Here is a 115343-nt window from a genome sequence, read left to right as displayed (position 1 = left end):
ACGAAAAACATGCACGTGAAGATGCAATTAGCGTAGTGAAAAAGCGTGTAATTGAGCATTACGAAGCTGAGGAAGCTGATGCTGATACATTAGGACAAGTAAGTGAGATTTTATATAAAATTGTAAAAGAAGAAGTACGTCGTCTTATTACAGTTGAAAAAATCCGCCCAGATGGTCGTAAAGGTGACGAAATTCGTCCTTTAGCATCAGAGGTTGGCATTTTATCTCGTACACATGGTTCTGGTCTATTCACACGTGGACAAACGCAAGCATTAAGTATTTGTACATTAGGTGCATTAGGCGATGTGCAAATTTTAGATGGTCTAGGTGTAGAAGAGTCAAAACGCTTTATGCACCATTATAATTTCCCTTCATTTAGTGTTGGTGAAACAAGACCAATGCGTGGACCAGGTCGTCGTGAAATTGGTCACGGTGCACTAGGAGAACGTGCTCTTGAACCTGTACTTCCATCTGAAAAGGATTTCCCATATACAGTTCGTCTTGTATCTGAAGTATTAGAATCAAATGGTTCAACTTCACAAGCGAGTATTTGCGGTAGTACATTAGCGATGATGGATGCGGGTGTACCACTTAAAGCGCCAGTTGCTGGTATTGCAATGGGTCTAGTGAAATCTGGTGAGCATTACACAATTTTAACAGATATTCAAGGAATGGAAGATCATTTAGGTGATATGGACTTTAAAGTAGCAGGTACTGCAAAAGGTGTAACTGCACTACAAATGGACATTAAAATCGATGGTTTATCTCGTGAGATTTTAGAAGAAGCATTACAACAAGCGAAAGTTGGTCGTATGCACATTCTAAATCACATGTTATCTGTTATCGCTGAACCTCGCATTGAGTTATCTGCGTATGCTCCGAAGATTATTACAATGGCAATTAACCCAGATAAAATTCGTGATGTTATTGGACCAAGTGGTAAACAGATTAATAAAATCATTGAAGAAACTGGCGTTAAAATTGACATCGAGCAAGATGGTACAGTATTCATTTCATCAATTAATCAAGAGATGAATGAAAAAGCGAAGAAAATTATCGAAGATATCGTTCGCGAAGTACAAGTAGGCGAAATCTACTTAGGAAAAGTTAAACGTGTTGAAAAATTCGGTGCGTTCGTTGAATTATTTAGCGGTAAAGATGGACTTGTTCACATCTCTGAACTTGCACTTGAGCGTGTAGGTAAGGTAGAAGACGTTGTGAAAATCGGTGATGAGATTTCAGTTAAAGTTATCGAGATTGACAAACAAGGTCGTGTAAACTTATCTAGAAAAGTATTGCTAAAAGAAGAGCAAGAAAAAGAAGCTGCTAAAGAAGAAGCGGCTAAAGAAGAAAACGCACAAGAGCAACAATAAGTGAAAGCCAGTTTAGCTGGCTTTTTTTGTTATGTAAAAAATGTGATTCATTTAGATTTTTATGTGAGTATAGGTATAGTTTTCATCATAACGCTCAAATTAACAAAGATAAGAAGAAAATGGTTTCTTTTTTATAGTTAATGGGAGGGTTTATATGAAAGCTCGTATATTAGCGTACATATTTATATTTTCTTTATATGTGGGTTTTGGCTCTTATTCCGTTTTTGCGCAGGATAACTTGCATGAAGAAATTCAAAAGCATGTAAAACAGTACGAGATTATGCCGCAAAATGCGATGATTGATAAGATTTGGAAGGCGACGCCTGGGTATAATGGAAAACAAGTGGATATAGAAGCGTCCTATAATAATATGAAGAAAATCAAGAAGTTTGATCAAAAACAACTTGAATTTAAGGAAGTATCACCGAGTGTTCACTTAGAAGATTTACCACCAGCTCCCATTTATCGAGGACATCCAAATAAAAAAATGGTGGGATTAACAATTAATGTGGCCTGGGGTAATGAGTATTTGCCACGTATATTAGAGGTATTGAAAAAACATGATGTGAAGGCGACTTTCTTTTTAGAAGGACGCTGGGTGAAAGAAAACTTACGATTTGCCAAAATGATTGTCGATGCAAATCAAGAAGTAGGAAATCATTCTTACACACACCCTGATATGAAAACGCTGTCTACAGATGAAATACGAGATCAATTACAAAAAACGAATCGAATGATAGAAGCAGCTACAAATCAGAAAGTGAGATGGTTTGCTCCGCCAAGCGGAAGCTTTCGGGATGAGGTAGTAAAAATAGCGGATGATTTCCAAATGGGGACGATTATGTGGACTGTAGATACAATTGATTGGAAGCGGCCAGAACCGGGTGTGTTATTGCAGAGAGTAATGCGAAAAATACATCCAGGTGCTATTGTGCTAATGCATCCTACTTCATCTACAACAGAAGCGCTAGATACTATGATTAAAAATTTAAAGGAACAAGGATATAAAGTGGGGAATATTACAGAATTATTAGATGAAAAACGTGTGGATTAAATACATTTGCATGACATTCATCTCTAAACTTGTTATCATTAAATAATAGCAATTATTTAGAGAAACTGGCATTAGGAGGAAAGTTTTTGATTAAAAAATATACGTGTAAAAATGGTGTAAGAATTGTTATGGAGAATATACCAACTGTACGCTCGGTTGCGATTGGTATATGGATCCACGCAGGTTCAAGAAATGAAAATGAAAAAAATAATGGGGTTTCACACTTTTTGGAACATATGTTCTTTAAAGGGACAGAAACGCGAAGTGCAAGAGAGATTGCAGAATCATTTGATAGCATTGGTGGACAAGTAAATGCTTTTACTTCAAAAGAATATACATGTTACTACGCGAAAGTGCTAGATGAGCATGCTAAATACGCGTTAGATGTTTTAGCAGATATGTTCTTTAATTCAACATTTGATGAGGAAGAACTGAAAAAAGAGAAGAATGTTGTATGTGAAGAAATAAAAATGTACGAAGATGCGCCAGATGATATTGTGCATGATATGTTAACGAAAGCAACATATGAAACGCATCCGCTTGGATATCCTATTTTAGGAACAGAAGAAACGCTTGAAACATTTACAGGTGATACGTTACGTCAATATATGAAAGATCATTACACACCTGAAAATGTTGTTGTATCAATTGCAGGAAATATTGATGAAGCATTTTTACAAACTGTAGAGCAATATTTTGGTAATTACGAAGGAACAACAAATCGTGAACAAGTACATAGCCCAATCTTCCATTTCAATAAAGTAGCACGTAAGAAAGAAACAGAACAAGCTCATTTATGTTTAGGATATAAAGGCTTGCAAATGGGACACGAAGATATTTATAACTTAATTGTATTAAATAATGTTTTAGGCGGTAGTATGAGTAGCCGTTTATTCCAAGAAGTACGTGAGCAACGTGGATTGGCGTACTCAGTATTCTCTTATCACTCTTCTTATGAAGATACAGGAATGTTAACACTTTACGGTGGAACAGGTAGCAAACAGTTAGATACACTGTATGAAACAATGCAAGAAACGTTAAATACGTTGAAAAATACAGGTATTACAGAAAAAGAGCTTGTTAACAGTAAAGAACAATTAAAAGGAAACTTGATGTTAAGTTTAGAAAGTACGAATAGTCGTATGAGCCGTAATGGTAAAAACGAATTGCTTCTTCGTAAACATCGTTCTCTTGATGAGATTATTGAAAGTGTAAACACTGTAACAAAGCAAAATGTAGACGAGTTAATTCGCAATATGTTTACCGATGAATTCTCTGCGGCACTTATTAGTCCAGATGGAAAACTGCCAAAAGGAATGAAACTTTAATCAATTTTGTAATTCATTCGCTTTCGGAAATAACCGTATCTCTTTTATATGAGATACGGTTATTTTTTTTATATATGCAGAATAGGTACTTATTATAGGATAACCTTCATGAAAAGTAGGATAGGGGGAGATTTAATGCGTTTAAGTGAATTAAGTGGCAAAGAGATTGTGGATTTAGAAAGAGCAGAAAAAATGGGAGTTTTAGGTCATGCAGATTTAGAAATTGATGAGAGAGATGGACAAATACAAGCGCTTATTATACCTACTGGGAAATGGGGAGGTTTTAAAAGAGAACAGCAAGAAGTGAGAGTAGAGTGGAGCAAAATTAAGAAGGTGGGAAATGATATGATACTTTGTGATCTTACGAACCATTCAAGATCGGAGTGAAAGATGACCATTTTGGTTGTCTTTTTTTATTTTTATATAAAGTGAAGGCTTTTACGAGCAGCCTGTGACTGCCTCCTAACTTCTTTGTTTCAGCCGAATTTTGAGGAGGCAGTCTTACTCCTCGCAAATAGCGGGATAAAGAAGTTAAATCACGTGTGCTTTTTGTTTTTCAATCACCTCAAACCCGTACATTACATATGATGTGGAGGAAAAAGAAAAAGTAGGCATTTTTCTTATAAATGAAAGAAAAAGAAGGTGAATTAGAGAATGTTGACTGAGATGCATATTGCTGTCATAGGAGGAGACGCACGACAGCTAGAAGTAATTCGCAAGCTAGTCGAACTGGACGCAAAACTTTCATTAATAGGGTTTGAACAGTTAGACCATGGCTTCACAGGGGCAGCAAAAGAAAGTATACAAGATTTAAATTTCACTTCTTTAGATGCGATTATTTTGCCGGTTGCAGGGACGAATGCCAAAGGAGAAGTAGATACTATTTTTTCAAATGAAAAAGTTTCCATAACGAAAGAACAAATTGAAAAGACGCCAGAAAACTTTACTATATATTCAGGTATTGGTACACCTTACTTGGAAAATCTCGTATCTACTACAAATCGCAAACTTGTAAAATTATTTGATCGTGATGATGTTGCAATCTATAACTCTATTCCGACCGTAGAAGGTACACTAATGATGGTTATTCAACATACTGATTACACAATTCATGGATCGAATGTAATGGTTTTAGGATTTGGTAGAACTGGTATGAGTGTTGCAAGAGCCTTTCAATCATTAGGAGCACATGTCAAAGTTGGAGCAAGACGTTCGGAACATATTGCTCGTATTACAGAAATGATGTTTTCTCCTTTTCATATGCAAGACATAGAGAAAGAAGTAGGTAATATCGATATTGTTATTAACACAATTCCGCATCTCGTTGTGACAGCGAATGTTATTTCAAAAATGCCAGCTCATACGCTAGTTATTGATTTAGCTTCTAAGCCAGGTGGCACGGACTTTCGCTATGCGGAGAAGCGTGGAGTGAAGGCACTATTAGCACCTGGTCTTCCTGGGATTGTTGCACCGAAAACAGCAGGACAAATATTAGCGAATGTTCTTTCTCAGTTATTAATAGCAGATGCAATCGCAAAGGAGGAGGATGAGAAATGAGTTTGAAGGGGAAACGAATTGGTTTCGGATTTACAGGCTCACATTGTACGTATGAAGAAGTTATGCCGCATTTAGAGAAGTTAATTGCAGAAGGTGCAGAAGTACGTCCCGTTGTTTCTTATACTGTCCAATCAACAAATACTAGATTTGGCGAAGGGGAAGAATGGATTAAAAAGATCGAAGAAATAACAGGGTTTAAAGCAATTAATTCAATTGTCGGAGCAGAACCACTCGGACCAAAAATCCCGCTAGATTGTATGGTGATTGCTCCTTTAACTGGAAATTCGATGAGTAAATTTGCGAATGCGATGACAGATTCTCCAGTATTAATGGCAGCAAAAGCGACGCTTAGAAATGGAAAGCCTGTTGTGTTAGCTGTTTCGACGAATGATGCTTTAGGGTTAAATGGGGTAAATCTAATGCGCCTAATGGCTACAAAAGACATTTACTTCGTACCATTCGGCCAAGATGCACCAGAGAAAAAACCGAACTCAATGGTAGCTCGTATGGAGTTACTTGAAGATACAGTATTAGAAGCGTTACAAGGAAAACAATTACAACCTGTTGTTGTAGAAAAATTCAGATATATGAATTAAAAAACGAAAAAAAACGTACAATTTTTGTTGAAACCATCATTCTTACTGTAGAATATGATAAAATTAACGTTATTAAGATTAGAGGGGGCATTGTAAGCTCCTTCTAATTCTAAGTTATAGAAGGATTGGTATCTAGAAAGGGGCATAGTGATGGAAAAGCAAAAAACTTTTCATGTCGCTGTAGTTGGAGCAACCGGCGCAGTTGGTGAACAAATGTTAAATACTTTAGAGAAACGAGAATTTCCAATTGGGAAGTTAACGTTACTTTCATCTAAACGATCTGCAGGTAAGAAACTTGTATTTAAAGGCGAAGAATTTACAGTTCAAGAGGCAACTCCTGAAAGTTTTGAAGGAGTAGATATTGCATTATTTAGTGCAGGTGGATCTGTATCGAAACAATTAGCGCCAGAAGCAGCAAAGCGCGGTGCAATTGTTGTTGATAATACAAGTGCATTCCGTATGACAGAAAACGTGCCACTTGTTGTACCTGAAGTAAATGAAAATGATTTAAAAGAACATAATGGTATTATTGCAAATCCAAACTGTTCTACAATTCAAATGGTAGTAGCTCTTGAGCCAGTTCGCCAGCAATATGGTTTAAAACGAGTAATCGTTTCCACATATCAAGCTGTATCAGGTGCTGGTGCGGCAGCTATTGAAGAACTTCATGAACAATCACAAGCAATCTTAAATGGCGAAGAAGTAAAGGCGAATGTTTTACCTGTATCAGGTGACGAAAAGCATTTCCAAATCGCTTTTAATGCTATTCCACAGATTGATAAATTCCAAGATAATGGATTTACATTTGAAGAAATGAAAATGATTAATGAAACGAAAAAAATTATGCATATGCCTGAATTAGAAGTAGCTGCGACATGTGTACGTTTACCAGTTGTATCGGGTCATTCCGAGTCTGTGTACATTGAAGTAGATAAAGAAGGCGTAACAGTAGAAGAAATGAAAAACTTACTTGCAAATGCAGAAGGTATTGTACTGCAAGATAATCCAGCAGAGCAGTTATATCCAATGCCAGCTACTGCAGTAGGTAAAAACGAAGTATTCGTTGGAAGAATCCGTAAAGATTTAAATAATGATAAAGGATTCCATCTTTGGGTCGTATCTGATAACTTATTAAAAGGCGCTGCATGGAATTCTGTTCAAATTGCAGAGCGCTTAGTAAAATTACAATTAGTGTAAACGGCTAAGAGAAGGTGCAAAATATGAAAATTATTGTTCAAAAATTTGGTGGAACATCAGTACGTGATGACAATGGGCGTAAGCATGCGCTTCACCATATAAAAAAATCGTTAGCTGCTGGTTATAAAGTAGTTACTGTCGTATCAGCAATGGGCCGTAAAGGTGAACCGTACGCAACTGATACGTTATTAAGTCTTGTAAATCAAGAGGAATCTAATATTTCTAAACGTGAGCAAGATTTATTATTATCATGCGGAGAATTAATCTCAGCAATTGTTTTCTCTAACATGTTGAATGAGAATGGTATAAAAGCAGCAGCATTAAATGGTGCACAAGCTGGTTTTGTAACGAATAATGACTTTACGAATGCTAAGATTATTGAAATGAATTGCGATCGTATACATGAAGAGTTAGCAAATGTAGATGTTATCGTCGTTACTGGATTCCAAGGTCAAACGAAAAATGGAGATACGACAACACTTGGCCGCGGAGGTAGTGATACTTCAGCTTCAGCATTAGGTGTTGCGCTTCATGCTGAATATATCGATATATTCACAGATGTTGAAGGTGTTATGACTGCGGATCCTCGTATCGTAAAAGATGCACGTCATCTTCAAACTGTAACATATAACGAGATTTGTAACATGGCTTATCAAGGTGCGAAAGTTGTTCATCCGCGTGCGGTTGAAATTGCGATGCATGCAAAAGTACCACTTCGTGTACGTTCTACGTATTCTGATAGTGAAGGTACGCTTATTGCGGCATATGATGGTGCTACAAAAGGGCAGGATGTAGAAGAGCGTCCTGTTACAGGGATTGCCCATGTGTCAAATGTAACGCAAATTAAAGTGCTTGCAAAAGAAACTGCATATGATTTACAACAATACGTGTTTAAAGAAATGGCTAATGAAGGGATTAGTGTGGACTTAATTAACATTTCTCCTACCGGTGTAGCTTACACAGTAAAGGATAGTGTATCAGCGCGTGCAGTTGAGGTTTTAAAGCAACTTGGATATGATCCAGTTGTGACAGAGCATTGTGCGAAGGTTTCTATCGTTGGTGCTGGAATGGCAGGTATTCCAGGGGTTACAGCGAAAATTGTCACAGCTTTAGCGGAAAAAGGTATTCAAATTCTGCAATCAGCAGATAGTCATACGACAATTTGGGTTCTTGTAAAAGAAGCCGATTTAGTGGAGGCTGTGAATGCATTACATAGTGCATTTGAGCTTTCAAAAGAAAAGCAACTGGAACAATAAGGAGTGAGATCATGATAGATTTTGGGACAATTGCAACCGCGATGGTAACACCGTTTGATAAAAACGATAATATCGATTTTGCAAAGACAACGAAATTGGTAAATTATTTAATTGATAACGGTACAACAGCAATCGTGGTAGGAGGAACGACTGGAGAATCTCCTACATTAACATCAGAAGAAAAAGTAGCGTTATATCGCCATGTCGTATCTGTTGTCGATAAAAGGGTGCCCGTAATCGCTGGAACAGGTAGCAATAATACGCATGCTTCTGTTGATTTAACAAAAAAGGCAACTGAAGTTGGTGTTGATGCAGTTATGCTAGTGGCACCGTATTATAACAAACCGAGTCAAGAAGGGATGTACCAGCACTTTAAAACAATCGCTGAAAGTACTCCGCTTCCGGTAATGCTATATAATGTTCCAGGGCGATCTATTGTACAAATCTCCGTTGATACAGTTGTTCGTTTATCAGAAATAGAAAACATTGTTGCGATTAAAGATGCAGGCGGCGATGTGTTAACAATGACAGAAATCATTGAAAAAACAGCGGACGACTTTGCAGTATACAGCGGTGATGATGGTTTAACATTACCAGCTATGGCAATTGGAGCAAAAGGTATTGTTTCTGTAGCATCTCATGTTATCGGGAATGAAATGCAAGAAATGATTGCTGCATTCCAAGCTGGAGAGTTCAAAAAAGCGCAGAAATTACATCAATTACTAGTAAAAGTAACGGATGCACTATTTATGGCGCCAAGCCCAACACCAGTAAAAACAGCATTACAAATGGTTGGATTAGATGTAGGTTCTGTACGTTTACCACTTCTTCCATTAACGGAAGAAGAAAGAGTAACGTTACAATCTGTAATGCAATCTATTCCTCGTTAATAAAAATGACCTAGTGTGAAACTAGGTCATTTTTATTTTGACTAACTATATGTAAGTGGTGAAAATTAGCTATAGTTAATAGGCTGTAATAAGAAGGCGATGGCAGAGTGTAGGATTAGTTAGAAACGGATTACAGAGATAAGATTTTTTTAGTGAATATCGTTTCATGTTTATGTAAAGAACTTACATGAATATTTTTCCATTAAACTCCTATTACGTAGGAAAAATAGTGAGTATGATATGAAAATCCCCCCCGAAAATTACAGCCTCACTTTAGCGTCTTCTCTTGTCTTTCGCATAATTTAACTTGTGTTCTATTTCTTGTATCAGGTATAATATGGCTAAGTAGCTTAGTACGGGTATGCTTAGCAAAATTGGTAAAAATTACGATTCAATGAAATTTTCATATCATATCGAATAAGATATTTGATTTATATAATGAAAGAGAGGTGAAACCTGGTTTAAAAAATTAACAAGGACATGATATCGCATAACGGTAAGGACATTCGTCTTGGACGGTGAATATATGGTGGTTGTAGAGTTTCCCCTGGTGTCTCTGCAATTTTAGTGAAATCAGTGTTTGCAAGATTTTTAAACCAGGCAACAACATGAAGAGAAAAGAGAATGAGTCTGTTAAAGTATTTGCGCTTGGCGGAGTAGGTGAAATCGGAAAAAACATGTACTGTGTTGAAATTGATTCTGAAATCTTTATTGTAGATGCAGGATTGATGTTCCCGGGAGATGAAATGTTTGGGATTGATATTGTTATTCCTGACATTACATATTTAGTAGAAAATCAAGAGCGAGTAAAAGGACTATTTATTACCCATGGTCATGAAGATCATATTGGTGGAATTGTTTATGTGCTTCGTAAATTATCTATTCCAGTATATGCGACGAAATTAACGGTAGGACTTATACAAGAAAAGCTTGGCGAAGCAGGAATGTTAGGCCGTGTAGACTTAAAAACAATTGACTCGAATTCAACAGTAGAGTTTAATTCAACAACTGTGTCATTCTTCGGAACGACACATAGTATTCCGGATTCTGTGGGTGTTTGTTTCCATACATCAAAAGGTGCTGTAGTATATACAGGAGACTTTAAATTTGATCAAACTCCAATCGGAAATAGTGGAGCAGATATTGGGAAAATGGCGCAAATTGGAAATGAAGGCGTGCTTTGCTTGTTATCTGATAGTACAAACGCTGAACGTCCTGGTTATACAGGTTCGGAAAAAGAAGTTGGTATAGAGATTTCTAAAGTATTCTATAGTTCAGAAGGACGTATTATTGTTGCTTCATTTGCCTCCAATGTACATCGTATTCAACAAGTGTTTGATGCAGCTGCTGAAACTGGAAGGAAGGTAGCAGTAGTAGGACGTAGCATGGTAAAAGTGGTAGATATTGCAAGACGTCTTGGTTATTTAGATGTTCCAGAAGGTATGGTTATTTCATTACAAGAAATAGACAATTTCCCGGAAAAAAAGGTAGCTATTTTAACGACTGGTAGTCAAGGGGAACCGATGGCAGCCCTTTCTAGAATGGCGAAGCAAGCTCACAAACAAATTTCAATTCGTAAAGGTGATACTGTTATTATTGCAGCTTCTCCAATTCCAGGAAATGAAATATCTGTATCAAAAATTATTGACTTGTTATTTAGAGCTGGTGCTGAGGTTATTTATTACGGTGAAAGAAAAGTTCACGTTTCAGGTCACGGTAGCCAAGAAGAATTAAAGCTGATGATAAATTTAATGAAGCCGAAGTATTTTGTACCCGTACATGGTGAGTTTCGTATGCAAAAAGCACATGCATATTTAGCGGAAGATGTAGGTATTACGAGAGAGAATATCTTTATCGTAGAAAAAGGTGATGTAATTGCTTTTGGTGACGATGAAGCAAAATTAGTTGGTAAAGTGCAAGCTGGCAATGTTTTAATTGATGGATTAGGTGTAGGTGACGTCGGTAACATCGTTCTTCGAGATAGAAAGATGTTATCTCAAGATGGAATTTTAGTTGTTGTTGTAACACTAGGTAAGGATGAAAAGAAAATAATCTCTGGTCCAGAAATTATTTCACGCGGCTTTGTATATGTTCGTGAATCAGAAGCATTAATCGAACGATCCACAGATATTGTACGTATGATTGTTGAACAATCAATTAAAGAGTATACAATTGAATGGTCTATGTTGAAACAAAATATTCGTGAATTATTAGGGCAGTTCTTGTACGAAGAAACGAAGAGAAAGCCAATGATTTTACCGATTATTATGGAAGTATAAAGAAGGTCACCTTTACAGGTGATCTTTTTCTTTTTTAACCCTATCGAATGAAATTTATAACTTAAGAAATAATAGTTATATACGAGTGAAAGGGGATGCGATATGACAGAACGTGATCGTTATACAAATGAAGAAAAAGAAGCTGAGCCGAAAGAAGTTCCAAAAGAGGCTTCTATAGTGGAGAAAATTCAGCAACTTGGACAGACGAATGTACCACAAATGAATGAATCGCGTATTCATTGCTTAACAATTGTTGGGCAGGTGGAAGGTCATATTCAGTTGCCGCCACAAAATAAAACAACAAAATATGAACACATCATTCCGCAAATTGTCGCGATTGAACAAAATCCAAAAATTGAAGGTTTACTGTTAATATTAAATACAGTTGGAGGTGACGTTGAAGCTGGGTTAGCGATTTCTGAAATGGTGGCTTCGCTTTCAAAACCAACTGTATCTCTTGTTTTAGGAGGAGGGCATTCAATCGGTGTACCGATTGCGGTCTCGACTAATTATTCATTTATTGCCGAAACAGCGACGATGACAATTCATCCGATTCGTTTAACAGGTCTTGTTATAGGTGTGCCGCAAACATTTGAGTATTTGGATAAAATGCAAGAAAGAGTCATTCGATTTGTGACAAAGCATTCGAAAGTAACGGAAGATCGTTTTAAAGAGCTTATGTTTGCAAAAGGGAATTTGACGCGAGATATTGGGACGAATGTAATAGGTGGAGATGCAGTGAAGTATGGTCTTATAGATGGTGTCGGTGGTATTGGTAGCGCACTTCGAAAATTAAACGAATTAATTGATGAACGCATGGATAATAGTGCAGAAGGGACAATGCTACAATGATTTTATATACAATTATGCCGGAGCAACTTGTGTATCCGGCCGATTATTCACAATGCGAAAGCCAAAAAGTTGTGAATATAAATGGCGTGGAATTAGTGGTTTCTGAGGAGGATAATCAATGTTACTCTATTGTACGTGTATTAAGTACGAATCCGTCTCACTACCTAGATTTTGAGCCTGGACAGAAAATTACCTTTTAGCAAAAAGAAGGATTTTGTTTAGGAGCTATGGTATAATATACAAAACAAGACGGTTGAGCAGCCATGAGTAGGCTGCTTTCTTCTGTTTATTTAACATTTTACAAGAAGTGTAAAAATAGAAGATATAAAGACCTGAAAAATAGAGAGAAAGACATATAAGTAGAACTTTTTTATAAGGAAGTTGTACTTAATTTTTAGAACACGAGGTGAAGAAATGGCAAAACAAAAGCAAAGAGGGACGAAGGCAAAGGCAAGACGTACGATAAAGCCAACTTTGTATTATGAAATCGTCGGGTTGACTCTTTTTGCACTTTCAATTATTACGATTTTACAGCTAGGTGTTGTAGGTAAATCGTTTGTGTTATTTTTTCGCTTCTTCTTTGGTGAGTGGTACATAATTGGTGTGTTAGGTGTAATAGCTTTATCTGTTGCATTTGTAATAAAGCGTGGATGGCCAAACCTTTTAAATAAACGGTTAATAGGTGTTTATTTAATTGTACTAGCAATATTAATGTTTAGTCATATTACATTATTTAACCTTCTTACGAAAGATGGAGCTGTGCAAAATACTTCTGTAATTGTTAGTACAAAAGATTACTTCTTCCTTGAAATGAAAAAGGGCCCGGATAGTGTTCATTTAGGTGGTGGTATGTTCGGTGCACTGATGTTCGCAACGTGCTACTTCTTATTTGACGAAGTAGGGGCATATATCATTGGAATTATTTTAGTTATTCTTGGAATACTTTGTATAACAAATAAGCACATTGGAGAAGTACTTGCTCCGGTAGGGAGAATTCTTAGAAGTCAATTTCAAGTAATGCAAGGGGATTATAAAGATTGGAAATCTCAAAGGGTCGCCGAGCAAACTGAAAAGAAAAAAACAACAAGAAGCAAGAGACGTGAACGTGTTGCTGAACAAGAAGAAGCTATTGAGCCAGTAGAAGAAATAGAAATTGGTCCACCAATTATTTCAAATTTTACTGAGAATTATCCAGTAAGTGAAGAGACGGAAAAGCAGATAGAAGAAAATGATTTAATCACTCCTCCGTTTATTGAAGAGGCAGTTCCACCTACGCCAGAAGAACAATCTCAAAAGAAACGAGGAGAAAAAATCGTTGAATCGCTAGAAGGTGAAACGAAAGCACCTCCTATGCAATTTTCTAATGTGGAAAATAAAGATTATAAGCTTCCTTCGCTTGATATATTAAAGTTTCCCCAAAATAAGCAAGTTACAAATGAAAATGCGGAAATTTATGAAAATGCTCGTAAATTGGAACGTACATTCCAAAGTTTTGGTGTGAAAGCGAAAGTAACAAAAGTACATAGAGGTCCTGCAGTTACGAAGTATGAAGTGTATCCTGATATGGGAGTAAAGGTAAGTAAAATTGTTAGTTTAAGTGATGATTTGGCGCTTGCTTTAGCAGCGAAAGACATTCGTATTGAAGCACCTATTCCCGGGAAATCAGCTGTAGGGATTGAGGTTCCGAATTCAGAAGTTTCTATGGTAACGCTGAGAGAAGTTCTTGATTCAAAGGCGAATAACCACCCAGAAGAGAAGTTATTAATCGGTCTTGGACGTGATGTTACAGGAGAGGCTGTATTGGCACGTTTAAATAAAATGCCCCATTTATTAGTAGCTGGTGCGACTGGTAGTGGAAAGAGTGTATGTATTAATGGAATTATTGTAAGTATTTTAATGCGTGCGAAACCGCATGAAGTAAAATTAATGATGATTGATCCGAAAATGGTAGAGTTAAATGTATATAACGGTGTTCCGCACTTATTAACACCAGTTGTAACTGATCCGAAAAAAGCGTCACAGGCTTTGAAGAAAGTTGTGAGTGAAATGGAGCGTCGTTATGAATTATTTGCGCATAGCGGTACGCGTAACATTGAAGGGTATAACGATTATATTAAAGAACATAATAGCCAATCGGAAGCGAAACAACCTGAATTACCATATATTGTGGTAATTGTGGACGAGTTAGCTGATTTAATGATGGTTGCTTCTTCGGATGTAGAAGATGCGATTATGCGTTTAGCACAAATGGCACGTGCTGCTGGTATTCATTTAATTATTGCGACTCAGCGTCCGTCAGTTGATGTTATTACGGGTGTTATTAAAGCGAATATTCCATCGCGTATTGCATTTGCTGTATCTTCCCAAATAGACTCTCGAACGATTCTTGACGGTGGTGGTGCAGAGAAGTTGCTAGGTCGTGGAGATATGTTGTTCATACCAATTGGTGCATCGAAACCTGTTCGTGTACAGGGGGCGTTTTTATCAGATGATGAAGTTGAGAGAGTCGTAGAATCTGTTATTGCGCAGCAAAAAGCGCAATATCAAGAGGATATGATTCCACAAGATGTTCCTGAAACAAAGCAGGAAGTAGAAGATGAATTATACGATGAAGCGGTTCAGCTTGTAGTAGAAATGCAAACAGCATCTGTTTCTATGTTACAACGTAGATTTAGGGTAGGATATACGCGAGCAGCTCGTTTAATTGATGCCATGGAAATGAATGGTGTAGTAGGTCCTTATGAAGGTAGTAAACCAAGGGGAGTACTCATTAAAGATGTGCAAGAAAAAAGTTCTTAAAAAAAGCCTAATTGTTTTTACAATTAGGCTTTTTTATATGCTGTTTTTGTTATATACTATAGTCAATAGAAAAGAAAGTGCTTACATAACGGAGGGCTCTTTAGAATACGAATGCTTATCGTTTTGATTTTCTAAACGTTCGATATTTAATGTAGAAAAATGTTGAATTCTGTTGACACATATGGGAGCAAGTGGTAAGATTACTTCGAAAAGAACCACTACCTCATATAATCTTGGAGATAAGGTCCATAAGTTTCTACCTGGCAACCATGAATTGCTAGACTATGAGGGGAAAAGTGTGTAACAAAGGATGTAAGGAATCTTTGTGCCGAACTTTTTCTCGATATGAGGAATGTTTATGGTGCAAAGTTTTTTTTATGGAATAAAGTGTGAAAATTTCATCTTGAAAAATTATTAATATTTATTCGATAATTACGCTTATTTTTAGTATTTAGTAATTTATACTATGTTGTAAGTTGAAAAAAGAGAAAAGAAGTCTTACATCAGAGGTCGAATAATTGAAATGCGGGGGAGTCTTATGTCAGTAAAATCCGATAGTCGTCACCTATATTTGCGGGTGATTGATCACATCAAAGGAAAAATTAAAGATGGGGCTTACAAAGAAAAACAAAAGTTACCTTCAGAGTTTGATCTAGCGAAAGAACTTGGTGTAAGTAGGGCAACTTTAAGGGAAGCACTACGTATTTTAGAAGAAGAAAATGTTGTTATTCGTAGACATGGTGTAGGGACATTTGTAAATGCGAAGCCGTTATTTTCTTCTGGAATAGAGCAACTTTCTAGTATTACAGATATGATTTCTAGTGTGGGGAAAACACCAGGAACAATCTTTTTATCATCATCTACAACAACTTTAACAGAAGAAGAAAAAGAGAAATTTGATTGTGAAGATGGTTTTAGCGCAGTAATGATTGAACGTGTTCGTACAGCGGATGGGGAACCAGTTGTATATTGCATTGATAAACTGGCAAAAGAGATATTACCAGATTTATCGGGATACAATGAGGAATCGCTGCTTACAGTAATACATAATAATACGCACAAGCGTATCACGTACGCAGTTGCTCACATTGAACCGATTGGTTATCACCCGAAAATTTCACCGATTTTAGAATGTGAACCTGAAACGGCACTGCTAGTTTTAAAACAAATGCACTATGATCAAAATGATGAGCCAATCTTATATTCTATTAATTACTTTAGAGCTGATAAGTTTAGCTTCCACGTATTAAGAAAACGTATGTAGGGAAGTTCCTTTTTAGGGAGGTGACAGCAAGAAGTAAGGGACAGCAGCGTATGAATCATTAGACAAAACATTTCAGGAGGGGTTTCTAGTATGAAGAAAAAAACAGGTCTTTTATTATCGTTAACGTTAGCAGCAAGTACAGTGTTAGGTGCATGTGGTAACTCGGATAAAGCGGATAGTGGCAAAAAAGGGGATAAAGAGTTTAAGGTTGGTATGGTTACAGATGTTGGGGGCGTTGATGATAAATCATTCAACCAATCAGCTTGGGAAGGTTTAACGAAATTTGGTAAAGACAACGATTTAAAGAAAAATGAAGGATATCGTTACCTTCAATCAAGTAAAGATGCTGATTACATTCCGAATTTAACGAAATTTGCGAAAGATCATTATAATACAACGTTTGGTATTGGATTTTTAATGCAAGACTCGATTGAAAAGGTTGCAAAACAATATCCGAAAGAGCAATTTGCAATTGTAGATACTGTTGTGAAAGAACCGAATGTAACAAGTATTACATTTAAAGACCATGAAGGTTCATTCCTAGTTGGTGCTGTAGCAGCAATGACAACAAAATCAAATAAAGTTGGTTTTATTGGTGGCGTGAAGAGTCCATTAATTACAAAATTTGAATCAGGTTTCAAAGCTGGTGCAAAAGCAGTAAACCCAAATATCGAAATTGTATCACAATATGCTGATGCGTTTGATAAGCCAGAAAAAGGATCTATATTAGCTTCAGCAATGTACGGTGGAGGCGTTGACGTAATTTATCATGCTTCAGGTGCGACTGGTAACGGTGTATTCACAGAAGCGAAAAACCGTAAGAAAAAAGGTGAAAATGTTTGGGTAATCGGTGTTGACCGTGACCAAAATCAAGAAGGTATGCCTGAAAACGTAACTTTAACTTCTATGGTGAAACGTGTTGATATTGCAGTTGCAAAAGTAGCACAAGAAGCGAAAGATGGTAAGTTAAAAGGCGGTAAAGTAGAAGAGTTTGGTTTAAAAGATGATGGTGTTGGTATCTCGAAATCAACTGATAATGTGAAAAAAGTAAATCCAGAAATTTTAACAAAAGTAGAAGAGTTTGAGAAGAAAATTACTGCTGGTGAAATTAAAGTACCTGCGACTGATGATGAATATAAAGCATACGAAGCTGCTCTAAAGAAATAATGATAGAGCAATAGCAAAGGTTAGTTCTTAGAACTAACCTTTGTATATATAAAAATACTTTTAATAGAGTGTAATTAGGGAGTGTTCCCTGCTAGAAGGAGGAACAAAATGGAATACGTAATTGAGATGAACAATATTACAAAAGTATTCCCAGGCATTGTAGCGAATGATGATATTACGCTGCAAGTAAAACAGGGAGAGATACACGCTTTACTTGGAGAAAATGGTGCAGGGAAATCAACGTTGATGAATGTACTGTTCGGTTTGTATCAACCGGAACAGGGCGAAATTAAAATTAAAGGAAACCCTGTAAAAATTACAAATCCGAATATAGCAAATGACCTTGGAATTGGGATGGTCCATCAGCACTTTATGCTTGTTCATAATTTTACAGTTACAGAGAATATCATTCTTGGAAATGAGCCGAAGAGAAAAGGGAAAATAGCTGTTGAAGAGGCTGCAAAAGAAATTAAACAATTATCTGAACAGTACGGTTTAGCTGTTGATCCAAATGCAAAGATTGAAGATATTTCGGTTGGGATGCAGCAAAGGGTTGAAATATTAAAGACGCTTTATCGTGGTGCGGAGATTTTAATATTCGATGAACCGACTGCAGTGTTAACTCCTCAAGAAATTCATGAGTTGATTCAAATTATGAAAAAGCTTGTGCAAGAAGGAAAATCTATCATTCTTATTACACATAAATTAAAAGAAATTATGGAAGTTTGCGATCGTTGCACAATTATTCGTAAAGGTAAAGGAATTGGTACAGTTGACGTTGCGAAAATGGATGAACATAAACTTGCAGAATTAATGGTCGGACGTCAAGTGAATTTTAAAACAGAAAAAATAGGGGCCAAACCGAAAGAGGAGGTTCTGTCTGTTGCGAATCTTGTCGTTCATGATGCACGCCAATTACCTGCTGTAAAAGGCCTTGACTTAACTGTTCGTGCAGGAGAAATCGTTGGTATTGCAGGGATTGATGGAAATGGACAAAGTGAATTAATAGAGGCAATTACTGGTTTACGAAAAGTTGAGTCAGGTTCTATTGCAATTAAAGGAAAAGAAATAACGAATTGGCCTGTTCGAAGAATTACAGAGGAAGGAATTGGTCATATTCCAGAAGACCGTCATAAACACGGGCTTGTGCTTGATTTTTCTGTTAGAGATAATATAGTTTTGCAAACGTACTATAAAAACCCATTCTCAAAGAAAGGGATTTTAAACTTTAGTAAAATCACACAAAAAGCAAAAGAGCTTATTGAACAGTTTGATGTACGTACACCTAGTGAACAAACCTTAACTCGCGCACTATCTGGTGGAAACCAGCAAAAGGCAATTATCGCACGTGAAGTGGATCGTAATCCGGATTTATTAATTGCGGCACAGCCAACACGTGGTTTAGATGTAGGTGCGATTGAATTTATTCATAAAAAATTAATCGAGCAGAGAGATAATGGGAAAGCAGTATTACTTCTATCGCTAGAACTGGATGAAATTTTGAATGTAAGTGATCGAGTTGCTGTTATATATGAAGGGAAAATTGTAGCAATTGTCGATGCGAAAGAAACAAATGAACAACAGCTTGGTTTGTTGATGGCTGGCGGAACGGAGAAAGAGAAGGTGAATACAAATGGCTAAAAAATTTTTAACGGAGCGAACAATTAACATTTTAGTTCCTGTATTATCCGTTATTTTTGGTTTACTTGTTGGTGCCATTGTAATGTTAGTTAGTGGATATGATCCAATTGTTGGGTATGCAGCGCTTTGGGAAGGAATGGTTGGAAATCCGCAAGCAATTGGTGAGACATTACGTACGATGATTCCGCTTGTGTTAGCAGGACTTTCTGTGGCATTTGCATTCCGTACAGGTCTTTTTAACATCGGAGTAGAGGGGCAATTATTAGTTGGTTGGCTTGCTGCTGTTTGGTTTGGATATGCAGTATCATTACCGGCAATTTTACATATTCCGTTGTCAATTTTAGTAGCGGCGATAGCTGGTGGTTTGTGGGGATTTATCCCGGGATATTTGAAAGGGAAATTTAAAGTAAATGAAGTAATCGTAACAATCATGATGAATTATATTGCACTTTATGTGACGTATGATTTAATTAAGCGCTTTTTACATGAGGCGAATGAGAAATCGTATGACATAAAATCTAGTGCTTCATTATCTTCTGAATGGTTATCTTCTTTAACGGATGGTTCTCGTTTGCACTGGGGAATTATCGTAGCGATTTTAATTGCGATTATTATGTGGTTCTTATTGGATAGAACGACATTGGGATACGAATTGAAATCTGTTGGATTTAATCAACATGCTTCTCAGTATGCGGGGATGAAAGTTTCTCGAAATGTTGTGCTATCTATGACGATTGCGGGTGCGTTTGCAGGGATTGGTGGTGCTATGGAAGGGCTTGGTACATTCCAAAACATGACAGCGATGTCTTCGTTTACAGGTATTGGATTTGATGGGATTGCGGTAGCTCTTCTTGGAGGGAATAATCCATTTGGTATATTATTATCGGCTTTACTGTTCGGTGGTTTGAAAAGTGCAGCCCCACAAATGAATTTTGAAGCAGATGTACCTTCGGAGTTAATTAATGTTATTATCGCATGTATTATTTTCTTTGTTGCTTGCAGTTATGTTTTACGCTGGGCACTTACACGCATGAGCAAGGAGGGAAAATAAATGAGCTTTTTAGATGTTTTAGCCATTCTTGTGACTGGTACGTTATATACGGCAGCGCCACTTATTTTTACGGCGTTAGGTGGAGTGTTCAGTGAACGTTCTGGAGTTGTAAATATAGCATTAGAAGGTTTAATGTTATTTGGTGCATTTACTGGTATCGTTACAACGTTATTAATGGGTGATACGTGGGGAGCAATGACTCCTTGGATTGCACTATTATTTGCAGCTATTGGTAGTGGGTTATTTGCACTTCTTCACGCAGTAGCATCCATTACATTCCGCGCGGATCAAGTAGTAAGCGGGGTAGCGATTAACTTTTTGGCCCTCGGTTTAACAGTATTTGCGATTAAGAAAATCTTTGGTAAAGGACAGACTGATTTTATTCAATACCGAATTGAAAAAATCGATGTTCCAGGACTTTCGGATATTCCGGTAATCGGGAAAATCTTTTTCTCAAATGTACCGTTAACATCGTATATTGCTATTATTTTAGCTTTTGTTGTTTGGTACATTATTTATAAAACGCCGTTCGGTCTTCGTCTTCGTGCTGTTGGTGAACATCCAATGGCAGCAGATACGATGGGGATTAATGTATATAAAATGCGTTATATTGCAGTTTGTATATCTGGAATGTTTGCAGGAGTGGGTGGTGCGGTCTTCGCAATGTCGATTTCTGGTAACTTCTCAGGTGCTACAATTACTGGACAAGGTTTCTTGGCGCTAGCAGCTATGATCTTTGGTAAATGGAATCCACTTGGTGCTCTTGGAGCGGCGCTGTTCTTCGGATTTGCTCAATCACTTGGGATAACAGGTGGTACCATTCCTGTATTAAAAGAAATTCCAAGTGTATTCTTAACGATATTACCGTATGTATTTACAATATTAGCACTTGTTGGTTTTGTAGGACGATCTGAAGCTCCGAAAGCATTAGGAACGCCTTATGAAAAAGGAAAACGATGAGTATTTAGAAAGTATAAGAAAAGCTCGCACATTAGTGCGGGCTTTTTTACATAGAATATATTTAATACGGAATTTTACTATGTTCCTTACATATTAAAGTTTTTAGAAAGAATCAAATGTAAGCATAATAAGGAAGAAAAGTTGATTTTTTATTTCTAAAAACTGTATATTGAAGAGGAATATTCCTACATACGTAAAGGAGGGCTATTAATGAAACTAATGGAACAGCAACTGCATGAATTAGGTGGCTTGCGAGTACATATTATTCCGACTGATAAATTTAAAACAAATACCTTTGTATTTCGTTTTAAAGCACCTTTAAATGAGGAGACGGTGACAGAGCGTGCTCTATTGCCGTACGTATTGCAAAGTGCGACAGAAAAACTGCCTTCTGTAATTCGTCTTCGTCAATATTTAGAAGAATTATATGGATCTTCTTTAGCGGTAGATGTAAGTAAAAAAGGGGAAGACCATATCATCTCTATTTATGTAGACATTGCAAATGAAACATATTTACGCGATGCACCACCGTTATTTGAAAAGGCGCTTTCTATGTTATCTGATATTGTTTTACATCCAGCAACAGAAGGGGACGGTTTTCTATCTTCTATTGTAGAAAGTGAGAAGCGAGCACTCTTGCAACGAATTGAAGCTACTTATGATGATAAAATGCGTTATGCAAACGAGCGTTTAATTGAAGAAATGTGCAAAGTAGAACCATATCGCTTAAGTGCAAATGGGAAAAAAGAGAGTGTTGCTTCTATTACAAATGAAAGTTTGTATCAATATTATCAAAAAGTGTTAGCTGAAGATGAAATGGATTTATATATCATTGGTGACATTTCAGAAGATGCTGTGGAGCTTGTAAATAAGTATTTTTCGATTTCACCTCGCGCTAGGAAAGAAAGAAATGTACTTCTTCATAAACGAAATAATGAAGAAAAAGAAATTGTTGAAAAACAAGAACTAAAGCAAAGTAAATTAAATATCGGCTATCGCACATTCATTACGTATAAAGATGAAGATTATTTTGCATTACAATTGTTTAACGGATTATTTGGAGGGTTTTCTCATTCGAAGTTATTCGTAAATGTCCGTGAAAAAAATAGTTTAGCGTACTATGCAGCATCGAGATTTGAAAGTCATAAAGGTTTGCTCTTCGTTATGTCTGGGATTGAAGCGAAGAACTTTGAAAAAGCTGTTGAAATTATTAAAGAACAGATGAAAGCAATGCAAAGCGGTGATTTTTCAGAGGAAGAGATTCAGCAAACGAAAAGTGTAATTCAAAATCAAATCTTAGAGGCAATTGATACACCACGTGGTTTTGTTGAAATGCTTTATCACGGGGTAATCTCAGAGCGTACGCGTCCAGTTGAAGAATGGCTAACGGGCATAGAAAGCGTGACGAAAGAAGAGATTGTGAAAGTTGCTAATAATATTGAACTAGATACAATTTACTTTTTACATGGAACGGAGGGAGAATAAATGGAGAAAATTGTGTATGAGCAATTAAAAGAGACGCTATATTATGAAAAACTTCCGAATGGATTAGACGTATATATCTTACCGAAACAAGGCTTCAACAAAACATTTGCAACATTTACGACGAAGTACGGCTCTGTTGATAATACATTTGTTCCGCTTGGAAAAGAAGACATGACTCGTGTACCAGATGGAATTGCTCATTTCCTTGAGCATAAATTGTTTGAAAAAGAGGACCATGACGCGTTTCAATTGTTTAGTAAACAAGGTGCTTCAGCGAACGCTTTTACATCTTTTACAAGAACCGCTTATCTCTTTTCCTGTACATCAAATGTAGAGAGAAATTTAAATACGTTGTTAGACTTTGTACAAGAACCGTATTTCTCTGAAAAAACGGTTGAAAAAGAAAAAGGTATTATCGGTCAAGAAATTCAAATGTACCAAGATAACCCAGACTGGCGTTTGTACTTTGGGTTAATCGATAGTTTGTTTGTGAAACATCCAATTAAAATTGATATTGCAGGGACGATTGAGTCTATTAGTAAAATTACAAAAGACCTACTGTATGAATGTTATGAGACTTTTTACCATCCGAGCAACATGTTATTATTTGTTGTTGGAGCGATTGATTCTGAAAAAACAATGGATTTAGTTCGTGAAAATCAAGCGAAAAAAGATTACGAAAATCAACCGGAAATCGTTCGTTCTTTTGAAGAGGAACCAGAAGAAGTAAATGAAAAGAAAAAGATTATTTCAATGCCTGTCCAAACTCCAAAATGTTTAGTTGGTATTAAGGCAACGAATTTAAAAGAAAAAGGGCAAGCCCTTTTAAAACAAGAAATTGCGCTTACATTACTTTTAGATTATTTATTTGGAAAAGGGTCAGTTCATTACGAATCTTTATATAATGAAGGTCTTATTGATGATTCGTTCTCGTATGACTATACAGAAGAAAATAACTTCGGTTTTGCAATGGTTGGTGGAGATACGAAGCACCCTGATGAATTGGCAGAGCGATTAAAAGGTATTTTACTACAAACGAATTATGATCAGTTAGATGAGACTGCGCTGGAACGGGTGAAGAAAAAGAAAATTGGCGGATTTTTACGATCGTTGAATTCACCTGAATATATTGCAAATCAGTTTACACGATATGCGTTTAATGAATCTAGTTTATTTGATGCTCTTACAGTGTTAGAAGGATTAACTGTTCAAGACCTACAACAAGCAGCAAAAACATTATTAATTGAAGAGAAAATGAGTGTCTGCCAAGTGTTACCAAAAAAGTAAAGTAATATGTGAATGAAAAACGTAGTATCTATATCCCTCATCTAACGTTTGGTTATTGCCAAATGGTAAGATGAGGGTATTATTTATTTATACATAAAAAGATAAGAGAGGGAATTTATGAAAAAGTATGCATTAGTAACTGGAGGAAGCGGAGGGATTGGCTCTACTATTTCGAAGCAGTTAATCGAGGATGGTTATACAGTCTATATTCATTACAATAAAAGCGAAGAGAAGGTAAGGGAGTTACAAAAGGAATTTGATGCAGTGATTCCTGTGCAAGCAAATTTAGCTTCTATCGATGGAGCGGAGGAATTGTGGGGACAAATTGAACATCCTATTGATGTTATTGTATACGCAGCTGGAAAGAGTATCTTTGGATTAGTAACAGATGTTACGAATGAAGAATTAGATTATATGGTGGAGCTTCAAGTGAAGAGTGTATATAGGCTTTTATCGATGGCGCTTCCGCCGATGATCGGGCGGAGAAGTGGTAATGTTGTCATTATTTCATCCATATGGGGGCAAATAGGAGCATCTTGTGAGGTGCTGTACTCAATGGTAAAAGGTGCACAAAATTCTTATGTGAAGGCTTTAGCGAAAGAAGTTTCTTTAAGTGGATTGCGCGTTAATGCGGTAGCGCCAGGTGCAATCGAAACAGAAATGTTACATGCATTTTCAGAAGATGATAAAAATGAAATTGCTGAAGATATTCCATTAGGTAGAATAGGACTACCCGAAGAGGTAGCAAAAACAGTCTCCTTCCTCGTTTCGCCAGGAGCTTCTTATATTACGGGGCAAATTATCGGAGTGAATGGCGGTTGGCATTGCTAAAAATTTCTTACATAAAAAATAAAAAAATGCACAAATTAAGCATGATTCTATTACTCAATAGTGAGGTGCTTAAATATGTCAGTGTTAGATAATTTTGATCAGTGGAAGAGCTTTTTAGGAGAACGTTTAGAACAAGCGGGGGGAAAAGGGCTTGATGGTGGTGCCGTATCAGATATGGCATTTCGTGTTGGTGATTATTTAGCAAATGAAGTAGAAGCGCGCAACGATCAAGAAAAATTATTGTCTGAGCTTTGGAAAGTTGCTGATGAACAAGAGCAACATACAATCGCAAATTTAATGGTGAAGTTTGTACAACATAAGTAAAAGTAGAGAGGAGAAGCTCCTCTCTACTTTTTTTGTATAGTAATTAGGAGGAATAGATTATACATTTAGCTTCCCTATTAAGGTGAAATCATATAATATAGTACGTAGGTGTAAAGTAAGCGTAGGGGAGTGATCTTGGATGATTGAATGGTATTTTGAATATGAAATACATAAAAACCGACCTGGCTTACTTGGTGACGTTTCTTCGTTAATCGGTATGCTTGGCATCAATATTGTCACAATTAATGGTGTAGATAATGCACGACGTGGACTTTTGCTTATGTGTGATAATCAAGAACAAATCTCTAGACTTGAATCAATTTTAAATACGATGGATAATATAACGGTAACGAAATATCGTCCGCCAAAGCTTAGAGATAAGCTAGCAGTTAGACATGGTAGGTACATACAACGAGATGCAGATGATAAGAAAACATTTCGATTTGTGCGTGATGAATTAGGATTGCTTGTAGACTTTATGGCGGAGATAATGAAAAAAGAAGGTCATAAATTAATTGGGATACGAGGAATGCCTCGTGTCGGAAAAACAGAATCTATTGTTGCCGCAAGTGTTTGTGCAAATAAGAGATGGTTATTCGTATCATCTACTCTCATTAAGCAAACTGTTCGTAGCCAATTGATTGAAGATGAGTATAGCGACGATAATATTTTCATACTAGATGGAATTGTGTCGACAAAGCGTGCCAATGAAAGACACTGGCAGCTCGTTCGTGAAATCATGAGATTGCCTGCAACGAAAGTTGTGGAACATCCGGATGTGTTTGTGAGTCAGTCAGAATACACATTGGATGATTTTGATTATATTATCGAATTGCGTAACGATTATGATGAAGAAATTCAATATAATTTAGTAGATGAAATTGAGCAAGGTACGAAAAACAATTTCTCTATGTTTGACTTTTAAAGAAATATTGAGGTGTTAGTAGTGACGGAATTAGGACAAAAGCTGACAGAAGCAAGAGAAGCGAAAGGCTTATCTATTGATCAGCTGCATGAGATTACAAAAATTCAAAAACGCCATTTAGTAGCGATTGAAGAAGGCAATTATGATGTGTTGCCAGGAGCTTTTTATGCGCGTGCATTCATTAAACAATATGCAGATGCTGTTGGATTAAATGGAGAGGAACTGCTTGTAGAATATCAGAGTACGATACCACAATCTGAAAATCGTGAAGTTCCACAAGTATCAACTGGACAAAAAACACAAGAAACAATGCAAAAATCTTCATCATGGCCAATTGCAGATCATATGCCAAAAATTTTGATTGTGTTGTTAGTAATCGCATTTGGAGTGGTAGTCTGGTTTGTTATTCAAGCGTTAACTGGAAAAGATGATAGGCAAGTTCCGAATGCTCAAAGTGAGAAAATTGAAGTTCAAAAAGCAAAAGATTCTCCGCTAGATACGAAGAAAGATGAAGTGAAAGCGGAAGAACCAAAAAAAGAAGAACCAAAAAAAGAAGAGCCAAAGAAAGAAGAACAACCAGTGCAACCAACTGGACAACAAGAAGTGAAGGTAGTTGGAACGAGTGGTAAGGTATCTACTTTGGAAATTCATAATAATAAAACATTAGAACTGGAAATTTCAGCGAAGGGTGCAAGCTATGTAGATGTTAAAGATGATGCGGGTAACGAAATTCTAAACACTACAGTACAAAGTGGTCAAACAGAAAAACGTGATTTATCAACAGTAAAAGAAGTGCGGCTTAATATTGGAAGTGCACCGAATGTTGAAATTAAACTGAATGGCCAAGTGGTTACTTTCCCATTAGATCCAGAAAAAGAATATCACCAAAGATTGGTGATAAAAAACCAAGGGATAGGGCAACCTGCGCAATAACAGTCATCGCTTCGATGACTTTTTTCAATGAACAAATGTTTTTGACATGATGGAGGAATAGCTGTGAATTTACCAAATAAAATTACAATATCTAGAATCTGCTTAATTCCAATTTTTATGGTAATTATGCTAGCGCCCTTTAACTGGGGCTCATATACAATTGGTGATGTCAATTTACCAATTCAACATTTAGTAGGAGCACTAATCTTTATAATTGCTTCAGCTACAGATTGGATTGATGGATATTATGCAAGAAAATATAATCTTGTAACGAATTTAGGGAAATTTCTTGACCCGTTAGCAGATAAATTACTTGTTTCTGCAGCACTTATCACATTGGTAGAGATGCAATATGTACCTGCTTGGATCGTTATTGTAATTATAAGCCGTGAGTTTGCAGTAACAGGTTTACGCCTTGTGCTTGCTGGGACAGGGGAAGTAGTTGCAGCAAATCAGCTAGGGAAAATTAAGACATGGACACAAATTATTGCGATTGCAGCATACTTATTACATGATGTACCGTTAAGTTTACTTCATATTCCAGTTGCAGATATTTTCATATGGATTGCATTATTCTTTACCGTTATTTCAGGATGGGATTATTTCTGGAAAAATAAAGATGCTTTTGTAAACTCAAAATAGAAGTTTATGGGGGAATTGGGATGAATGCTGAAATTATTGCGGTTGGAACGGAATTATTACTTGGACAAATTGCAAATACAAATGCCCAGTTTTTATCTGAAAAGTTAGCTTCAATCGGAATTAACGTGTACTACCATACTGTTGTTGGGGATAATAACAAGCGATTACAGAAGGCAATTGAATTGGCTGAAGAACGAGCTGATATGCTCATTTTTACAGGTGGATTAGGACCGACAAAAGATGATTTAACGAAAGAAACAATAGCATCTAATTTAGATGAAGAGCTTGTGTATGATGAAAAGGCATTAACATCGATAAGCGATTATTTTAAGCGTACAGGCCGTGAATTTACGGAGAATAATAAAAAGCAGGCGCTCGTTTTAAATGGATCGACTGTATTTGCGAATGATCACGGTATGGCGCCTGGTATGGGGTTAAATAAGAACGGAAAAGTTTATATTTTATTACCAGGACCACCAAAAGAAATGAAGCCGATGTATATAAGTTACGTAGAGCCTTTTTTATGTAAGTTTACAACGGGGGAAAATATTTATTCTCGTGTTCTTCGTTTTTTTGGTATTGGGGAATCTCAATTAGAAGTGAAAGTTCAAGATTTAATTGATGGTCAAACGAACCCAACCATTGCACCACTCGCAAATGATGGAGAAGTGACATTACGTTTAACTGCCAAACATCAAAATGCTGATGAGGCGGAGAAACTGATTCAGCATGTGGAAGATTTGATTTTAGAAAGAGTAGGAGAATTTTTCTACGGATATGACCAAGATTTCCTTCATTACAAGGCAATAAGGCTATTGAAGGAAAAAGGGTTAACTTTAGCATGTGCAGAAAGTTTAACAGGTGGTCTTTTTGGAAATCAAGTAACAGAAAATGCTGGCGTCTCGTCTGTATTTAAAGGCGGTGTCATTTGTTATCAAAATGATGTGAAGCAACAAATTTTACATGTGCCTGAAGAAGTGTTACGCACTGACGGCGCGGTTAGTAAACAGTGTGCTCGTTATCTTGCTGAAAATGTAAAGAAACTGTTAAAAGCAGATATCGGGATTAGTTTCACTGGGGTGGCAGGACCGGATGCTTCAGAGTATAAAGAACCAGGAACCGTATTTATTGGATTGGCGATTAAAGATGAACCAGCTGTAGTCTTCTCGCTTAATTTAAGTGGAAGTCGTCAACAAATTAGAGAACGCTCTACAAAATATGGATTTTATCATTTATTTAAAAAGCTAGAAGAGATATAAATTTCTTCTAGTTTTTTTTGTTGGAAAACCTAGTTTTATTCGATCTAAAATAAAAAAATAGAATAAATGTTCGATTTTTGTTGGCAAATTGAATTGAAAATAGGTATAATAAGATTAGCAATTTAGTTAAGGAGGAATTTTGAATGAGCGATCGTCAAGCGGCATTAGATATGGCGTTAAAACAAATAGAGAAGCAATTCGGTAAAGGTTCAATTATGAAATTAGGAGAACAAGCGGAGCGTAGAATTTCTACAATTTCAAGTGGTTCTTTAGCACTTGATGTGGCACTAGGGGTAGGCGGATACCCACGTGGTCGTGTTATTGAAATTTATGGACCTGAAAGTTCAGGTAAAACAACAGTTTCATTACACGCAATCGCGGAAGTACAGCGTCAAGGTGGACAAGCAGCGTTCATTGATGCGGAGCATGCAATGGATCCTGTATATGCACAAAAATTAGGTGTTAACATAGATGAATTACTATTATCACAGCCTGATACAGGGGAGCAAGGACTAGAAATCGCAGAAGCACTTGTACGAAGTGGCGCGGTTGATATTATCGTAATTGACTCTGTAGCAGCTCTTGTACCGAAAGCTGAGATCGAAGGGGACATGGGTGACTCTCACGTTGGTTTACAAGCACGTTTAATGTCACAAGCACTTCGTAAACTTTCAGGTGCAATCAACAAATCAAAAACAATCGCAATCTTTATCAACCAAATTCGTGAAAAAGTTGGGGTTATGTTCGGAAATCAACCACAAGTTGCTTAATCAAAGTAATGTACTTGAATCTTTATTTGTCTTCTTCGACTAAGTCTTTATAAGGAATTTCTTATAAGGAGAGATTAAAGTGGCAGTGACAATTGGAAATAGAACTTATCGAAACATAGAACAATGGCAAGTGGATTTTATTGTGATACATGCGGATAGAAAATTGAGAGATATAGGTCAAGAAATTAATCTTGATGAAAGGCGAGTAGGTGAAATTTTAAAGTTACTTGGAATTAAAAGAACCAGACACAGGAAAATTTACTTGCCTAAAACCGCAGAAGTTGAACAAGAGTTGAGAAATCCATATTTATCACATGTTGAAATTGCTGTTAAGTATGGCGTATCCGATACGTGTGTTGCTAAAAGAAGAAAAGAACTTAATATGAGGGTCAGGAAGAAAAACTATGATACTTTACTTGAACAACAAGTTGAACAGATGTTGTTAAGTTTAGATCTGGCATTCATTAAGCAAAAAAGAATCGATAAGTGGTCTATTGATTTCTACTTAGGTAGAAAATATTGTTTAGATGTCCATGGGAAATGGGCACACTCACTCAAAAAAATAAAAGAACGAGATAAAAGAAAACTTTTATTTATGCAAGAGAGCTGCTATAAATATCTCGTTATACATGAAGAAGAGTTAGCAAATAAAGAAAAAGTCTTGCAAAAGATTAAGGAGTTTACTCTGGGTTTCCCTTGCTAGTGATAGCATGTTAAAAAACCTTGTGAACCTTATTGCCTAAGGGTGTAACTATTCATATAGTTGCTAACGGTGAAGCCCACCATTTTATTAGGGTAATACCGTGCCAAGCTCCATAGTTATATGGGGAAGGTGTAGAGACTACCGAAAAGGACTTTTAGTTAACTGAGTAGGGTACGGCAGATGATAGGCTACTGCTGGAAGTGCAAGGCTCTCTGCAAAGAGATGAAGAGATAGTCCGGACTATAGAAATGGAAAATCTATAGATAGTGCCAGAAACAACTCCAGGTGGTCGTGCGTTGAAATTCTATTCAACTGTCCGTCTTGAAGTACGTCGTGCTGAGCAATTAAAGCAAGGTAATGACATCGTGGGTAATAAAACGAAAGTAAAAGTAGTTAAAAATAAAGTAGCACCGCCATTCCGCGTTGCTGAAGTTGATATTATGTACGGAGAAGGTATTTCAAGAGAAGGTGAAATCTTAGATATGGCTTCTGAACTTGATATCGTTCAAAAAAGCGGTGCTTGGTACTCTTATAATGAAGAACGCTTAGGGCAAGGTCGTGAAAATTCGAAGCAATTCTTAAAAGAGAATACGGATTTAAGAGAGGAAATTGCCTTCTTTGTTCGTGAACATCACGGAATTGGTGAAAACTCTGGTGTTGAAGACACGGAAGATTCAACTCGTCAAGATTAAAAAATAAAAGACACGGTCCCGTGTCTTTTATTTTTTAATTCACTATGAAAGCGTTGTATATAGCTGGAGATAAAATATTTATTCTGTCCAAAAGGCTATGTGTAAAGGGGAATATTCATATATTTTAAGTGAATGAATTGGGATTTTCTAAGGTTTTCCAGGATAATATGCCGTCTGTTTTTTTAATCCATATAAGATTCAGGGCTGAAGGTAAAGAAAGTAAAAGTAGACAACGCTTGACAATGAAAATTGCGATAGATACAATGAGAATGTATATTTTTTCTTATATACGATACACTCTTCTCAAGAAGAGAAGTAATATTCGGAGTAAGACTTAAATCTTGCCGAAATAATAATATGACATTTTAATTGTGAAATGAAGAAAGTCCCTTAAAAAAGCGGGACGACGGTCTTTGCTGTACGTTGTAATTCAATGTACATGCCGACAGTCTTTTTTCATTCATAGCAAGGGGAGGTGAAATCATGAGTAGTACAGTTTGGATACTCATCTCCATTTTGCTTGCAACAGTCGGTGCAGTTGTTGGCTTTTTTGTTCGAAAGTCTATTGCTGAAGCGAAGATTAATGGTGCAGCTAATGAAGCAAAACGTATTCTAGACGAAGCGAATCGTGATGCTGAAGCACTTAAGAAAGAAGCGCTTTTAGAAGCAAAGGATGAAATTCATACACTTCGTACAGAAGCTGAATTAGAAATTCGTGACCGTAGAAGCGAATTACAAAAACAAGAAAATCGTTTAATGCAAAAAGAAGAGAACCTTGATCGTAAAGACGAAACGCTCGATAAGCGCGAGCGACAGTTAGAAAAGAAAGAGGAATCTCTTGTAGCGAAACAACAACAGATTGAAGAGTTGGAAAGCAAAGTGGGAGAGTTAGTTCAAAAGCAACAAACAGAATTAGAGCGCATTTCCAATCTGACCCGCGAACAAGCGAAAGCAATTATTCTTGGTAAAGTGGAAAGTGAAGTTTCTCATGAAATTGCCGTTATGGTAAAAGAAAGTGAAGTTCGCGCGAAAGAAGAAGCGGATAAGAAGGCAAAAGAGATTTTATCTCTTGCAATGCAAAGATGTGCAGCTGATCATGTTGCTGAAACAACCGTTTCGGTTGTAAATCTTCCAAATGACGAAATGAAGGGACGTATTATCGGACGTGAAGGTCGTAATATTCGTACGTTAGAAACGTTAACAGGTATTGACCTTATTATCGATGATACACCAGAAGCGGTAATTCTATCTGGATTTGACCCGATTCGTCGTGAAACAGCTCGTATCGCTCTTGATAAACTAGTACAGGACGGACGTATTCACCCAGCGCGTATTGAAGAGATGGTCGAAAAATCAAGACGTGAAGTGGACGAGTATATTCGTGAAGTCGGAGAGCAAACAACGTTTGAAGTGGGTGTTCATGGCTTACATCCAGATTTAATTAAAATTTTAGGTCGTTTAAAATACCGTACAAGTTATGGACAAAACGTCTTAAAACACTCTATGGAAGTTGCATACTTAACTGGACTTATGGCAGCGGAGCTTGGTGAGGATGAAAAACTAGCAAGACGTGCTGGTCTATTACATGATATTGGAAAAGCAATCGATCATGAAGTAGAAGGTAGTCACGTTGAAATTGGTGTTGAACTCGCAACGAAATATAAAGAGCATCCTGTTGTAATAAACAGTATCGCATCTCACCATGGTGACACAGAACCAACTTCTATCATTGCAGTTCTAGTTGCTGCAGCAGATGCATTATCAGCTGCAAGACCGGGGGCTCGTAGTGAAACGCTTGAGAACTACATTCGTCGTCTTGAAAAGTTAGAAGAAATTTCAGAGTCTTATGAAGGCGTAGAAAAATCTTTCGCAATTCAAGCAGGACGTGAAGTTCGTATTCTGGTAAAACCAGATACAATTGATGATTTAGAAGCTCATCGTTTAGCTCGTGATATTCGAAAACGTATTGAAAATGAACTGGATTATCCAGGACATATTAAAGTAACTGTTATTCGTGAAACACGTGCAGTGGAATACGCAAAATAAAGTGGTGAAACACCACTTTATTTTTTTGTGTTGGAATTGGGTAAAATAAAAAAACTATTTATCCCGCGTTAACGGGTAGTAAAACTCCCACCTCAAAATTCGGCTTGAGCAAAGAAATTAGGTGGGGGATAAACTGCCCGTTAACGCCCCACTGATTATAGTTTCACTTTATGAGCAGTATGTAAGTGAAAGAAACTTATAATAGATAAATTGTAACTGTTGTAAGAAAATAGCTTCACGTTATAGTATGGTAATAAAAAATGTAGTACATAGAAAGGGTAAGACATATGAGAATATTATTTGTTGGGGATGTAGTAGGATCTCCTGGTAGAGACATGATTCAACAGTACGTACCGGCTTTAAAGAAAAAATATACACCTACAGTAACAATTATTAATGGAGAAAATGCTGCGGGTGGACGTGGAATTACGGAAAAAATATATCGAAACTTTTTAGAGTGCGGGGCACAAGCGGTTACGCTTGGAAACCATGCTTGGGATAACCGTGAAGTATTTGAGTTTATTGATGATGCAAAATATCTTGCAAGACCAGCTAACTTCCCAGAAGGGACGCCGGGAAAAGGGCTTATCTTTGTAAATTGTAATGGAACAGAAGTTGCAGTTATTAACTTACAAGGACGTACTTTCCTTCCTCCAATCGATTGTCCATTCCGTAAAGTGGATGAGTTGATCAGCATTGCAAAAAAACGTACAAACATTATCTTTGTTGATTTTCATGCTGAAACAACAAGTGAGAAGCAGGCGTTAGGTTGGTACGTAGACGGTCGTGCTACAGCGGTAGTAGGTACACATACACACGTTCCTACAGCTGATAATCGTATTTTACCAAGCGGAACAGCTTATATTACAGATGTTGGTATGACAGGCCCATATGATGGGATTTTAGGTATGGATCGCGAAGCGGTATTGAAGAAGTTTTTAACGAACTTACCAGTACGTTTTGAAGTGACGAATGGTAGAACGCAATTAAGTGCAGTGTTAATTGATGTGGATCCTAATACAGGGAAAGCGAAGAAAATTGAGCGTATTTTAATTAATGATGACCAGCCGTTTTTTGATTGATTTTTAACGAAAAGTTAGAGAATTTTTTATATTTTAATTTTTTAGAAAAATTACAGAGATTTAGCAGGAATACGTGTCATTCCTCGTGAATATAAGTTAAAGTGAAATAATTGCTATTACTTTTTATAGAAACGAGGAGGAAACGCGGAATGGAAATATTAAAAGTTAAAGCAACGTCGGTCCCTAATTCTGTAGCTGGTGCACTTGCAGGTGTTATTCGCGAACGCGGAACAGCAGAAATTCAAGCTATTGGTGCAGGTGCATTGAACCAAGCGGTAAAGGCAGTAGCAATTGCAAGAGGATTTGTAGCGCCTAGCGGTTTGGACTTGATTTGTATCCCAGCGTTTACAGATATTATGATTGATGGTGAAGAGCGTACAGCAATAAAATTAATTGTAGAACCTCGTTAAGTTGAAACAACCTGTTTGCATGTATGCAAACAGGTTGTTTTTGTAATGGAGGAATGAAAATGAAAATTTTTGATGCGCATTGCGATGTACTCTTTCAGTTATGGAGTGCAAAGGGGAAAAAAGACTTTCAAAACGATTCACAATTACATATTACATTTGAACAATTAAAGAAAAGAAAAGGAAGTATACAATGCTTTGCTATATATGTACCAGAAACAGTAGCGTATGAAAATCGTTTTGAAGTTGCGCTGCAAATGATAGATATTTTTCATAATGAAATTTTATCGCTACCAGGAATGAAGTTTATTCAGACAAAAAACGATATTAACATGCTAAAACAGGACGAGATTGGAGCATTATTAACATTAGAAGGATGCGAAGCAATTGGAAAAGAAGCGATGAAATTACGTTTGTTTTATCGCTTAGGTGTACGTTCCTTTGGATTGACATGGAACTATGCCAATCTGTTAGCGGATGGAGCGCTAGAGGCACGTGGGGCAGGTTTAACTACATTTGGTAGACAGGTTGTACAAGAACTTAATACGTTACATTTATGGACGGATGTGTCTCACTTAAATGAAAGAAGCTTTTGGGATGTTATAGAAATTGCTGAAAACCCAATTGCATCTCACTCAAACTGTTATCAACTTTGTGGGCATCCACGCAATTTAACAGATGAACAAATAAGAGCTCTGATAAAGAAAAATAGCATTATTGGTATTACTTTCGTACCACAGTTTTTAACGAATGAAAGACAAGCGAATATAGCAGATATATTAAGGCATGTGGAATATATTTGTTCATTAGGTGGAGAAAAAAATATAGGGTTTGGTTCTGATTTTGATGGGATTTTAGAAACTGTTGTAGGTGTAGAAGCATATAGGGATTATGAAAATATAATTAACCAACTTTGTAAAAAGTATAGTGAATCAATGGTAGAGCATTTTTTGTATAAAAATTTTATTGACTGTATTACTTTCTGATTATTAATTTCTAAAAAATCAGAAAAAATAAATTTTACTCGCGGTAATTTATTGATTTTTTTAAGACCTAATACTAGAATGGTGAACGAAATAGCATTATACTAAAGATTAAGGGAAATCAGAAGAGGCATAATTTGCGTCCATTGTAGTTTATTTGCATAAAAAATGCTAAACTAATACTGTAAAAAAATACACTACAATGAATGCAGCCAAAAGGGGTGTAGGAGATGATTAGTCAACTTTCATGGAAAGTTGGAGGCCAACAAGGTGAAGGAATTGAAAGTACAGGGGAAATCTTCTGTATTGCATTAAACCGATTAGGATATTACCTATACGGTTACCGCCACTTCTCATCACGTATTAAAGGCGGCCATACAAATAATAAAATTCGTGTAAGTACAACAGAAGTACGCGCGATCTCAGATGATTTAGATATTTTAATTGCTTTTGATCAAGAAACAATTGATTTTAACTTCCACGAACTACGTCCGGGCGGAATTGTAGTTGCGGATGCGAAATTTAATCCAACAATACCTGATAATACAGATGTAAATCTATATGTGATACCGTTTACAGATATTGCTTCAGAGTTAGGCACATCATTAATGAAAAATATGGTTGCTGTTGGGGCATCTAGTTCGGTATTAGGGTTAGACGAAACGGCTTATTTAGAGGTTGTTGAAGAAATCTTTGGTCGTAAAGGGGAGCAAGTCGTTCAAAAGAATATGGAAGCAATTAAACGCGGCTCTCAATATATGAAAGAATTGCTTGGTGAGAAAGTAAATATGATGCAGCTTGAAAAAGCTGATGGTAAGAAACGCATGTTTATGATTGGAAACGACGCAATCGCATTTGGTGCGGTAGCTGGTGGTGCTCGCTTTATGTCCGCATACCCAATCACACCTGCATCTGAAATTATGGAATATTTAATTAAAAAGTTACCGAAAGTCGGCGGAACAGTAATCCAAACTGAGGATGAAATCGCAGCTTGTACAATGGCGATCGGTGCAAACTACGCTGGTGTTCGTACATTAACAGCATCTGCTGGTCCTGGTCTTTCATTAATGATGGAAGCAATTGGTTTAGCAGGTATTACTGAAACACCACTAGTTATCATTGATACACAACGTGGTGGTCCAAGTACGGGCTTACCAACAAAACAAGAGCAGTCTGACTTAATGGCTATGATTTACGGAACGCATGGTGAAATTCCAAAAATCGTAATGGCGCCAAGTACAGTTGAAGAAGCTTTCTATGATATTGTAGAAGCGTTTAACTTAGCAGAAGAATATCAAGTGCCTGTTATCTTCTTAACAGATCTACAGCTTTCTTTAGGGAAGCAAACAGTAGAACCACTTAAGTTAGATAAAGTTGAAATTCGTCGCGGTAAGCTTGATTTAGCAATAGAATTACCAGAACGTGAAAATAAAGCATACTTCAAGCGTTATGAAGTAACAGAAGATGGAGTTTCACCACGTGTTTTACCTGGTATGAAAAATGGTATTCACCATGTTACAGGTGTAGAACATGATGAAACGGGTAAACCATCTGAATCAGCGTTAAATCGTAAAGATCAAATGGACAAACGTTTCCGTAAAATGGCGAACTTGCAGTTTAATACCCCTATTTACAAAAATGCTAAGCATGATGACGCAGACGTATTGTTAGTTGGCTTTAACTCAACTCGTGGTGCGATCGAAGAGGCAATGCAGCGTTTGGAACAAGAAGGAATGAAAGTAAACCATGCCCATGTACGTTTAATTCATCCGTTCCCAACAGCTGAAATCGATCCACTTGTGAAAAAAGCGAAGCGTGTTGTAGTAGTAGAAAACAATGCAACTGGTCAGCTTGCTAACATTATGAAAATGAATCTTGGCAATGGTGAGAAAATTTCTAATCTTTTAAAATACGATGGAAATCCATTCTTGCCGAAAGAGATTTACAACGAATGTAAAAAAGGGGTTGTATTAAATGGCAACATTTAAGGACTTTCGTAACAGTGTAAAACCAAACTGGTGCCCAGGTTGCGGAGACTTCTCGGTGCAGGCTGCGATTCAGCGTGCGGCAGCTAACGTTGGTTTAAATCCAGATGAGCTAGCTGTTATTTCTGGTATCGGCTGTTCAGGTCGTATTTCAGGGTATATTAATTCATATGGTTTGCATAGTATTCACGGACGTGCTCTTCCGATTGCACAAGGTGTGAAAATGGCAAATCGTGATTTAACAGTTATTGCATCCGGTGGTGACGGTGATGGTTTTGCGATTGGTATGGGACATACGATCCATTCTATTCGTCGTAACATTGATATTACGTACATCGTAATGGATAACCAAATTTACGGATTAACCAAAGGTCAAACTTCACCACGTAGTGAAGCTGGATTTAAAACGAAAAGTACACCACAAGGTTCAATTGAACCATCACTAAATGTTATGGAAATGGCTTTAACAGCTGGTGCGACATTTGTGGCGCAAAGCTTTTCAAGTGATTTAAAAGAATTGACGCAAATTATTGAAGCTGGTATTAACCATAAAGGCTTTTCATTAATTAATGTATTTAGTCCATGTGTTACTTACAATAAAGTAAATACTTATGATTGGTTTAAAGAGAATTTAACGAAACTAAGTACAGTAGAAGGATATGATCCATCTAACCGCATGATGGCTATGCAAACATTAATGGAAAAGAACGGGTTAGTAACAGGTTTAATTTATCAAAATACAAAGCAGCCTTCTTACCAAGAGCTTGTAAAAGACTATAGTGAAAAGCCTTTAGTGCAAGCTGATTTAAATATGGATCAGAAAATGTTTGATGAGCTTGTTGCTGAATTTATGTAATGATCGGAGAGAAGGTTGCCACTTGGCAACCTTCTTTTTGAGTGAATAAAAATAATTAATAGATTTGTTTACTTAGAAAATTCAGAATGATAAAATAATATATAAATCGTTGTATAAAAATAGCATGTTCATTAACTGTGAAATGTAATATAGGATAAGGCTTCTTCTTCGTTAAAGTTGGCTAAAGGCTCTATACTATGATAATGTGTATAGGGATAAAGCAATATGCTTTTCAATAGGACAAGATGAAATAATAAAAGGGAATGTCTATTTGTGTGGGGAAGACTTCATTCTTACGGATGATTAGATCGATTACTCAAGTTTCAAAGGGCAAGTTATCTCTCAAGCTATCTAACATCATTGAGATGGGTCTAAGCGCATTAAAATGGACTACAGAGTGTGTATAGTTAAGGGTGAAAGGAGATTACCGATGAACGAGCAACAACGATTAGCAAGTCGACAAGCAAATTCCTCTACGAAAAAAGAAGAGAAAGATTATAGTAAATACTTTGAAAGTGTATACCAACCACCTTCCTTGAAATTGGCGAAAAAGCGTGGGAAAGAAGAAGTTAAAATTGAACGAGATTTTGGCTTATCTGAAGAGTTCCGCAATTTTGGCGCAGGAAGAAAGTTTTACATTCGTACATACGGCTGTCAAATGAATGAACATGATACAGAAGTAATGGCTGGGATTTTTACAACACTTGGATATGAGCCAACTTTTTCAACTGAAGAGGCAGATGTGATTTTATTAAATACTTGTGCAATTCGTGAAAATGCTGAAAATAAAGTGTTCGGTGAACTTGGTCATTTAAAATCATTAAAGCGAAGAAATCCGGATCTTTTAATTGGTGTATGTGGTTGTATGTCTCAAGAAGAATCTGTTGTAAATAAAATTATGCAAAAAAATCAGCATGTAGATATGGTGTTTGGTACACATAATATTCATAGATTACCGTATATCTTAAAGGACGCAATGTTCTCAAAAGAGACGGTAGTTGAAGTTTGGTCAAAAGAAGGGGATGTAATTGAAAACCTTCCGAAAGTACGTCGTGGTGATATTAAAGCTTGGGTAAATATTATGTATGGCTGTGATAAGTTCTGTACATATTGTATTGTACCGTATACACGCGGAAAAGAGCGCAGCAGACGTCCAGAAGATATTATTAAAGAAATTCGCCATTTAGCTGCGAACGGTTATAAAGAAATTACGTTACTTGGACAAAACGTAAACGCATACGGTAAAGACTTTGAAGATATACAATATGGTCTTGGCGATTTAATGGATGAACTTCGTAAAATCGATATCGCACGTATTCGTTTTACAACAAGCCATCCACGTGATTTTGATGATCATTTAATTGATGTTCTTGGAAAAGGTGGTAACCTAGTAGAACATATCCACTTACCAGTTCAATCTGGTAGTACAGATATGCTTAAAATTATGGCGCGTAAATATTCGCGAGAACACTATTTAGAGCTTGTACGAAAAATTAAAGAAACCATTCCGAATGCAGTACTAACGACTGATATTATCGTTGGTTTCCCAAATGAAACGGATGAGCAGTTTGAAGAGACGATGTCGTTATATCGTGAAGTAGGATTTGATACGGCATTTACATTTATTTATTCTCCGCGTGAAGGTACACCAGCTGCAAAAATGCAGGATAATGTGCCGATGGAAGTGAAGAAAGAGCGATTACAACGCTTAAATACACTAGTGAATGAATATGCAGTTAATAAGAATAAGCGCTATATAGGACAAATTGTAGAAGTATTAGTTGATGGAGAAAGTAAGAATAACCCTGAAGTACTTGCAGGATACACACGTACGAATAAACTTGTCAACTTTGTTGCTTCAAAATCTTTAATTGGTCAGCTTGTGAAAGTAAAAGTAACGGAAGCAAAAACTTGGTCTCTTAACGGGGAATTGGTTAAGGAACCGATTGAGGTGAAATAATAGATGAAAGTATATACGAAAGATGAAATTGTTGAGCAAGCGAAAGAATTAGCAAAAATGATCTCTGAAACAGAAGAAGTCGATTTTTTTAAGCGAGCAGAAGCACAAATTCATAAAAATGAAAATGTAAAGCGAGCAATTGATGAAATAAAAGCTTTGCAAAAACAAGCAGTAAACTTGCAACATTATGGGAAATGGGAAGCTTTGAAAAAAGTAGAAGCTGAAATTGATGCGCTTCAAGATAAGTTGGATAATATCCCAGTTGTACAGGAGTTTAAATCTTCACAAACATATGTAAATGACTTACTACAGTTAGTTGCTAGTACCATTTCTAACAATGTAACAGATGAAATATTAGTTTCAACTGGTGGCGATGTATTGAAGGGTGAAACTGGTGCAGCGGTAGAAAGTAAAAAAGGAAATTGTGGTTGTTAAAGAGATGTCTTATTGACATCTCTTTTTTTTAGTGAGTTATATTGTAAATTCTTCTCAAAAAAAAGAATGACACATTCCGCTATTGTCACGCATATGATTAAGTGAATAGTGATTGAGGAGGGTTACGAATGTCCGAATTTAGAGAGATTATTACAAAAGCAGTGGTTGGAAAAGGACGTAAGTATACAAAGTCAACGCATACATGTGAATCGAATAATGAGCCAACAAGTATTTTAGGGTGCTGGGTAATTAACCATTCGTACGAAGCGAGAAAGAATGGGAAACATGTGGAAATTGAAGGTTTCTATGATGTAAACACTTGGTATTCATTTGATGGAAACACAAAGACTGAAGTTGTAACAGAACGTGTTAACTACAATGATGAAGTAAGCATTGGTTATCGTGACAAAAACTTTTCTGGTGACGATTTAGAAATTATCGCTCGTGTAATTCAGCCGCCAAATTGTTTAGAAGCTCTTGTATCGCCAAATGGTAATAAAATTGTTGTGACGGTAGAACGTGAATTTGTAACAGAAGTAGTTGGGGAAACGAAAATTTGTGTAAGTGTAAATCCTGAAGGTTGCGTAGAATCAGACGAGGATTTCCAAGTCGATGATGATGAGTTTGAAGAATTAGATCCGAACTTTATCGTTGACGCAGAAGAAGAGTAAGAGAAAGCTAGGGAGAAGTTCTTCCTAGCTTTTTACAGTACATAAGTGGTGCTGAATGACCATGATTCCTTATGAAATGTGCTATAATGAGGAAAGACTCCTGGAATAGGAGATATGGGTGTCCGTGAAGTGTGACATATATGAATATAGATTATTATGTAAGAATTATGGAGGAAAGACATGACGCAATATACGCCTATGATACAGCAATACTTAAAGGTTAAGGCAGACTATCAAGATGCCTTTTTATTTTTCCGATTAGGTGATTTTTATGAAATGTTCTTTGAGGATGCGGTTAAAGCAGCTCATGAACTTGAAATTACATTAACGAGCCGAGATGGTGGTAGTAGTGATCGTATACCGATGTGCGGTGTACCGCATCATGCAGCTAAAAATTATATTGAACAACTTGTTGAAAAAGGATATAAAGTAGCTGTTTGTGAGCAAGTGGAAGACCCAAAAACAGCTAAAGGTGTAGTGCGCCGTGAAGTAGTACAACTAATTACGCCAGGAACGATGATGGAAGGGCGTACAATAGACGAGAAAGAGAATAACTTCTTAGCAGCATTAACACATTTCGAAGATGGATCTTATGCGCTAGCTTGCAATGACTTAACGACTGGACAAAATACAGTGACGTTGTTAACAGGTTCAGTAGAAGATATTTTATTAGAAGTGTATGCAACTGGTTCAAAAGAAATTGTTGTAGATTCTACATTTTCAAAAGATGAATTAAATAAATTAACTGAAACATTAAAAATGACGATTTCGTATGAAGATGCAACAACTATTCCAGAAGGATTAGAACATCTTGTGAAAAATGTTTCCCAAGCAAAATTAATTAAAGCAATTGGACGCTTATTTAACTATGTGATAAGAACACAAAAACGTTCGTTAGATCACTTGCAATCAGTAGAAATTTATTACACGAATCAATTTATGAAAATTGATGTGCATTCAAAACGCAATTTAGAGTTAACAGAGACTCTTCGCACGAAGGAAAAGACAGGCTCATTATTATGGCTATTAGACAAAACAAAAACGGCTATGGGTGGGCGTATGTTAAAACAGTGGATGGAACGTCCACTTATCCAGAAAGAAAAAGTTGAAGAGCGTTTAGAAATGGTTGAAACGTTTGTAAATGATTACTTTTTACGTGAAGATTTAAAAGAAAAGTTAAAAGAAGTATATGATTTAGAGCGTTTAGCAGGGAAAGTTGCATTTGGTAATGTAAATGCACGGGACTTATTACAGTTAAGACGTTCTTTACTGCAAGTACCAGCTATTTTAGAAGCGATTAGTCTTTTAGATAATGCTTATGCAGCAAGGTTAATTCAAGGTGCGGATCCATGTGAGAGCTTAACTGAATTACTAGGAAGAAGTATTCAAGAAAACCCACCGCTTTCTATTAAAGATGGAGATATTATTAAAGATGGTTATAATGACAAGCTTGATCAATATCGTTACGTTAGTAAAAATGGAAAAACATGGATCGCTGAGCTTGAAAAACGAGAGCGTGATATTACAGGGATTAAATCATTGAAAATTGGGTACAACCGTATTTTTGGCTACTACATTGAAGTGACGAAGGCGAATCTTGCAGCACTTCCAGAAGGGCGCTATGAGCGTAAACAAACACTTGCAAATGCAGAACGTTTCATAACAGATGAACTAAAAGAAAAAGAAACATTAATCTTAGAAGCAGAAGAGAAAATTGTACAATTAGAATACGATTTATTTACAGCACTTCGCGAAGAAGTAAAAGTATTCATACCGAAATTGCAACACTTAGCGAAAGTAATTAGTGAACTAGACGTACTGCAAAGCTTTGCGACAGTTAGTGAAGAAGAGCAGTTTGTAAAACCTGTTTTAACAACTAAGCGCGAAATCTTTATTAAAGATGGTCGTCATCCTGTCGTTGAAAAAGTATTGAACGGGAAATTGTATGTACCGAATGATTGTATTATGCCGGAGAAGATGGATGTCTTTTTAATTACAGGACCGAACATGTCTGGTAAAAGTACGTATATGAGACAATTAGCACTTGTTACTGTTATGTCACAAATTGGTTGCTTCGTACCAGCGACAGAAGCAGTATTACCTGTCTTCGATCAAATCTTTACGAGAATTGGTGCAGCGGATGATTTAATCTCAGGTCAAAGTACATTTATGGTTGAAATGTTAGAAGCGAAAAATGCAATTGCAAATGCATCAGAAAGAAGTTTAATTTTATTCGATGAAATTGGACGCGGTACATCTACGTATGATGGTATGGCACTTGCACAAGCAATCATTGAACATATTCATGACCAAATTGGTGCGAAAACATTATTCTCTACACATTATCATGAATTAACAGTGTTAGAAGAAAATTTAGACCAACTAAAGAATGTACATGTTTCAGCAATTGAAGAGAATGGAAAAGTAGTTTTCCTTCATAAAATTCAAGATGGAGCGGCTGATAAAAGTTACGGAATTCACGTTGCTCAACTTGCTGAGCTTCCAGATAGCTTAATCGCTCGCGCGAAAGAAGTGTTAGCACAACTAGAAGGACAGGAAGAAATTATTATTCCGAAACGAGTAGAAGTGAAAGTACAAGAAGTTGCTACAGAACCAGTTGTTGTAAAAGAAGAACCGGCAAAAATACAAGAAGAGACAGACGAAGAATCACAACTATCTTTCTTTGGAGGAGAACAGTCTTCGAAAAAACAAGACAAGCCTGTGCTCGATCAAAAAGAAACGGCAGTACTTGCACAAATTAAAAAGATTGATTTACTCGATATGACGCCTTTAGAAGCGATGAACGAACTGTATCGTTTACAGAAAAAGTTAAAGAAAGGATGAGTAAGTAGATGGGGAAAATTCGCAAACTCGATGATCAACTCTCTAATTTAATTGCGGCAGGGGAAGTAGTAGAGCGCCCTGCCTCAGTTGTAAAAGAACTCGTGGAAAATTCCATCGATGCGAATAGTACATCTATTGAAATCCACTTAGAAGAAGCTGGGTTATCGAAAATTCGCATCATTGATAATGGAGATGGCATTGCAGAAGAAGATTGTATCGTTGCATTTGAACGCCACGCAACGAGCAAAATTAAAGATGAAAATGATCTATTTCGTATAAGAACGCTCGGTTTCCGCGGAGAGGCCCTGCCGAGTATTGCTTCTGTAAGTGAATTAGAATTAATCACAAGCACAGGTGATGCGCCTGGTACACACCTTATTATTAAAGGTGGAGACATTATAAGACAAGAGAAAACGGCGAGCCGAAAAGGAACAGATATTACAGTACAAAACTTATTCTTTAATACACCAGCGCGCCTTAAATATATGAAAACTATTCATACAGAGCTTGGGAACATTACAGATATCGTGTATCGTATTGCAATGTCTCATCCAGAAGTATCGTTAAAACTGTTTCATAATGAAAAGAAATTGCTTCATACATCAGGAAACGGTGATGTAAGACAAGTACTTGCATCGATTTACAGCATTCAAGTTGCGAAGAAGCTGATTCCGATTGAAGCTGAGTCTCTAGACTTTACCATTAAAGGTTATGTAACATTGCCAGAAGTAACGAGAGCGTCTCGTAACTATATGTCAACGATTGTAAATGGCCGTTACGTTCGAAATTTCGTATTAATGAAAGCAATTCAGCAAGGATATCATACGTTACTGCCAATCGGACGATACCCAATCGGCTTCTTATCAATTGAAATGGATCCAATGCTTGTTGATGTCAACGTACATCCAGCAAAATTAGAAGTTCGCTTTAGTAAAGAACAAGAATTGCTAAAACTTATCGAAGAAACATTGCAAGATGCATTCAAAAAAATACAGCTCATTCCAGATGCAGGAGTAACAACAAAGAAAAAAGAAAAAGACGAAAGTGTGCAAGGGCAGTTCCAGTTTGAGCATACAAAACCGAAAGAACCACAGGTGCCCAACATCGTTTTACCGACTGGAATGGATGAGAAACAAGAAGAAACAACGACTGTAAAACAGCCAGCGCAACTTTGGCAACCGCCGAAGCAAGAATGGCAGCCACCACAGTCGCTCGTAAGAGAAGAACAAAGTTGGCAGCCATCTACTAAACCGATAATCGAAGAACCGATTCGAGAAGAAAAATCATGGAACAGTAATGAAGAGGACTTTGAGTTAGAGGAATTGGAAGAAGAAGTTGGGGGAATAAAAGAGATTGAAATGAACGGGAATGACTTACCACCGCTTTATCCAATTGGACAAATGCACGGAACATATATTTTTGCTCAAAATGATAAAGGGTTATACATGATCGACCAGCACGCAGCGCAGGAGCGCATCAATTATGAATATTTCCGTGATAAAGTGGGACGAGTTACGCAAGAAGTGCAAGAGTTACTTGTACCGTACCGTATTGATTTATCTCTTACCGAATTTTTACGTGTCGAAGAGCAGTTAGAAGAATTAAAAAAAGTTGGACTATTTTTAGAGCAGTTTGGCCATCAATCCTTTATCGTCCGTTCGCACCCAACGTGGTTCCCGAAAGGACAAGAAACAGAAATCATCGATGAAATGATGGAGCAAGTTGTCAAACTAAAAAAAGTAGATATTAAAAAACTACGAGAAGAAGCAGCCATCATGATGAGCTGTAAAGCTTCCATAAAAGCAAATCAATATTTAACGAACGATCAAATATTTGCTTTACTTGAAGAACTTCGTACGACGACAAACCCGTATACATGTCCGCATGGAAGACCGATTCTGGTGCATCATTCTACTTATGAATTGGAGAAGATGTTTAAGAGGGTTATGTAGGGGAAGTTGTTTTCTTCTAAAATGTTTTGGAGTTAATAAAGATAAAGTTAGATTGCAAAGGGAGCAACAGTAATTAGTTGCTCTCCTTTTTTTATGTAGATTTGTTATTGTTCAATGAGTGTGAATCAGTTTAGTTTTGAAATAAGAATTGGAAAGAGTATTTAAGAGGTTATAAAGGTATTTTGTTTTTTAGTATGTATTCATTTTTGAAGGAATTAATTTCTTGGCTATGGTTACTTTATCCTGTTATCAAATCCTACTAAGAATGAAAAAAGCGTGGTATATCAGCAATTTTAAAAAGGAGAGTTTTCCAGTAAACTCTCCTTTTTAAAGGGTGTGTGAGCTGCAAAATCAAGATTTAGACACTACTTAAAACGTAACTGTGCATGGTCACAATGATGCTCTATAGAATTATTTATTTTTGTTATTATTAATTTTTTCAGTATATAGAACTTTTTCTTTGTAATGTTTTGTTATTGGGAAATTATGTGTACCTGTGCCGTTTTTGTATTGTTTATAAACTGGGTTTTTTATGGGGATTGTTGTAGTTTCGGTAAATTCATATGGGTAATTTATTTTAGATTTATCTTCAAACATGAGAATGCCTCCTTTTTAGGATTTCCTAAGTTCTTTACTATAATATGATATGCATATATATTTTTTTGGACTAGTTATTTATAAATATTAATGGAATTTAATTACATAACTATTGTTGTTTTTTTAAGTTATCGTGATATATCTGAAATTCTGAAGGAAGGTAGCATCTCGGTTCAGCCAACAACCATTATGCGATGGGTTCATGGAGGGGAAAAACTTATCTATCAAATTTGGAAGAAGAAAAACAAAAGAGCAGAACTATATTGGGAAATGGGTGAAACCTATATAAAAGTCAAAGGGAAATGGTGCTATTTATATTGAGCAATTGATAAAAAGGGGATAGACGCTGGATATTTAACTTCGTAGGAAATGGGAGTTCTGGTTATCCAGAACTCCCATTTCCTACGAAGTATTTATCGGTGACCAATCCCAATATATTGTAAACCGTGTTTTACTATTTCATTTTGTTTAATACAATTGCGGCCATCAACGATTTTGCATCCGCGCATTAATCTTTTTACTTGTTGCCAATCAAGTGTTTTAAATTCGTCCCATTCTGTGGCAATAATTATACAATCCGAATTTGTAATAGAAGGTTCCAATTCAGTATGTTGTGTAACTTGTTTTTTCATATGAGAAGGGAGAAGGGCTATTGGGTCATAGGCGTGAATTTCGTAACCGAGCGGAATTAATTTTTCAATAAGTGTTACAGAGAGAGAGTAGCGTGTATCATCTGTATTTGGTTTAAAGGAAATCCCTAAAATTGTTAATCTGTTTGAAGAAGGATTTTTTAAATTGTTTTTGATTTTTTCAATATAGAGATCTACTTGTGTCGAATTGATAGATTGTACAGCTTGTAAAATAGGGACTGGTACTTGTTTACTATTTGCTGTGTAAATTAATGAATTCAAATCTTTTGGAAAACAGGATCCTCCATAACCAAGTCCTGCTTGAAGAAAATGGGGATTGATTCGAAAGTCATACCCAACTCCTTTTGCTACTTCAGTAATATTAATGTGATAAGCGTCACAAATTCTAGCAATTTCATTTATAAAAGATATTTTCGTAGCCAAAAACGCATTAGATGCATATTTAATCATTTCCGCCTCATTTAAACTTGTAGGAAAGAACGGTGCTTGAATACCTTTATATAGTGCTTGCATAATTTCTAGTGACTTTGTGTCATCTTTTTGTATGCCCACAACTGTTCTATCTGGAAAGAGCATGTCATGAACAGCAGAGCCTTCACGAAGAAACTCTGGATTAGAAACGATATTAAAAAGTGAGGATTCTACACCTTTTTTTATAAGCATTTCCCGCATGAGTTGATTGGTACCTGGTGGAACCGTACTTTTCGTGATAATGGTTTTATATGATTTTATAGTTTGAGCTAACATATCGATAACAGAGTAAATATATGTTAAATCTGTTTTTCCATTAGACATGGAAGGAGTTCCTACAGCAATAAGAATAACTGGTGTTTGTTGAATAACTTGATCAACATCACTACGGAATTGTAACCGTTTTTGATGTTTGTGCATAAGTTCTGTTAAACCTGGTTCATAGATAGGATACTCTCCTTTTTGGAGAGCGTTAATTTTATTTTGATCTTTATCAACACAGATAACATGATGTCCTAAATCGGCTAATACTACTGCTGATGTTAGTCCAACATAGCCAGAGCCTATAATACATATATCCATAAAATGATCACCCTTCTGAAATTAGTGCTAGTTTTTAGTTTAATATTGGTGGATAAGTTCAATTGGTGACATATGAAAAGATCTACTCATACCAGAAATGAGAAGAGATGATTAGGTAAAAGCTTTTTGATTTAGCGAATATTTGATAGTTTGTACGTAGTCCTAGCAATACTCCTGTGTAATCTTCTGGATACATATCTCCACTATATTGTTCACAGGAAAAGATAGGTGGAATAGTCCAATCGCCTATATTAATCACATCAAATCCTCTCACAACAGAATACGGAATATTCTCTGTTTCATCACATTTTCCTACAGAAGAGGTTATACAAAATCGCCCTTTACAACGATAAGATTTTTTTCGAACTTGATGACAACCTTCACATCCAAACAATTTAAATTCATCTTTAAGGTATCCAAATCGTATGAATTTTAAAATTCATTCCAAAGAGATTTACTGAATTTTTATACCATATTTGATTATAAATTGTTCCTAATGATTATGTCTATTAAAGAAAATACGTTTCAGTATATTTGGTTCCATAACTAAAAATTATCATAACCTGAACGGTTATGGTAGTTCCAGATTTTGTACGATGTCCCATGCATAGCAGGGGTTTTTAAGTCAAAATCCAAACAAAAAACCTATATTTTCGTGGTTTAATAAAAAGGATCAGATGCCTTTTTATTAAGTTTTATTAAATTGGTCGAAATTACCATGTGTGAATGTGACAACTTATGTAATGTTTATGTTGACATATATGGTAAGCGCTTTTATAATCAATTTGACAATAATGAAAATCACTATCATTTAGGGGTAGTAGGGGGAAACAATTCATGACATTCAAGTTAAAAGTATTATCTGCAGCTGCGGTAACATCTCTTCTTTTTACAGGTTGTGCAAAAGAGGAAACAAAAGCATCGGAAGCACAAGATAAAAAGACAGAACAGACTGTGAAAAAAGAAGAAACAAAACAACAAGAAGCTGACTTTGTACAAGCTTACAAAGATGGGATAGCTGAACTTGAAAAAGCGAAAGATGGCAAAGAGGTTGACTTCGATAAAGTAACAAAGCTATATAAAGAAAAATTACAATCACTTGTTCAAAAGCGTGACGGTGAATTCAGTGAACAAATCGACCAAACAATTACAGCTGCATTAGAAGCAGGAAAAAAGAAAGAAATGGAACCAATGGTTGTAAAGCAACTATTTGATAAATTAATGCAAAAAGAATTCTTCCAATCAATGCGTCATGATTTCAAAGAAGTAGATGAAAAATGGGGCAAAAAAGATGATGTGAAGAAAGAAATGGAAGAAGCGCTTGCTTTTTATAAAGGTGTAGAGGGTACAGTTGGAAAGCGTGATACAGCATATGGGACGCAAATGGCTTCTCAAATTAAAGGCGGCTTTGATGAAATGCAAGCAGCCATTGATAAAGACGACAAACTTGCATTTGCACTTGGTAAGCAAGTTGTAGATAAAACGATAATGAAAACATTCTACCTAGCGACAGGTGGAGTTCCACATGGCTATGCTACAAAAATGGTAGAAGCAGCAAAAACTGATGAGAAGACAGCGAAAATTGAGCAAGCAGAAGGATGGGCATTTTATCAAGCAATCTATCCGTATATAAAAAAAGCAGCTCCTGAAGATGCGGACTTTATCTTAAAGCAGTTTGATTTAAAAACTGATATAAAAACAGTTGATGCAAAAGCAGTAAATCAAGCGTTTGTACGTGGATTCTCAAAAGTTGCATTAGGTGAGTATAAAGAAAGTCAAGAGAACTTTGGAAAAGATAAAGGCCCTATTACAGCATTAGAAGGTGCGTTGTTCATTAATATCATTGAAAGTGATTTAAAAGCAGTACTTGGCGAACAGCAAACAGTAGAGTTAACAAAAACAGCACAGTCTTATTTAGAAGCAGTAAAAGCGAAGAAGAAAGAAGATGCTGATAAATTGTTACCACAACTTGAGACAGCATTAAACAAAGCAATCGAAACAGCGAAATAATAAGTTACTTGGTTTGCAATATGAGCTGAGGGGCTAAGCGAGGCTGTTGACATACATGTTGTTTGAAGAAACCTTGTCTTGATGAGGTTTCTTCTTTTACATAGTGTAATAAAAGGTGGTGAAATGAATGAAAGTATTAATTACTGGGGGATCAGGTTTTATCGGAAGTCATCTTGCTTTGAAATTGTTAGCACAAGGAAAGCAAGTTGTACTACTGGATAATTTCCACTCCTATTATGCGAAATCAAGAAAACAGTTTCAGCTTGAACAAGTTCAGCGATATGGAAACGTTCCATTTTATGAGTGCGATATTTTGCACAAAGAAGATGTGAAAGCTGTTATGCAGCAAGAGAAGGTTGATGCAGTTATTCATTTAGCTGGATTTCCAGGTGTGAGACCGTCACTTGAAATGCCAGGTGCTTATATTGATATTAATATAAAAGGGACAAGTAACGTATTAACATGTGCAGGAGAAGAAAATGTAAAGAAAGTCATTGTGGCATCCTCTTCTTCTGTGTATGGTGAGCAAACAGGAATGCCTTTGAAGGAAGAAATGGCAAATGGCCGTGTCTTATCTCCTTATGCAGCATCGAAATACGGGGCAGAGTCACTTTGCCATGCTTATCAATATATGTATGGATTTCAAATGAATATTTTACGATTTTTTACTGTATATGGTCCGTGGGGGCGCCCTGATATGGCGATAGCGAGCTTTATTCGAAAATTATTACGTGGTGAAGAAATTGTTGTATATGGAAAGGGAACAGGAAGAGATTACACATACATTGATGATATTACAGAAGGGATTGCTCTTGCGTTAGAGTCGAATAGAAGCGATGTCTACAATCTAGGTTCGAATGCACCAATTTTAATGACTGAATTGCTTGCACAGTTAGAGAAGCACTTCCCGCTTATGCGCGTAAATAGAGAGGCGCATCGTCAAGGAGATGTAACATCGACGTGGGCTGATATTTCGAAGGCAAAAAATCAGCTGGGATATGAACCTCGTGTATCATTTGCAGAAGGGTTGGAGCAGACTATTGCTTGGGCGAAAGAATATCCGGATACTGTTTAATCTTTGTAGTATTTTCTTGTTATGTGTTTTTTTTGTTATATCGTGGCAGTCATTTGAAATGTCTTCTTTGTGGGGAAAACTATATGAATTATGGAAACATCCTTATACCTTAATGTTTCTTATTGTGATGTATGGCGTTGCATTTTTCTTTCGTGCATACGCTTGGAAATTGTATCTTCATCATCATATTACAATGAAAGAGGCTTTATATGGATTGTTTTATAGCTTGTTTATTAATCATGTTTCTCCATTGAAAGTAGGGGATGCTGTTCGCATTGCGATCATTACAAAAGAAAAGAAAGTGACGTTAGGAGAAGCGACACAATCAGTTGTTATTCTTCGTATATTAGATTTACTTATTCTTGGTGTATTTGGAACAGTAGGGATGTTTATACTGTGGGGGAATGTTTTACTGAATGTTCCCGTTATCCTCGCTTGTATATGTATTGGAAGTGGGGCGTTGTTTCTGTTGTATAAAAAAGTACCGCAATTTGTAGAGGGACAATGGGAGCAATTAAAGGCCGTTTTGTTTACAATACAAGGCCTTATCATTATATTACTAATTGTAATGAGCTGGATTTGCGAGGCTTTTGTAATTTATGAGATTGCGAGTTCACTTACATTCATACAGGCGGTTTGGGTAAATAGTATGACCATAGCAGGACAAGTATTTCAATTAACACCAGGCGGTCTTGGGACATATGAAACGGTAATGACGTTTGCGCTAAGGGCGCTTGGAGTAGGGGAAGTGGCAGCATATGAATGGTCATTAATGAGTCACGGTTTTAAATTTATATTTTCTTACGGTGTGGGTGCAATCCTGCTCGTCTTATACCCAATGGAGTTGCGTTTACTAGTCAGTCAGAAGGGGGAAAACATCCGGTGGAAGAAGTAAAAAAAGCATCAAAGTTTGAAAAAGTTGCAGCCCGCTGCTGGAACTTACTGAATGAAGGAAAACCGTTTACGCCTATTTTTGTATTCGGTACATTTTTATTGTTTTCTATCTCGCAGTTTGGACAAAATGGTTTTATTTCAGCATTTTTTAGTAGTTTTGTCCTCATTGTACCTTTACTTGTTTTATATTATTTGTTTGATTTTCCATTGTTTTTAAGAAATTATTTATGGTTTCCGTTTATTGCATATTTAATTGTATTTAAGATGGTCCATTTGCCATTATTCTTTTTTGCATTAGGATTATATTTCTTCTTTACAATTTTATTTTGGGGAACTTTATATTATCATTTACGAATTGGTACATCATGGTTGAACTTCACACGATTTTGGAAGCTGGTTTTAAAAAATAGTGATTCTACAAGTGGGAATGCACAAGAACAGATGCCAAAGTTCTTACTATTACTTTCGCTTTGGTATTACTATTACGATTTCTTTCAAGAAGGCGGTACATTTAACGGTGTAGATTGGAAAGTGCTGTGTATATTTTATGGTGCTCTTCTTATATATACGCTTATTTTACACCGTAATTTATTTGATTGGCAGCCAAAGGCAATTTCTAGCTATACAGAAAACATGCCTGAAAATCAAGAGGCGTTAAATGAAAAAGTAGTTGTGATTGTGATAGATGGTATGCGAAAAGATCGTTTTGAAGCAGCGCATACACCGTATTTAGATTCTCTTCGTAAAAAAGGGACAGAGTTTTTAAATATGGAAACGGTATATCCAGCTCGAACGGTCGTATGTTTTTCATCTATGTTTACAGGAACATATTCGTTTGAACATGGGATTAAATCCAATATGGTTTGGAAGCATGGTGTGAATGTAGAAAGTATTTTTGATTCTCTTCGAAAAGTAGATAAAACAGGGAAAATGCTAGCTGTTGCGCATTTAGTTGATGCTTTTGGTGATGATGTGGAAACATTTACGGCTGTTATGAAAAACGATGTTGTCGACTCGAAAATTATGGAGAAAGCAAGAAAGATTATGGATGAACAAGATCCAGATCTATTTATCGTCCAGCTTATTTCTACAGATCAAACAGGTCATAGCCGCGGCGTATTATATGATGAATATTTACAAAAAATTCATGAAGCAGACCAGCATGTGAAGCAGTTTATTGAGCATTTAGAGAAAACAGGAAAAGCAGAAAATACGACATTTATCATTTGTGCAGATCATGGACAAGCGGATGGAATAGGTGGTCACGGTCATTTAGACGAGGGTGAACGGTTTGTACCATTCTTTATGTACGGTCCTCATATTGCCCAAGGTATAAAAGTAGAAGAGAAAAAGAGTCTTGTTTCTATGGCACCTACAATTGCTTACTTATTAGGAGCGCCGTATCCATCTCATAGCCGTGGTCCTGTATTAGTAGAAGCGTTAAAGGAGCAGGAAAAGGAATGAAAGTAATTGTTTTTATACCGGCCTTAAATGAAGAGGATTCTATTGCACAAGTCATTCAAAAGGTGCCGCGTCATTTTCATCCAAATGTAACGGTAGAAGTACTTGTCATCGATGATGGATCAACTGATAGAACAGTAGCTGTTGCAAAAGAAGCAGGTGCTGATCATATTTCGTCATTGGCAAAAAACAGAGGGCTTGGTGCAGCAGTTCGAGCAGGTTTGCAGGAGAGCTATCGTCTTGGGGCTGATATTAGTGTAATGATTGATGCTGATGATGAGTATCCAGCTGATGAAATTCCGAATGTACTCGAACCTATTTTTACTGGAGAAGCAGATTATACGATGGGTTCTCGTTTTCGTGGAACCATTCAAGGAATGAGATTGCATCGACGTCTTGGAAATTATTGTTTTACGACGCTGCAATGTTTGTTATTGCGAAAGTGGATTCGCGATGGGCAATCAGGTATGCGTGCTTTTTCTAGACAAGCGATGGAGCATGCGGAAATTATTCATGATTATAACTATGCCCAAGTTATTACTTTGAATTTAGTACGAAAAGGCTTTCGAGTACAAGAAGTACCGATTACGTATAAAGTAAGAGAAACAGGCGATTCTTTCATATCTTTTCGTAAGTATATGACGCGTGTGCTTCCGGCAATTTGGAAAGAAATGAAGCGTCCAGTAGAGAAAGTTACGATTGACTATGCTGCCCATGTATTAACAGAAGATAAGAGGTGCTCGTAGCGAGCGGTTCTTATCTTGACAATAATAATCATTAACCTCGGGAGGAACGTTCATGAAAAGAATCATTACATCATTATTTGTTGGTATTTTCTTAATATTCTCTGTGCAAACAAGTGCATTTGCTTATTCGTATGGAAATCCGAACGAAGAAAAAGTAGCTGAAGCATATAAACAGATGGTTACCAAGTTAGATGAAAATCCGGCAAACTTTAAAGAAGCTAAAAAAGCATATGAAAATGTACAAGAAGAAATTGATCAGCATATGGGAAAAGAACCCTCTAAAGCAATGATGAAGGACTTTGATAAACAAAATAAAGAAGATATTATTGCTGATATGCAAAAAATTCTTGCGCTCAATATTAACCGTCGTTTAACAAATGTTGATGAAAAATTTAAAGACTATGATACAAGCAAACGTCTATTAGCTAAAGCATTTGCTACATATGAAGCGTTATCTCCTGTTATTGGTGAGCGTAATAAAGAGCTGGATACAAAGCTAAAGGAGGAATTTAATAAAGCTTTAGAATCATTAGGAAACCCAGGGTTATTTGGAGTAGGTCAAAAAGAAGCAAATCAAGATGCTTTCAAGAAAAGTAAAGATGCTATTTTAACAGGTTTACAAAAAGAATTTAAAATTAAAGATTTTAAAGTAGGGCACTTTAGTGCGAATAGTCAAGAAGATAAAGCAGCTTCTGAAAAAACAGAGTGGACAGATTTAAGCAGCTTGAAAAACTGGGCGCCGATTGTAGTTATCGTACTTATACTTGTTGGGGTCATTGTATATGCTGTAAGAAAACGCAAGTAAGGGTGAGGGGGAAGAGCAATGCAACTTCAGGCATTTCTTATTACATTTCGTGAAGTATTAGAAGCGTTGCTTATCGTTGGGATTATTACAACGTACTTAAAGCGCACAGATAGTAAGCAGTATGTGAAATATGTTTGGCTAGGAGCAGGGCTTGCGGTTGTAGCAAGTTATATTGTTGCCCTAGTCTTTCAAGTTGTATTTACTGGTTTTGCTGCTATGGGTAGCGAAATGTATTTAAAAATATCCATTATTTTCGTTTCAGCCATTTTACTTACACAAATGGTATTTTGGATGGCAGAACATAGTAAGAATATGACAGCCAATATGGAAAATAAAATGAATCAGTATATTACGGCTGGAAATATAATTGGAATGGTCGTGCATTCTTTTCTTGTTGTACTTCGAGAAGGTGTAGAAACAGTGTTTTTCTTTGCAGCGATTACAGGAGGGAACATCGGAGAAGCGATGAAAGGCTGGGGAGCTATTTCAGGCCTGCTTGTTGCAGCGGTTGTTAGCTTCTTATTCTTTAAAGGAACGATGCGTATTTCACTCAAAGTATTCTTTAAAGTAACAGGTGCATTTATTGTCTTAATTGCAGCTGGTCTTCTTGTACAAGGTATTTCCATGCTGCAAGATTTAAAAATACTCGGTAGTGTTATGCCGCACGTATATGATATTACATGGTTACTGCCAGAGCATCCAATTGATTATGCTCATTATCTTCGTGATCACGGGACTGCACCACTTCTTTCTGGTGATATCGGTATTTTCTTAAAAGCATTTTTAGGGTATTCCTCGATGCCATCTCTTGAAGAAGTACTTGTGTATATCGGATATTTTGTTGTATTGTACATGTTAATCATCTTTAAAAAACCTGTTAAAAAAAAGCAAACAATAATTGAAGAAAATAAGTCAGTAAGTTAAAGTACAAGGTGTTTTCCTTGTACTTTTTTTGCAGAAAGGAAATGAGATGAAACAAGTATTACGTATATGGGCAGTTATCCTGGTTGTTAGTGTGATTTGTATTCGTTTTTTTTACGCGAGTCCGTTTGCGGCAACGTGGGACGAAGTTGATTTTACACTTGCATTAAAGCAATATGACATATTAGCGATGCAGCCCCATTTCCCTGGATATCCTTTTTTTATTTTAGGGGGAATGATAACGCATATTTTTATAGAAAACCCTGTACAATCGTTAGGGATTTTTAATGCCATCATGGCACTCGGCGCAGCTTTTCCGATGTATTGGATTGCACGCCATTATGTAAGTAAAACGAGTGCTCTTATTGTTGTAGCTGTCTTACAAACGAGCGGGTATTTCTCTATTTTAGTAACGCAGCCCATGTCAGAGGGCGCAGCGTTAGCAATCGTATGGTGGTATATATGGAGTATAGAACGTGCCTTTCGTACAAAGCGTTTTCAAACTCAATTTTGGCCAATTCTCTTCTTTGCGCTATTAATGGGTATACGGTTATCATATGCACCGTTTGGAATTGTACTTATATTGTTATTATGGCAACAATGGCATGAAGAAAAATGGCGGTTTATAATCTTATTTTGTACAGCTGTCCTTTCGCAACTAGTTTGGGTCAGTGCTCTTATTTGGAACATTGGTGGAATCACGGGGTTGTGGGAGATTGCTTTCGGATTTGTAGAAGGACATTTTACCGAATGGGGTGGAGCAGTTACAGATACGAGTGAACCACTTATTTCACGCCTCTATCGTTTACTTTCTGAAAACATCATCTTTGCAGGAATAGGTATCCACTCTTATTATTTGGTAGGTTTCTTTTTGTTCTTTTTGTTTCTGTTTGTTTTACAATGGAAAAACATACGTTGCTATCCAAAGGTTTTGATTGCTCTTGGAGTTTTCTATTTTCTTTGGAATTTATTTGGACAAAATATTGATAAACCTCGTCACTCTTATCCGATTGTAGCGATGTTACTTTGTGTACTTGCTATTTCATGGTTAAAAATACATCGTGGTATTATATTGCTTTTGTTTGCAACCAGTCAACTTATGATGAGTATACCGCTCATGAAAGAACAACAAGTGGAGGTACCGGCAACATATCAACTCGCGTCATATTTGGAGGGGAAACAAGAGCCGTTTATTGTATACACTTGGGAAGAGACGAGGGTTATGGAATATTTACAAGTGCCGTATGAACATAAACGGTTTTACACATATTCATATTTTTTACAAGATAAAAAATATCATAAAAATGATAATATATATGTTACGAATCATCTCATTGAAGGGTTTCAAAAACAAGGGATTAATATAGAAGGACAAGTTGAAAAGGAAGCCGTCTTTTATTCAAATCCATTATTTGATCCTGTTTATCATAAAATAGTTTTATACAAATGGAAAAAGGATTCTGTTGTAAAGTTTATTCAAGAATAGAGTAATCCAGCTAAAAGTTCTTGATTTTATTCGATTATTAATAAAATTTGTAATTCATCATACCCCGAAAAACCGAAACCTGGGTTCAGATTTCGGTTCGTTTCTTTATAAAGCGATGATCTTGTTCTACTATGTTATTCAAGTATTTTTGTTATCTAAGTTGCATACCGTTAGGTATGCTTTTTTTCACTGTTCAATTGCTATAGGAAAAGCGGGATTCTTATTGAATGTTATAACACGTAGCATATATATTCACTATATATTGTTTTTATAAAGGTCTCCACATTAAATGTTCCTAATAATTTAATGTGGATATTATACTCGTATTAAGTTATTAGGAACATTTAATGTTGTTTCACAATTGAAAGGGAATTGAAAAAGAACTGAAACTTTTCTCATAAAAATTCAATCTTACTTGAAAAATGAAAGGAAAATGAAATTTTCCAAAAGAAATTCTTTGTTAAGATAAAAAGCATACATACAAAAAAGTATTGACATTTGGAGAAAAACGTATTTTCAAGATATAGTGGGGGAAAAGATGAGATTAGAAAAACAATTAATAAAAAAGATGTATTATGAAACATTCTTAATGGAGAATGAAACACACCCACCTCTTCAAGTACTTGGAGAAGCTTATGTAAACGAAGAAAAAAATGAGATTTCTGATGGATCTTATATTCGTTTTGCACAAGGTGAATTTTATTATCACCATCAAGATTTTGAAGCAGCTATTTTTAAATGGGAGAAAGTTAGTAATGAATTAGCGCCATGGGCACAAAAAAATATTGCGGATGCTTACTTCGAACTTAACCAATTATCAGTTGCTGAAAATGTGTATACTTCCATTACTACTGATAACAAAATACTTATGACCGAAATTGTACTGCAATTACTGTCTCTTTACATCGAGCAAAATAATTTTGATTCAGCTTTTGCTGTTATAAAAGAAGCGGTTTCTTTAAATCCCGATTATCCAAGCGTCACAACAATTGCACGTTCCTTTTATGAAGAACAGCAAGATTTTGATAGTGCAGTAGAGCTTGCTGTGAACGAGTTAATTCGAACAGAATCTTATCCGTGGTTTGAGGTTCTAAAAGAATATATCGATAAAGGATTTACTAAAAATATTTCACCAGACTATTTTTATAAAGTATTAGTTACATTAAATAATGTAGATCAAGTACAATTTACGCAAATTGTTTCATCACTTTGGCACAGCTATAAAGATGAACAAAATTACTTATTATGGCTCAATACAATAAATGAATTTTTCATACATATCGAAATACATTCGTCCGATATATGGGACGAAATTTCTTCTCTTTACGAAGAAACATACTTTGAATTAATTCAAGGTCAATATATGCTTAGACAATTACACGGTATTATTCCAAATCTGTTAACAAATTGGTTAAAGGTAGTCAATCCCGCTCATGCTGTATTTCCATCTGCAGCAGTATTGGCATGGGATGAGATTTTTCCTTCCAAAATAGATTCAGCGGATATAAAACATGCGGAAAACCTACTGTCATATTCTATTAATCATGTGAATGGCTTAGAGTATAGTTTACATCTTTTTGAATCTATTACAGGGTGGGCACAAGAACATGATTTAGAAATGGGTCACCGATTTAGCTGGTTAGTTGGCGAGCTTGCAGATTTAAGAACAAATCGCCTATTAGTAACTGGAACTTCAGGAAACGGAAAAGCGTCATTTATTAACTCTATTCTAGGAGAAAATATATTAGAAAACTCAATCTCAAATGTAGTTGTTTTTAAAAATGACGCTTATACAGAAATTAACGCTATAACAGATTCGGAAATTACAACAACTGAGAATTTCTCTGATTTCCATAACATGATGGCAGTGCACCGTCAAACATATAGAGATAGAGCATGTGTTGAATTTAAATTACCATGCAGATTTTTAAGTGAAAATAAACTTACATTCGTTGTTACACCTAGCTTTAATAGGAACAATGACGCAAAAGATGAGGTGTTTGAATATTTAAATTCTACAGATGAGTTATTATTCGTATTGAATGCGGATTCACCTTTTACTGACAAAGAACGTGACATTCTATTAAGTATTCAAGAACATACACCAAATCTACAAGTTCATTTCTTATTAAATAAAATCGATAACATTTACAATGAGGCAGAAGCAAAAAGAGTTATACAAGATACGCAAGTGAGAATAAATACATATTTCCCTAATGCAAGAATTTTCCCTTATTCTTCGTTATATACAAATAGTAAACAACTAAACGATTTAACTGAGTTTATTCATTTTAACTTTAACCATAAAAATATCGATGCAGAACGGAATGAAAAGCTATTGTTTTTCATTCGAAAAACAATTACATATCTTTTGGATAAACGCGTCGAGAGGGAAAACAATCTAGTGGATTCTATTAATTGGAATGAAGATATGTTAGTTAAACTAAATGGTTGTATTAATAACCTTACTGCTTTTGAGAAGGACAAAATTCATTTAATTACAGAATCATATCGTACAATGAAAAACGAAATTACTAATGATCTTACAGAACATATTCCGAAACTATTGCAGAGTTGTTCCGATTTAATTAGTGAAGAAAGCGATTTTGGTCACATTGATATTGAACTAAACACAGCGATGAATGAAAGAGTGCAACAATATCTAGAACAAACTGTATTACCTAATCTTGCTCGCTCTATGCAAAATTGGATTGCGACTTCTAATAACGAGCTCCTTCAAAGTCAATTGTTCTTAGAAGAAACCAGTGAAGGACTTAATTCTTTATTTGGAGAAAATCGAATACAGTTAGAATGTGACTTTAAAGTAATTGATGACTGGAGCAGAGATACTGATAGAATGACAACTAGAATACAAATGGAAGAAGTAAATATTTTACGCCGATTTACACCAGCACAATTTTTACTGAAAAGTGCCGGTAAATTATTTGGAGTTCTTCCTAAAAATAAAGCTATGCTATATAACAAATACAAACAGTATTTAGAAAATGAAGATTATACCGATGTAACGGCTTCTATTATGAAGAAGTTTTTCTTGCAATTTGAGCTGTTTGAAAACACACAAGAGCGGGATATTAATATGTTCTTTAGAAATCCATTTGGCGCGTTGGAACAAGCTGTAGAAAATACTCATTTAGAAATAAAAGAAAAACAAGATAAGCTGCATAAAATGAAATCAAACCCTGAAGTTTATCATGATCCTATAAAGCTCTTTGAATTGAGATTACGTCAATGTGAAGTAATCTTGAATATAGGTGAGGATAATTCCTATACAGGTTTACCTTTAGAAACAATCGTAGAGTAAAGTGAAACTATAATCAGTGGGGGTTTTGTTCATCCCCATTGATTATTAGCCTTCACCAATCGGGCGTTTACTGCCCACAAATAGCGGGATAAACGTAAAATAACTCCAAAATATACAATGAAAGTGGATTTTGGAGTTGTTTTTTGTTTACATCTGTATAATATGTACGTTCTTTTTAATAGCAGATTGCATCATGTGTTATAAGAGAAGTAATAGGGAAAAGGGAGCAATAGCAATTAGTTGCTCCCTTTCCATTTAATTAGAGTATTTAAATGTCTGATAAATATTTTCCAACATGCAGACCACTTGCAGCTGCTTGAGATAATGAATGAGTGACGCCTGAACAATCTCCAATTAAAAATAGCCCATTCATACTTGTTTCAAAATGGTTATTGATTTTTATTGTAGGAGCATAGAATTTTCCATCAACCCCATATAGTAAAGTATCTTCATCAATAGGTTCGTGGATAAATTGTTCTAAACGTAATAAAAATTCTTTGAGCCCTTCAATATATAATGGAGGGATTTCTTTATGCAAATCTCCATAATCTCCGTGTAGTGTAGGCTGTATACGATTATGTTTCATGTTGTTCTCCGTTGTAGGCTGTTTCTTTATTAAGTCCTCTAAACGCTGTATAACAATCCGATCTCGTCCTTGGTTAATGCTTTTAATAATTGAACTTGCGTATACATTTGCTTCTTTGAGAGTTGGAAAATAGCGCGGGATAAATAAAGTGAAATTTAAGTTAGAAGTGCCAGTTCCTTGCTCTCGAAAATTTTGACCGTCAGGCATAACTAAACCTTCTTCGTACTTTCGAATAATACGTCCTTTTGGATTCATACAGTAAGTAGTAGCCGTGAAATGTTCATGCTGATAAGAAAGTTTCGTCTCAAATGTATCTTTTAATATTGAACGTAATTGATGTTCTTTCATCTCTATCCTAATACCTAAATCTACACGGGTTTGTTCCTGAGAAATTTTAAGGGAAGTGCATATTTCTTTTAACCAATCCGCCCCAGAACGTCCTGTTGCAAATACTAGTTGCTTAGAGTGAACTATTCCTTGATTTGTAGCTATTTTAAAATGATCTTTCTGTTTCATGATATGTTGTACATCTATATGAAATCGGATATTTATTTTGGTAAGTAAAAATTCGTAGAGCTGCTGAAGAATGTCACTTGAAAGTGTAGTGCCAAGATGCCTTACTTCTGTTGTAAGCATTTGTAAACCACATGTCTCAGCTCTCTTAGTGAGATTTAGATTTTCAGTAGAATATTTTGAAACTGAACTTCCGCCAAACTGACATAGAATTTCATCTACTTCATCCATGAGTTGTATAAAGCCTTCTTTACCTACCTTTAGCTCGAGTTCGCCTCCAAATCCATTTGTATAATTAAATTTCCCTTCAGACTTTCCTAAGCCACCAAAACCGAAATATTTATCACATGCAGTACAGTTACATATTTCCCCTTGTTCTAAAGAGCAATTTCGATGTTCTAACGGTTTGCCTTTATCAAGAATTAAAACCTTTTTGTTGCTTTTGGCTAATGTATAAGCCATAAAAATGCTACTCACTCCAGCACCGATAATTGTAATATCATACATATTTTTTCACCTGCTACCGAATAGTTTGTTTGCTATTTTCCTAGTGTATAACAATTTTACAAAGTTAAGAAATAGCTTGTATTAATAAAGTCATAGTTGTGGATTTGATGCTCTCTCAATTACTCTAAATGGTGAATGAGATACAACAGTTTTTTTATTTGAAAAGAGAGATACTTTTAAACAATCATTTTATCATATGGTTAATAAAAAGCTTACATATAAAAAGAACAGACCTTTTAAGTAAAGAGGTCTGCTAATAATTTGAAATTAATTATAGTTTTATTACGTATCTTTATTTAGCAAAGACATGGTTACCTATGACTGCTACTGTTTGACGTGTAGTAATCCATTTGCTTGTTGATGTTTTCGGATTATAGAAATAAAGCCAATCAGAATGTATTCCATTTGTGGAGATAGCCTCTTCTACTGCCATTTTTGCTTCTGCACTTGCAGGCTGATTAATTCTTCCATCTGTAACAGGAGTAAATGCATATCCGTGTTTAATAGGTTCATAAATAACGCCTGTTATTGTATTAGGAAAACCTTTTGCATTTACACGATTTAAAATAACTTTCGCCACTGCCACTTTTCCTTTATATGATTCGCCACCCGCTTCAGCAGTAACTAAGCGTGCCATTAAGTCTTTTTCTTTTTCTGAAATACTTGAATTAATTTTCACATGTTGTCCTGTATAAAGCTTGTTTCCGACTGTATTGTTAATTTGTTTTATAGATTGAACGGTAACATTGTAACGCTTTGCTATAGTTTCTAATGAATCTCCCGGCTGTACTTGATAAATAATTTGTCCAGAGATGTTCTTAGGTTTGTCGTTTTGATGAACAGTGACCTCATTTGATTTCATGGATCCTGGAATATTTAACTGTTCACCGATAAAAGTTTGATCGTTTCCTTTATTATTCGCTTGTTTAATAGATTGTATTGAAACTCCATATTGTTTACTGATACCCCAAAGTGTATCATTCTTTTTTACTGTATGAATGGTGGAAGCCTCAGCTGCACCTTGATTACATATGAATGTAATTGCTGCTGCAGATAAAGGAATTATATGTTTTATTTTTAATAATTTCATTGTAAATCCTCCCAATAAAAAATTAAGTTTTAACTGTTGAATAATGTAGTTCAGAGTATAAAAGGTATGTATTTATATTTTAATATAAGTATATTAGCACGTATGAAATAAATAATCATCATAAGTTTTTTATTTATATCATGTAGGACCCAAATATGAAATATTGCATATAAAAACACATTGAAGTTCATGTTGTTGATTACTATAATTTATCTAGTAGAAAGGGACTTTAAATTTTCCTAATGCATTGAGAATATGTGAATGATTTTTAAATTTTACTTCTATGTAATATTTCATATTTATGAAATGTTATTTATTTTTTATTAAGTAGCTTATATTATATTCAATAAGTTTGATGTGAAAACAGAAAAAGAGAGGAATAAAAATGAGTAATAAGAAGTTTATTTTGAAATTATTCATATGTAGTACGATACTTAGCACATTTGTATTTGCTTTGAATGATAAGCAAGCAGTTGCTGCTAGCTCTGGTAATGGGCTTGAAAACTGGTCAAAATGGATGAAACCTATACCTGATGACATACCGTTAACACGAATTTCAATTCCAGGAACACATGATAGTGGAACGTTCAAGTTGCAAAATCCGATAAAGCAAGTATGGGGAATGACGCAAGAATATGATTTTCGTTATCAAACGGATCACGGAGCTAGAATTTTTGATATAAGAGGGTGTTTAACAGATGATAATACGATAGTTCTTCATCATGGGCCATTATATCTTTATGTAACATTACACGAATTTATAAATGAAGCGAAACAATTTTTAAAAGATAACCCAAGTGAAACGATTATTATGTCTTTAAAAAAAGAGTATGAGGATATGAAAGGAGCGGAAAACTCATTTAGTAGTACGTTTGAAAAAAAATATTTTCTTGATCCTATCTTTTTAAAAACAGAAGGAAATATAAAACTTGGAGATGCTCGTGGGAAAATTGTATTATTAAAAAGATATAGTGGCAGTAATGAGTCTGGAGGATATAATAATTTTTATTGGCCAGACAATGAGACGTTTACTACAAATGTAATTCAAAATGTAAATGTAACAGTACAAGATAAATATAAAGTGAGTTATGATGAGAAAGTAAAATCTATTAAAGATACGATAAATGAAACGATTAACAATAGTGAAGATTTTAATCATCTATATATTAATTTTACAAGCTTGTCTTCTGGTGGTACAGCATGGAATAGTCCATATTATTATGCGTCCTACATAAATCCTGAAATTGCAAACTATATGAAGCAAAAGAATCCTACGAGAGTGGGCTGGATAATTCAAGATTATATAAATGAAAAATGGTCACCATTACTTTATCAAGAAGTTATAAGAGCGAATAAGTCACTTATAAAAGAGTAAAGATGGTGATTGTAAGAAGCGATGAACTACGTCGCTTCTTTTTTGTTTTCTAAAAATTAACATTAAATATAGTTTTACATATCGTACGTTCATGATAGAAAAAAATCGAAACTTACGCTATAATTACACATATAAAATTTGTACCTATAAATTTTATATATAGTAATAAATTTGATTTATTGTAATGAAACGGAGGTATATACTATGAAGTTTCCACATGATTTTTTATTCGGGGCTGCTTCAGCTTCTTATCAAGTAGAAGGTGCATGGAATGAAGATGGAAAAGGTGTTACGAATTGGGATGAGTTTTCAAAAATTCCTGGCAAAACATACAATGGGACAAATGGTGATGTAGCTGTTGATCATTATCATCGATATAAGGAAGATGTTCGCTTAATGGCTGAGATGGGATTAGAATCGTATCGTTTTTCTATTTCTTGGGCGAGAATTTTGCCGACTGGAGATGGAGAGGTAAATGAAAAAGGAATAGCATTTTATAACAACTTAATTGATGAATGTTTAAAATACGGGATTGTACCGTTTGTAACTTTATATCATTGGGATCTACCATTAACTTTAGAAAAAGACGGTGGATGGACGAATAAACGAACAGCAGAAGCTTTCGTAAAGTACGCAGAGATTTGCTTTAAGGCATTTGGTGATAGAGTTAAACATTGGATTACTTTTAATGAAACAGTGATGTTTTGTGGATTAGGGTACTTAAAAGGTGCACATCCACCTGGAATACAAAATGATGTTCCAAAGTATTTTCAAGCGACTCATTATGTATTTTATGCACATGCAAAAACAGTTGCAGTGTACAAGCAGTTGAAACAATATGGAGAGATTGGTATCACGCATGTTTTCTTACCTGCTTATAGTGTGGATGATCAAAAAGAAAATATACTAGCAGCAAATCATGCGAATGAATATGAAACGTATTGGTACTATGATCCAGTTTTAAAAGGTGAGTATCCATCTTATGTTGTACAACAATTAAAGGAAAAAGGATGGACTCCTAATTGGACGGTTGAAGAATTAGAAATTATTAAACAAAATGCCGAAAAAAATGATTTTATTGGCTTGAATTATTATCAACCGATACGAGTGGAAAGATACGATATGGATATAAAGAATGAGGAATATTCTCGAGAAAACTCAACACTTTCTCCAGGTAGTCCTTCTTTTGATGGTTTTTATCGAACAGTTAAAATGGATGATAAAACATATACAAAATGGGGATGGGAAATATCTCCCGAAGGTTTCTTAGAGGGATTGCACATGTTGAAAGCACGTTACGGTGACATAAAGATGTATGTAACGGAAAATGGACTTGGTGATGAAGATCCAATCATTGACGGAGAAATTGTAGATGTTCCGAGAATTAAATTTATTGAAGAGCATTTAAAAGTAATGAAGCGTGCAATTCAAGAGGGAATTAATTTAAAAGGTTATTATGCATGGTCTGTTATCGATTTATTAAGTTGGCTAAATGGATATAAAAAGCAATATGGCTTTATTTTTGTCGATCATAATGATAACTTAAAACGTAAGAAGAAACTTTCGTTTCATTGGTATAATCATGTGATCGAAACGAGAGGAGAAGAGTTATAACAGATAAAAGAGTATTTTAGGAGAAAGTGTATGAGTGCAAAGTATAAACAAATTGCTGATGTTTTAGAGCAAAACATTCGAGATGGACTTTTTAATGAAACGAAAAAACTACCTACAGAAGAAGCGTTGATGAATCGATTTGAAGTAAGCCGTAATACGATACGTAAAGTAATTAGTCAGCTTGTGAATAGAGGCTATATTTTTCAAGTGCAAGGTAGTGGCATGTTTTTACGCGAAACTTCTGTAACAGATTACATTAATCTAGGCAGTTTGCGTGGATTAACGAAAAACCTTGTTTCACAAAATATTGAAACGAAGGTGTTAGAGCTTGAAGTAATAGATGCGGATGAAGAGATAGCAAAGCGGATGCAATGTGAAGCTGGAACTAGATTGTATTTTTTGAAGCGCTTAAGAATTGTAGACGGGAAACCATTCTCTATTGAAGTAAGTTATTTCAAAAAGGATATCATTCCATATTTGAATGAAGAAATAGCATTAAGCTCTGTATACAGTTATTTCATTGAAGATTTACGATTAAATATTGGTTTTGCCGATAAAGTTATTAGTTGTGAAAAAGTAAATAAAGAAAATGCACAGCTTTTAGAACTAAATGAAGGTGATCCGGCGCTTCTTATTGAAAATACAGTTTGTCTTGTAAACGGGAAGATTTTCGAGTTATCTCAATCGATGTTTCATTATGAAAAGACCAAACTTTTAAATCGGATTAACTTTAAGTGAAAATGAATATAAATAACTCTGCGAAAAAAGCAACTGATAAGAAATGATCAGTTGCTTTTTATTTTTAAAGTGGATGAGCAAAAAAACCTAAAAGTGGTTGGTCCGTTTTTTGCAAACTTCTATTATGATAAGAGAAGAAAGGTAGTACTTTATTCATACTTTAAAGAAGAAATTTTTTATGTAAGTTCTTTCTTAAAATAGACTGGTTTTAGAGAGGTGAAAAGACAATGAGTTTTGCGATTTCACTAGTTGTTATTATTGTAGTTGTATCACTGTTTGGGACCGTACTAGTTGCACGAAATGTGGAGGAGAATTACGGTAAGTCTACAAAGAGGAATGTGAAAAACTTATCAGCTATCTATATCATTCTTCTTTTAGTGCTTCTTGTAGGAGTTACTTGGTATGCGGTCGTTATTTTATAGAGTTTATATATGATGAAGGAGTTAATATATTGATGAAAAATGAGCGCCACGTTTTAGTTGTTTTCCCGCATCCAGATGATGAGTCGTATTGCGTGGCTGGCACAATTTTGGCTTATACTGAGCAGAAAGTCCCTCTTACTTATGTTTGCTTAACACTTGGTGAAATGGGGAGAGCGATGGGGGATCCACCTTTTGCAACACGTGAGTCTTTATATGCTATTAGAGAGAAAGAGTTAAAGCGAGCTACAAATATTTTAGGGATTGAAGATTTACGTATGATGGGATATCGTGATAAAACTCTTGAATTTGAAGAGCCTGAAAAATTAAGAAGTCTGATTCAAAACTGTATTGAAGAATTGAATCCTTCTGTAGTTATTTCTTTCTATCCTGGGTATGCAGTTCATCCAGATCACGATGCAACAGGGGAAGCGGTAGTAGAGGCATTAGCTAATATTTCGGAAAGTAAACGACCGGTCTTTTATGCTGTAGCTTTTTCGAAAAATCATGAAGATGAAATAGGCCCTCCAGATTTTAAAAATGAAGTGACGGAATATGTTCCGAAAAAATTAGAGGCATTACGAGCACATGCATCACAATTTGCAACTAAAGTGGATGAGCTGGAAAGAGAGTATGAAGACGGTGTTCCAGAAACAGTTGAGTGGTTAGAAAGAGAACCGTTTTGGATATATTCATTCAAAGATAAAAATATGTGATGCTACATCTGAAGGTGATGAATATGTATTTTGAATATAAGAATCGAAAGGTTTTTTACAATATAGAAGGATCGGGTCCTGTCATATTATTTTTGCACGGTCTTGGAGGAAATTCGAATAATTGGTTATATCAAAGAAAATACTTCAAGAAGAAATGGAGCGTAATCTCACTCGATTTACCTGGGCATGGGAAATCTGAAGGGATGGAGATTAGCTTTAAAGAATATTCAAATGTTTTATATGAGTTATGTAGTCATTTAAAGCTAAAATCAGTAACAATTTGGGGTCTTTCAAAGGGAGCTAGAGTTGGTATTGATTTTGCTATTCAATATCCAGGTTTTGTTTCTAGATTAATTGTTGTAAATGCATTTCCCTATTTAGAACCGGCCGATCGTAAAGAACGACTTGAAGTATATGATTTACTTAGCTTGCATGATAAAGGGAAAACTTGGGCGGGTACGTTATTGAGAGCAATGGGAGTAGAAGATAATGATGCAATTGTCCGAGGATTTCATCAATCCCTACAAACTATTAATCCGATGCATATTCAAAGGCTATTCGCTGAATTAGTTGATTACGATCAAAGACCATACCTCTCTAACATTGCATGTCCTGCATTAATAATACGAGGAGAGAATGATTATTTTGTTCCGGAAAAGTATGTGAGAGAATTTGAAAAACACCTGAGAAACGTGACTTTCGTTGAGTTGAAAGATAGTGGGCACTTGCCTTATTTAGAACAGCCTACTAGTTTTAATGTGACGGTTGAGACATTTTTAAATCATGCGCTTGATTAATACCATTTTCACAGTGAATACTATTATTAATGAATTCAGGACACCTGCTTGGAGAGGAGGGAACTAAATGGAATGGCAACCGAATCGTGAAAATAAGATACCAGTTTATAAACAAATTGCTGATTACATTGAAAGAGGCATTTCTACCGGTGAATTCCCTTCTGATAGAAAATTACCTTCTGAGCGTATGTTAGCACAGGAGTTACAAGTGAACCGGAGTACGGTAGTAGCTGCTTATGAGGAATTAAAATCACTTGGGGTAGTAGAACGGCAAAAAGGAAGCGGCACCCGGGTGAATACAGACATATGGGGTGTGTCACATAAACGAATACCGAACTGGGGTAGGTACGTTGAGGATGGATCGTTCTTGCCTAATGTACCACTTGTTCAACAAATTCGAACGGAAACACAAAAAGATGATTTAATCAATTTAGCGAGTGGTGAATTGTCACCAGAATTAATTCCGAGTGATAGATTTCGAACAATTTTGTCGGAGAAAACATTTATGGAAAATCTCGGTTATGACCATCCACTTGGAAATGAAATGTTGCGAAAAACAATTGCGGCACATGTCGAGCAATATAAACAAATAGAAGCAGATGCAAGTTCTATTCTTATTACATCTGGAGCTCAGCAGGCACTTAATCTTATCGTTCAATGTTTGTTAAAGCCTGGCGATGCGATTGCAATTGAGGACCCTTCCTATTGTTATTCACTTCCGATGTTTAAATCAGCAGGTTTAAACATATTCCGTTTACCAGTTGATGAGCATGGAATGAATCCCGATGACTTAATCGATTTGCACAAAAAGCATCGCATTCGTATGGTGTTTTTAAATCCAGATTATCAAAATCCAACTGGAACGGTACTTTCGTTGGCAAGACGTAAAAAGGTTTTGGAACTATCTTCTGAATTTGGTATACCGATTGTAGAAGATGATCCGTATAGTTTGACTTCTTTTAATGGAGAAGTGAATCCAACATTGAAATCGATGGATCAAAATGGGAATGTTCTTTATGTAAGCTCATTATCAAAAATTGTTGCATCAGGATTACGTATTGGTTGGGTAATTGGCCCCACGCGCGTAATTGAGCGATTGGCAGATGCGAAGCAGCAAGTTGATTTCGGTCATAGTGTATTTACACAGTGGGTAGCGAACCAATTTTTAGAATCTGAGGATTTTCATACGCATATTACGATGCTTCGTGGACAACTGAAGCAAAGAAGAGATGAGTTAATTAGAAAGCTTGAAGAAATATTAGGGGACCAGGTTGAATTTTTTGTTCCAGAGGGCGGAATACATTTATGGTGTAAAGTGCAAGGAACGTTTGATGAATACCATTTACTAGGTGAATCTATACGCAATGGTGTAGCATTTGTCCCAGGAAGCGTCCTAGGTTCGAAAAGTGAATATATACGATTTACTTTTGGCAGAGCGAATGTCGAACAAATTCAGCTTGGAATTACAAGATTTGCAGAGACATTAAACGAGATTCAATAATAAATTGTGGGGATTTGGTATTGAAATGGGGAGTAGCAATTGAAGTTTTTGAAGCTTTTACTTCAAGTAGGAGTGCTATATATGTTTAGTTTGGTTGGTGTATGGATTCAGGAAGTATTTCATCTATCTATGCCAGGAAGTTTAATAGGAATGTTAATTCTTTTTCTGCTTCTTTCTACTCGCATTTTGCCATTAAAATGGTTTGAGATAGGTGCAGAAAAGCTAATAGTATTTTTACCTTTATTTTTAATTCCTTCAACGACGGGGCTAATGGAATACGGTTCATTTCTTTTAAGTAAGGGTAGTATTATGTTCTTTCTAGTTGTTGTAAGTACTTTAGTAACATTGATTATTTCAGGTTATGTAAGTCAATTATTAATAACATCTAAAAAATAAAATTGATAAGGTGCGCTATTCAAATGGTCTTAATTTTTATTACTGTAGTGATTTATTTATTGGCGACAAAGCTATATAAAAAATTTACGTTTCCATTTACTTTACCGGTGTTAACAGTTACGGCAATTATGATTTGCATATTCCTTATTTTCGGGATCTCTCATCAAGATTATAAGGAAAATGGGGGAGATATTCTTTCCAGTTTCTTGAGCCCTGCGATTGTAGCTTTAGCAATACCACTATTTAAGGAACGAAAAATACTTATGAAAAACTTCTTATCGATACTTGTTGGGGTAGTAATCGGTATAGTGGCTTTAATAAGTTTGAATGTAGTGATTGGGGAAATGTTGAATATAGATAAGGAACTTATATTAACAACTATCCCGCAATTAGCGACGATGCCTATTGCAATTTCATTAGCCGAACAAATTGGGGGTATTCCATCTATGACTGCTAGTTTTGTAGTTGTTGCGGGAATAACAGGTGCTATCATGGGACCGACAGTACTTAAACTTTTCCGTATAACAAGTACAATTGGAAAAGGAGTTGGGATGGGCTGCGCATCACATATCATTGGTGTGAGTCGTCTAGTGAAAGAGGGAGAGAAAGAAGCAACCATCGGTTCGGTAACGATGATTGTAACAGGGATACTTATTAGTATATTAGTACCTTATGGAATGAAATTTTTATTTTGAAAATTAATGAATCGTAATAAGGAGCATAACACTACTCATTTTAGAGTGTAATGGAGATGATTAAAATGACAACATGGTTTATAGTTACATTATTTATTTTTGGTGCTGTTAAAGTACTAGTTTCTAGTATGCCAACTTCTGTCGTAGAATCAATTATTAGTAGATTTGAGTTACATCAAAAATTGGATGAGGAAAATACTACTGTAACAGTAGATGGGGAAAGTATAGAAGGAGAAATGAAACTTCAAGTTATTCATGAATTTAATGAGGCTTTATTTTTGGATAAGCATTATTTTCCGCCGCAAGGGAATGGAACACCATTAGTTATTGAGACGAAGATAGGAAAGAAAACGATTAAGTTTTCTTTATATAGCTACGAGGAACACGTTGATGTAATAAAGCAATATAAGAAGAAAGTAGTTGCATATCGTTTGCGATCAAAAAGTCTTCAAAGTCGTTCAGTAGTAAGAATTGAAGATTATGCTTAAGAGGAGAGGCCGTTATACAAACGGTCTCTTTATTTTGGTAGCCAACGATATACTTTCCAAATAAAAGCAAGAAAAATCATATACCCAAACAAAGAATAAGTATGATGCCAATGCTCATTATGTACAAATAAACCTAGCCTCTCAGCAACTTGCTCAAAAATGCTAGCGCAAACGCCTATTGAAATAATAAATAGAGTTCTAGAAACTGTAGATAATGTTTTTGAAATTTGTATAAAAGAGGCTGTTAAAATCGGTAGTACGAGTAATGTGAAAGCTATGTTAACTGAAAATGTGGATGAGAAGGGTCTAACTGGAAAAGAATATATTTGTTTATTAACAAAGAAAGCATCTAAACAAGTTCCAATAATAGCAGAGAGAAAAACTGTAATTATTAAAGATAGAAAGTCATTCTTCCTCTCGGAGGAGGACATTTTTCTTTGCGAGAATTGCAAGTTCAATTTTTTCGAGTGTTTTGCAGTAGTCTTCTGAAATTTGTCCACTTATACTTTCCTCCTTATCAACTAAGTAATTTACAACTTGCCAATCAGTAAACCAATCTTTACTTTTATCTTCTTCATGTTTCATATCGCGCCATGCATAGATGAGTGCAGGGCTGTATATACGATATGCACCACTACGCAACTGGCATTTCTTTATTCGGCGTTTATAAAACTCACGGGAAAAAGATTCATTTACACTTGAAAATAAATGAGGCCAGTAATCTTTCCTTGAGCCTGTGTGTGGATGATGCTCGGCCCAACTTATTATTTGAGATAAAATATGTGTATCCCGAAATAATAGTGAATACAACCTTTTTCCAATTAAGATTCGTTCATGCAAGGACGTAAAATGTTTCATTGTATCACCAAATAGTAATACTTTTTGTTTCTTATCATTTTCGTAGAATGGGAAAAGGATATGATTAAACTGAAAGAAATCAAAGAGTTTAAATCCAATACTATTTAGTACAGTCTTTTGAAAGTGTACATTTTGAATAACCCTTTTTTCTAAGTAGTTTTGTTCATTAATAATAGTGGCGATCGCCAATGTTTTTTTGTTACCTGTTTTCCAAAAATCGTTCCACATCGTTTCCATAAATGTAGAAACATTTAGGTGAGGAAGAAGATGAAATAGCTTTTGTGATTTTTTAACACTTTGTTCATATAGCAAAAATTGAGGATATACATCTTGAAAAATGAGCCAATTTCCTCTTTCTAAAAAAGAAAAAAATGTAATTTGATCCTTCTCTGATAAAATCCTCGTATATAAGTCTCCCTTTAAATCAGTCATATTCCAACCACCGTTACGTGATACCATATGTCCAAGTAGTGCCCAATGTATTTCGGGATATTGAATGTAAAATTGATAGTATGCACGTGTTCTTGTGACGTTATTTTTATTTAGTTGTTTTGTCTGTACTTTTATTTTGTCGATGATGAGTTGCTCTTCTTTCGTTAATGTATACATGGTGCCAGAATGAATGAGTTTGTTTTTTTGTTTTAACTCATTTTTTACATCGAATAGGGAGAGAGGAAGTGCTTTGGAAGGATCGTTATATATATTATTTGAGTTGTTTGAATTGCTTCGGTACATTTCATTACCTCCCTTTTTTCATGAATGTAAACATGGCATTGGCTATGCACCATTCTATTTATTTTATTACGAGTATAAGAAATAAATGAACGGTGTTTTTCTACAAGTAATATAGTTATCATGCAAACAGTATGAAAAAATCTTACTGTTAAGAAGTGAAATAAAAAACAGAAACTATGTTTAATAGTTTCTGTTTTTTTATTTTGTCAATTAAATGTAACAAACGACGATTATGATTTGAATCAATTGAAAATAATTCAATCACGTTAATAAATACAATTTTTAATGAAATGTCCGGTAGGAGGAAAAGGAATGCTTAATAAAATAATTTTAATTACTGGTGGTACAGGTTCGTGGGGGCATGAACTTATAAAACAACTATTAGAAAAATCACCGAAAGAAATTAGAGTTTTTTCAAGAAATGAAACAGTCCAGTTTGAAATGCAGCAACAGTTTATAAATGAAGATAGATTGAAATTTATTATTGGAGATATTCGTGATAAAGACCAACTCGTATATGCTTGCCAAGGTGTACATTATGTATTCCATCTTGCAGCTTTAAAACATGTTCCAGTATGTGAGTATTATCCTTATGAAGCTATAAAAACAAATATACATGGTACGCAAAATGTAATTGAAGCATCAATCCAGAAGCAAGTTGAGAAAGTTATATATGTTTCAACTGATAAAGCGGCCGACCCATCAAATACGTATGGGATGACAAAAGCAATTGGTGAAAAGTTAATGGTTCATGCGAATGTGCAAACGAAGAAAACAAAATTCATTTGTGTTCGTGGTGGAAATGTTTTAGGGACGAGTGGAAGTGTGGTACCGCTCTTTAAAAAGCAAATTAAAAAGTCTTCACAGGTAGGGATTACTGATGAAAATATGACTAGATTTTTCTTAACAATTGAAGATGCTGTTGGATTGTTATTTAAAGCAGCATCTGAAGGAAGAGGAGGGGAAATCTTTGTTATGAAAATGCCAGCATGTAAAATAACGGATTTAGCAAAAGTATTGATTGAAGATTCGAAAAAAGAAAACGTGAAGATAAAAGAGGTAGGGATAAGACCTGGTGAAAAATTAAGTGAAATGCTTTTATCTGAGGTAGAGAGTAAAACAAGTATTAGTTTTGATCAAAATTATTTTGTGGTACTACCGACTATTCCTATAGAAGGACTTCAAGAATATTATGCTAGTTATCCGCTTGTGGATGTGAAGAGTTTTAGTTCTCAACAAGACTTACTTGCAAAACATGAGGTGAAACAAATGTTAGAAAAAGGAGGATTTTTACTATGAAAAAAAATGTGAGCCTTTTAATAACTGGTGCAAATGGCTTCACAGGGCGCCATGCTTGCCAATATTTTTTAGACAAGGGCTTTCATGTAATTCCTATGTTTCAAAATCGTTCACATAGAGAAAAATGCAGGAATGGAATTACTTGTAATTTAACTAATAAGGGCGAAGTAATGAAGGTAATTAAACAAATAAAGCCAGACTATGTATTGCATTTAGCAGGAAGAAATTCGGTCATAGAGTCTTGGACAGCTGCTCTTGAATACATGGAGATTAATGTGATAGGGACGTTATATTTATTAGAAGCAATTAAGCAAGAAGCACCCCATTGTAGAACATTAGTTATAGGATCTGCATTGCAAGCAGATAGTATGAACAACATAAAATTTTCAAATCCATATAGTTTAAGTAAAACTATGCAAGTAATCGTCGCAGAGGCTTGGGGTGGGTTAATGGATTCAAATATTATCATTGCAAAGCCCTCGAACTTAATTGGTCCAGGAGTATCGAATGGTATTTGTTCTATTCTGGCAAAAAAAATGATAGATATAGAGTCGGGTAAAAGTGAACCAATTATTGAAGTAAACAGTTTGAAAGATAGTAGGGACTTTCTAGATGTACGTGATGTAGTTAAAGCGTATCATGTGTTATTACGTGATGGTATAAATGGAAAAGAATATAATATTGGATCAGGAGTAAAACGATCTTTATTAGATGTACTAGAACAATATAAAGGATTAACACAGCTGAACTTTACTATAAAAGAAACAGATAATTTTGAGAGTGACTCAAATAAAAGTTTAGTGTTAGAGGATATAAAAAAGTTAGGTTGGGTCCCGAAAATCCAATTTCATCAATCATTGAAAGATGTACTTGAGTATGCGAAGCACAGTGACATCTGCATTCAATGAAAAATAAAAAAGGGTGTAAGAAGTATATGAATAGTTATGAAGCAATAGATAATCAAAGTACGCTATTTCTTTCGATTGTTGATACGCTGGATTGGAAAGATGAAGAAGCGCATGTGTTGCACCTCTATGAGGCAATAAATCAATATCGAGCGTATGTGGAAGAAAAAAAGGTTAATCGAATAAAGCCAGCACTAGAGACTAGAACTAGGCATGTGATTCAAGTTTTTGCTCAGTATGAGTGTAGTGAGTATGGAAATGATTTTTATGAACTCATCAAAGATCTCTTACAAGATATAGGACTTGAGTTAAAGATTAATATAAAGCTAGATTTTTAATGATAAAGGTGGATATAAGTTATGAATAAAAAGATTCTCTTTACTGGGGGCGGTACAGCCGGACACGTAATGATTAATATGGTATTGATTCCTAAATTTATGGAAAAAGGATGGGGAGTTGAGTATATTGGATCTCAACATGGAATTGAAAAATTATTAGTTCAAAATGTTAAGTATAATAGTATTTCAACAGGGAAGCTTAGGAGATATTGGGATTGGGAGAACTTTAAAGATCCTTTTAAAATTATAAACGGTTGTTTACAAGGTTATAAATTAATTAAGAAAATGAAGCCTGACGTTATCTTTTCGGCAGGAGGATTTGTTTCAGTTCCTGTAGTTATAGGGGCATGGTTAAATCATGTACCTATCGTAATACGTGAGCCAGATAGTACGTTAGGGTTAGCAAATAAAATAGCATTACCTTTTGCTACAAAACTATGCACAACATTCCCTCATACAGGGGAGAATGTAAGTAATGAGAAAAAGGTTTATGTAGGACCAATTGTAAGGGAAGAAATTGAGAGCGGTAACGTATTACGAGGAAGAAGCTATTGTAAATTTAGGCAAGATAAACCGGTACTGTTAATAATGGGTGGGAGTCAAGGTGCTAAGTGGATAAATGATATGGTAAGGAAAAGTTTAGATACATTATTATTAAGTTTTAATATTGTTCATATGTGTGGTAAAGGGAAGGTGGATCCATCTATTGGAATGGAAGGTTATATGCAATTTGAATATATAGGCGAAGAGTTGCCGCATATACTGAATATGGCAAGTGTTGTAGTTTCCAGAGCGGGTTCTACTGCTATTTCTGAATTGTTATTTTTGAAGAAACCGATGTTGCTTATTCCGTTAACTAATGGTTCCAGTAGAGGGGATCAAGTTTTAAATGCTGACTATTTTGCACGACAAGGGTATGCGGAAGTATTACTTCAAGATAGAATAAGCGCCAGTACATTTACAGATGTGGTAAATAAGTTGTATGCCAATAAGGAGAGATATATTCAAAACATGAATGGATTTAAGAAAACAAATGATGAGGGAATTCATCAATTAATAGATATAATAAATGAAGTGGTGAAGTAATAGAAATTTAAATAGAAAAACAAAAGGAAAGAAGGTATCTTCTTTCCTTTTTACTATAGTTGTTCAAATTCAGTGTTACTTATGCCGATTATATTCTGTATAGAGCTATATACTATGGACGCATACCGTTTTCTAACAGCTTAGTAAATTCATTTGTATAAATAGGTTTACTGTAATAATAACCTTGAATAAACTGACATTTATTTTTTTGAAGGAAATTTACGTGTTCTTTCGTTTCTACACCTTCAGCAATGACAGACATTCCTAATGTATGTGCTAATGTGATGATCGTTTTAATGATTTCCATTCCATCTTCACACGTTTCAGACATTGTAATAAATTCTCTTGGGATTTTTAACGTATCGATTGGATATAAAGGTAAGTAGGCTAGGGAAGAATATCCTGTACCAAAGTCGTCGATTGAAATGTGAATCCCTAAACTTTTTAGTGTACGCAGTTTTATCAATGTTTCTCTCTCATCCATCATTGCAATTCGTTCTGTTAATTCTAGATCAAGGGAACTTGCTGGTAAGCCTGTAGTTGCTAAAGTAGAAGAAATAGATTTTACAAAGCCTTCTTGTTCAAATTCTTTAGCAGATAAATTTACCCCTATTTTTAAATGCGAATATCCGAGTGCGTGCCAACGTTTCATTTGCTCACAAGCCTGCTGTAATGTCCATTTTCCTATTGGAATAATTTGTAGTGTTTCTTCTGCAATCGGAATAAACTCGTATGGAGAAATAACACCTAATTCAGGATGATTCCACCTGATTAAAGCTTCTGCACCGATAATTTTATTAGATTCACTATCAACTTGAGGTTGATACAAAAGGAACAATTCTTCATTTTGTATTGCGTTTGGTAAATCTTTTTCTAATCGTAATCGTCTTTCGATTTTTTTAGCGATTACATCGTCATAAATAGAGACAGAGTTAAGCTCTTTTACCTTTGCATCATACATTGCAACATTAGCGTTTTTCAGAAGTGTAGCGGTATCGATTCCGGAATGTGGATAAATGGAGATACCGATACTCAGTGATAAAGTTAATTTATGCTCATGTATGACAAACGGCTTTTCCATGCTTTCAAATAATTGGTTACATAACTCGAATAAGGAATCTTCGTCAGTATAGTTTTCAATTAAGATTGTAAACTCATCGCCACCGATTCTTGACAGATGAGTATGTGATGGAAGACATGATTGGAAACGTTTTGCTACTTCTTCTAATATGTAATCACCTGACGAATGTCCAAGTGTATCGTTAATTACTTTAAAGCGATCTAAATCTAAATATAATAATGCAAACTCACTTTGTGTTGTTTGAGCATTTTTTATAAATTTTCTTAACTTCCTATGGAAAAAGGATCGGTTCCCAATTTTCGTTACAGTATCGTGGAATGCTAAATATTTTATTTCTTCTTGTTGTTTTTTTAGTGCGGTAATATCCTTTACCATAATATAGCTTCCTGAAATTTGTTCATCTATCATAATAGGAACGATGGTAACGTATAAAAAATAAGTAAAGCCATCTTTATATTGAGAACTAAGTTGTAAAGATGCGGATTCTTGTTGTTTAACTTTTTCTAATGCAGATATCAGTTTATGTTTATCTGCATCTAAAATGATAGAAAAACATGTCTCACCAAGTAACTCGTTTGTTGGTGCTCCGAGTAGGACGCTTCCTGCCTTATTTACATTTAAGAATACTCCATTTAAATCAATTGTAAAAATAGGGTCAGGATGATATTCATATAATGATTTGAATTTTTGTTGTTTCTGAGATAGGGCCTCTGATTTATGGACTAAATCAGAAGTTCTTAAAGTAACTTTTTCTTCTAGTTGAGCATTAAATACTTGTAAACGTTTTGTTAGGGTGTCGTTTTGCATACGCACAATAGAATGGCGAATAAGTACGAAAACAAAAGCGATACAATTCCCTGTAATGAGAGTTGAAGATGATGTTTGTTCTTTTAACGTAAACCCGATTAGTATTGCAACAGCAAGATAGGGAAATACGACTAAAACTTTCTTTCCTAGTATAGGGTTTACAATGAAATAATTTTTATGGCTATTATCATCTTCTGAAATAGACCCAGCTATTGCGATAAGCAATATAGGTATTCTATATAAAAGACGTAAAAATGTTATAGTGTCAGTTGATAAATGGGTATTTAAGTAAAAATAAATATAGTTAAAAGTTGCAGAACTAATTAATACAAAAATAAAGATATAAATTTTCCGCTTGGACTTAAAAATTGTTGGGCGGAAAAAGAGACTAACACCTAGTAGAAGAAATAATAGATCTGCAATTGGATATAGAAATGAAAGGAAAATATCTCCGAGTGAAAGTGAGAATATATTTAAATTTGGCTGATTAAATAAATACCATTCTAATGTGAATATGGAAGTAAGTACTATACATATATCACAAATAAAGAAAGCTTTTTCCCATTTATTGCATTCTTTTAAGATCTTATAGCAGAAAGCGATAAGACAGAAGAATAGAAAAAACATGTAAAATACATCAGAAACAGTAAAATGATGTATTGGAAGTTCGAAAAAGGTATCTTGATACGTATATACTACTTTTCCTAATAAAAAACTACCAATTGCAATTGTAATACATATCCAAAAAGGATTTGAACTAACTTTTTTAGAATATACAGAGTAAATTAGCGATATAAATGTAATGACTTCAACGATGAGTGAAGCGAAGCGTACATTGAAATTTGAAAAATGAGTAGGGAACAGAAAGAAAAACATAAAATAGATTGAATAGCATATTAGCGTTGTAATTAATATACATAGTTGTAAATTTTTATTTATTTTCAATAAAATCACCTTCTTTAAGTATGTACTATATTCGTAATATCTATACATATTAATATTACTTAAGGATTGTATCAGATTTCCTTATAAAAAGCATGCTTATAAGAAAAAAATGAAGAATGTAATACTTCTTAAAATTGAAAAAGTATTGAGTTCAATAATTTTTAATTTATAAGGAATGCAGATAGAATTTGTATATTTAGTCATCCTTTAGATTTTAAAGGTTTTTTAGTGATTTGCAAGCGGAGATGTAAAATTGCATATAAAGTGAAACTTTAATCAGTTGGGGTTTTGTCCATCCCCACTGATTTTTAGCCCTCACCAATCGGGCTTTTACGGGCAGCCCGACTCCCACATAACTCCCTCGCGTTCGCCGAATTTTGAGGTGGTAGTCTTACTGCCCGCAAATAGCGGGATAAAATGATGGGAACTTCTCTCTAGATGAGGTGAGTTTTTCGTTATTATAGAGTATTAAGTAAGACCTTTGTATGTAGCTATTCTCATACTAATGAGGGATTAAAGAAACGTGTTGATTATATACAATAATATGTAATACAGTAATTAATTTTTAATATGGAGGAAAAATCATGATGAAATGGGTGAAGTTTAGAATAGCACGTCCAACTGATAAATTTGAAGAGGTTATAGCATTCTATGAAAAAGGATTAGGTTTAAAACGTATAGGTGAATTCTACGATCATGATGGCTATGATGGGATCATGTTCGGTCTACCAGATGAAGAGTATCATTTAGAATTTACAAGACATATAGATGGAAGCCCTTGTCCGGCTCCAACAAAAGACAATTTACTTGTATTTTACATGCGTGAAGATAGTGAAATGAAAAAAGTGAGTAAAAGGCTGCATGCAATGGGATACGATGAAGTAGAACCAGAAAATCCATATTGGAAAGATAAGGGGATAACGATAGAGGATCCGGATGGTTGGAGAATTGTGTTAATGAAAATAGAAGAATAAAGGGTAATGAAACAAATAAGAATAAGGTTTCGAATTTCGATAAGGTAAAAATATATTGGCTTCCTTCTAACGTAAGAAATATGAGAAACCAGTTCTATTGTTAGCTGGGAGACAAGATATATCAGTAGGTTATCAAGATATTGTACGAATTATTGAAGATTACCCAAGAGCAACATTAGCGGTGTTAGATATGGCGGGACATAATTTGCAAATTGAACAGCCTGATCTATTTGAGAGTTTAGTTTGGGAATGGATTAGACGAACAGTTTAGCAAAGTTCATAAAATAGTTTAAAAGAAGAATTAATTAATATTTTGATTGTACTCAAGTTTTGAGACGGCAGAGATTAAAATAAGTAATTAACTTATAAATATTTTCAAGGAGGACTTATGAATACATATATCTATATGGTTAGGCATGGTGAATCACCAAAATTAGAAGGAGATGAAAGAACACGTGGATTAACTGAGAAGGGAACTTTAGATGCTCATAAAGTAACTGAGATATTAAAAACGGAGGGGATTAATACTTTCATTTCAAGTCCGTATAAGAGGGCTATGTTAACGATAGAAGAGGCAGCTAATTTCTATGAAAAAGAAATATTAGTATATGAAAATCTTAAAGAGTGTAGATTTTCAAGTGAGGATAAGATTATATCAGATAAAGAGGTATATCCACTCGTAAAGAAAATGTTCTCTAATCTTGATTTTGCACTAACTGAAGGAGAATCGTATGCGGATTGTCAGCGAAGAGTAGTGAGAGTATTAAAAGAAATATTAATGAATTTTCAAGGACATAAAATTGTAATTGGTACACATGGGCTTGTAATGACACTAATGATGAACTATTTTGATAATCAACATGGGCTTGAATTTTTAATGAGTACATCAAAACCGGACGTGTATAAGCTAGAATTTAAAGAACAGCAATTAATAAATGTAGAGAGATTATGGAGAGAAGAATGAAATGGGGGATATGGAGTGTGTTTTAAAAGTTACTTTTAAAACACATTCTTTTTTGAAGAGAAAGCAACCGTGTCAAATATTATGTCTTTTTAGGATTTGTGTAAAATTATTAACAATGTAAATAAAATATACACTTTCGCAGTCGAAAAAGTTAAAATATTTTGTTATAAGGATTATAATAGAGAAAGAAATAGAAAAAGGAGTGAACGAATTTGAAACAAGAACTTATTGAAAGATTTACGAGATATGTGAAGATTGATACACAATCAAATGAAGAAAGTCATACAGTGCCAACAACACCAGGACAGATTGAATTTGGTAAGTTATTAGTAGAAGAGTTAAAAGAGATTGGATTATCGGAAGTGACGATGGATGATAATGGTTATGTAATGGCAACACTTCCTGCAAATACAGATAAAGATGTTCCTGTAATCGGTTTTTTAGCACATTTAGATACAGCAACAGACTTTACGGGGAAAAACGTAAAACCACAAATTCATGAAGATTTTGATGGTAATGCGATTACGTTAAATAAGGAGTTAAATGTTGTATTAACACCTGAACAGTTCCCGGAATTACCATCATATAAAGGACATACAATTATTACAACTGATGGTACAACACTTCTTGGAGCAGATGATAAAGCTGGTCTTACAGAAATCATGGTGGCAATGAATTATTTAATACATAATCCGCAAATTAAGCATGGGAAAATAAGAGTAGCATTCACACCAGATGAAGAGATTGGCCGTGGACCATCTCATTTTGATGTAGAAGCGTTTGGTGCATCATTTGCTTATACGATGGACGGAGGTCCATTAGGTGGTTTAGAATATGAAAGTTTTAACGCTGCAAGCGCTAAGTTAACTTTTAAAGGGACAAATACACATCCTGGAACAGCGAAAAACAAAATGCGCAACGCAAGTAAACTCGCTATGGAATTTGATAGATACTTGCCAGTAGAAGAAGCGCCAGAATATACTGAAGGGTATGAAGGGTTTTATCATTTACTTTCTTTAAATGGTGATGTTGAGCAAAGTAAAGCTTACTATATTATTCGAGATTTTGATCGTAATCATTTTGAAGCGCGTAAAAATAACATCCAAGATATTGTGAAAAACATGCAAGAGAAGTACGGCGAAGATGCAATCGTTTTAGAGATGAATGATCAGTATTATAATATGCTTGAAAAAATTGAACCGGTGAGAGAAATTGTTGATATTGCGTATGAGGCAATGAAAAGTTTAAATATTGAACCGAATATTCATCCGATTCGCGGCGGGACAGATGGATCTCAATTATCATATATGGGATTACCAACACCAAACATTTTTACTGGCGGTGAAAACTACCATGGTAAATTTGAATATGTTTCGGTAGATACTATGGAAAAAGCTGTTCAAGTTATTGTAGAAATCGCAAGACGATTTGAAGAGCAAGCTTAAAAAGAGAACCAAGTAGTCATGAAGTACTACTTGGTTCTTTTCTATAGTAAAAAATACAAGGTGAAACTTGTTTACAAGACATGTGTAAAAGGGGGAAATGTTATGAGTGAAAATCAGTATCATGGTTATATAGGGACATATACAAAGGTGGATAGTAAGGGGATTTATAAATTTATACTTGATACGAACATTGGAGAAATTAAAGGGACTGAATTAGCAGCTCATATAGGAAGTCCGACATATGTAACGATTAGTCATAACAACGAGTACCTTTATTCTGTTGCGAAAGATAATGGATTAGGTGGAATTGCTAGTTTTTCCATTCATAATAAATCCGGTAATCTAAATTCGATTAATATGCAAGTTTTCGAAGGGGCATCGCCGTGCTATGTAAGTGTGAATCGGGAGAATAGTATAGTAGTAGCAGCGAATTATCATAAAGGAACAGTAGAGTCCTATTTAGTGAAAAAGGATAATGGAAGTTTAAATGTTGCTAAGGCAATTGTAGAACATAAAGGGTCAGGACTAAATAAAGAAAGACAAGAAAAGGCACATGCTCATTATATGGATTTTACTCCTGATGAAAAATATGTAGTAGCAGTTGATTTAGGAATAGATAGGTTAATTACATATAAAGAAAGTGATGGAGACCTAATAGAAGTTACCCGTTTATCTGTAAAACATGGTAGTGGTCCAAGGCATCTTATATTTCATCCAAGTGTGCAGTATGCATATGTTATGACAGAATTAAGTTCAGAAATTATTGTACTGCAATATGATGCACAGAGTGGCAGTTTTAAAGAAAAGCAATACATCTCGGCATTACCTGAAGAGTATAGTGAAGAGAGTTATGGAAGTGCAATTTATATTTCTTCTGATGGCAAATTCGTTTACGCAGCAAATAGAGGGCATAATAGTATCGCAGTTTTCCGAGTAAATGGGCATAATGGAGAGCTAACTCTTATTGAAACAGTATCGACAGAAGGGGATTGGCCACGGGACTTTTCTTTAGATCCGACCGAAAGATTTTTAATTGCTGCGAATGAAAAATCTAATACATTGACTTTATTTACTAGGAATGAATTTACAGGTAAGTTAACGCTTGTACAGACGGGCATAAATGTTCCAGAACCAGTATGTGTGAAGTTTTTACATGTGAAAAAATAGATAGGTTTTCCTATCTATTTTTTATTAGGAAATTTTAATATAGCACCCGCCACAAATAAAAAGTCGCGTAAGACTCCCAACTTGTCCAATTTGCTGCAAATTCTTTTATTTCATTTTTAGTCGGTTTCTTTTCGGAACCTGTAATAAATTTGATAGCATTATTCAGGCCGACATCATCAATTGGAAAGGCTGAAGGGAATCGTAAACAACGCATCAAAACATAGTGAGCAGTCCATGGACCTATACCGCGAATGCTAGTTAATTGTTTTTCAGCTAGCCTCACATCTTGTATTTCTAATAGAGATTCTTTTGATAATTTACCTTCTGTAATGAGCTGTGCGATGTCAATTAAGTATTCACATTTTCTTGTAGTCATTTTTAATAATGCGAGATCTTCTACACTTAGATTTGCTATTACTTCAGGTGAGGGGAATATCCAATGTTTTCTATCGTTCCATTCTACATAAGTGCCAAAGTTTTCGACTAATCTTCTTTTTAGAGTATAGGCATATGTGAGGTTAATTTGTTGACCAATAATTCCCCAGGAAAGTGCTTCAAATAAATCTGGAATACCTAATGTGCGAAGCCCATAATACTCTCGAATAGGACCTTGAAGGAGTGGGTCATGTTTTGCTAATTTATAAAAGGGAGCTAAATCCGTAGTTAAATCAAACCACTCTTTTACATAGTTAGCTATAGCATCGCATATCCATTTTTTAGAGATATATGATTCTCCTAAAAAACGCATTTGAATATTACCATCAGTATTTATACTAATTTCAACAAAAGGATTTACATCTTGAACAGGGATGACTTTATAAATTTTGTTATCTTCAATGTGAAACATACATTCATTTTTAGAACGTGATAGATAGCGTAAATTTTCTTGGAAACTAAATTCTTTCGGAACTGCTAAAGTCAATGTGCTATTATATTCTGCTGTCATATGAATTTCACCGGTAACTTTTCTAATGTAAGCAATTCTTTCTTCATTTCTAATCCGCCTCTAAAACCAGTTAGTTTGCCATCTTTTCCTATAACGCGATGGCAAGGAATTGTAATAAGAAGTGGGTTGGCAGCAATAGCAGAAGCAACGGCACGTACAGCTGTAGGTTTTTGAATTCTTTCTGCAATTTCTGAATAAGAATATGTTTTTCCGTAAGGAATTTCACGTACCTTATTCCAAACAGATAATTGAAATTCAGTTCCGTAAGCATCAATAGGCAATGTGAAAGTTTCTCGCTTGTTTTCTAAATACTCGATAACTTCTTTTGTATATGTTTGCAGGTAATCTGGATTGCGAGTCAATATATGTTGTGGCAGTTTTTTTCTAGCCCACAAATTTAGTTCTTCAAAGTTTTCGTCTTGAGATCCAATGAAACATAGTCCATTTTCAGTTGCAGCAATATGCAAGCGCCAATTTTTATGTGTAATTAGCGTCCAATATATAGATTTATTTTTATAGGAATTCATTATTGTATCCCTCTTTCATTTCGTTCTTTTTTCGATATTCAGTAGGAGTAAATCCGGTTTTCTTTTTAAATAAAGTTGCGAAATACTCCGTGTTTTCTATCCCGACAGCAGTACTAATTTCCTTAACGGATTGATTTGTATGTGAAAGATATTCTGCCGCTTTAACAATCCTAAATTGCTGTATATATTCTATGGGACTTATTCCTATCAGTCTTTTGAAAGTGCGTTGTAAATGAAAAGGGCTACCGTGGCACATTTCTGCAAGTAGGCCGAGAGTTAGTGCTTCGTCATAATGTTTTTCGATATAGTCTTTAATTTGTTCTACCCACTCTTCATTAGGTAAAATTATCCCATTTGGTTTACAACGTTTGCACGGACGAAAGTGTTCATGCAGTGCTTGCTCTGCATTTAGAAAAATTCGTACGTTGTTTTTATTCGGTATTCTCGATTTACACGATGGTCGGCAAAAGATCCCGGTTGATTTCACAGCATAAAAGAACTTGTTATCATATGAAGAATCATTATGAATAATTGCTTGCCAATACTCATTTGTTAACGAAAACCCTTCATTATGCAAAGATCATCACCTCTGAAATTAGTATAACCTGAATCATGTGCGTATGTACGTATTCACAAATGTAAGAGCAAGATTACAAAGGTGAAAGTATGATTGTTTTTCTATTTTGTGATAGCATGAACTTTGAAAGTGAACATCAAGAGGAGGACTATAAGTGAAGTTAATTTCATGGAATGTAAATGGTTTGCGTGCAGTTATCGCAAAAGGTGGATTTTTAGAATATCTTGAGGAATCCAATGCAGATATATTTTGTCTACAAGAAATTAAATTACAATGTGGACAAATTGATTTAAATCCAGAGGGATATTATACATATTGGAATTATGCTGTGAAAAAAGGCTATTCAGGAACGGCAATTTTTACGAAAAAAGAACCGCTTTCTGTTACGTATGGTTTAGGCATTGAAGAGCATGATCAAGAAGGAAGAGTCATTACTTTAGAATTCGAAGATTTTTACATGATAACGTTATATACGCCAAACTCAAAACGAGGATTAGAGCGTTTAGACTACAGAATGGAATGGGAAGATGATTTCAGGGCCTATATTAAGCGATTAGATGAAAAGAAACCAGTTATTTTTTGTGGAGATCTAAATGTTGCCCATAAAGAAATCGATTTAAAAAACCCGAAAAGTAATCGGAAAAATCCAGGTTTTTCTGATGAGGAAAGGGAGAAGTTTACACGCATTTTAGAAGAAGGATTTGTTGATACGTATCGTTACCTTTATCCTGATCAGGAGGGAGCATACTCGTGGTGGTCTTATCGTATGGGGGCAAGAGCGAAAAATATTGGATGGCGTTTAGATTACTTTGTTCTCTCGGAAAGAATGAAGGATCAAATAACAGATGCGAAAATTAACAGTGAAGTAATGGGATCAGACCATTGTCCAGTTGAATTAAGTATGGATTTCTAAAAAAAGAAGTATCTCTCTGAAAAAAAGGGATACTTCTTTTTTTGTTCAGTTTGTTAAAATTTTTAAAATCATTCTTGAAATAATCTGATTTTAAATATATACTTAGTAACGATAATCATTATCAATGAAAGTGATTATCAACGGATGAGGTGTAAAAAGAATTATAGTTTAGGGGAAGTGAACGAGAATGAGTTCCGGATAAAATCATTAATCTAATGAAATATATGTGTGGGACAAGTTTCATGTAGTTAAGTTTTTATATAAAAATAATCTATTTATAGATTTCGAGAGGAGATATATAAAGATGAACAAGAAGTTATTTACATTAGGGATGGTTACAGTTTTAAGTGTAGGTTTAGCAGCATGTAATAGTACGGATAAAACTTCAGGGGAACAAAAGCAACAAACAAAAGCTACTGAAACGAAAAAAGATGAAAAACGAAAAATTACATATTTAGGTAAAGAATATACAGTACCAGCAAAAGTAGATAAAATTGCGACAGCTAGTTTAGAGTCAATGGAAGATGCAGCAGTACTTGGAATTAAACCAGTTGGAGCGATTACTGTAGGTGGTAAATTACCAAAGTATCTTGAAAAAGATTTAGAAGGTGCAAAATCTGTAGGAGAGAAAATGGAACCGAATTTCGAAACATTACTTCAATTAAAACCAGATGTTATTACATCAAGTACGAAATTCCCAGCGGAAACAGCTGAGAAGTTTACGAAAGTAGCTCCTACAATCCCGGTATCACACGTTTCAACAAATTGGGAAGATAACTTAAAGTTAATGGGAGAACTAACTGGTAAAAAAGATAAAGCAGAAAAAATTATTAAAGACTATAATGCGGACGCTGAAAAAGCAAAAACAAAACTTGGAGATAAGTTAAAAGATAAAAAAGTACTTGTCATTAGACTAAGAGCAAACGACCTATTCCTATACCCAGAAGGAGTATACTTTAATCCTGTCATTTATAAAGATCTTGGATTAACTGCTCCAGAACAACTTAAAACTGTAAAAGCACAAGAAAAGATTTCTTTAGAAAAACTTGCTGAAGTTAATCCTGACTATATCTTCTTACAATACGAGGCAAGCGAAAATAATAAACCAAAAGTGCTAGAAGACATTGAAAAAAATCCAATTTGGCAAAGTATGAATGCTGCGAAAGAAAAGAAAGTATTTGTAAACGTTGTAGATCCAATGGCACAAGGTGGTACAGCTTGGAGTAAAAGAGCATTCTTAAAAGAAGCAGTGAAAAACTTATCTAAATAATATAATAAGTAAGGTGCGTTGAATGATATGCAGAAAACAAATGCAGTACCAGTAACCATATTATGTATAGCACCCATACTCATCCTATTTACAGTTATACTTTCTATTTTGTATGGGGCGAAAAGTATTGATGCTGAAACAGTGTGGAACGCATTATTTCATTTTGATTCAAGCGATGTAAATCATAATATTATTATTACTTCACGTTTACCAAGGGTAGTTGCAGCTCTTTTAGTCGGAGCATTTCTGGCCATATCAGGAGCACTTATGCAGGGGATGACAAGAAACTATCTTGCATCCCCTTCTATTATGGGTGTGACGGATGGTGCAGCCTTTGTTATTACACTTAGTATGATTTTCCTTCCAGGAATGTCATCGATCGGTATGGTTTTATGTTCAATGATTGGATCTGCACTAGGAGCCGGTATCGTGTTCGGTTTTGGTTCACTCCTTCAAAATGGATTATCCCCTGTTAGATTAGCAATTATAGGAACAGTTATTGGAACATTTTTAAGCAGTGTATCGGCCGCGATGGCTTCGTATTTCCAAATTTCTCAAAATGTTAGTTTTTGGTTTAATGCAAAGTTAGATCAAGTGGATCCTAATATAATTAAAATTACGATACCTTTTGGGATAATTGGGATAGTTTTAGCACTGTTCATATCAAAATCTATTACCATTCTTTCTTTAGGAGAAGAAGTTTCTATTAATCTAGGACAGCGTACAAAACTAGTTAAAGCAATGGCGATTTTATCAGTTATTTTTTTAACAGGAACAGCAGTTGCTTTAGTGGGGAAAGTTGGTTTTGTAGGTTTAATTATTCCACACATTACGCGCTTTATAATTGGGGTAGATTATAAGTGGATTTTGCCTTGCGCAGGCGTTATTGGTGGAGTTTTCTTAGCATTATGTGACATTTTAAGTAGATTTGTAAACTATCCATTTGAAACACCAATTGGAGTCGTTACTTCCTTAATTGGAATTCCATTCTTCCTTTATTTAATCCGTACAAGAGGAGGAGAGAGACATGCTTAAAAGTTCAAGTCAACGTTTTGGAATGACAATGGGGATTAGTATATTTTTAATACTATGTGCTATTTATATTAGTTTAACGAATGGTACGTTTGATATTACGATTACAGATGTATTTAAAACACTCTTTAGAATAGACCCAGTACCAGAGCATGATTTAGTTATTTTTGATTTTCGTCTCCCACGCATTATAATTGCTGGATTAGTAGGATTAGGCCTCGGCGTTGCGGGTGCTGTAATTCAAGGGATTACGAGAAATGGATTGGCAGACCCAGGTATTTTAGGAGTGAATGCCGGGGCAGGTACAGCAATCGTAATTTTTATGTTTTTCTTTCAAGGGCAATTAAAGAGCACAGACTGGGTTTCTATAATGATGATGCCGATGTTTGGCTTAATAGGTGGATTAGGTGCAGCGATAATAATTTATCTGTTTTCTTGGAAAAACGGTAAGCTAGACTCGCAGCGACTTTTATTAACAGGGATTGCAATTGGATCAGGATTTGGAGCATTCTCTATGTATTTATCACTCAAAATGAAGTCAACTGATTTTGAAATGGCTGCAGTTTGGGTATCTGGAAGTATATATAGTGCAAACTGGAAGTATATTGTTGCTATGTTACCGTGGCTTATCATTTTAATTCCGCTTATACAAAAGAAAGCTTATTTATTAGATTTATTTCAATTGGAAGAAACGAGTATTACGAGTTTAGGTGTTGCAGTAGAACGAGAGAAATCAATTTTACTATTAAGTAGTATAGGACTTGTGAGTGCATGTGTTGCTGTTTCAGGAAGTATTGGTTTCATTGGATTAATGGCACCGCATATAGCGAAAAGGCTCGTCGGTATTCAGCATAAATATATAATTCCTACGTGCGGAGTAATAGGAATGTTTCTTGTAATTGCTTCAGACTTTATTGCAAAAACAGTTTTCACACCTGTAGAGTTACCAGTTGGAATCGTTATTTCTATTGTCGGTGTACCGTATTTCTTATATTTACTTTATAAGGCGAAAGCGTAAGAGGGGGAATAAAAGTGAGTATTTTAAGTGCAAAGAATTTAGAAACGAGCTATGAAAAGCTTACAGTGTTTCGCGATTTAAATGTGGAAATACAAGAAGGAAAAGTAACGACAATTATAGGGCCAAACGGGTGCGGGAAATCAACACTATTAAAAACGATGGGACGAATTTTAAAGCAAAAAAGCGGTAAAGTGTATTTGCAAGGGCAGGATTTAAATACAATTCCAACGAAAGAAATTGCCAAGCTGTTAGCTTTACTCCCGCAAACTCCAATTGCACCAGGAGAACTTAAAGTAGAAGAATTAATTTCTTATGGACGCTATCCACATCGAAATAACGTAAATAAGTTAACTTCAAAAGATAAAGAGATGATTGATTGGGCATTAGATATAACGAAAACATCTGCTTTTCGAACGAGACAAATTGCAAACTTATCAGGTGGTCAAAGACAAAAGGTATGGCTAGCGATGGCGTTAGCACAAGAAACAGAAGTACTACTTTTAGATGAACCAACTACATACCTTGATATGTCTCACCAATTAGATGTATTGCAAATTGTGGAGAAGTTAAATAAAGAACATAATTGTACGGTTGTTATGGTACTGCATGATATTAACCATGCAGCAAGGTTTTCGGATGAAATTATTGCAATGAAGGAAGGGGAAATTATTACAACTGGTAGCCCAGAAGAAATCATTACAAATGAAGTGTTAAAAGAAGTATTTCATATTGATGCGCGTGTCATGATTGATCCGTATAATGGATCTCCTGTTTGTTTCGGCTACGATAGTGTTATATCTCAAGATGAAAAAGTAGAAATATATGTAACAAGTTAAAAAAGGGGGGATTTACAATGAGTACTACTATTGAAAAGCAGCAGATTATTACATCTAACACAGAACAGTGGAAAATGTATTCAAAACTAGAAGGTAAGGAATATCAAATTCATATTTCAAAGCCGAAGAAACCAGCACCAGATTCAGGATATCCGGTCATATACGTATTAGATGGTAATGCCTTTTTTCAAACATTCCACGAAGCGGTTAAAATACAATCAGTTAGAGCAGAAAAAACAGGTGTTTCACCAGCCATTATAGTAGGTATTGGTTATCCAATTGAAGGGGCATTTTCAGGAGAAGAAAGATGCTATGATTTTACACCTGTCGTAATTTCAAAAGATGCTCCTTTAAAACCAGATGGTAAGCCGTGGTCTAAAACAGGAGGAGCGCATAACTTCTTTACTTTTATTGAAGAAGAATTGAAACCACAAATTGAAAAAAGTTTCGCGATTGATAAAGGAAAGCAAACGTTATTTGGGCATTCTTTAGGTGGATTATTTGCTTTACATATACTATTTACAAATGTAAATGCCTTTCAAAATTATTTTATTAGTAGTCCGTCTATTTGGTGGAATAACCAATCTGTACTTGAAAAAGAAGAGAACCTTATAAATCAATTAAACAATGCTAAGGTTGAAACGGGAGTATTCCTTACAGTTGGTTCCTTAGAACGAGAGCATATGGTTGTAGATGCAAATGAATTATCAGAGCGTCTACTCCAATTAAAACATGAGAAGTTAAGATTTAAGTTTTATGAAGCTGAAGGAGAGAATCATGCATCTGTTGTGCCGACGTCTTTAAGTAAAGGATTGCGATTTATTAGTCAAGTGTAGAAGACGTATATGAAAAAAGGTAAGCAATTGCTTACCTTTTTTCATTATTGTTTTATTGCCACGTATCCATCAATTAAAAAGCTAGTGAAAAAACGAGTGATTTGAGTAAAGCCACATTCCTCCATGATAGTTAGTAAATCTGTTTCAGAAATAGGAAACATTTCTTTTTCAAAAGAATTTTCAAATCGTTCCCAATCTTTTAATGGAATTTGATTTTGCATCATATGGTTGCGCCAAGCATTTAATTGTGCAGAAAACATACTTGTATGGGGTATACCATTTATTGAAGAGAGAAAGAATGGAGCACCGGGCTTTAAGCGACTACTAATTTCATTAAGTAACTCTTTTTTCCCCTTCATAGTTGGGATGAAGTGCAGGACAAGCATACAGGTGGCAGCGTCAAATAATGGATTGGTTAATAATGAATGAACAGTTCCATGTACAAAGTGAATTTGATTTTGTATGCCTTCGTTTTCAATTCTTTTTTTAGCTAACTGTAGCATGCTTTCAGATGGATCAACACCTGTAAAATAAAAATTGCTATTTTGTTTGCCTATTGAGAGGATTTCTTGTCCACCACCGGCACCTATAACTAGTAACTTTGGATTCATATTTTCTTTAGGGAGTGTAGTAAATAAGAAATGATTCATCATTTCATATAGGGTAAAATATCCAGGGATTTTCAACGGAATTGTTCGTTCATACGTATGTACAGTACAATCATTCCAGCTCATTTTTTAACCTCCTCTTTTACAATAAAGTTTCACTTTATTATGAAATGAAATGGTTAGAGGAAACAATCCCATAAATCTGGGGGGAATAAAGATGATTTATGAACAGGCAACGAAAGAAATAACAGTGTTAATGAAAAGCGAGAGCTCAACTAGACAATTCCAAAAAGAGTTTTTAAATATATTAAAAAAGGTAATTCCATTTGATGCTTCCTGCTTCACCGCTATAGACCCACGCACATTTTTATCAACCGGGGCATATACAGATCGAATAATTGAACAGCTGCATTCGCAGTTATTTATGAATGAATTTTTAGAGGATGATTACAACAAATTTAAAGATTTAGCACGAAAGGCCCCCCATGTTGGCGCGATACGTATTGTCACAAATGATAATCCGATAAAAAGCGCTAGGTATCGAAATATTTTAAAACCAGCCCGTTTTATAGATGAAGTAAGAGTGGTTTGTATGAGTAAAGGAAAATGTTTTGGACACTTAAGTTTGTTTCGAGATAATACAAGAGTATCTTTTCAACAAAATGAATGTGAGTATTTATCAAAAATAAGCTCTATTGTGGGAGATACATTAAGAAAATCATTTATAACATGTTCAGAGGAACAAGTGGAAGTAGTAGGAACGGGTACGATTATATTAAATGAAAAATTTGACCTACTATATTGGGATCAAAATGGAAAGGCGTGGCTATCCACTCTTAGAACATATGAACAATTGAATGAAGATGACGTTCCAAGGCCAATACGTGCGGTTTGTTCAAGAGTGAAAGCCAACGAATCTAATAGGGAAGCAGCAGATGAAGGGGAAATGGTATGTATTGGTTTATCTTGTGGACAATTTTTAGTTATTCGCGCGAGTAGGTTAGAAGGTTACGGTAGTTGTAATGATGGCTATATAGTTTTGTTTGAAAGAGCGAGGCCGGAAGAAGTTTTTCCCCTTATTGCAGATTCTTATAGTCTTTCTCAAAGAGAGAAGCAAGTGATAGTAGGGATTGTTAAAGGAATGTCAACAAAAGACGTGGCGGAAGAATTGCATATTTCTACGTATACAGTTCAAGATCATTTTAAATCCATTTTTGAAAAGGTAGGGGTATGTAGTAGAAATGAACTTATATGGGAGGTTTTTTCGAAGTTTTGTTTTTCTAAAGAGAAGTAATAATAGAAAAGAATCCAAAGTCATTTAGGATTCTTTTTTTATAATTTTTTTTAGGATAACCAAAAACATTCAAATAAACATTTGAATGTTTTTGGTTAATAAGGTATACTACATGCATAATCAAATATATATTTGAATAAGAGGTGTTACTTATGAAAGAAGAACATTGTGAACTTTGTTATCACGATGAGCAAAAAGTAAAACATGCAAGTGATATGTTGGAGAAAGAAAATATAAGTAGTGTAGCGAAAATGTTCAAGGCACTCGCGGATGAAACACGATTAAAAATTGCGTATGCACTGTATACGGAAAAGGAACTTTGTGTACGTGATGTCGCCAGTATTATTCATAGTAGTATTGCAACGGCTTCGCATCATTTAAGACTGTTACAAACAATAGGATTAGCAAAAAAGCGTAAAGAAGGAAAACTTGTTTTTTATTCATTAGATGATTCTCATGTAAATGGATTAATTGAATTAGCGTTTAGTCATAGTAGTGAAATGAAAAATAAAGAATTCGATATGTAGTAAGGCATTTTCATAAAGAAATTTCTTTATGAAAATGCAATTTTAAAAGGAGAGGAGATAATAAGTATGATTAAGCTCGTTTTAATAAGACACGGACAAAGTGAATGGAATGTTGAAAATCGGTTTACAGGCTGGACAGATATAGACTTATCAAATGCTGGTCTTCGAGAAGCAAGAGAAGCTGGAGAGGTTTTGAAAGCCAATGGATTCTCATTCGATATAGCATATACATCTGTTTTAAAAAGGGCGATGCGTACTTTGTGGATTACTCTTGAGGAAATGGATTTGATGTGGATACCTATTCATAAAACATGGAAATTAAATGAGAGACATTACGGTGCACTTCAAGGATTAAATAAAGAAGAAACAGCGAGAAAATATGGTGATGAGAGAGTAACTTTATGGAGACGTTCAACAAATGTACGCCCACCAGCTCTTACAAAAGATGATGAGAGATATGAAGCGGCACATCCGAAGTATAGAGATTTAAGAGATAATAAGTTTCCCCTTACAGAAAATCTAGAAGATACAGAAAAACGAGTTGTTTCATATTGGGATGAAGAAATAGCCCCTAATTTAAAAGATGGAAAAAAAGTGATTATTGCAGCGCATGGAAATACAATAAGAGCTTTAGTAAAATATTTAGATCAAATTTCAGATGAAGATATAGAATATGTAAACATTCCAACAGGAACACCATTAGTTTATGAATTTGATAACGATTTAAAACCGATATGTCATTATTATTTAAGAATGAAAATGGGTATAAAACAAACGGTTTAATATACCCTACCTATGTATTGTATGTGGATATCGGAGGTGATTTATATTGTTACATTATACTGTCGTAAATAAAAAAATTTGTGGGTCATGTGGATTATGTGCTTCCGTAGCTCCTGATATATATCAATTAGATGGAAAAGGAAAATCATTTGGTGTATTAGATAACAATGAAGGAATAATGGGAATCCCAAAAATTTTCTTGAAAGCAATGTTGGCAGCTAGTGACGGCTGTCCAACAAGTTCAATTCAAGTAAGAAAAGAGCCGTTTATAAATAAAGTGAAAATTCAATAGAAGAATTATTAAAGATAAAACAAGATTAAAAGGAGGAATTTATATGGGACATCATCACGGTCACCAACATCATGGGCATACTCACGGGCATTCCCACGGACATCATCATTTTGAAGAGAGTAGAGAAGGGAATAAGAAAGGTTTAATTACGGCATTAGTAATTACGGCAATTATTATGTTTCTTGAATTTTTGGGTGGACTAGTTACAAATAGTTTAGCCTTATTATCTGATTCAGGACATATGTTAAGTGACACGAGTTCGTTATTATTAAGTTTAATCGCTATTGGATTAGCAGCTAGAACTGTTACTTCTACAAAAACGTATGGATATTATCGTTTTGAAATATTGGCGGCATTAATTAATGGTATTACATTATTTGTTGTAGCTGGACTTATCGTGTGGGAAGCGATTGGAAGGTTTTTTGAACCACCAACTGTAGCAAGTGGTCCGATGATGTTAATCGCATCAATTGGTTTACTAGCAAATTTAATTAGTGCATGGGCTCTTATGAGACAAGGTGATGTGAAAAATAACGTCAATTTACGTAGCGCATATTTACATGTTCTTGGAGATGCTTTAGGTTCAGTTGGTGCGTTAGTAGCTGGTGCACTTATGTCGTTATTTTCATGGTATATTGCAGATCCAATTATTTCAGTGGTTGTAGCGCTATTAATTTTAAAGAGTGCATGGGGAGTAACAAAACATTCCATTCATATACTTATGGAGGGTACACCTGTTTCAATTGAGATAGAACAAGTTAAGCAAGCTATTAAAGAAGTGGAGGGTGTACGTGATATACACGATCTCCACATTTGGACAATTACATCAGGATTAGATGCATTAAGTGTCCATGTAATGATCGATAAAAAACAGGACGATCAAGAAGTGCTTCAAAATATTATTACTATGTTAAAACAGGAGTTCCATATTGAACATGCTACAATTCAAATCGAAACGCTTAAGATTAAGCATAGTGAAATGGTCGTTTAATAAAATTCAACAAAAAGGCTATGGAGGAAATTCTCCATAGCCTTTTTGTTCACGTAAGTAGAATTGTCCTTTTTGAAAGTTTTGTTTCAACTTTTCGTCTAAAGAGACAAAAAGTTGTCACAATTCCGTCACAATTAGCATAAACATACTATAAACGAAATGAACTTATCCCGCATAATAGCCCAATTGATTCAACTAATAATCAGTAGGGCTGAAAACACCACTGATTAAAAGTTCACTTTATTCTCAAGGAGGTAGGTCGTATGAAAACTATTCTTGCTATTGCTGGGCTTATTTGGGTTTTATCACACGGTATTCCAATTTATGAAGGAGAACAAATTCGTAGTGCTCTAAATAAAGAATTTAATGAATATCATATTATTGATCGACAAGATAATGTTGTTACAGTTCGTGTAAATGATTGTTTTCATACAGTTACCGTTGAAGGAACTTCTGTAGTTAATGACACAAAATTATGTGATCAACAATAGATGTATATATAATAGAAAGAAAAAAAGTCTCAATTCAAATTTGTGATGATTGAGGCTTTTTTTTATTGAGTTTTAGTGGGAGATTTCATTGTTTTTTTGAAAAAGGGAAAGGGTATAATGATAATTGGGATTGAGAAGCTAAGTATTTGTTAAGAATAATCATATAAAGATAAGATACTCATATAGGGTATCATTACATAGATATTTAATGCTATAATTGGTATACTCGTAAAAAGTATTTGTTTTTATTGGATGAAGAGAAACTTTAAGAAGGTGATAATATGGATCATAAAGAGCAGGAAACAACGGCTATGCATAGATCAGAAAAAGAAAAAGAGCAAATTATAAATAGATTGAAGAGAATTGAAGGACAAGTTCGTGGAATTCAAAATATGATTGAAAATGATCGTTATTGTGTTGATATTCTAGTGCAAATTTCAGCGATCAATGCAGCGATGAAAAAAGTAGGAATGGGCGTCTTAAAGAATCATACAAATCATTGTGTTTCAGGAGCTATTAAAAACGGGAATGGTGACGAAGCAATTGAAGAATTAATGACCGTTTTTGAACGTTTTTCAAAAGCGTAAAAACCAAGCTAGTATTTGACTGGCTTGGTTTTTCTTTATACATATATGGGGTATGGACAGATGGTATAAAAATTGATGCGTGGAATAAAGAGAAAATAAAGGTTTTAGAAAAAATTTTAAATCATTATATAAAACCATTGATTACCTTAGGGGGGTATGGTAAGATGTAGTTGTGATTAACAAACAATGAAGAAACAAGAGGAGGATTTTAAATGGAACAGTTAACATTAAAAGTTGAGGGTATGTCTTGTGGGCATTGTGTAAATTCTATTGAAAGTAATGTGAAAGAACTAAACGGCGTTGAACAAGTAAAAGTTCAATTAGCAGAAGGAACTGTTGAAGTTACTATCGACTCATCAGTTGTAACATTAAAAGATATCGTTGCTGTAATTGAAGATCAAGGCTATGATGTTCAATAATAATTTTTAATATGGAAATAAATCGTACTTTATATGGAGTACGATTTATTTTGCTAAAAATTATACCTTATAAGGGTATATAGAGGTGAGAGACATGAATGAACAAAAAGAGGCCAATCTCCAAATATCAGGCATGACATGTGCAGCATGTGCAAATAGAATTGAAAAAGGTCTTAAAAAAGTAGAAGGTGTGCAGGATGCAAATGTGAATTTTGCACTTGAAAAAACGAAAATTTTGTACGATCCAACTAAAACAAATCCGAAAGAATTTAAAGAAAAAGTTGAATCGTTAGGATATGGCATTGTAAGTGATAAAGCGGAGTTTACCGTTTCGGGAATGACATGCGCAGCGTGTGCGAATAAAGTGGAAAAGCGTTTAAATAAACTAGATGGTGTGAACAAGGCGACAGTAAATTTCGCTTTAGAATCAGCTACAGTAGACTTTAACCCTAATGAAATCAGTGTAAATGAGATGAAGAGTACAATCACAAAATTAGGATATAAATTAGAAGTGAAATCGGATGAGCAAGATTCATCAACAGATCACCGCTTAAAAGAAATTGAGCGACAAAAGAAGAAGTTTATTTTTTCGTTTATTTTATCATTTCCGTTATTGTGGGCAATGGTGAGTCATTTTTCATTTACATCTTTTATTTATTTACCTGATATGCTTATGAACCCATGGGTTCAGCTGGCCCTTGCAACTCCAGTACAGTTTATAATTGGAGGCCAGTTTTATATTGGTGCTTATAAAGCGTTACGCAATAAAAGTGCAAACATGGATGTTCTTGTGGCACTTGGAACGTCCGCAGCTTATTTCTATAGTGTTTATTTAAGTATTCAATCAATTGGTTCTTCAGAACATATGACAGATTTATATTTTGAAACGAGCGCGGTACTTATTACTTTAATTATTTTAGGTAAATTATTTGAGGCGAAAGCAAAAGGGCGTTCATCAGAAGCTATTAAAAAGTTGATGGGATTACAAGCGAAAACTGCCACAGTTGTGCGAGATGGCACAGAAATGAAAATTTTAATCGAAGAAGTGGTAGCTGGTGATGTTGTCTATGTTAAACCTGGTGAAAAAATCCCAGTAGATGGAGAAATTGTAGAAGGAAAATCAGCGATAGATGAATCGATGTTAACAGGCGAGAGTATTCCAGTTGATAAAACAATTGGGGATGTAGTAATCGGTTCTACAATGAATAAAAATGGATTTTTAAAAGTTAAGGCAACTAAGGTAGGAAGAGACACTGCATTAGCTCAAATTATTAAAGTAGTGGAAGAGGCTCAAGGTTCGAAAGCTCCTATTCAAAGGGTAGCTGATCAAATTTCAGGTATTTTCGTACCTGTTGTAGTTGTGATTGCTATAATCACATTTGCGGTATGGATGATATTTGTTACACCTGGTGATTTTGGAGGAGCACTTGAGAAAATGATAGCAGTGCTTGTTATCGCTTGTCCATGTGCATTAGGTCTTGCAACACCTACATCTATTATGGCGGGATCAGGAAGATCAGCTGAATACGGTATTTTATTTAAAGGTGGAGAGCATTTAGAAGCGACGCACAGATTAGATACGATTATTTTAGATAAAACGGGTACAGTGACAAATGGAAAACCGGTATTAACTGATATAATTGTGGCAGATGGATTTGATGAGAAGGAAATATTAAAATTAGTTGGTGCAGCAGAAAGAAATTCTGAACATCCACTTGCAGAAGCAATTGTAGAAGGAATTAAAGAAAAGGGAATTGATATCCCAAGTTCAGAAACGTTTGAAGCAATTCCTGGCTTTGGTATTGAGTCGGTTGTAGAAGGGAAACAGTTATTAATTGGTACACGCCGATTAATGAAGAAGTTTAATATTGATATTGAAGAAGTTTCTAAAGCGATGGAAGAACTAGAGCGAGAAGGAAAAACGGCAATGCTTATAGCGATAGATAAGGAATATGCTGGAATTGTTGCTGTTGCAGATACTGTAAAGGATACTTCAAAAGCAGCAATTGCAAGACTTAAGAAAATGGGTCTAGATGTCGTTATGATTACAGGAGATAATACACAAACTGCTCAGGCAATTGCAAAGCAAGTTGGTATTGATCACGTAATTGCAGAAGTATTACCAGAAGGAAAAGCAGAAGAAGTGAAGAAACTTCAAGCTAGTGGTAAGAAAGTGGCTATGGTTGGAGATGGAATTAATGATGCTCCTGCTCTTGCTACAGCGGACATTGGAATGGCAATTGGAACAGGAACAGATGTAGCAATGGAAGCAGCGGATATTACGTTAATCCGTGGCGATTTAAATAGTATTGCTGATGCAATTTTCATGAGTAAAATGACGATTAGAAATATTAAGCAAAATTTATTCTGGGCATTAGCTTATAACGGCCTAGGAATTCCAATTGCGGCGCTCGGTTTCTTAGCCCCTTGGGTTGCAGGTGCAGCGATGGCGTTTAGTTCTGTATCAGTCGTATTAAATGCATTAAGATTGCAAAGAGTTAAATTGAAATCTTAAACACTTTCAGCTATAAAACGAATTTAATATGCTTTTTTACAATAAACAATACTTTGTATAAGTATTGTTTATTGTTCGTTTAGAAGGAAAGATCGATATAATATAGAAAGAGCAGAAGTAGTGAATCTTATATAGTGGAAGAAACTGTTTCAAAAATAAAGACGAAATAATTATCCGGATAACCGAAATAGAAGAGTTAGTTTGATAAGGAGTTTTGCATATGTTTAAAGGTATTAAAATTAGAACATTCCAGAAAGAGGATTTAGAGCAAGTATTACAATTGTTCTATGAAACGGTTCATACGGTTAATGCACAAGATTATAATACGTTACAGCTACAGGCATGGGCACCAAAGCGACTAAATAGAGAAAGTTGGCTAAAGTCTTTAGAAAAGAATATTAGTTATGTAGCGGATAACAACGGTGTGATAGTTGGATTTGGGGATTATAATGATGAACATTACATAAATCGTTTGTTTACACATAAAGATTATCAAGGGAAAGGGATAGCTTCTTATATATTACAAAAGTTAGAAAAAGAAGTAATGAAGCTAGAACATAGGGATATATATACAGAGGCAAGTATTACAGCAAAACCTTTCTTTGAAAGTAAAGGTTATATTTGCATAAAGGAACAAAATAAGCAGCATAATGGTCAGATTTTTATTAATTATATAATGAAAAAAATAGCCTTCTCATAAATGAGAAGGCTATTTTTCATTATTTTACAGCTTCTTTTAGTTCTTTACCAGCTTTAAAAGCAGGTACTTTAGAAGCTGCGATTTGCATTTCTTCACCCGTTTGTGGGTTACGGCCTGTACGAGCAGCTCTTTCGCGAACTTCAAATGTACCGAATCCGATAAGTTGTACTTTTTCGCCAGCAGCTAAAGAGTTAGTGATTGATTCTACTACAGTTTGTAAAACTACAGTAGCTTCTTTTTGAGAAATTTCAGCTGATTGCGCTACGTTTTTGATTAATTCTGTTTTATTCATGTTTTCACCTCATATGTAAATAATGCTATTTAAGTTGTTATTATAACGTATAAAAGTTCAGAGAACAAGTGTACGCAGATATATTTACGAAAAAATTGAAATTCGTATCGTTTTTTCATGTTGTCACATCAATGTAACAAAAAGGTTTTAAAGTACATCTAGAGGTGAAAATATGAATACGCATCATGTGAAAAAAGAGCGAAAAAAATCAATCTTAAAGAAATTTATTATTAGTCTCATAAGTATATTAATGATTCCAATAAGCTTGTATTTCTATGCAACAGAAATAGAACGAAGATTAGTATCGGTCACGTGGAATGAAATAGAAGCTCCTACGATTCCTAAAGAGTTTAACAATAAAAAGATATTGCAATTCTCAGATGTGCATTTAGGGCCAGAGTTTACACTAAAGCAACTAGATAATTTGGTGGAGAAAATGAATGAGTTACGTCCAGATATAGTAGTTTTTACAGGGGATTTAATAGATAAGTTCGGATCTTATAATGAGGAAAGAGAAGAGGCGAAAGAAATTTTGAGGAAAATTCATGCTCCTCTCGGAAAGTATGCTGTGTTTGGGAATCATGATAGAGGCGGGGGAGGTAGTTTATTTTACAAAAGGTACATGGAGGAAGCGGGTTTTTCTGTTTTAGTAAATGACGTGCAGAAAATTAAAGTGGAAAATGGCAAGTATATTACAATATCAGGTTTGGATGATTTCTTATTAGGGAAACCACAAATAGACTCGACTTTAAAAAACTTAAGACAACAAGATTTCAATATGTTATTAGTACATGAGCCTGATGTTGTAGACAAAGTAGCTTGTTATCCAGTTGATTTTCAAATCTCAGGACATAGTCACGGAGGACAAGTTCAGATTCCTTTTGTAGGTCCTTTAATTACCACAAAATTAGCAGAGAAGTATGTTGAAGGAATGTATGAATTAGAAGGAAAGAGTAAGCCATTACATTTATATGTAAATCGCGGTATTGGGACGACGCGAATGCCTGTTAGATTTTGGAGTGTACCTGAATTTTCAGTTTTTGTATTGAAGCAAAGTAGTAACTAAAGTAGAACGTTTCATATTTTGGAGAATTAAGAGTACTTTTAAAGAAAGTTCTCTTTTTTATGGATTAAATACAGAATATTGTGTATTTTTGTTTAAAGTGTTAAAAGAAAGGGGAATTTTTATGATAGAAACATGGCATAAAGAATTGGAAAGTTTATATAATCAAATGGTTTCGTGGCGAAGAGATTTTCATCAATACCCAGAGCTATCGTTTCAAGAAATAGAAACACCGAAAAAAATAGCTGAAATCTTAAAAAGTTTTCATATTGATGTGAAAACAGATGTCGGGGGAAGAGGGGTAATCGGCGTAATTGAAGGTGGAATACCTGGGAAGACGATCGCGTTGCGTGCTGATTTTGATGGACTACCTATTCAAGATGAAAAGCAAGTTTCATATAAATCAAAGATTCCTGGCGTAATGCACGCTTGTGGCCATGATGGACATACAGCAACACTTTTAGGAGTCGCAAAAATATTAAGTGAAAACAGAGACCAACTTTCAGGAAAAATAGTCCTTATTCATCAACATGCAGAAGAGAAAGAACCTGGTGGGGCAATTGCTATGATTGAGGATGGTTGTTTAGAAGGAGTAGATGTTGTTTTTGGCACACATTTATCTTCTCAAATGCCTGTAGGAATTGTTGGGGCGAAAGCTGGAGCAATGATGGCCGCAGCTGATACTTTTGAAGTGAAGATGCAAGGGAGAGGCGGTCACGGCGGTATGCCGCATCATACTGTAGATGCCATTATCGTTGCAACACAAGTTATTAATCAATTGCAACTTTTAGTTAGTAGAAAAGTAGATCCGTTGCAATCTGCTGTATTAACAGTTGGTACATTCCATGCTGGTCAAGCAGATAATATTATTGCGGATACTGCTACATTTACAGGGACAATTCGGACGTTAAATCCTGAAGTTAGAGAATTTATGGAGAAGGAATTTAAACGAGTTGTTGAGGGGATTTGTCAGTCTCTTCATGCTGAAGTTAATATTCAATATAAACGGGGTTATCCAATATTAATAAATCATTTAGATGAAACGAGTCATTTTATGGAGATTGCGAAACGTGATCTTGGAAGAGACAGAGTCATTGAAGTACCACCGATTATGGGTGGAGAAGATTTTGCATATTATTTAGAACATGTTCCAGGAGCATTTTTCTTTACAGGTGCGGGTAATGAAGAAATAGGAGCAACATACCAACATCATCATCCTCAATTTGATTTTGATGAACGTGCGATGTTGGTTGGTGGGAAGTTACTTTTAAGTCTCGTAAATAGTTAGTTGAGAGATGGAAAAGAATCTCTTAAAACTTTAGATGTGAATACGACAAAGTAATTTGCATAAATAAAAAACAACAATAGGTTATTTGACACTCCCACCCTTAAAGGGGCAAGCTGACTAATGTCAGTGGGATTCTTGCTACCAAAGGCGAAGTCAATTTCTGGTATCGCTGACGTGCAAGATTGTGGTGTGCCATCACCACTCTCATGACAGACCATATAGGTTCGTGAGCATACCGTACAGATTCGTGTTCCGATGTTTTAGCGGCTTGTTCTTGACGTCACATATTATTTTACCGATAGCATGAATTCGGCTATCGAACTTCCTATGATATCTTGTTTTCGAAGAATGGTATATCCAATCATTACTAGAAAAGATTCATATATAAGTAAAGAAACAAGTAATTACTATTAGCATAGTGAAAATAAACTTTTTTCTTGACTTTTTATATGAAGGAGAGCAAAATGATAAAAAAGGAAGGGGGGATGATGATGGAAGAGTACGTATTAGAGCTGTATAACCTGTTATATACGACAGAATGGCAAGATATTGTTTCGTTTCTCGGGATAGTATTTTGTATGAAGATTGTAATCGTATATATGGAAGAGCAAGGTATGTTCTATTCCTTCTCATCTCCGTCCGATTTGCAAAGAGAGCCGTTACCAAACTATGCCAATATAAATGATAAACAAATTCCTTTTGTTATATTCTTTATGATTCGTTTTATAACAGCGATTGTGAAGAGGAAAGAAAGTGATGAAGAAGAGTGCCACTTAACTTGTAAGATAGCTAACGTTTTTTAAGCTAAATACAAGGAGGAGATTTATATGTGGTTTCGATTTCTTATGATTGGTTTCTTTTCATTAACAGCAATTTCACTAATGGGATATCAAGTGTCTGAAATATATCAAGCGTATAGCAATACGTTTTTTAACAAAAACTAATTGCATTGCTATTTAAATAATAAAGCGATAAAATCCTTCTTAAGAAGTTTTATTAAGAAGGATTTTTTCTTTGCCTTGTCTTGCTGTGTCAAACTATTGTCACATTTACACTGTGAATAATATGTTAAAATAGTGAGGTTACGTATACATATTTGAAGGAAGAGGGAGTGACCATTTTGGTGGATCAATCAACAAATCAGAAAAGCTATGCTCCTATTGTGATAACGCTTTCTGTAATTGTAAATGCGATTATATTATTTTTGTTCTTTGGACCTGTTGGCTATGAAGGAGAAGTACATTTTGATGTAACAATTTTACCAATGTTAAATGCAATCTTTAATAGTTTTACGTTTGTGTTTTTATTAGCAGCTTTATTCTCTATTATTAAAAAGAATGTGAAAATGCACCGTGGTTTTATCCTGGCAGCATTTACAACGACTTTACTATTTTGTGTTTCGTATTTATCGTACCATTACTTAGCACCAGCAACACATTTCGGTGGAGAAGGATTCATTAAATATGTGTATTTCATCATTTTAATTACACATATTATCCTTGCGGCGATTATTGTACCACTTGCATTGTTCGCACTAGTATTTGGTTTTACGAATCAATTAACACGTCACCGTAAAATTGTACGTTGGACGATGCCGATTTGGTTATATGTAAGTTTATCTGGTGTTATTGTTTACTTAATGATCTCGCCTTATTATCAATAAAAAATCTCAGCCTTTAAGGCTGGGATTTTTTTGTTAAGCAAATTTGTTTGTGAAATTAAAAAAGTGTGGTATACAAAAGTATAGTTGCTTTTCATATGGAAGGGATGGTAAAGGTATATGCAAAATTTTGTATTTCGTAATCCAACAAAACTTATTTTTGGTAAAGGACAATTAGAGCAGTTAAAAACTGAAATTCCACAGTTCGGTAAAAAAGTTCTTCTCGTATATGGAGGAGGAAGTATTAAAAGAAACGGTATTTATGATAATGTAATTTCTATTTTAAAGGATATAAATGCGGAAGTGTTTGAGTTGACGGGTGTTGAACCGAATCCTCGTTTATCAACAGTAAAGAAAGGGATTCAAATTTGTAAAGACAATGGAGTCGAATTTATTTTAGCCGTTGGCGGAGGAAGTGTAATCGACTGTACGAAAGCGATTGCTGCTGGTAGTAAATATGATGGAGATGTATGGGATATTGTAACGAAAAAATCATTTGCTAGCGAGGCGTTACCGTTCGGTACTGTACTCACTCTTGCGGCAACAGGTTCTGAAATGAATGCAGGCTCTGTAATTACAAACTGGGAAACGAATGAAAAGTACGGCTGGGGCAGTCCAGTTACATTCCCTCAGTTTTCAATTTTAGATCCACTACATACTTCGTCTGTACCGAAAGATCAAACAATTTACGGTATGGTAGATATTATGTCACACGTATTAGAACAATATTTCCATCATGGAACAAATACAGAACTACAAGATCGTTATTGTGAATCTGTTTTAAGAACAGTCATTGAAACAGCTCCTAAGCTTTTAAGTGATTTAGAAAATTATGAGCATAGGGAAACAATATTATATTGCGGAACGATGGCGTTAAACGGCATTTTAGCGATGGGAGTAAGAGGAGATTGGGCAACTCATAATATTGAGCATGCAGTTTCTGCTGTTCATGATATACCACATGGGGGTGGCCTTGCGATTTTATTCCCGAACTGGATGAAGCATGTTGTAGATGAAAATATAAGTCGTTTTAAACAGTTCGCTATTCGTGTATTCGATGTAGAAACAGATGGGAAGACCGATAAAGAGATTGCATTAGAGGGAATTGAGGCATTACGTCAATTTTGGACTTCGATTGAAGCGCCAGTAACATTAGCTGATTACGCTATTAGAGAAAGTGAAATTGACTTAATGGCGGATAAAGCGATGGCTTATGGTGAATTCGGTAACTTTAAAAAATTAAATAAAGATGATGTTCTTGCAATTTATAAAGCTTCTTTATAAGTGAAGCGAGAGAAGAAACCTATTTGATTGTTGTATCAAATAGGTTTCTTTTTTGTTGTTTATAACCGATTGTGATTGTTAATGATTATTTTTGATTGTTTGTGGTTGATTTTTGTGATCGTTTTCATTATACTGTAATCAAAGAAGAGGTGAAGAAGATGTTAACTCCTGAACGTCATCAAATGATACTACAACTTGTAAAAGAACAAAAAGTGGTTAAATTACAGCAATTAGTGGAAAGAACAGAAAGCTCTGAGTCGACAATTCGTCGTGATTTAGCACAATTGGAAAAACAAAGGTTATTAAAAAGAGTTCATGGTGGTGCCTCTGTTTTAACAGGAAAAGGACAGGAGCCCACGATGATTGAAAAATCATCCAAAAACATTCAAATAAAACAACAAATTGCCAAGTATGCGGCTAGTATTGTTGAACAAGGGGATTGCGTTTATTTAGATGCAGGAAGTACAACATTTGAAATGATTCCATTTTTAATAAACAAAGATGTTACTGTCGTAACGAATGGACTTATGCATATTGAAGCTTTAGTTGAAAATAATATTTGTGCGTATTTATTAGGCGGGATGATGAAGGGTAGGACGAAAGCTTTAATTGGTGCTATGGCACAGGAAAGTATGCAGAAGTATCGTTTTGATAAATGTTTTTTAGGAGCTAATGGTGTACATGAACAGTTAGGGTATACAACGCCAGATCCAGAAGAAGCACTCTTGAAACAAATGGCATTAACATTAGCGAACGAAGGGTATTTCTTAATTGATGAAAGTAAATTTTCAGAAGTTGCGTTTGCGAAAATTGCAAATGTTGAAGATGCAAGCATTATTACAAACCATTTAGAAATTGATTTAGAAAAATATAAAAGACAAACCAATGTAATTGAGGCTGATAAACAATGATCTATACAGTTACTTTAAACCCATCTATTGATTATGTAGTACAAGTTAATTCTTTCGATTTAGGAACAGTAAACCGAGCAGAGAAAGATATGAAGTTTCCTGGAGGAAAAGGGATTAATGTTTCTCGTGTTCTTCATCGTTTAGGTGTTGAAAATGTAGCGCTTGGATTTACGGGTGGATTTACTGGTCAATTTATTAAAGATGTATTGCATGGTGAAGGTGTAACAACGAACTTCGTCCAAGTAGATGGAGATTCTCGAATTAATGTGAAAATAAAAGGGCAAGAAGAAACAGAGTTAAATGGACAAGGTCCTATTGTGACAAATGAGCAATTTGAACAATTGATGAAAAAAATCGAAAGTATGCAATCTGGAGATTGTGTTGTACTAGCTGGAAGTGTACCTTCTTCTATTCCAACTACCTTTTATGAATCAATCGCAGCGTTTGGAGCCGAAAAAGGTATTCGTGTAGTAGTAGATGCAAGTGGAAGTGCACTGCAGTATGTAACTAAAAATAAGCCATTTTTAATAAAGCCAAATCATCATGAACTTGGTGAGTTATTCGGAGTGGAGCTTTCAACAGTAGAAGCCATTTTACCGTATGGAAGAAAATTAATCGAACAAGGTGTAGAGCACGTTATCGTATCAATGGCAGGAGATGGAGCTTTATTATTTACGGCAGAAGGTATATATGAAGCAACTGTTCCAAAAGGTGTTGTAATTAATTCAGTTGGGGCAGGAGATTCCCTTGTTGCAGGATTTGTAGGTAAATATGAACAGACAAAAGATATTGAAAAAGCATTTCAATATGGTGTTGCAACGGGGAGTGCAACAGCATTTTCAGCAGATTTATGTACAAAGGAAAAAGTAGAAGAATTGTTGTCGCAAGTAGTTGTAGTTAAGCGATAGGGGGAAGCAACATATGAAAATTACAGAACTATTAAAAAGGGATACAGTCATTATGAATATGACAGCTTCAAATAAAGAAGCTGTCATAGATGAATTAGTTGAGAAATTAAATGGTGCTAATCGTTTAAATAATAAAGCTGAATTTAAAGAAGCTATTTTAAAGCGGGAGTCACAAAGTACAACAGGAATTGGTGAAGGTATTGCTATACCTCATGCGAAGACGAAAGCTGTTAAGCAACCAGCAATTTGTTTTGGTAGAAGTGTAAGCGGTATCAACTATGAATCGCTTGACGGACAGCCTGCACATTTATTCTTTATGATTGCTGCAAGTGAAGGGGCGAATAATACTCATTTAGAAACGTTGTCGCGTCTATCTACATTATTAATGGATGAAGGTTTTCGTAAACAATTATTAGAAGCAAAGGATGAAGAGGAACTTCTTCGTTTATTTGATGAAAAAGAGAATGAAAAAGAAGAAGAAGTTGAAGTAGCAAAGCCAGAAGGGAATGAACCGTACGTATTAGCTGTTACAGCTTGTCCAACTGGTATCGCTCACACATATATGGCTGCGGATAGTTTAAAAGCAAAAGCAGCAGAGTTAGGTATAGCCATTAAAGTTGAAACGAACGGATCAACAGGTATAAAGAATGGTTTAACGAAAGAGGATATTGAACGTGCAACAGCGATTATCGTTGCGGCAGATAAACAAGTAGAAATGAACCGTTTTGCTGGAAAACATGTCATTCAAGTGCCGGTCGCTGATGGCATTAGAAAAACTGAAATCCTTCTTAATCGAGCTGTAAAACAAGATGCACCAATCTTTAAGGGTGTAAAAAAGGATGGGAAGGCAGAAAGTGTAGAGAGAGAAAAAGGGCTGGGAATTTATAAGCATTTAATGAGCGGTGTAAGTAATATGCTTCCATTCGTTGTTGGTGGCGGGATTTTAATCGCGCTAGCGTTTATGTTCGGTGGAATTAAGGCAAAAGGTCCTATTGCTGAAATATTAATGGCTATTGGCGGTGGAGAAACAGGTGCGTTTTTATTCCTTGTACCAATTTTAGCTGGATTTATCGCAAGCTCTATTGCTGATCGTCCTGGTTTTATGCCTGGTGTTGTTGGTGGATTTTTAGCAGCACAAGCGAATGCTGGATTTTTAGGTGGATTAATTGCTGGTTTCTTAGCTGGATATGTTGTTTTAGGGTTGAAAAGATTATTTTCAGGATTACCAGTACAGTTAGAAGGAATTAAACCTGTTTTGTTATATCCAGTCTTTGGATTGTTGATTACAGGAGTTGTTATGCAAAAAGTAGTAAACCCGCCTGTAGTAGCATTAAATGAAATGTTAACAGGATGGTTAAATGGTTTGAGTGGTACAAATGCTATATTATTAGGCCTTATTTTAGGTGGTATGATGGCAATTGATATGGGTGGTCCAATTAATAAAGCGGCATTTACATTTGGTATTGCTGCCATAGAAGCACAGAATTTTGGAGTGCACTCAGCAGTTATGGCTGGTGGTATGGTACCACCACTTGCGATTGCATTAGCAACCACATTCTTTAAAACAAAATTTACAGAAGCGGAACGTAAATCTGGTTTAACAAATTATATTATGGGAGCTTCGTTTATTACAGAAGGTGCGATTCCATTTGCAGCTGCCGATCCAGTTCGAGTAATAGTAAGTTGTGTTGTTGGTTCAAGTATCGCGGGTGCCTTATCTATGTTATTCCAAATTACATTGCCGGCACCGCATGGTGGATTGTTTGTTATCGCATTAGTGAATAAACCGTTGCTATACATTTTCTCTATATTAATTGGGACGATTGTTTCAGCTATTATGATAGGTGTTTGGAAGAAGAAAGTTAAATAAAAGATAAAAAGGGACAGCTAATAGGAGTTGTTCCTTTTTCATTACAAAAAGTAATTTAATAATTGGATTATGATGGATTTTGGTAAAAGATGTAATGAAAAGTGATTTTTTTGTAACAAAAAAGTAATACTGTAATTTTTTCTGGAAAAAAATTCTTATACTAATTTGTGAGAAATATATGAAAACTATTGCTAATTTTGGTAGAAATGCAATTCTTTAATATGGAAATTTATGTTACAAATCATTAATCGTTTATTACGAATGCTTTGTAATTGTGTGATTTTCGAAATTCTACAAAAAACTGTTGCTATAATGAGAACACGAAAACAAAGCAAATGGAGGCTATTCATGAAAAAATTATTAGGTATAGCAACAGCAGCAGTTTTTGGTCTTGGGATTTTTGCAGGTTCTGCTAAAGCGGAAACGATTGTAACAACAGATGTATTAAACGTTAGAGAAAACCCAACTGTAGAATCAAAGCTTGTAGGTAAAATGTTAAGTGGAAATAAATTAGATGTTATAAATACAGAAAACGGATGGTCCAAAATTAAATTAGATGGCAAAGAAGCGTTTGTAAGTGCTGAGTTTACGAAAAGTTCTTATTATGTAACAGCAAACGTATTAAACGTTCGTGCTGGAGCGAATACTGATTCAGAAATTCTGGGCACGCTTAAAAAAGATGACTTGATTGAAACGACAAATCAAGTACAAAACGAATGGTTACAATTCGAATATGGTGGGAAAGCGGCGTATGTTCACGTACCATTTTTAACAGGTACAGCACCTGTTATTGAAAGAAAAGAAGTTCCAGCTCAAGCTGAAGCGCCAACTAAGGTGAAAACGGCGGTTAAAAATGATACATCAGTTAAGGAGAAAACTCCGGCTAAAAATGATACGGCAGTTAACGGAAAAGAATCTGTTAAAAGTGGAGCATCAAGTAAACCAGTAGCACAAGCGAAGCCAGCAGCGAAATCTACTGAAACAAGTGCACCTGCTGGTGGTCGTGAAATAACAGTAGAAGCGACAGCTTACACAGCGAATCCGGGTGAAAATGGCACATATGGTGGTCGTGTGTTAACTGCGATGGGGCATGATTTAACAGCAAATCCAAATATGAAAGTTATTGCTGTTGATCCGAAAGTAATTCCTCTAGGATCAAAAGTGTGGGTGGAAGGATATGGAGAAGCAATTGCTGGAGATACTGGTGGCGCGATTAAAGGAAACCGTATTGACGTTTTAGTTGGTTCAGATAGCACTGCTGATAGTTGGGGTCGTAAATCCGTTAAAGTGAAAGTTATAAAATAATGTATTAAAATAAAAAACGGCTGCTTGAAAATGTCTAAGCGGCCGCTTTTTTTATAAGAATTATTGAAAAGGGTAAATTGTTTTACCTGTAATAATTTTATACGCGGTGCAAAATTGAGTTTGCATATACTCTGTATTTTTATTTTCTGGATGTAACGCCGTTTCTTGAAGAGTAGAATGAAAGGAACGTAGTAAACAATTTAGTGCGAAGTATAATTCTTCTTGTGAACAATTTTGTTCTTTTGTAGCAGTAGCTAAAATAAGGTCTTTTATTAATAATGGAAAATCGATAGTCGCTTGTTTCATAGTCATTGCACCCTCTCCCGAGCTATTTTTTATCATGTATATGCAGAATTGGACAAGCTATGCTCTTTTTTTATGTATAATTTCATGTACTAGATTCAAAGAACTTGCAATCATGCCGTTAAAATTGGTAAGATTGGGTATAATCAATAGATGGAGTATATTACATAAAGAGAGTTGAATGATATGGGAGAAGTGCAACGTGAAAAAGTTGCTGTCATCATTGGGCCAACTGCTGTCGGGAAGACGAAATTAAGTATCGATCTTGCAAAAGCGTTGAATGGTGAGATTATTAGTGGTGATTCCATGCAAATTTATCGTACGATGGATATCGGGACTGCAAAGGTGACGACAGATGAGATGGACGGAATTCCGCATTATATGATTGATATAAAAGATCCGGAAGATTCATTTTCTGTGGCGGAATTTCAAGAACGTGTCCGTAAGTGCATTCGAGAAATTACTGAGCGCGGAAAATTACCAATTATTGTTGGTGGAACTGGTCTCTATATACAATCTGTTCTATTCGATTACCAGTTTACTGATGAGGCTGGAGACGCTACATACCGAGAACAGATGGAAAAATTAGCATTAGAACGCGGTGTGGAATATATACATAAAAAGTTGCAAGAAGTAGATCCAGAAAGTGCGGAGCGTATTCATGCCAATAATGTAAGGCGTGTTATTCGGGCGTTAGAAATTTTTCACACGACGGGTGAAAAAATGAGTAACCAGCTCGAAAAACAAGAAAATGAGTTACTGTACGATGTTTCATTAATTGGCTTGACAATGGATCGAGAAATGCTATACGATCGCATTAACTTACGTGTTAACCTAATGATTGAACAAGGTTTATTAGAAGAAGTAAAAGGTCTACATGAAAGAGGAGTGCGAGATTGTCAATCTATTCAAGCGATTGGTTATAAAGAGATATATGATTATTTTGAGAATCGTGTATCTTTAGAAGAAGCGGTATCACAATTAAAGACGAATTCACGCCGTTATGCAAAACGTCAATTAACGTGGTTCCGTAATAAGATGGATGTCGCGTGGTTCGATGTTACTGATGGTGAAAAAACGTCAGAAATTTTACGATACATAGAAGGAAAGCTACAACTAAAGTCGAATAATAGTAAGTAGAGAAAAAGAGGAGGATTCGACATGAAGCAATCAATCAATATTCAAGATCAGTTTTTAAATCAACTCCGTAAAGAGAATACGTTCGTTACGCTGTACTTATTAAATGGTTTCCAGCTTCGTGGATTAATTAAAGGATTTGATAATTTTACAGTCCTGCTGGAAACAGAAGGTAAGCAACAGCTTATTTATAAACATGCAATTTCTACATTTGTACCACAAAAAAATGTTTCGATTGAATTAGAGTAGTAATGAATTATTGTACATAACAAAAAAAGAGCGAGTTTCTCGCTCTTTTTTTTATTTGTCATAAACAATAAATAGTGAAATTTAAGCGATTCTAAATACAGTAAGTCGGATGTTAGTGTTGCCTGTTTCGGGAATTGTAATTTCGCTAAGGGTAGATTTGACAGAAATATTTGTGCTAGCTGCTAACGTTTCAATTGTAGTAAATGAAAGTGAGTCACCTATTAGATTTGAAGAGAAGTTGTCAGTTGCGACTGCTCCATTTATTGAAATTCCTACTCCGAGCGGAGCACATCCTGGTGCAGTTGTAGAGATGGATACACTAATTACATAAATACCAGCGTTGATAACAGTAACTGTATCTGTGCCGTTGAAGATAATGTTGTTTACGTTAATTGCAGTACTAAAAATAAAGTTATTAAATTGGAGTACTGTTTGTTGGATGTTGTTTGTTACAACAATTGTTGCTACTGGGAAGCTAGGTCCAGTAGGTCCGGTAACTCCTATACCAGTAGCACC

108 protein-coding genes, 4 pseudogenes and 1 riboswitch (1 of these 113 running past the window's edge) are annotated in these 115343 nt (G+C 35.2%); of the genes and pseudogenes, 96 read left to right on the top strand and 16 right to left on the bottom strand.

Features of this window, described 5'->3' with window-relative positions:
• The 40 genes and pseudogenes from pnp to mutL form a co-directional block, all read left to right on the top strand.
• Positions 1–1373: the 3' portion of a polyribonucleotide nucleotidyltransferase gene (pnp, locus tag JTF23_RS04880; protein WP_002033682.1), read on the top strand. It extends 781 nt beyond the left edge of the window; only the last 1373 of its 2154 coding nucleotides appear in the window; the start codon falls outside the window, past its left edge; it ends in the stop codon at positions 1371–1373.
• 154 nt (positions 1374–1527) lie between these two features.
• Positions 1528–2427, top strand: coding sequence for a polysaccharide deacetylase family protein (locus JTF23_RS04875; RefSeq protein ID WP_002111361.1), 900 nt, complete (start codon positions 1528–1530; stop codon positions 2425–2427).
• Positions 2428–2513: 86 nt separating this feature from the next.
• Positions 2514–3755 carry a M16 family metallopeptidase gene (locus JTF23_RS04870; RefSeq protein ID WP_002111360.1) on the top strand — a complete coding sequence of 414 codons (1242 nt, stop codon included), beginning with the start codon at positions 2514–2516 and terminating at the stop codon, positions 3753–3755.
• Between the two features lie 135 nt (positions 3756–3890).
• Positions 3891–4142, top strand: a complete 252-nt coding sequence (locus tag JTF23_RS04865; protein WP_002160748.1) for a YlmC/YmxH family sporulation protein — start codon at positions 3891–3893, stop codon at positions 4140–4142.
• A 267-nt stretch (positions 4143–4409) separates the two neighbouring features.
• A complete protein-coding gene (gene dpaA / locus JTF23_RS04860; RefSeq protein ID WP_002160749.1) occupies positions 4410–5312 on the top strand; it encodes a dipicolinic acid synthetase subunit A in 903 nt (300 codons plus the stop codon).
• Positions 5309–5908 carry a dipicolinate synthase subunit B gene (dpaB, locus tag JTF23_RS04855; protein WP_002111357.1) on the top strand — a complete coding sequence of 200 codons (600 nt, stop codon included), beginning with the start codon at positions 5309–5311 and terminating at the stop codon, positions 5906–5908. Before dpaA ends, dpaB begins: the two co-directional genes overlap by 4 nt.
• Before the next feature lie 150 nt (positions 5909–6058).
• Positions 6059–7105: an aspartate-semialdehyde dehydrogenase gene (gene asd / locus JTF23_RS04850; protein WP_002014577.1), complete on the top strand. Its 1047-nt coding sequence runs from the start codon at positions 6059–6061 to the stop codon at positions 7103–7105.
• A 23-nt stretch (positions 7106–7128) separates the two neighbouring features.
• The gene (dapG, locus tag JTF23_RS04845; RefSeq protein ID WP_204208233.1) at positions 7129–8361 is read left to right on the top strand and encodes an aspartate kinase; all 1233 of its coding nucleotides are present in this window, start codon (positions 7129–7131) and stop codon (positions 8359–8361) included.
• Positions 8362–8372: 11 nt separating this feature from the next.
• A complete protein-coding gene (gene dapA, locus JTF23_RS04840; protein WP_002160752.1) occupies positions 8373–9251 on the top strand; it encodes a 4-hydroxy-tetrahydrodipicolinate synthase in 879 nt (292 codons plus the stop codon).
• 608 nt (positions 9252–9859) lie between these two features.
• Positions 9860–11530, top strand: coding sequence for a ribonuclease J (locus JTF23_RS04835; protein ID WP_002111351.1), 1671 nt, complete (start codon positions 9860–9862; stop codon positions 11528–11530).
• A gap of 102 nt (positions 11531–11632) precedes the next feature.
• The gene (gene tepA, locus JTF23_RS04830; protein WP_002146116.1) at positions 11633–12382 is read left to right on the top strand and encodes a translocation-enhancing protein TepA; all 750 of its coding nucleotides are present in this window, start codon (positions 11633–11635) and stop codon (positions 12380–12382) included.
• The gene (locus JTF23_RS04825; protein ID WP_002111349.1) at positions 12379–12582 is read left to right on the top strand and encodes a YlzJ-like family protein; all 204 of its coding nucleotides are present in this window, start codon (positions 12379–12381) and stop codon (positions 12580–12582) included. Before tepA ends, JTF23_RS04825 begins: the two co-directional genes overlap by 4 nt.
• Before the next feature lie 214 nt (positions 12583–12796).
• Positions 12797–15181, top strand: coding sequence for a DNA translocase FtsK (locus tag JTF23_RS04820; protein ID WP_002160753.1), 2385 nt, complete (start codon positions 12797–12799; stop codon positions 15179–15181).
• Between the two features lie 203 nt (positions 15182–15384).
• Positions 15385–15486: riboswitch (purine riboswitch) on the top strand.
• A gap of 233 nt (positions 15487–15719) precedes the next feature.
• Positions 15720–16445, top strand: a complete 726-nt coding sequence (locus tag JTF23_RS04810) for a GntR family transcriptional regulator (RefSeq protein WP_002160754.1) — start codon at positions 15720–15722, stop codon at positions 16443–16445.
• Positions 16446–16535: 90 nt separating this feature from the next.
• Positions 16536–17612, top strand: a complete 1077-nt coding sequence (locus JTF23_RS04805) for a BMP family lipoprotein (RefSeq protein ID WP_204208232.1) — start codon at positions 16536–16538, stop codon at positions 17610–17612.
• 108 nt (positions 17613–17720) lie between these two features.
• Positions 17721–19253 carry an ABC transporter ATP-binding protein gene (locus JTF23_RS04800; RefSeq protein WP_002111344.1) on the top strand — a complete coding sequence of 511 codons (1533 nt, stop codon included), beginning with the start codon at positions 17721–17723 and terminating at the stop codon, positions 19251–19253.
• Positions 19246–20304, top strand: coding sequence for an ABC transporter permease (locus tag JTF23_RS04795; RefSeq protein WP_002111343.1), 1059 nt, complete (start codon positions 19246–19248; stop codon positions 20302–20304). Before JTF23_RS04800 ends, JTF23_RS04795 begins: the two co-directional genes overlap by 8 nt.
• Entirely contained in the window at positions 20305–21264 is a 960-nt protein-coding gene (locus JTF23_RS04790; RefSeq protein WP_002111342.1) for an ABC transporter permease, read from the top strand. It begins immediately after the preceding gene.
• A gap of 210 nt (positions 21265–21474) precedes the next feature.
• The gene (gene yfmF, locus JTF23_RS04785) at positions 21475–22749 is read left to right on the top strand and encodes an EF-P 5-aminopentanol modification-associated protein YfmF (RefSeq protein ID WP_204208231.1); all 1275 of its coding nucleotides are present in this window, start codon (positions 21475–21477) and stop codon (positions 22747–22749) included.
• Positions 22750–24036 carry an EF-P 5-aminopentanol modification-associated protein YfmH gene (gene yfmH / locus JTF23_RS04780; RefSeq protein WP_204208230.1) on the top strand — a complete coding sequence of 429 codons (1287 nt, stop codon included), beginning with the start codon at positions 22750–22752 and terminating at the stop codon, positions 24034–24036.
• Positions 24037–24153: 117 nt separating this feature from the next.
• Positions 24154–24867 carry an elongation factor P 5-aminopentanone reductase gene (gene ymfI / locus JTF23_RS04775; RefSeq protein WP_002160757.1) on the top strand — a complete coding sequence of 238 codons (714 nt, stop codon included), beginning with the start codon at positions 24154–24156 and terminating at the stop codon, positions 24865–24867.
• 75 nt (positions 24868–24942) lie between these two features.
• Positions 24943–25191 (top strand): DUF3243 domain-containing protein, encoded by a 249-nt coding sequence (locus JTF23_RS04770; protein WP_000114449.1) that lies wholly within the window; start codon positions 24943–24945, stop codon positions 25189–25191.
• Positions 25192–25330: 139 nt separating this feature from the next.
• Positions 25331–26116: a DUF3388 domain-containing protein gene (locus JTF23_RS04765; protein WP_002066761.1), complete on the top strand. Its 786-nt coding sequence runs from the start codon at positions 25331–25333 to the stop codon at positions 26114–26116.
• A gap of 21 nt (positions 26117–26137) precedes the next feature.
• Positions 26138–27049: a helix-turn-helix domain-containing protein gene (locus JTF23_RS04760; RefSeq protein WP_016105954.1), complete on the top strand. Its 912-nt coding sequence runs from the start codon at positions 26138–26140 to the stop codon at positions 27047–27049.
• A gap of 63 nt (positions 27050–27112) precedes the next feature.
• Positions 27113–27691 (top strand): CDP-diacylglycerol--glycerol-3-phosphate 3-phosphatidyltransferase, encoded by a 579-nt coding sequence (gene pgsA / locus JTF23_RS04755; RefSeq protein WP_016105953.1) that lies wholly within the window; start codon positions 27113–27115, stop codon positions 27689–27691.
• 20 nt (positions 27692–27711) lie between these two features.
• The gene (locus tag JTF23_RS04750) at positions 27712–28950 is read left to right on the top strand and encodes a competence/damage-inducible protein A (protein WP_016105952.1); all 1239 of its coding nucleotides are present in this window, start codon (positions 27712–27714) and stop codon (positions 28948–28950) included.
• Positions 28951–29093: 143 nt separating this feature from the next.
• A pseudogene (gene recA / locus JTF23_RS04745) lies at positions 29094–29702 on the top strand (recombinase RecA); the annotation flags it as partial.
• A 97-nt stretch (positions 29703–29799) separates the two neighbouring features.
• Positions 29800–30423: a PDDEXK family nuclease gene (locus JTF23_RS04740; RefSeq protein ID WP_070139860.1), complete on the top strand. Its 624-nt coding sequence runs from the start codon at positions 29800–29802 to the stop codon at positions 30421–30423.
• 266 nt (positions 30424–30689) lie between these two features.
• Positions 30690–31115, top strand: coding sequence for a recombinase RecA family protein (locus tag JTF23_RS04735; RefSeq protein WP_002111333.1), 426 nt, complete (start codon positions 30690–30692; stop codon positions 31113–31115).
• Positions 31116–31598: 483 nt separating this feature from the next.
• Complete coding sequence (gene rny, locus JTF23_RS04730; protein WP_002160762.1) at positions 31599–33161, top strand: ribonuclease Y; 1563 nt, start codon at positions 31599–31601, stop codon at positions 33159–33161.
• Between the two features lie 287 nt (positions 33162–33448).
• The gene (locus JTF23_RS04725; RefSeq protein ID WP_002014601.1) at positions 33449–34243 is read left to right on the top strand and encodes a TIGR00282 family metallophosphoesterase; all 795 of its coding nucleotides are present in this window, start codon (positions 33449–33451) and stop codon (positions 34241–34243) included.
• Between the two features lie 149 nt (positions 34244–34392).
• The gene (gene spoVS / locus JTF23_RS04720; RefSeq protein WP_000404341.1) at positions 34393–34653 is read left to right on the top strand and encodes a stage V sporulation protein SpoVS; all 261 of its coding nucleotides are present in this window, start codon (positions 34393–34395) and stop codon (positions 34651–34653) included.
• Between the two features lie 59 nt (positions 34654–34712).
• Positions 34713–35636 (top strand): dipeptidase, encoded by a 924-nt coding sequence (locus JTF23_RS04715; protein WP_002160763.1) that lies wholly within the window; start codon positions 34713–34715, stop codon positions 35634–35636.
• A 227-nt stretch (positions 35637–35863) separates the two neighbouring features.
• Complete coding sequence (locus tag JTF23_RS04710; protein WP_204208229.1) at positions 35864–37621, top strand: 2-oxoacid:acceptor oxidoreductase subunit alpha; 1758 nt, start codon at positions 35864–35866, stop codon at positions 37619–37621.
• Positions 37608–38474, top strand: coding sequence for a 2-oxoacid:ferredoxin oxidoreductase subunit beta (locus JTF23_RS04705; RefSeq protein WP_002088040.1), 867 nt, complete (start codon positions 37608–37610; stop codon positions 38472–38474). The genes JTF23_RS04710 and JTF23_RS04705 overlap by 14 nt, the downstream gene beginning before the upstream one ends.
• Positions 38475–38904: 430 nt before the next feature.
• The gene (gene miaB, locus JTF23_RS04700) at positions 38905–40434 is read left to right on the top strand and encodes a tRNA (N6-isopentenyl adenosine(37)-C2)-methylthiotransferase MiaB (protein ID WP_204208228.1); all 1530 of its coding nucleotides are present in this window, start codon (positions 38905–38907) and stop codon (positions 40432–40434) included.
• A 3-nt stretch (positions 40435–40437) separates the two neighbouring features.
• Positions 40438–40869 (top strand): YlbF/YmcA family competence regulator, encoded by a 432-nt coding sequence (locus JTF23_RS04695; RefSeq protein ID WP_002033698.1) that lies wholly within the window; start codon positions 40438–40440, stop codon positions 40867–40869.
• A 128-nt stretch (positions 40870–40997) separates the two neighbouring features.
• Positions 40998–41540, top strand: coding sequence for an outer spore coat protein CotE (cotE, locus tag JTF23_RS04690; RefSeq protein WP_002014610.1), 543 nt, complete (start codon positions 40998–41000; stop codon positions 41538–41540).
• A gap of 180 nt (positions 41541–41720) precedes the next feature.
• Complete coding sequence (gene mutS, locus JTF23_RS04685) at positions 41721–44384, top strand: DNA mismatch repair protein MutS (RefSeq protein WP_204208227.1); 2664 nt, start codon at positions 41721–41723, stop codon at positions 44382–44384.
• A gap of 8 nt (positions 44385–44392) precedes the next feature.
• Complete coding sequence (gene mutL, locus JTF23_RS04680) at positions 44393–46336, top strand: DNA mismatch repair endonuclease MutL (RefSeq protein ID WP_016105949.1); 1944 nt, start codon at positions 44393–44395, stop codon at positions 46334–46336.
• 411 nt (positions 46337–46747) lie between these two features.
• Here the strand turns inward: mutL and JTF23_RS04675 are convergent, their stop codons facing one another.
• Positions 46748–46933: a hypothetical protein gene (locus tag JTF23_RS04675; protein WP_002111324.1), complete on the bottom strand. Its 186-nt coding sequence runs from the start codon at positions 46931–46933 to the stop codon at positions 46748–46750.
• Positions 46934–47023: 90 nt separating this feature from the next.
• Here JTF23_RS04675 and JTF23_RS27710 point away from each other — a divergent pair.
• Positions 47024–47251, top strand: a pseudogene (locus tag JTF23_RS27710) (hypothetical protein); the annotation flags it as partial.
• 95 nt (positions 47252–47346) lie between these two features.
• Here JTF23_RS27710 and JTF23_RS04670 read toward each other — a convergent pair.
• Together JTF23_RS04670 and JTF23_RS04665 are read right to left on the bottom strand one after the other, a co-directional pair.
• A complete protein-coding gene (locus tag JTF23_RS04670) occupies positions 47347–48636 on the bottom strand; it encodes a UDP-glucose dehydrogenase family protein (protein ID WP_204208226.1) in 1290 nt (429 codons plus the stop codon).
• An 82-nt stretch (positions 48637–48718) separates the two neighbouring features.
• Positions 48719–49030, bottom strand: coding sequence for a hypothetical protein (locus JTF23_RS04665; RefSeq protein WP_033731180.1), 312 nt, complete (start codon positions 49028–49030; stop codon positions 48719–48721).
• A gap of 443 nt (positions 49031–49473) precedes the next feature.
• Here JTF23_RS04665 and JTF23_RS04660 point away from each other — a divergent pair, with 443 nt between their 5' ends.
• The 8 genes from JTF23_RS04660 to JTF23_RS04625 all read left to right on the top strand — a co-directional run bounded on the left by JTF23_RS04660 (position 49474) and on the right by JTF23_RS04625 (position 58034).
• Positions 49474–50646 carry a hypothetical protein gene (locus JTF23_RS04660; RefSeq protein WP_204208225.1) on the top strand — a complete coding sequence of 391 codons (1173 nt, stop codon included), beginning with the start codon at positions 49474–49476 and terminating at the stop codon, positions 50644–50646.
• A gap of 127 nt (positions 50647–50773) precedes the next feature.
• Positions 50774–51721: an SDR family NAD(P)-dependent oxidoreductase gene (locus JTF23_RS04655; protein WP_204208224.1), complete on the top strand. Its 948-nt coding sequence runs from the start codon at positions 50774–50776 to the stop codon at positions 51719–51721.
• Positions 51687–52616 (top strand): lysylphosphatidylglycerol synthase transmembrane domain-containing protein, encoded by a 930-nt coding sequence (locus JTF23_RS04650; RefSeq protein WP_204208223.1) that lies wholly within the window; start codon positions 51687–51689, stop codon positions 52614–52616. Before JTF23_RS04655 ends, JTF23_RS04650 begins: the two co-directional genes overlap by 35 nt.
• Positions 52604–54079 (top strand): alkaline phosphatase family protein, encoded by a 1476-nt coding sequence (locus tag JTF23_RS04645; protein ID WP_204208222.1) that lies wholly within the window; start codon positions 52604–52606, stop codon positions 54077–54079. The genes JTF23_RS04650 and JTF23_RS04645 overlap by 13 nt, the downstream gene beginning before the upstream one ends.
• Entirely contained in the window at positions 54076–54822 is a 747-nt protein-coding gene (locus JTF23_RS04640; RefSeq protein ID WP_204208221.1) for a glycosyltransferase family 2 protein, read from the top strand. Before JTF23_RS04645 ends, JTF23_RS04640 begins: the two co-directional genes overlap by 4 nt.
• A gap of 52 nt (positions 54823–54874) precedes the next feature.
• Complete coding sequence (locus JTF23_RS04635; protein WP_204208220.1) at positions 54875–55627, top strand: hypothetical protein; 753 nt, start codon at positions 54875–54877, stop codon at positions 55625–55627.
• Between the two features lie 18 nt (positions 55628–55645).
• Complete coding sequence (locus tag JTF23_RS04630) at positions 55646–56551, top strand: FTR1 family iron permease (protein ID WP_204208219.1); 906 nt, start codon at positions 55646–55648, stop codon at positions 56549–56551.
• A 46-nt stretch (positions 56552–56597) separates the two neighbouring features.
• Positions 56598–58034, top strand: a complete 1437-nt coding sequence (locus JTF23_RS04625; RefSeq protein WP_204208218.1) for a hypothetical protein — start codon at positions 56598–56600, stop codon at positions 58032–58034.
• Between the two features lie 154 nt (positions 58035–58188).
• Here the strand turns inward: JTF23_RS04625 and JTF23_RS04620 are convergent.
• Positions 58189–58274: pseudogene (locus JTF23_RS04620) on the bottom strand (IS6 family transposase); the annotation flags it as partial.
• 298 nt (positions 58275–58572) lie between these two features.
• Here JTF23_RS04620 and JTF23_RS04615 point away from each other — a divergent pair.
• Positions 58573–61356, top strand: coding sequence for a dynamin family protein (locus JTF23_RS04615; protein WP_204208217.1), 2784 nt, complete (start codon positions 58573–58575; stop codon positions 61354–61356).
• 268 nt (positions 61357–61624) lie between these two features.
• On the opposite strand, the gene JTF23_RS04610 is transcribed toward JTF23_RS04615, so the two are convergent.
• Positions 61625–62962 carry an NAD(P)-binding protein gene (locus JTF23_RS04610; protein ID WP_204208216.1) on the bottom strand — a complete coding sequence of 446 codons (1338 nt, stop codon included), beginning with the start codon at positions 62960–62962 and terminating at the stop codon, positions 61625–61627.
• 292 nt (positions 62963–63254) lie between these two features.
• Entirely contained in the window at positions 63255–64052 is a 798-nt protein-coding gene (locus tag JTF23_RS04605) for a cell wall hydrolase (RefSeq protein WP_204208215.1), read from the bottom strand.
• Positions 64053–64437: 385 nt separating this feature from the next.
• Between JTF23_RS04605 and JTF23_RS04600 the strand changes: the two genes are divergently transcribed.
• From JTF23_RS04600 to JTF23_RS04555, 10 genes are all read left to right on the top strand, one after another.
• Entirely contained in the window at positions 64438–65427 is a 990-nt protein-coding gene (locus JTF23_RS04600; RefSeq protein ID WP_204208214.1) for a phosphatidylinositol-specific phospholipase C, read from the top strand.
• A gap of 204 nt (positions 65428–65631) precedes the next feature.
• Positions 65632–67041, top strand: a complete 1410-nt coding sequence (locus tag JTF23_RS04595) for a glycoside hydrolase family 1 protein (RefSeq protein WP_204208213.1) — start codon at positions 65632–65634, stop codon at positions 67039–67041.
• A 30-nt stretch (positions 67042–67071) separates the two neighbouring features.
• A complete protein-coding gene (locus JTF23_RS04590) occupies positions 67072–67779 on the top strand; it encodes a GntR family transcriptional regulator (protein WP_204208212.1) in 708 nt (235 codons plus the stop codon).
• Between the two features lie 227 nt (positions 67780–68006).
• Positions 68007–68201, top strand: coding sequence for a hypothetical protein (locus JTF23_RS04585; RefSeq protein ID WP_002066705.1), 195 nt, complete (start codon positions 68007–68009; stop codon positions 68199–68201).
• Between the two features lie 32 nt (positions 68202–68233).
• The gene (gene bshB2 / locus JTF23_RS04580; protein ID WP_204208259.1) at positions 68234–68914 is read left to right on the top strand and encodes a bacillithiol biosynthesis deacetylase BshB2; all 681 of its coding nucleotides are present in this window, start codon (positions 68234–68236) and stop codon (positions 68912–68914) included.
• Complete coding sequence (locus JTF23_RS04575; RefSeq protein ID WP_204208211.1) at positions 68914–69711, top strand: alpha/beta fold hydrolase; 798 nt, start codon at positions 68914–68916, stop codon at positions 69709–69711. Before bshB2 ends, JTF23_RS04575 begins: the two co-directional genes overlap by 1 nt.
• A 67-nt stretch (positions 69712–69778) precedes the next feature.
• Complete coding sequence (pdxR, locus tag JTF23_RS04570) at positions 69779–71212, top strand: MocR-like pyridoxine biosynthesis transcription factor PdxR (RefSeq protein ID WP_199659956.1); 1434 nt, start codon at positions 69779–69781, stop codon at positions 71210–71212.
• Between the two features lie 39 nt (positions 71213–71251).
• Positions 71252–71608 carry a CidA/LrgA family holin-like protein gene (locus tag JTF23_RS04565; RefSeq protein ID WP_033710841.1) on the top strand — a complete coding sequence of 119 codons (357 nt, stop codon included), beginning with the start codon at positions 71252–71254 and terminating at the stop codon, positions 71606–71608.
• A 23-nt stretch (positions 71609–71631) separates the two neighbouring features.
• Entirely contained in the window at positions 71632–72303 is a 672-nt protein-coding gene (locus JTF23_RS04560) for an LrgB family protein (RefSeq protein WP_002111311.1), read from the top strand.
• A 65-nt stretch (positions 72304–72368) separates the two neighbouring features.
• Positions 72369–72791, top strand: a complete 423-nt coding sequence (locus tag JTF23_RS04555) for a YfmQ family protein (protein ID WP_002160789.1) — start codon at positions 72369–72371, stop codon at positions 72789–72791.
• Positions 72792–72820: 29 nt separating this feature from the next.
• On the opposite strand, the gene JTF23_RS27705 is transcribed toward JTF23_RS04555, so the two are convergent.
• Together JTF23_RS27705 and JTF23_RS04550 are read right to left on the bottom strand one after the other, a co-directional pair.
• Entirely contained in the window at positions 72821–73222 is a 402-nt protein-coding gene (locus tag JTF23_RS27705) for a CBO0543 family protein (RefSeq protein WP_078181502.1), read from the bottom strand.
• Positions 73197–74384: a DUF2515 domain-containing protein gene (locus JTF23_RS04550; RefSeq protein ID WP_204208210.1), complete on the bottom strand. Its 1188-nt coding sequence runs from the start codon at positions 74382–74384 to the stop codon at positions 73197–73199. Before JTF23_RS04550 ends, JTF23_RS27705 begins: the two co-directional genes overlap by 26 nt.
• Positions 74385–74696: 312 nt before the next feature.
• Between JTF23_RS04550 and JTF23_RS04545 the strand changes: the two genes are divergently transcribed.
• Genes JTF23_RS04545 through JTF23_RS04530 form a run of 4 tightly spaced genes read left to right on the top strand, consistent with a single transcriptional unit; the run spans position 74697 to position 78012 of the window.
• Complete coding sequence (locus tag JTF23_RS04545; RefSeq protein ID WP_002111308.1) at positions 74697–75683, top strand: UDP-N-acetylglucosamine 4,6-dehydratase family protein; 987 nt, start codon at positions 74697–74699, stop codon at positions 75681–75683.
• Positions 75680–76591: an SDR family oxidoreductase gene (locus JTF23_RS04540; protein WP_002160792.1), complete on the top strand. Its 912-nt coding sequence runs from the start codon at positions 75680–75682 to the stop codon at positions 76589–76591. Before JTF23_RS04545 ends, JTF23_RS04540 begins: the two co-directional genes overlap by 4 nt.
• Positions 76588–76926, top strand: a complete 339-nt coding sequence (locus tag JTF23_RS04535) for a DUF6572 domain-containing protein (protein ID WP_078181504.1) — start codon at positions 76588–76590, stop codon at positions 76924–76926. The genes JTF23_RS04540 and JTF23_RS04535 overlap by 4 nt, the downstream gene beginning before the upstream one ends.
• Positions 76927–76947: 21 nt before the next feature.
• The gene (locus JTF23_RS04530; protein ID WP_204208209.1) at positions 76948–78012 is read left to right on the top strand and encodes an undecaprenyldiphospho-muramoylpentapeptide beta-N-acetylglucosaminyltransferase; all 1065 of its coding nucleotides are present in this window, start codon (positions 76948–76950) and stop codon (positions 78010–78012) included.
• 112 nt (positions 78013–78124) lie between these two features.
• Here JTF23_RS04530 and JTF23_RS04525 read toward each other — a convergent pair whose 3' ends face one another.
• Complete coding sequence (locus JTF23_RS04525; protein ID WP_204208208.1) at positions 78125–80845, bottom strand: bifunctional diguanylate cyclase/phosphodiesterase; 2721 nt, start codon at positions 80843–80845, stop codon at positions 78125–78127.
• A gap of 584 nt (positions 80846–81429) precedes the next feature.
• On the opposite strand from JTF23_RS04525, the gene JTF23_RS04520 reads away from it, so the two are divergent.
• The 5 genes and pseudogenes from JTF23_RS04520 (at position 81430) to JTF23_RS04500 (ending at position 85395) form a co-directional block, all read left to right on the top strand.
• On the top strand, positions 81430–81819 hold the full coding sequence (locus tag JTF23_RS04520; RefSeq protein ID WP_002111302.1) for a VOC family protein: 390 nt from the start codon (positions 81430–81432) through the stop codon (positions 81817–81819).
• Positions 81820–81889: 70 nt separating this feature from the next.
• Positions 81890–82090 (top strand): annotated as a pseudogene (locus JTF23_RS04515) (alpha/beta fold hydrolase); the annotation flags it as partial.
• Between the two features lie 117 nt (positions 82091–82207).
• Complete coding sequence (locus tag JTF23_RS04510) at positions 82208–82783, top strand: histidine phosphatase family protein (RefSeq protein WP_204208207.1); 576 nt, start codon at positions 82208–82210, stop codon at positions 82781–82783.
• A gap of 212 nt (positions 82784–82995) precedes the next feature.
• Positions 82996–84228: a peptidase T gene (gene pepT, locus JTF23_RS04505; protein WP_002199584.1), complete on the top strand. Its 1233-nt coding sequence runs from the start codon at positions 82996–82998 to the stop codon at positions 84226–84228.
• A 102-nt stretch (positions 84229–84330) separates the two neighbouring features.
• The gene (locus JTF23_RS04500) at positions 84331–85395 is read left to right on the top strand and encodes a lactonase family protein (protein WP_204208206.1); all 1065 of its coding nucleotides are present in this window, start codon (positions 84331–84333) and stop codon (positions 85393–85395) included.
• 34 nt (positions 85396–85429) lie between these two features.
• Here the strand turns inward: JTF23_RS04500 and JTF23_RS04495 are convergent, their stop codons facing one another.
• From JTF23_RS04495 to JTF23_RS04485, 3 genes are read right to left on the bottom strand one after another with little or no spacing between them, the layout of a single operon-like run.
• Complete coding sequence (locus JTF23_RS04495; protein WP_204208205.1) at positions 85430–86341, bottom strand: DNA-3-methyladenine glycosylase family protein; 912 nt, start codon at positions 86339–86341, stop codon at positions 85430–85432.
• Entirely contained in the window at positions 86338–86868 is a 531-nt protein-coding gene (locus JTF23_RS04490) for a methylated-DNA--[protein]-cysteine S-methyltransferase (protein WP_204208204.1), read from the bottom strand. The genes JTF23_RS04495 and JTF23_RS04490 overlap by 4 nt, the downstream gene beginning before the upstream one ends.
• The gene (locus JTF23_RS04485) at positions 86855–87445 is read right to left on the bottom strand and encodes a bifunctional transcriptional activator/DNA repair enzyme AdaA (RefSeq protein WP_078172972.1); all 591 of its coding nucleotides are present in this window, start codon (positions 87443–87445) and stop codon (positions 86855–86857) included. The genes JTF23_RS04490 and JTF23_RS04485 overlap by 14 nt, the downstream gene beginning before the upstream one ends.
• Before the next feature lie 154 nt (positions 87446–87599).
• Here JTF23_RS04485 and JTF23_RS04480 point away from each other — a divergent pair, with 154 nt between their 5' ends.
• The 6 genes from JTF23_RS04480 to JTF23_RS04455 all read left to right on the top strand — a co-directional run bounded on the left by JTF23_RS04480 (position 87600) and on the right by JTF23_RS04455 (position 93350).
• Entirely contained in the window at positions 87600–88358 is a 759-nt protein-coding gene (locus JTF23_RS04480) for an exodeoxyribonuclease III (protein WP_204208203.1), read from the top strand.
• A 304-nt stretch (positions 88359–88662) separates the two neighbouring features.
• Positions 88663–89628, top strand: coding sequence for an iron-hydroxamate ABC transporter substrate-binding protein (locus tag JTF23_RS04475; RefSeq protein WP_204208202.1), 966 nt, complete (start codon positions 88663–88665; stop codon positions 89626–89628).
• A 27-nt stretch (positions 89629–89655) separates the two neighbouring features.
• Complete coding sequence (locus JTF23_RS04470) at positions 89656–90663, top strand: FecCD family ABC transporter permease (RefSeq protein WP_131230763.1); 1008 nt, start codon at positions 89656–89658, stop codon at positions 90661–90663.
• Positions 90656–91678 carry a FecCD family ABC transporter permease gene (locus JTF23_RS04465; protein ID WP_131230766.1) on the top strand — a complete coding sequence of 341 codons (1023 nt, stop codon included), beginning with the start codon at positions 90656–90658 and terminating at the stop codon, positions 91676–91678. The genes JTF23_RS04470 and JTF23_RS04465 overlap by 8 nt, the downstream gene beginning before the upstream one ends.
• Before the next feature lie 14 nt (positions 91679–91692).
• The gene (locus tag JTF23_RS04460) at positions 91693–92514 is read left to right on the top strand and encodes an ABC transporter ATP-binding protein (RefSeq protein WP_204208201.1); all 822 of its coding nucleotides are present in this window, start codon (positions 91693–91695) and stop codon (positions 92512–92514) included.
• Between the two features lie 17 nt (positions 92515–92531).
• Positions 92532–93350, top strand: a complete 819-nt coding sequence (locus JTF23_RS04455; RefSeq protein ID WP_204208200.1) for an alpha/beta hydrolase — start codon at positions 92532–92534, stop codon at positions 93348–93350.
• A gap of 44 nt (positions 93351–93394) precedes the next feature.
• Here JTF23_RS04455 and JTF23_RS04450 read toward each other — a convergent pair whose 3' ends face one another.
• Positions 93395–94084 carry a class I SAM-dependent methyltransferase gene (locus tag JTF23_RS04450; RefSeq protein WP_131230773.1) on the bottom strand — a complete coding sequence of 230 codons (690 nt, stop codon included), beginning with the start codon at positions 94082–94084 and terminating at the stop codon, positions 93395–93397.
• 91 nt (positions 94085–94175) lie between these two features.
• Between JTF23_RS04450 and JTF23_RS04445 the strand changes: the two genes are divergently transcribed.
• The 10 genes from JTF23_RS04445 to JTF23_RS04400 all read left to right on the top strand — a co-directional run bounded on the left by JTF23_RS04445 (position 94176) and on the right by JTF23_RS04400 (position 102557).
• The gene (locus JTF23_RS04445) at positions 94176–95252 is read left to right on the top strand and encodes a helix-turn-helix transcriptional regulator (RefSeq protein ID WP_204208199.1); all 1077 of its coding nucleotides are present in this window, start codon (positions 94176–94178) and stop codon (positions 95250–95252) included.
• A gap of 152 nt (positions 95253–95404) precedes the next feature.
• Positions 95405–95779: an ArsR/SmtB family transcription factor gene (locus JTF23_RS04440; protein ID WP_002111285.1), complete on the top strand. Its 375-nt coding sequence runs from the start codon at positions 95405–95407 to the stop codon at positions 95777–95779.
• Positions 95780–95845: 66 nt separating this feature from the next.
• Positions 95846–96562, top strand: coding sequence for a 2,3-diphosphoglycerate-dependent phosphoglycerate mutase (gene gpmA, locus JTF23_RS04435; RefSeq protein WP_204208198.1), 717 nt, complete (start codon positions 95846–95848; stop codon positions 96560–96562).
• Between the two features lie 46 nt (positions 96563–96608).
• Positions 96609–96854 (top strand): ferredoxin, encoded by a 246-nt coding sequence (locus tag JTF23_RS04430; RefSeq protein ID WP_204208197.1) that lies wholly within the window; start codon positions 96609–96611, stop codon positions 96852–96854.
• Between the two features lie 43 nt (positions 96855–96897).
• Positions 96898–97845 carry a cation diffusion facilitator family transporter gene (locus JTF23_RS04425; protein ID WP_204208196.1) on the top strand — a complete coding sequence of 316 codons (948 nt, stop codon included), beginning with the start codon at positions 96898–96900 and terminating at the stop codon, positions 97843–97845.
• A gap of 263 nt (positions 97846–98108) precedes the next feature.
• Positions 98109–98336, top strand: coding sequence for a hypothetical protein (locus JTF23_RS04420; RefSeq protein WP_002160816.1), 228 nt, complete (start codon positions 98109–98111; stop codon positions 98334–98336).
• Between the two features lie 281 nt (positions 98337–98617).
• Complete coding sequence (locus tag JTF23_RS04415) at positions 98618–98923, top strand: metal-sensing transcriptional repressor (RefSeq protein WP_002160817.1); 306 nt, start codon at positions 98618–98620, stop codon at positions 98921–98923.
• A 212-nt stretch (positions 98924–99135) separates the two neighbouring features.
• Complete coding sequence (gene copZ / locus JTF23_RS04410) at positions 99136–99342, top strand: copper chaperone CopZ (RefSeq protein ID WP_002160818.1); 207 nt, start codon at positions 99136–99138, stop codon at positions 99340–99342.
• Positions 99343–99436: 94 nt separating this feature from the next.
• The gene (locus tag JTF23_RS04405) at positions 99437–101857 is read left to right on the top strand and encodes a heavy metal translocating P-type ATPase (RefSeq protein WP_002160819.1); all 2421 of its coding nucleotides are present in this window, start codon (positions 99437–99439) and stop codon (positions 101855–101857) included.
• A gap of 220 nt (positions 101858–102077) precedes the next feature.
• On the top strand, positions 102078–102557 hold the full coding sequence (locus JTF23_RS04400) for a GNAT family N-acetyltransferase (RefSeq protein WP_002199595.1): 480 nt from the start codon (positions 102078–102080) through the stop codon (positions 102555–102557).
• 19 nt (positions 102558–102576) lie between these two features.
• Here the strand turns inward: JTF23_RS04400 and JTF23_RS04395 are convergent, their stop codons facing one another.
• On the bottom strand, positions 102577–102849 hold the full coding sequence (locus JTF23_RS04395) for an HU family DNA-binding protein (RefSeq protein WP_002111275.1): 273 nt from the start codon (positions 102847–102849) through the stop codon (positions 102577–102579).
• Positions 102850–103021: 172 nt separating this feature from the next.
• Between JTF23_RS04395 and JTF23_RS04390 the strand changes: the two genes are divergently transcribed.
• From JTF23_RS04390 to entD, 9 genes are all read left to right on the top strand, one after another.
• The gene (locus JTF23_RS04390; protein WP_078172980.1) at positions 103022–103915 is read left to right on the top strand and encodes a metallophosphoesterase; all 894 of its coding nucleotides are present in this window, start codon (positions 103022–103024) and stop codon (positions 103913–103915) included.
• 121 nt (positions 103916–104036) lie between these two features.
• Positions 104037–105200 (top strand): M20 metallopeptidase family protein, encoded by a 1164-nt coding sequence (locus JTF23_RS04385; protein WP_204208195.1) that lies wholly within the window; start codon positions 104037–104039, stop codon positions 105198–105200.
• 464 nt (positions 105201–105664) lie between these two features.
• Entirely contained in the window at positions 105665–106003 is a 339-nt protein-coding gene (locus JTF23_RS04380; RefSeq protein WP_204208194.1) for a hypothetical protein, read from the top strand.
• A 317-nt stretch (positions 106004–106320) separates the two neighbouring features.
• Positions 106321–106863 (top strand): DUF420 domain-containing protein, encoded by a 543-nt coding sequence (locus tag JTF23_RS04375; protein ID WP_000228315.1) that lies wholly within the window; start codon positions 106321–106323, stop codon positions 106861–106863.
• A gap of 117 nt (positions 106864–106980) precedes the next feature.
• Positions 106981–108144 (top strand): iron-containing alcohol dehydrogenase, encoded by a 1164-nt coding sequence (locus tag JTF23_RS04370; RefSeq protein WP_204208193.1) that lies wholly within the window; start codon positions 106981–106983, stop codon positions 108142–108144.
• Positions 108145–108302: 158 nt separating this feature from the next.
• Positions 108303–109055: a DeoR/GlpR family DNA-binding transcription regulator gene (locus JTF23_RS04365; RefSeq protein ID WP_078180973.1), complete on the top strand. Its 753-nt coding sequence runs from the start codon at positions 108303–108305 to the stop codon at positions 109053–109055.
• Positions 109052–109963, top strand: coding sequence for a 1-phosphofructokinase (gene pfkB, locus JTF23_RS04360; protein ID WP_002160825.1), 912 nt, complete (start codon positions 109052–109054; stop codon positions 109961–109963). Before JTF23_RS04365 ends, pfkB begins: the two co-directional genes overlap by 4 nt.
• A gap of 13 nt (positions 109964–109976) precedes the next feature.
• Positions 109977–111833 (top strand): PTS fructose transporter subunit IIABC, encoded by a 1857-nt coding sequence (locus tag JTF23_RS04355; RefSeq protein ID WP_002160826.1) that lies wholly within the window; start codon positions 109977–109979, stop codon positions 111831–111833.
• 348 nt (positions 111834–112181) lie between these two features.
• On the top strand, positions 112182–113138 hold the full coding sequence (gene entD, locus JTF23_RS04350; RefSeq protein ID WP_204208192.1) for a cell wall-binding protein EntD: 957 nt from the start codon (positions 112182–112184) through the stop codon (positions 113136–113138).
• Positions 113139–113198: 60 nt separating this feature from the next.
• On the opposite strand, the gene JTF23_RS04345 is transcribed toward entD, so the two are convergent.
• Entirely contained in the window at positions 113199–113444 is a 246-nt protein-coding gene (locus JTF23_RS04345) for a hypothetical protein (protein ID WP_002199601.1), read from the bottom strand.
• A gap of 183 nt (positions 113445–113627) precedes the next feature.
• On the opposite strand from JTF23_RS04345, the gene miaA reads away from it, so the two are divergent.
• Both miaA and hfq read left to right on the top strand, forming a co-directional pair.
• On the top strand, positions 113628–114581 hold the full coding sequence (miaA, locus tag JTF23_RS04340) for a tRNA (adenosine(37)-N6)-dimethylallyltransferase MiaA (protein ID WP_002111263.1): 954 nt from the start codon (positions 113628–113630) through the stop codon (positions 114579–114581).
• Positions 114582–114602: 21 nt separating this feature from the next.
• Positions 114603–114827 (top strand): RNA chaperone Hfq, encoded by a 225-nt coding sequence (gene hfq, locus JTF23_RS04335; protein WP_000813896.1) that lies wholly within the window; start codon positions 114603–114605, stop codon positions 114825–114827.
• Positions 114828–114908: 81 nt separating this feature from the next.
• Here the strand turns inward: hfq and JTF23_RS04330 are convergent.
• On the bottom strand, positions 114909–115343 hold a 435-nt coding region (locus JTF23_RS04330), incomplete at its 5' end, for a Gly-Xaa-Xaa repeat protein (RefSeq protein ID WP_204208191.1).

Source organism: Bacillus sp. RIT 809 (assembly GCF_016892495.1).
Taxonomy (GTDB): Bacteria; Bacillota; Bacilli; order Bacillales; family Bacillaceae_G; genus Bacillus_A; species Bacillus_A cereus_U.
This window is presented reverse-complemented; position numbering and strand designations above follow the sequence as displayed.

What these genes read in the sequence shown, in the direction of transcription:
- JTF23_RS04875 (WP_002111361.1), top strand. Translation starts at nt 1,528, where the DNA reads ATGAAAGCTCGTATATTAGCGTACATATTTATATTTTCTTTATATGTG.
- JTF23_RS04865 (WP_002160748.1), top strand. Translation starts at nt 3,891, where the DNA reads ATGCGTTTAAGTGAATTAAGTGGCAAAGAGATTGTGGATTTAGAAAGA.
- dpaA (WP_002160749.1), top strand. Translation starts at nt 4,410, where the DNA reads ATGTTGACTGAGATGCATATTGCTGTCATAGGAGGAGACGCACGACAG.
- dpaB (WP_002111357.1), top strand. Translation starts at nt 5,309, where the DNA reads ATGAGTTTGAAGGGGAAACGAATTGGTTTCGGATTTACAGGCTCACAT.
- asd (WP_002014577.1), top strand. Translation starts at nt 6,059, where the DNA reads ATGGAAAAGCAAAAAACTTTTCATGTCGCTGTAGTTGGAGCAACCGGC.
- dapG (WP_204208233.1), top strand. Translation starts at nt 7,129, where the DNA reads ATGAAAATTATTGTTCAAAAATTTGGTGGAACATCAGTACGTGATGAC.
- dapA (WP_002160752.1), top strand. Translation starts at nt 8,373, where the DNA reads ATGATAGATTTTGGGACAATTGCAACCGCGATGGTAACACCGTTTGAT.
- JTF23_RS04835 (WP_002111351.1), top strand. Translation starts at nt 9,860, where the DNA reads ATGAAGAGAAAAGAGAATGAGTCTGTTAAAGTATTTGCGCTTGGCGGA.
- tepA (WP_002146116.1), top strand. Translation starts at nt 11,633, where the DNA reads ATGACAGAACGTGATCGTTATACAAATGAAGAAAAAGAAGCTGAGCCG.
- JTF23_RS04825 (WP_002111349.1), top strand. Translation starts at nt 12,379, where the DNA reads ATGATTTTATATACAATTATGCCGGAGCAACTTGTGTATCCGGCCGAT.
- JTF23_RS04820 (WP_002160753.1), top strand. Translation starts at nt 12,797, where the DNA reads ATGGCAAAACAAAAGCAAAGAGGGACGAAGGCAAAGGCAAGACGTACG.
- JTF23_RS04810 (WP_002160754.1), top strand. Translation starts at nt 15,720, where the DNA reads ATGTCAGTAAAATCCGATAGTCGTCACCTATATTTGCGGGTGATTGAT.
- JTF23_RS04805 (WP_204208232.1), top strand. Translation starts at nt 16,536, where the DNA reads ATGAAGAAAAAAACAGGTCTTTTATTATCGTTAACGTTAGCAGCAAGT.
- JTF23_RS04800 (WP_002111344.1), top strand. Translation starts at nt 17,721, where the DNA reads ATGGAATACGTAATTGAGATGAACAATATTACAAAAGTATTCCCAGGC.
- JTF23_RS04795 (WP_002111343.1), top strand. Translation starts at nt 19,246, where the DNA reads ATGGCTAAAAAATTTTTAACGGAGCGAACAATTAACATTTTAGTTCCT.
- JTF23_RS04790 (WP_002111342.1), top strand. Translation starts at nt 20,305, where the DNA reads ATGAGCTTTTTAGATGTTTTAGCCATTCTTGTGACTGGTACGTTATAT.
- yfmF (WP_204208231.1), top strand. Translation starts at nt 21,475, where the DNA reads ATGAAACTAATGGAACAGCAACTGCATGAATTAGGTGGCTTGCGAGTA.
- yfmH (WP_204208230.1), top strand. Translation starts at nt 22,750, where the DNA reads ATGGAGAAAATTGTGTATGAGCAATTAAAAGAGACGCTATATTATGAA.
- ymfI (WP_002160757.1), top strand. Translation starts at nt 24,154, where the DNA reads ATGAAAAAGTATGCATTAGTAACTGGAGGAAGCGGAGGGATTGGCTCT.
- JTF23_RS04770 (WP_000114449.1), top strand. Translation starts at nt 24,943, where the DNA reads ATGTCAGTGTTAGATAATTTTGATCAGTGGAAGAGCTTTTTAGGAGAA.
- JTF23_RS04765 (WP_002066761.1), top strand. Translation starts at nt 25,331, where the DNA reads ATGATTGAATGGTATTTTGAATATGAAATACATAAAAACCGACCTGGC.
- JTF23_RS04750 (WP_016105952.1), top strand. Translation starts at nt 27,712, where the DNA reads ATGAATGCTGAAATTATTGCGGTTGGAACGGAATTATTACTTGGACAA.
- rny (WP_002160762.1), top strand. Translation starts at nt 31,599, where the DNA reads ATGAGTAGTACAGTTTGGATACTCATCTCCATTTTGCTTGCAACAGTC.
- JTF23_RS04725 (WP_002014601.1), top strand. Translation starts at nt 33,449, where the DNA reads ATGAGAATATTATTTGTTGGGGATGTAGTAGGATCTCCTGGTAGAGAC.
- spoVS (WP_000404341.1), top strand. Translation starts at nt 34,393, where the DNA reads ATGGAAATATTAAAAGTTAAAGCAACGTCGGTCCCTAATTCTGTAGCT.
- JTF23_RS04715 (WP_002160763.1), top strand. Translation starts at nt 34,713, where the DNA reads ATGAAAATTTTTGATGCGCATTGCGATGTACTCTTTCAGTTATGGAGT.
- JTF23_RS04710 (WP_204208229.1), top strand. Translation starts at nt 35,864, where the DNA reads ATGATTAGTCAACTTTCATGGAAAGTTGGAGGCCAACAAGGTGAAGGA.
- JTF23_RS04705 (WP_002088040.1), top strand. Translation starts at nt 37,608, where the DNA reads ATGGCAACATTTAAGGACTTTCGTAACAGTGTAAAACCAAACTGGTGC.
- miaB (WP_204208228.1), top strand. Translation starts at nt 38,905, where the DNA reads ATGAACGAGCAACAACGATTAGCAAGTCGACAAGCAAATTCCTCTACG.
- JTF23_RS04695 (WP_002033698.1), top strand. Translation starts at nt 40,438, where the DNA reads ATGAAAGTATATACGAAAGATGAAATTGTTGAGCAAGCGAAAGAATTA.
- cotE (WP_002014610.1), top strand. Translation starts at nt 40,998, where the DNA reads ATGTCCGAATTTAGAGAGATTATTACAAAAGCAGTGGTTGGAAAAGGA.
- mutS (WP_204208227.1), top strand. Translation starts at nt 41,721, where the DNA reads ATGACGCAATATACGCCTATGATACAGCAATACTTAAAGGTTAAGGCA.
- mutL (WP_016105949.1), top strand. Translation starts at nt 44,393, where the DNA reads ATGGGGAAAATTCGCAAACTCGATGATCAACTCTCTAATTTAATTGCG.
- JTF23_RS04675 (WP_002111324.1), bottom strand. Translation starts at nt 46,933, where the DNA reads ATGTTTGAAGATAAATCTAAAATAAATTACCCATATGAATTTACCGAA.
- JTF23_RS04670 (WP_204208226.1), bottom strand. Translation starts at nt 48,636, where the DNA reads ATGGATATATGTATTATAGGCTCTGGCTATGTTGGACTAACATCAGCA.
- JTF23_RS04660 (WP_204208225.1), top strand. Translation starts at nt 49,474, where the DNA reads ATGACATTCAAGTTAAAAGTATTATCTGCAGCTGCGGTAACATCTCTT.
- JTF23_RS04655 (WP_204208224.1), top strand. Translation starts at nt 50,774, where the DNA reads ATGAAAGTATTAATTACTGGGGGATCAGGTTTTATCGGAAGTCATCTT.
- JTF23_RS04640 (WP_204208221.1), top strand. Translation starts at nt 54,076, where the DNA reads ATGAAAGTAATTGTTTTTATACCGGCCTTAAATGAAGAGGATTCTATT.
- JTF23_RS04635 (WP_204208220.1), top strand. Translation starts at nt 54,875, where the DNA reads ATGAAAAGAATCATTACATCATTATTTGTTGGTATTTTCTTAATATTC.
- JTF23_RS04630 (WP_204208219.1), top strand. Translation starts at nt 55,646, where the DNA reads ATGCAACTTCAGGCATTTCTTATTACATTTCGTGAAGTATTAGAAGCG.
- JTF23_RS04625 (WP_204208218.1), top strand. Translation starts at nt 56,598, where the DNA reads ATGAAACAAGTATTACGTATATGGGCAGTTATCCTGGTTGTTAGTGTG.
- JTF23_RS04615 (WP_204208217.1), top strand. Translation starts at nt 58,573, where the DNA reads ATGAGATTAGAAAAACAATTAATAAAAAAGATGTATTATGAAACATTC.
- JTF23_RS04610 (WP_204208216.1), bottom strand. Translation starts at nt 62,962, where the DNA reads ATGTATGATATTACAATTATCGGTGCTGGAGTGAGTAGCATTTTTATG.
- JTF23_RS04605 (WP_204208215.1), bottom strand. Translation starts at nt 64,052, where the DNA reads ATGAAATTATTAAAAATAAAACATATAATTCCTTTATCTGCAGCAGCA.
- JTF23_RS04600 (WP_204208214.1), top strand. Translation starts at nt 64,438, where the DNA reads ATGAGTAATAAGAAGTTTATTTTGAAATTATTCATATGTAGTACGATA.
- JTF23_RS04595 (WP_204208213.1), top strand. Translation starts at nt 65,632, where the DNA reads ATGAAGTTTCCACATGATTTTTTATTCGGGGCTGCTTCAGCTTCTTAT.
- JTF23_RS04590 (WP_204208212.1), top strand. Translation starts at nt 67,072, where the DNA reads ATGAGTGCAAAGTATAAACAAATTGCTGATGTTTTAGAGCAAAACATT.
- JTF23_RS04585 (WP_002066705.1), top strand. Translation starts at nt 68,007, where the DNA reads ATGAGTTTTGCGATTTCACTAGTTGTTATTATTGTAGTTGTATCACTG.
- bshB2 (WP_204208259.1), top strand. Translation starts at nt 68,234, where the DNA reads ATGAAAAATGAGCGCCACGTTTTAGTTGTTTTCCCGCATCCAGATGAT.
- JTF23_RS04575 (WP_204208211.1), top strand. Translation starts at nt 68,914, where the DNA reads ATGCTACATCTGAAGGTGATGAATATGTATTTTGAATATAAGAATCGA.
- pdxR (WP_199659956.1), top strand. Translation starts at nt 69,779, where the DNA reads ATGGAATGGCAACCGAATCGTGAAAATAAGATACCAGTTTATAAACAA.
- JTF23_RS04560 (WP_002111311.1), top strand. Translation starts at nt 71,632, where the DNA reads ATGGTCTTAATTTTTATTACTGTAGTGATTTATTTATTGGCGACAAAG.
- JTF23_RS04555 (WP_002160789.1), top strand. Translation starts at nt 72,369, where the DNA reads ATGACAACATGGTTTATAGTTACATTATTTATTTTTGGTGCTGTTAAA.
- JTF23_RS27705 (WP_078181502.1), bottom strand. Translation starts at nt 73,222, where the DNA reads ATGTCCTCCTCCGAGAGGAAGAATGACTTTCTATCTTTAATAATTACA.
- JTF23_RS04550 (WP_204208210.1), bottom strand. Translation starts at nt 74,384, where the DNA reads ATGTACCGAAGCAATTCAAACAACTCAAATAATATATATAACGATCCT.
- JTF23_RS04545 (WP_002111308.1), top strand. Translation starts at nt 74,697, where the DNA reads ATGCTTAATAAAATAATTTTAATTACTGGTGGTACAGGTTCGTGGGGG.
- JTF23_RS04540 (WP_002160792.1), top strand. Translation starts at nt 75,680, where the DNA reads ATGAAAAAAAATGTGAGCCTTTTAATAACTGGTGCAAATGGCTTCACA.
- JTF23_RS04535 (WP_078181504.1), top strand. Translation starts at nt 76,588, where the DNA reads ATGAAAAATAAAAAAGGGTGTAAGAAGTATATGAATAGTTATGAAGCA.
- JTF23_RS04530 (WP_204208209.1), top strand. Translation starts at nt 76,948, where the DNA reads ATGAATAAAAAGATTCTCTTTACTGGGGGCGGTACAGCCGGACACGTA.
- JTF23_RS04520 (WP_002111302.1), top strand. Translation starts at nt 81,430, where the DNA reads ATGATGAAATGGGTGAAGTTTAGAATAGCACGTCCAACTGATAAATTT.
- JTF23_RS04510 (WP_204208207.1), top strand. Translation starts at nt 82,208, where the DNA reads ATGAATACATATATCTATATGGTTAGGCATGGTGAATCACCAAAATTA.
- JTF23_RS04500 (WP_204208206.1), top strand. Translation starts at nt 84,331, where the DNA reads ATGAGTGAAAATCAGTATCATGGTTATATAGGGACATATACAAAGGTG.
- JTF23_RS04495 (WP_204208205.1), bottom strand. Translation starts at nt 86,341, where the DNA reads ATGACAGCAGAATATAATAGCACATTGACTTTAGCAGTTCCGAAAGAA.
- JTF23_RS04490 (WP_204208204.1), bottom strand. Translation starts at nt 86,868, where the DNA reads ATGAATTCCTATAAAAATAAATCTATATATTGGACGCTAATTACACAT.
- JTF23_RS04475 (WP_204208202.1), top strand. Translation starts at nt 88,663, where the DNA reads ATGAACAAGAAGTTATTTACATTAGGGATGGTTACAGTTTTAAGTGTA.
- JTF23_RS04470 (WP_131230763.1), top strand. Translation starts at nt 89,656, where the DNA reads ATGCAGAAAACAAATGCAGTACCAGTAACCATATTATGTATAGCACCC.
- JTF23_RS04465 (WP_131230766.1), top strand. Translation starts at nt 90,656, where the DNA reads ATGCTTAAAAGTTCAAGTCAACGTTTTGGAATGACAATGGGGATTAGT.
- JTF23_RS04455 (WP_204208200.1), top strand. Translation starts at nt 92,532, where the DNA reads ATGAGTACTACTATTGAAAAGCAGCAGATTATTACATCTAACACAGAA.
- JTF23_RS04450 (WP_131230773.1), bottom strand. Translation starts at nt 94,084, where the DNA reads ATGAGCTGGAATGATTGTACTGTACATACGTATGAACGAACAATTCCG.
- JTF23_RS04445 (WP_204208199.1), top strand. Translation starts at nt 94,176, where the DNA reads ATGATTTATGAACAGGCAACGAAAGAAATAACAGTGTTAATGAAAAGC.
- JTF23_RS04440 (WP_002111285.1), top strand. Translation starts at nt 95,405, where the DNA reads ATGAAAGAAGAACATTGTGAACTTTGTTATCACGATGAGCAAAAAGTA.
- gpmA (WP_204208198.1), top strand. Translation starts at nt 95,846, where the DNA reads ATGATTAAGCTCGTTTTAATAAGACACGGACAAAGTGAATGGAATGTT.
- JTF23_RS04425 (WP_204208196.1), top strand. Translation starts at nt 96,898, where the DNA reads ATGGGACATCATCACGGTCACCAACATCATGGGCATACTCACGGGCAT.
- JTF23_RS04420 (WP_002160816.1), top strand. Translation starts at nt 98,109, where the DNA reads ATGAAAACTATTCTTGCTATTGCTGGGCTTATTTGGGTTTTATCACAC.
- JTF23_RS04415 (WP_002160817.1), top strand. Translation starts at nt 98,618, where the DNA reads ATGGATCATAAAGAGCAGGAAACAACGGCTATGCATAGATCAGAAAAA.
- copZ (WP_002160818.1), top strand. Translation starts at nt 99,136, where the DNA reads ATGGAACAGTTAACATTAAAAGTTGAGGGTATGTCTTGTGGGCATTGT.
- JTF23_RS04405 (WP_002160819.1), top strand. Translation starts at nt 99,437, where the DNA reads ATGAATGAACAAAAAGAGGCCAATCTCCAAATATCAGGCATGACATGT.
- JTF23_RS04400 (WP_002199595.1), top strand. Translation starts at nt 102,078, where the DNA reads ATGTTTAAAGGTATTAAAATTAGAACATTCCAGAAAGAGGATTTAGAG.
- JTF23_RS04395 (WP_002111275.1), bottom strand. Translation starts at nt 102,849, where the DNA reads ATGAATAAAACAGAATTAATCAAAAACGTAGCGCAATCAGCTGAAATT.
- JTF23_RS04390 (WP_078172980.1), top strand. Translation starts at nt 103,022, where the DNA reads ATGAATACGCATCATGTGAAAAAAGAGCGAAAAAAATCAATCTTAAAG.
- JTF23_RS04385 (WP_204208195.1), top strand. Translation starts at nt 104,037, where the DNA reads ATGATAGAAACATGGCATAAAGAATTGGAAAGTTTATATAATCAAATG.
- JTF23_RS04380 (WP_204208194.1), top strand. Translation starts at nt 105,665, where the DNA reads ATGATAAAAAAGGAAGGGGGGATGATGATGGAAGAGTACGTATTAGAG.
- JTF23_RS04370 (WP_204208193.1), top strand. Translation starts at nt 106,981, where the DNA reads ATGCAAAATTTTGTATTTCGTAATCCAACAAAACTTATTTTTGGTAAA.
- JTF23_RS04365 (WP_078180973.1), top strand. Translation starts at nt 108,303, where the DNA reads ATGTTAACTCCTGAACGTCATCAAATGATACTACAACTTGTAAAAGAA.
- pfkB (WP_002160825.1), top strand. Translation starts at nt 109,052, where the DNA reads ATGATCTATACAGTTACTTTAAACCCATCTATTGATTATGTAGTACAA.
- JTF23_RS04355 (WP_002160826.1), top strand. Translation starts at nt 109,977, where the DNA reads ATGAAAATTACAGAACTATTAAAAAGGGATACAGTCATTATGAATATG.
- entD (WP_204208192.1), top strand. Translation starts at nt 112,182, where the DNA reads ATGAAAAAATTATTAGGTATAGCAACAGCAGCAGTTTTTGGTCTTGGG.
- JTF23_RS04345 (WP_002199601.1), bottom strand. Translation starts at nt 113,444, where the DNA reads ATGAAACAAGCGACTATCGATTTTCCATTATTAATAAAAGACCTTATT.
- miaA (WP_002111263.1), top strand. Translation starts at nt 113,628, where the DNA reads ATGGGAGAAGTGCAACGTGAAAAAGTTGCTGTCATCATTGGGCCAACT.
- hfq (WP_000813896.1), top strand. Translation starts at nt 114,603, where the DNA reads ATGAAGCAATCAATCAATATTCAAGATCAGTTTTTAAATCAACTCCGT.